The 100,259-nt window shown below is 71.9% G+C and carries 98 protein-coding genes, 3 tRNA genes, 2 pseudogenes and 1 riboswitch (1 of these 104 only partly in view); of the genes and pseudogenes, 41 read left to right on the top strand and 62 right to left on the bottom strand.

Going from position 1 to position 100,259, the window contains the following annotated elements; genetic code table 11:
• Positions 1 to 88: 88 nt before the first annotated feature.
• The 6 genes from DEJ23_RS15940 to DEJ23_RS08925 all read right to left on the bottom strand — a co-directional run bounded on the left by DEJ23_RS15940 (position 89) and on the right by DEJ23_RS08925 (position 2,361).
• Positions 89 to 220, bottom strand: a complete 132-nt coding sequence (locus tag DEJ23_RS15940) for a hypothetical protein (RefSeq protein WP_258375384.1) — start codon at positions 218 to 220, stop codon at positions 89 to 91.
• Positions 217 to 432: a helix-turn-helix domain-containing protein gene (locus DEJ23_RS08945; RefSeq protein ID WP_111239907.1), complete on the bottom strand. Its 216-nt coding sequence runs from the start codon at positions 430 to 432 to the stop codon at positions 217 to 219. The genes DEJ23_RS15940 and DEJ23_RS08945 overlap by 4 nt, the downstream gene beginning before the upstream one ends.
• A gap of 483 nt (positions 433 to 915) precedes the next feature.
• A complete protein-coding gene (locus DEJ23_RS08940; RefSeq protein WP_146240241.1) occupies positions 916 to 1,173 on the bottom strand; it encodes a hypothetical protein in 258 nt (85 codons plus the stop codon).
• Positions 1,174 to 1,443: 270 nt separating this feature from the next.
• Positions 1,444 to 1,896, bottom strand: a complete 453-nt coding sequence (locus tag DEJ23_RS08935) for a hypothetical protein (protein WP_111239905.1) — start codon at positions 1,894 to 1,896, stop codon at positions 1,444 to 1,446.
• A gap of 1 nt (position 1,897) precedes the next feature.
• The gene (locus tag DEJ23_RS08930) at positions 1,898 to 2,125 is read right to left on the bottom strand and encodes a hypothetical protein (RefSeq protein WP_111239904.1); all 228 of its coding nucleotides are present in this window, start codon (positions 2,123 to 2,125) and stop codon (positions 1,898 to 1,900) included.
• Complete coding sequence (locus DEJ23_RS08925; RefSeq protein WP_146240240.1) at positions 2,122 to 2,361, bottom strand: hypothetical protein; 240 nt, start codon at positions 2,359 to 2,361, stop codon at positions 2,122 to 2,124. The genes DEJ23_RS08930 and DEJ23_RS08925 overlap by 4 nt, the downstream gene beginning before the upstream one ends.
• Positions 2,362 to 2,474: 113 nt before the next feature.
• On the opposite strand from DEJ23_RS08925, the gene DEJ23_RS15680 reads away from it, so the two are divergent.
• Positions 2,475 to 2,639 (top strand): hypothetical protein, encoded by a 165-nt coding sequence (locus tag DEJ23_RS15680; protein WP_181429188.1) that lies wholly within the window; start codon positions 2,475 to 2,477, stop codon positions 2,637 to 2,639.
• Positions 2,640 to 2,680: 41 nt separating this feature from the next.
• Positions 2,681 to 3,709, top strand: coding sequence for a beta family protein (locus DEJ23_RS08920; protein ID WP_111239902.1), 1,029 nt, complete (start codon positions 2,681 to 2,683; stop codon positions 3,707 to 3,709).
• On the opposite strand, the gene DEJ23_RS16070 is transcribed toward DEJ23_RS08920, so the two are convergent.
• Positions 3,591 to 4,253 (bottom strand): sce7726 family protein, encoded by a 663-nt coding sequence (locus tag DEJ23_RS16070; protein WP_181429187.1) that lies wholly within the window; start codon positions 4,251 to 4,253, stop codon positions 3,591 to 3,593. The genes DEJ23_RS08920 and DEJ23_RS16070 overlap by 119 nt on opposite strands.
• Positions 4,254 to 4,712: 459 nt before the next feature.
• Between DEJ23_RS16070 and DEJ23_RS08915 the strand changes: the two genes are divergently transcribed.
• The 3 genes from DEJ23_RS08915 (at position 4,713) to DEJ23_RS15670 (ending at position 6,927) form a co-directional block, all read left to right on the top strand.
• Positions 4,713 to 6,206, top strand: a complete 1,494-nt coding sequence (locus DEJ23_RS08915) for an arylsulfotransferase family protein (RefSeq protein ID WP_111239901.1) — start codon at positions 4,713 to 4,715, stop codon at positions 6,204 to 6,206.
• Positions 6,207 to 6,352: 146 nt separating this feature from the next.
• Entirely contained in the window at positions 6,353 to 6,676 is a 324-nt protein-coding gene (locus DEJ23_RS08910) for a hypothetical protein (RefSeq protein WP_111239900.1), read from the top strand.
• 98 nt (positions 6,677 to 6,774) lie between these two features.
• Positions 6,775 to 6,927, top strand: coding sequence for a hypothetical protein (locus tag DEJ23_RS15670; protein WP_181429186.1), 153 nt, complete (start codon positions 6,775 to 6,777; stop codon positions 6,925 to 6,927).
• A 36-nt stretch (positions 6,928 to 6,963) separates the two neighbouring features.
• On the opposite strand, the gene DEJ23_RS08905 is transcribed toward DEJ23_RS15670, so the two are convergent.
• Genes DEJ23_RS08905 through DEJ23_RS08895 form a run of 3 tightly spaced genes read right to left on the bottom strand, consistent with a single transcriptional unit; the run spans position 6,964 to position 10,194 of the window.
• Positions 6,964 to 7,851 carry a DMT family transporter gene (locus DEJ23_RS08905; protein ID WP_111239899.1) on the bottom strand — a complete coding sequence of 296 codons (888 nt, stop codon included), beginning with the start codon at positions 7,849 to 7,851 and terminating at the stop codon, positions 6,964 to 6,966.
• Between the two features lie 26 nt (positions 7,852 to 7,877).
• Positions 7,878 to 8,540, bottom strand: coding sequence for a response regulator transcription factor (locus DEJ23_RS08900; RefSeq protein WP_111239898.1), 663 nt, complete (start codon positions 8,538 to 8,540; stop codon positions 7,878 to 7,880).
• 40 nt (positions 8,541 to 8,580) lie between these two features.
• A complete protein-coding gene (locus DEJ23_RS08895) occupies positions 8,581 to 10,194 on the bottom strand; it encodes a sensor histidine kinase (protein WP_111239897.1) in 1,614 nt (537 codons plus the stop codon).
• A gap of 348 nt (positions 10,195 to 10,542) precedes the next feature.
• Between DEJ23_RS08895 and DEJ23_RS08890 the strand changes: the two genes are divergently transcribed.
• Positions 10,543 to 10,791 (top strand): helix-turn-helix domain-containing protein, encoded by a 249-nt coding sequence (locus DEJ23_RS08890; RefSeq protein ID WP_181429185.1) that lies wholly within the window; start codon positions 10,543 to 10,545, stop codon positions 10,789 to 10,791.
• A gap of 114 nt (positions 10,792 to 10,905) precedes the next feature.
• Here DEJ23_RS08890 and DEJ23_RS08885 read toward each other — a convergent pair whose 3' ends face one another.
• Complete coding sequence (locus DEJ23_RS08885) at positions 10,906 to 12,312, bottom strand: serine hydrolase (RefSeq protein ID WP_111239895.1); 1,407 nt, start codon at positions 12,310 to 12,312, stop codon at positions 10,906 to 10,908.
• A 33-nt stretch (positions 12,313 to 12,345) separates the two neighbouring features.
• On the opposite strand from DEJ23_RS08885, the gene DEJ23_RS08880 reads away from it, so the two are divergent.
• Together DEJ23_RS08880 and DEJ23_RS08875 are read left to right on the top strand one after the other, a co-directional pair.
• Entirely contained in the window at positions 12,346 to 12,993 is a 648-nt protein-coding gene (locus DEJ23_RS08880; protein ID WP_111239894.1) for an FMN-binding negative transcriptional regulator, read from the top strand.
• Complete coding sequence (locus DEJ23_RS08875) at positions 12,990 to 14,465, top strand: amidohydrolase (RefSeq protein ID WP_111239893.1); 1,476 nt, start codon at positions 12,990 to 12,992, stop codon at positions 14,463 to 14,465. Before DEJ23_RS08880 ends, DEJ23_RS08875 begins: the two co-directional genes overlap by 4 nt.
• Positions 14,466 to 14,495: 30 nt before the next feature.
• Here DEJ23_RS08875 and DEJ23_RS08870 read toward each other — a convergent pair whose 3' ends face one another.
• From DEJ23_RS08870 to DEJ23_RS08860, 3 genes are read right to left on the bottom strand one after another with little or no spacing between them, the layout of a single operon-like run.
• A complete protein-coding gene (locus tag DEJ23_RS08870) occupies positions 14,496 to 15,425 on the bottom strand; it encodes an Fpg/Nei family DNA glycosylase (protein WP_111239892.1) in 930 nt (309 codons plus the stop codon).
• A gap of 18 nt (positions 15,426 to 15,443) precedes the next feature.
• Positions 15,444 to 15,932, bottom strand: a complete 489-nt coding sequence (locus DEJ23_RS08865; protein WP_111239891.1) for a ribose-5-phosphate isomerase — start codon at positions 15,930 to 15,932, stop codon at positions 15,444 to 15,446.
• 10 nt (positions 15,933 to 15,942) lie between these two features.
• A complete protein-coding gene (locus DEJ23_RS08860) occupies positions 15,943 to 16,596 on the bottom strand; it encodes a helix-turn-helix domain-containing protein (protein WP_111239890.1) in 654 nt (217 codons plus the stop codon).
• On the opposite strand from DEJ23_RS08860, the gene DEJ23_RS08855 reads away from it, so the two are divergent.
• Entirely contained in the window at positions 16,595 to 17,122 is a 528-nt protein-coding gene (locus DEJ23_RS08855; protein ID WP_111239889.1) for a GNAT family N-acetyltransferase, read from the top strand. The genes DEJ23_RS08860 and DEJ23_RS08855 overlap by 2 nt on opposite strands.
• Before the next feature lie 130 nt (positions 17,123 to 17,252).
• On the opposite strand, the gene DEJ23_RS08850 is transcribed toward DEJ23_RS08855, so the two are convergent.
• On the bottom strand, positions 17,253 to 17,900 hold the full coding sequence (locus DEJ23_RS08850) for a DsbA family protein (protein WP_375342266.1): 648 nt from the start codon (positions 17,898 to 17,900) through the stop codon (positions 17,253 to 17,255).
• Positions 17,901 to 18,021: 121 nt separating this feature from the next.
• Between DEJ23_RS08850 and pepN the strand changes: the two genes are divergently transcribed.
• The 3 genes from pepN to DEJ23_RS08835 all read left to right on the top strand — a co-directional run bounded on the left by pepN (position 18,022) and on the right by DEJ23_RS08835 (position 22,205).
• Positions 18,022 to 20,601: an aminopeptidase N gene (gene pepN, locus DEJ23_RS08845; RefSeq protein WP_111239887.1), complete on the top strand. Its 2,580-nt coding sequence runs from the start codon at positions 18,022 to 18,024 to the stop codon at positions 20,599 to 20,601.
• An 84-nt stretch (positions 20,602 to 20,685) separates the two neighbouring features.
• Entirely contained in the window at positions 20,686 to 21,750 is a 1,065-nt protein-coding gene (locus tag DEJ23_RS08840) for a mechanosensitive ion channel family protein (protein WP_258375380.1), read from the top strand.
• 50 nt (positions 21,751 to 21,800) lie between these two features.
• Positions 21,801 to 22,205: a globin gene (locus DEJ23_RS08835; protein WP_111239924.1), complete on the top strand. Its 405-nt coding sequence runs from the start codon at positions 21,801 to 21,803 to the stop codon at positions 22,203 to 22,205.
• A 113-nt stretch (positions 22,206 to 22,318) separates the two neighbouring features.
• Here DEJ23_RS08835 and DEJ23_RS08830 read toward each other — a convergent pair whose 3' ends face one another.
• Both DEJ23_RS08830 and DEJ23_RS08825 read right to left on the bottom strand, forming a co-directional pair.
• Positions 22,319 to 23,161: an NAD-dependent epimerase/dehydratase family protein gene (locus DEJ23_RS08830; RefSeq protein WP_111239885.1), complete on the bottom strand. Its 843-nt coding sequence runs from the start codon at positions 23,159 to 23,161 to the stop codon at positions 22,319 to 22,321.
• A gap of 107 nt (positions 23,162 to 23,268) precedes the next feature.
• Positions 23,269 to 23,970: a hypothetical protein gene (locus DEJ23_RS08825; RefSeq protein WP_111239884.1), complete on the bottom strand. Its 702-nt coding sequence runs from the start codon at positions 23,968 to 23,970 to the stop codon at positions 23,269 to 23,271.
• A gap of 43 nt (positions 23,971 to 24,013) precedes the next feature.
• Here DEJ23_RS08825 and DEJ23_RS08820 point away from each other — a divergent pair, with 43 nt between their 5' ends.
• Positions 24,014 to 24,871 (top strand): acyl-CoA thioesterase II, encoded by an 858-nt coding sequence (locus DEJ23_RS08820; RefSeq protein ID WP_111239883.1) that lies wholly within the window; start codon positions 24,014 to 24,016, stop codon positions 24,869 to 24,871.
• A 7-nt stretch (positions 24,872 to 24,878) separates the two neighbouring features.
• Here the strand turns inward: DEJ23_RS08820 and DEJ23_RS08815 are convergent, their stop codons facing one another.
• The 5 genes from DEJ23_RS08815 to msrA form a co-directional block, all read right to left on the bottom strand.
• Positions 24,879 to 25,361, bottom strand: a complete 483-nt coding sequence (locus DEJ23_RS08815) for a thioesterase family protein (RefSeq protein ID WP_111239882.1) — start codon at positions 25,359 to 25,361, stop codon at positions 24,879 to 24,881.
• Between the two features lie 3 nt (positions 25,362 to 25,364).
• On the bottom strand, positions 25,365 to 27,050 hold the full coding sequence (ettA, locus tag DEJ23_RS08810) for an energy-dependent translational throttle protein EttA (protein ID WP_111239881.1): 1,686 nt from the start codon (positions 27,048 to 27,050) through the stop codon (positions 25,365 to 25,367).
• Positions 27,051 to 27,145: 95 nt separating this feature from the next.
• Positions 27,146 to 27,841 carry a single-stranded DNA-binding protein gene (locus tag DEJ23_RS08805; protein ID WP_111239880.1) on the bottom strand — a complete coding sequence of 232 codons (696 nt, stop codon included), beginning with the start codon at positions 27,839 to 27,841 and terminating at the stop codon, positions 27,146 to 27,148.
• A gap of 119 nt (positions 27,842 to 27,960) precedes the next feature.
• Positions 27,961 to 28,164 (bottom strand): methyltransferase, encoded by a 204-nt coding sequence (locus DEJ23_RS08800; protein WP_111239879.1) that lies wholly within the window; start codon positions 28,162 to 28,164, stop codon positions 27,961 to 27,963.
• A 37-nt stretch (positions 28,165 to 28,201) separates the two neighbouring features.
• On the bottom strand, positions 28,202 to 28,729 hold the full coding sequence (msrA, locus tag DEJ23_RS08795; protein WP_111239878.1) for a peptide-methionine (S)-S-oxide reductase MsrA: 528 nt from the start codon (positions 28,727 to 28,729) through the stop codon (positions 28,202 to 28,204).
• Between the two features lie 173 nt (positions 28,730 to 28,902).
• Here msrA and DEJ23_RS08790 point away from each other — a divergent pair, with 173 nt between their 5' ends.
• Both DEJ23_RS08790 and DEJ23_RS08785 read left to right on the top strand, forming a co-directional pair.
• Positions 28,903 to 29,169, top strand: a complete 267-nt coding sequence (locus DEJ23_RS08790) for a hypothetical protein (protein WP_111239877.1) — start codon at positions 28,903 to 28,905, stop codon at positions 29,167 to 29,169.
• 78 nt (positions 29,170 to 29,247) lie between these two features.
• Complete coding sequence (locus DEJ23_RS08785) at positions 29,248 to 30,456, top strand: hypothetical protein (protein WP_111239876.1); 1,209 nt, start codon at positions 29,248 to 29,250, stop codon at positions 30,454 to 30,456.
• A gap of 122 nt (positions 30,457 to 30,578) precedes the next feature.
• Here the strand turns inward: DEJ23_RS08785 and DEJ23_RS08780 are convergent.
• A tRNA-Arg gene (locus DEJ23_RS08780) sits at positions 30,579 to 30,651 on the bottom strand.
• A gap of 205 nt (positions 30,652 to 30,856) precedes the next feature.
• On the opposite strand from DEJ23_RS08780, the gene DEJ23_RS08775 reads away from it, so the two are divergent.
• Genes DEJ23_RS08775 through DEJ23_RS08765 form a run of 3 tightly spaced genes read left to right on the top strand, consistent with a single transcriptional unit; the run spans position 30,857 to position 33,955 of the window.
• Positions 30,857 to 31,630: a cytidylyltransferase domain-containing protein gene (locus tag DEJ23_RS08775; RefSeq protein ID WP_111239875.1), complete on the top strand. Its 774-nt coding sequence runs from the start codon at positions 30,857 to 30,859 to the stop codon at positions 31,628 to 31,630.
• Complete coding sequence (locus DEJ23_RS08770) at positions 31,627 to 32,499, top strand: N-acetylneuraminate synthase family protein (protein ID WP_111239874.1); 873 nt, start codon at positions 31,627 to 31,629, stop codon at positions 32,497 to 32,499. Before DEJ23_RS08775 ends, DEJ23_RS08770 begins: the two co-directional genes overlap by 4 nt.
• A 13-nt stretch (positions 32,500 to 32,512) precedes the next feature.
• Positions 32,513 to 33,955 (top strand): DUF6716 putative glycosyltransferase, encoded by a 1,443-nt coding sequence (locus tag DEJ23_RS08765; RefSeq protein ID WP_111239873.1) that lies wholly within the window; start codon positions 32,513 to 32,515, stop codon positions 33,953 to 33,955.
• Positions 33,956 to 33,995: 40 nt separating this feature from the next.
• On the opposite strand, the gene DEJ23_RS08760 is transcribed toward DEJ23_RS08765, so the two are convergent.
• Together DEJ23_RS08760 and DEJ23_RS15400 are read right to left on the bottom strand one after the other, a co-directional pair.
• Entirely contained in the window at positions 33,996 to 34,199 is a 204-nt protein-coding gene (locus tag DEJ23_RS08760; protein WP_258375378.1) for a thioredoxin family protein, read from the bottom strand.
• Positions 34,200 to 34,285: 86 nt separating this feature from the next.
• Positions 34,286 to 34,576, bottom strand: a complete 291-nt coding sequence (locus DEJ23_RS15400; protein ID WP_146240238.1) for an oligoribonuclease — start codon at positions 34,574 to 34,576, stop codon at positions 34,286 to 34,288.
• A gap of 61 nt (positions 34,577 to 34,637) precedes the next feature.
• Here DEJ23_RS15400 and DEJ23_RS08755 point away from each other — a divergent pair, with 61 nt between their 5' ends.
• The 5 genes from DEJ23_RS08755 to DEJ23_RS08735 all read left to right on the top strand — a co-directional run bounded on the left by DEJ23_RS08755 (position 34,638) and on the right by DEJ23_RS08735 (position 38,188).
• On the top strand, positions 34,638 to 35,087 hold the full coding sequence (locus DEJ23_RS08755) for a MarR family winged helix-turn-helix transcriptional regulator (RefSeq protein WP_181429184.1): 450 nt from the start codon (positions 34,638 to 34,640) through the stop codon (positions 35,085 to 35,087).
• Positions 35,084 to 36,322 carry an MFS transporter gene (locus DEJ23_RS08750; protein WP_111239870.1) on the top strand — a complete coding sequence of 413 codons (1,239 nt, stop codon included), beginning with the start codon at positions 35,084 to 35,086 and terminating at the stop codon, positions 36,320 to 36,322. The genes DEJ23_RS08755 and DEJ23_RS08750 overlap by 4 nt, the downstream gene beginning before the upstream one ends.
• 643 nt (positions 36,323 to 36,965) lie before the next feature.
• A complete protein-coding gene (orn, locus tag DEJ23_RS08745; protein ID WP_111239869.1) occupies positions 36,966 to 37,604 on the top strand; it encodes an oligoribonuclease in 639 nt (212 codons plus the stop codon).
• Between the two features lie 75 nt (positions 37,605 to 37,679).
• Positions 37,680 to 37,755: transfer RNA gene (locus tag DEJ23_RS08740), tRNA-His, on the top strand.
• Between the two features lie 88 nt (positions 37,756 to 37,843).
• Positions 37,844 to 38,188 carry a metallopeptidase family protein gene (locus tag DEJ23_RS08735; protein ID WP_111239868.1) on the top strand — a complete coding sequence of 115 codons (345 nt, stop codon included), beginning with the start codon at positions 37,844 to 37,846 and terminating at the stop codon, positions 38,186 to 38,188.
• Position 38,189: 1 nt separating this feature from the next.
• Here the strand turns inward: DEJ23_RS08735 and DEJ23_RS08730 are convergent, their stop codons facing one another.
• Both DEJ23_RS08730 and DEJ23_RS08725 read right to left on the bottom strand, forming a co-directional pair.
• Positions 38,190 to 39,470 carry an acyl-CoA dehydrogenase family protein gene (locus DEJ23_RS08730; RefSeq protein WP_111239867.1) on the bottom strand — a complete coding sequence of 427 codons (1,281 nt, stop codon included), beginning with the start codon at positions 39,468 to 39,470 and terminating at the stop codon, positions 38,190 to 38,192.
• Positions 39,467 to 40,894 carry an LLM class flavin-dependent oxidoreductase gene (locus DEJ23_RS08725; protein WP_111239866.1) on the bottom strand — a complete coding sequence of 476 codons (1,428 nt, stop codon included), beginning with the start codon at positions 40,892 to 40,894 and terminating at the stop codon, positions 39,467 to 39,469. The genes DEJ23_RS08730 and DEJ23_RS08725 overlap by 4 nt, the downstream gene beginning before the upstream one ends.
• A 102-nt stretch (positions 40,895 to 40,996) precedes the next feature.
• Here DEJ23_RS08725 and DEJ23_RS08720 point away from each other — a divergent pair, with 102 nt between their 5' ends.
• Complete coding sequence (locus DEJ23_RS08720) at positions 40,997 to 42,397, top strand: MFS transporter (RefSeq protein WP_258375375.1); 1,401 nt, start codon at positions 40,997 to 40,999, stop codon at positions 42,395 to 42,397.
• Positions 42,398 to 42,547: 150 nt separating this feature from the next.
• Here DEJ23_RS08720 and DEJ23_RS08715 read toward each other — a convergent pair whose 3' ends face one another.
• The 5 genes from DEJ23_RS08715 to DEJ23_RS08695 form a co-directional block, all read right to left on the bottom strand.
• Positions 42,548 to 43,084 (bottom strand): ATP-binding protein, encoded by a 537-nt coding sequence (locus DEJ23_RS08715; RefSeq protein ID WP_258375374.1) that lies wholly within the window; start codon positions 43,082 to 43,084, stop codon positions 42,548 to 42,550.
• Positions 43,077 to 43,859, bottom strand: a complete 783-nt coding sequence (locus DEJ23_RS08710) for an energy-coupling factor transporter transmembrane protein EcfT (protein WP_111239865.1) — start codon at positions 43,857 to 43,859, stop codon at positions 43,077 to 43,079. Before DEJ23_RS08710 ends, DEJ23_RS08715 begins: the two co-directional genes overlap by 8 nt.
• A 20-nt stretch (positions 43,860 to 43,879) precedes the next feature.
• Positions 43,880 to 45,544: an ABC transporter ATP-binding protein gene (locus DEJ23_RS08705; protein ID WP_111239864.1), complete on the bottom strand. Its 1,665-nt coding sequence runs from the start codon at positions 45,542 to 45,544 to the stop codon at positions 43,880 to 43,882.
• Positions 45,541 to 46,185, bottom strand: a complete 645-nt coding sequence (locus DEJ23_RS08700) for an ECF transporter S component (RefSeq protein ID WP_258375373.1) — start codon at positions 46,183 to 46,185, stop codon at positions 45,541 to 45,543. Before DEJ23_RS08700 ends, DEJ23_RS08705 begins: the two co-directional genes overlap by 4 nt.
• A 7-nt stretch (positions 46,186 to 46,192) precedes the next feature.
• Positions 46,193 to 46,304: riboswitch (TPP riboswitch) on the bottom strand.
• A 94-nt stretch (positions 46,305 to 46,398) separates the two neighbouring features.
• The gene (locus tag DEJ23_RS08695; RefSeq protein WP_111239862.1) at positions 46,399 to 46,725 is read right to left on the bottom strand and encodes a hypothetical protein; all 327 of its coding nucleotides are present in this window, start codon (positions 46,723 to 46,725) and stop codon (positions 46,399 to 46,401) included.
• A gap of 130 nt (positions 46,726 to 46,855) precedes the next feature.
• Here DEJ23_RS08695 and glgX point away from each other — a divergent pair, with 130 nt between their 5' ends.
• From glgX to treZ, 3 genes are read left to right on the top strand one after another with little or no spacing between them, the layout of a single operon-like run.
• Positions 46,856 to 49,168, top strand: coding sequence for a glycogen debranching protein GlgX (gene glgX / locus DEJ23_RS08690; RefSeq protein WP_111239861.1), 2,313 nt, complete (start codon positions 46,856 to 46,858; stop codon positions 49,166 to 49,168).
• A complete protein-coding gene (gene treY / locus DEJ23_RS08685) occupies positions 49,165 to 51,627 on the top strand; it encodes a malto-oligosyltrehalose synthase (RefSeq protein ID WP_111239860.1) in 2,463 nt (820 codons plus the stop codon). Before glgX ends, treY begins: the two co-directional genes overlap by 4 nt.
• The gene (treZ, locus tag DEJ23_RS08680; protein ID WP_111239859.1) at positions 51,624 to 53,378 is read left to right on the top strand and encodes a malto-oligosyltrehalose trehalohydrolase; all 1,755 of its coding nucleotides are present in this window, start codon (positions 51,624 to 51,626) and stop codon (positions 53,376 to 53,378) included. The genes treY and treZ overlap by 4 nt, the downstream gene beginning before the upstream one ends.
• Positions 53,379 to 53,630: 252 nt before the next feature.
• Here the strand turns inward: treZ and DEJ23_RS08675 are convergent, their stop codons facing one another.
• Positions 53,631 to 54,425: a polyprenol monophosphomannose synthase gene (locus DEJ23_RS08675; RefSeq protein WP_111239858.1), complete on the bottom strand. Its 795-nt coding sequence runs from the start codon at positions 54,423 to 54,425 to the stop codon at positions 53,631 to 53,633.
• 191 nt (positions 54,426 to 54,616) lie between these two features.
• Positions 54,617 to 55,621 (bottom strand): aldo/keto reductase family protein, encoded by a 1,005-nt coding sequence (locus tag DEJ23_RS08670; RefSeq protein ID WP_111239857.1) that lies wholly within the window; start codon positions 55,619 to 55,621, stop codon positions 54,617 to 54,619.
• Between the two features lie 254 nt (positions 55,622 to 55,875).
• Between DEJ23_RS08670 and DEJ23_RS08665 the strand changes: the two genes are divergently transcribed.
• The 4 genes and pseudogenes from DEJ23_RS08665 to DEJ23_RS08650 form a co-directional block, all read left to right on the top strand.
• Positions 55,876 to 56,820, top strand: a complete 945-nt coding sequence (locus DEJ23_RS08665) for a hypothetical protein (RefSeq protein WP_111239856.1) — start codon at positions 55,876 to 55,878, stop codon at positions 56,818 to 56,820.
• Between the two features lie 121 nt (positions 56,821 to 56,941).
• Positions 56,942 to 57,502: a YceI family protein gene (locus DEJ23_RS08660; RefSeq protein ID WP_111239855.1), complete on the top strand. Its 561-nt coding sequence runs from the start codon at positions 56,942 to 56,944 to the stop codon at positions 57,500 to 57,502.
• Positions 57,503 to 57,864: 362 nt separating this feature from the next.
• Positions 57,865 to 58,431, top strand: a complete 567-nt coding sequence (locus DEJ23_RS08655) for a TIGR03086 family metal-binding protein (protein ID WP_111239854.1) — start codon at positions 57,865 to 57,867, stop codon at positions 58,429 to 58,431.
• A pseudogene (locus DEJ23_RS08650) lies at positions 58,428 to 59,495 on the top strand (aldo/keto reductase); the annotation flags it as partial. The gene DEJ23_RS08655 and the pseudogene DEJ23_RS08650, both read left to right, overlap by 4 nt.
• A gap of 86 nt (positions 59,496 to 59,581) precedes the next feature.
• On the opposite strand, the gene DEJ23_RS08645 reads toward DEJ23_RS08650, so the two are convergent.
• Entirely contained in the window at positions 59,582 to 60,514 is a 933-nt protein-coding gene (locus tag DEJ23_RS08645; protein ID WP_111239853.1) for an oxygenase MpaB family protein, read from the bottom strand.
• 59 nt (positions 60,515 to 60,573) lie between these two features.
• On the opposite strand from DEJ23_RS08645, the gene DEJ23_RS08640 reads away from it, so the two are divergent.
• Complete coding sequence (locus DEJ23_RS08640; protein ID WP_111239852.1) at positions 60,574 to 62,256, top strand: long-chain-fatty-acid--CoA ligase; 1,683 nt, start codon at positions 60,574 to 60,576, stop codon at positions 62,254 to 62,256.
• On the opposite strand, the gene DEJ23_RS08635 is transcribed toward DEJ23_RS08640, so the two are convergent.
• The 9 genes from DEJ23_RS08635 to DEJ23_RS08595 form a co-directional block, all read right to left on the bottom strand.
• Complete coding sequence (locus DEJ23_RS08635) at positions 62,243 to 63,247, bottom strand: EamA family transporter (protein WP_111239851.1); 1,005 nt, start codon at positions 63,245 to 63,247, stop codon at positions 62,243 to 62,245. The two genes, DEJ23_RS08640 and DEJ23_RS08635, sit on opposite strands and share 14 nt — an antisense overlap.
• Positions 63,244 to 65,229: an APC family permease gene (locus tag DEJ23_RS08630; protein WP_111239850.1), complete on the bottom strand. Its 1,986-nt coding sequence runs from the start codon at positions 65,227 to 65,229 to the stop codon at positions 63,244 to 63,246. Before DEJ23_RS08630 ends, DEJ23_RS08635 begins: the two co-directional genes overlap by 4 nt.
• A 66-nt stretch (positions 65,230 to 65,295) precedes the next feature.
• Positions 65,296 to 66,144 carry an ABC transporter permease gene (locus DEJ23_RS08625; protein ID WP_111239849.1) on the bottom strand — a complete coding sequence of 283 codons (849 nt, stop codon included), beginning with the start codon at positions 66,142 to 66,144 and terminating at the stop codon, positions 65,296 to 65,298.
• Positions 66,141 to 67,217 carry an ATP-binding cassette domain-containing protein gene (locus DEJ23_RS08620; protein WP_111239848.1) on the bottom strand — a complete coding sequence of 359 codons (1,077 nt, stop codon included), beginning with the start codon at positions 67,215 to 67,217 and terminating at the stop codon, positions 66,141 to 66,143. Before DEJ23_RS08620 ends, DEJ23_RS08625 begins: the two co-directional genes overlap by 4 nt.
• A gap of 57 nt (positions 67,218 to 67,274) precedes the next feature.
• Positions 67,275 to 68,084: a hypothetical protein gene (locus DEJ23_RS08615; protein WP_258375371.1), complete on the bottom strand. Its 810-nt coding sequence runs from the start codon at positions 68,082 to 68,084 to the stop codon at positions 67,275 to 67,277.
• 113 nt (positions 68,085 to 68,197) lie between these two features.
• A complete protein-coding gene (locus DEJ23_RS08610) occupies positions 68,198 to 69,772 on the bottom strand; it encodes an inositol monophosphatase family protein (RefSeq protein ID WP_111239847.1) in 1,575 nt (524 codons plus the stop codon).
• Positions 69,773 to 69,844: 72 nt separating this feature from the next.
• A complete protein-coding gene (locus DEJ23_RS15935; RefSeq protein WP_309147080.1) occupies positions 69,845 to 70,249 on the bottom strand; it encodes a DUF3054 domain-containing protein in 405 nt (134 codons plus the stop codon).
• Between the two features lie 50 nt (positions 70,250 to 70,299).
• Entirely contained in the window at positions 70,300 to 70,953 is a 654-nt protein-coding gene (locus DEJ23_RS15930; RefSeq protein ID WP_111239845.1) for a spermidine/putrescine ABC transporter substrate-binding protein, read from the bottom strand.
• Positions 70,954 to 71,323: 370 nt separating this feature from the next.
• Positions 71,324 to 72,256, bottom strand: a complete 933-nt coding sequence (locus DEJ23_RS08595; RefSeq protein ID WP_111239844.1) for a DUF3097 domain-containing protein — start codon at positions 72,254 to 72,256, stop codon at positions 71,324 to 71,326.
• 95 nt (positions 72,257 to 72,351) lie between these two features.
• Between DEJ23_RS08595 and DEJ23_RS08590 the strand changes: the two genes are divergently transcribed.
• Positions 72,352 to 73,404: a zinc-dependent alcohol dehydrogenase family protein gene (locus DEJ23_RS08590; RefSeq protein WP_111239843.1), complete on the top strand. Its 1,053-nt coding sequence runs from the start codon at positions 72,352 to 72,354 to the stop codon at positions 73,402 to 73,404.
• A gap of 45 nt (positions 73,405 to 73,449) precedes the next feature.
• Here the strand turns inward: DEJ23_RS08590 and DEJ23_RS08585 are convergent, their stop codons facing one another.
• The 8 genes from DEJ23_RS08585 to mnmA form a co-directional block, all read right to left on the bottom strand.
• Positions 73,450 to 74,121 carry a methyltransferase domain-containing protein gene (locus tag DEJ23_RS08585; RefSeq protein ID WP_258375370.1) on the bottom strand — a complete coding sequence of 224 codons (672 nt, stop codon included), beginning with the start codon at positions 74,119 to 74,121 and terminating at the stop codon, positions 73,450 to 73,452.
• Between the two features lie 38 nt (positions 74,122 to 74,159).
• Positions 74,160 to 75,245, bottom strand: coding sequence for a type III polyketide synthase (locus DEJ23_RS08580; protein ID WP_111239842.1), 1,086 nt, complete (start codon positions 75,243 to 75,245; stop codon positions 74,160 to 74,162).
• Positions 75,246 to 75,437: 192 nt separating this feature from the next.
• Complete coding sequence (gene gatB / locus DEJ23_RS08575) at positions 75,438 to 76,943, bottom strand: Asp-tRNA(Asn)/Glu-tRNA(Gln) amidotransferase subunit GatB (protein WP_111239841.1); 1,506 nt, start codon at positions 76,941 to 76,943, stop codon at positions 75,438 to 75,440.
• Complete coding sequence (gene gatA / locus DEJ23_RS08570; protein ID WP_111239840.1) at positions 76,943 to 78,490, bottom strand: Asp-tRNA(Asn)/Glu-tRNA(Gln) amidotransferase subunit GatA; 1,548 nt, start codon at positions 78,488 to 78,490, stop codon at positions 76,943 to 76,945. Before gatA ends, gatB begins: the two co-directional genes overlap by 1 nt.
• An 11-nt stretch (positions 78,491 to 78,501) precedes the next feature.
• Complete coding sequence (gene gatC / locus DEJ23_RS08565; RefSeq protein ID WP_058728900.1) at positions 78,502 to 78,801, bottom strand: Asp-tRNA(Asn)/Glu-tRNA(Gln) amidotransferase subunit GatC; 300 nt, start codon at positions 78,799 to 78,801, stop codon at positions 78,502 to 78,504.
• Positions 78,802 to 78,956: 155 nt separating this feature from the next.
• The gene (locus tag DEJ23_RS08560) at positions 78,957 to 80,357 is read right to left on the bottom strand and encodes an alpha/beta hydrolase (protein ID WP_111239839.1); all 1,401 of its coding nucleotides are present in this window, start codon (positions 80,355 to 80,357) and stop codon (positions 78,957 to 78,959) included.
• A 171-nt stretch (positions 80,358 to 80,528) separates the two neighbouring features.
• The gene (gene ligA / locus DEJ23_RS08555) at positions 80,529 to 82,874 is read right to left on the bottom strand and encodes an NAD-dependent DNA ligase LigA (protein ID WP_181429183.1); all 2,346 of its coding nucleotides are present in this window, start codon (positions 82,872 to 82,874) and stop codon (positions 80,529 to 80,531) included.
• Positions 82,875 to 83,010: 136 nt separating this feature from the next.
• Positions 83,011 to 84,117: a tRNA 2-thiouridine(34) synthase MnmA gene (mnmA, locus tag DEJ23_RS08550; protein ID WP_111239838.1), complete on the bottom strand. Its 1,107-nt coding sequence runs from the start codon at positions 84,115 to 84,117 to the stop codon at positions 83,011 to 83,013.
• 42 nt (positions 84,118 to 84,159) lie between these two features.
• Between mnmA and DEJ23_RS08545 the strand changes: the two genes are divergently transcribed.
• The 3 genes from DEJ23_RS08545 to DEJ23_RS08535 all read left to right on the top strand — a co-directional run bounded on the left by DEJ23_RS08545 (position 84,160) and on the right by DEJ23_RS08535 (position 86,467).
• Positions 84,160 to 85,488: an MFS transporter gene (locus DEJ23_RS08545; RefSeq protein ID WP_111239837.1), complete on the top strand. Its 1,329-nt coding sequence runs from the start codon at positions 84,160 to 84,162 to the stop codon at positions 85,486 to 85,488.
• A gap of 66 nt (positions 85,489 to 85,554) precedes the next feature.
• A tRNA-Leu gene (locus tag DEJ23_RS08540) sits at positions 85,555 to 85,635 on the top strand.
• A gap of 118 nt (positions 85,636 to 85,753) precedes the next feature.
• The gene (locus DEJ23_RS08535; RefSeq protein ID WP_111239836.1) at positions 85,754 to 86,467 is read left to right on the top strand and encodes a DedA family protein; all 714 of its coding nucleotides are present in this window, start codon (positions 85,754 to 85,756) and stop codon (positions 86,465 to 86,467) included.
• A 105-nt stretch (positions 86,468 to 86,572) separates the two neighbouring features.
• On the opposite strand, the gene rdgB is transcribed toward DEJ23_RS08535, so the two are convergent.
• Genes rdgB through murI form a run of 3 tightly spaced genes read right to left on the bottom strand, consistent with a single transcriptional unit; the run spans position 86,573 to position 88,754 of the window.
• The gene (rdgB, locus tag DEJ23_RS08530) at positions 86,573 to 87,166 is read right to left on the bottom strand and encodes an RdgB/HAM1 family non-canonical purine NTP pyrophosphatase (RefSeq protein WP_111239835.1); all 594 of its coding nucleotides are present in this window, start codon (positions 87,164 to 87,166) and stop codon (positions 86,573 to 86,575) included.
• On the bottom strand, positions 87,163 to 87,894 hold the full coding sequence (gene rph, locus DEJ23_RS08525) for a ribonuclease PH (protein ID WP_111239834.1): 732 nt from the start codon (positions 87,892 to 87,894) through the stop codon (positions 87,163 to 87,165). The genes rdgB and rph overlap by 4 nt, the downstream gene beginning before the upstream one ends.
• Complete coding sequence (gene murI / locus DEJ23_RS08520) at positions 87,891 to 88,754, bottom strand: glutamate racemase (RefSeq protein ID WP_111239833.1); 864 nt, start codon at positions 88,752 to 88,754, stop codon at positions 87,891 to 87,893. Before murI ends, rph begins: the two co-directional genes overlap by 4 nt.
• A 331-nt stretch (positions 88,755 to 89,085) precedes the next feature.
• Between murI and DEJ23_RS08515 the strand changes: the two are divergent.
• A pseudogene (locus tag DEJ23_RS08515) lies at positions 89,086 to 90,381 on the top strand (nicotinate phosphoribosyltransferase); the annotation flags it as partial.
• Between the two features lie 7 nt (positions 90,382 to 90,388).
• On the opposite strand, the gene DEJ23_RS08510 reads toward DEJ23_RS08515, so the two are convergent.
• From DEJ23_RS08510 to DEJ23_RS08500, 3 genes are all read right to left on the bottom strand, one after another.
• Positions 90,389 to 90,649 (bottom strand): DUF3039 domain-containing protein, encoded by a 261-nt coding sequence (locus tag DEJ23_RS08510; RefSeq protein ID WP_111228526.1) that lies wholly within the window; start codon positions 90,647 to 90,649, stop codon positions 90,389 to 90,391.
• Positions 90,650 to 90,793: 144 nt separating this feature from the next.
• Positions 90,794 to 92,365, bottom strand: a complete 1,572-nt coding sequence (locus DEJ23_RS08505; RefSeq protein WP_146240236.1) for an ABC transporter permease — start codon at positions 92,363 to 92,365, stop codon at positions 90,794 to 90,796.
• Positions 92,341 to 93,636, bottom strand: a complete 1,296-nt coding sequence (locus DEJ23_RS08500) for an ABC transporter ATP-binding protein (RefSeq protein WP_258375368.1) — start codon at positions 93,634 to 93,636, stop codon at positions 92,341 to 92,343. The genes DEJ23_RS08505 and DEJ23_RS08500 overlap by 25 nt, the downstream gene beginning before the upstream one ends.
• Before the next feature lie 300 nt (positions 93,637 to 93,936).
• Between DEJ23_RS08500 and DEJ23_RS08495 the strand changes: the two genes are divergently transcribed.
• From DEJ23_RS08495 to DEJ23_RS08480, 4 genes are all read left to right on the top strand, one after another.
• Positions 93,937 to 94,632, top strand: coding sequence for an NTP transferase domain-containing protein (locus tag DEJ23_RS08495; RefSeq protein ID WP_111239830.1), 696 nt, complete (start codon positions 93,937 to 93,939; stop codon positions 94,630 to 94,632).
• 44 nt (positions 94,633 to 94,676) lie between these two features.
• Positions 94,677 to 95,501 carry an ABC transporter permease gene (locus DEJ23_RS08490; RefSeq protein WP_111239829.1) on the top strand — a complete coding sequence of 275 codons (825 nt, stop codon included), beginning with the start codon at positions 94,677 to 94,679 and terminating at the stop codon, positions 95,499 to 95,501.
• The gene (locus DEJ23_RS08485) at positions 95,501 to 96,271 is read left to right on the top strand and encodes an ABC transporter ATP-binding protein (RefSeq protein ID WP_111239828.1); all 771 of its coding nucleotides are present in this window, start codon (positions 95,501 to 95,503) and stop codon (positions 96,269 to 96,271) included. Before DEJ23_RS08490 ends, DEJ23_RS08485 begins: the two co-directional genes overlap by 1 nt.
• 108 nt (positions 96,272 to 96,379) lie before the next feature.
• The gene (locus DEJ23_RS08480; RefSeq protein ID WP_111239918.1) at positions 96,380 to 96,691 is read left to right on the top strand and encodes a hypothetical protein; all 312 of its coding nucleotides are present in this window, start codon (positions 96,380 to 96,382) and stop codon (positions 96,689 to 96,691) included.
• Positions 96,692 to 96,705: 14 nt separating this feature from the next.
• On the opposite strand, the gene DEJ23_RS08475 is transcribed toward DEJ23_RS08480, so the two are convergent.
• The 4 genes from DEJ23_RS08475 to DEJ23_RS08460 all read right to left on the bottom strand — a co-directional run.
• Positions 96,706 to 97,938 (bottom strand): CDP-glycerol glycerophosphotransferase family protein, encoded by a 1,233-nt coding sequence (locus DEJ23_RS08475; protein WP_111239827.1) that lies wholly within the window; start codon positions 97,936 to 97,938, stop codon positions 96,706 to 96,708.
• 90 nt (positions 97,939 to 98,028) lie between these two features.
• The gene (locus DEJ23_RS08470; protein WP_258375367.1) at positions 98,029 to 98,937 is read right to left on the bottom strand and encodes a glycosyltransferase family 2 protein; all 909 of its coding nucleotides are present in this window, start codon (positions 98,935 to 98,937) and stop codon (positions 98,029 to 98,031) included.
• Positions 98,934 to 99,752 (bottom strand): CDP-alcohol phosphatidyltransferase family protein, encoded by an 819-nt coding sequence (locus DEJ23_RS08465; RefSeq protein ID WP_111239826.1) that lies wholly within the window; start codon positions 99,750 to 99,752, stop codon positions 98,934 to 98,936. Before DEJ23_RS08465 ends, DEJ23_RS08470 begins: the two co-directional genes overlap by 4 nt.
• A gap of 9 nt (positions 99,753 to 99,761) precedes the next feature.
• A protein-coding gene (locus DEJ23_RS08460; protein WP_111239825.1) for a glycosyltransferase family 2 protein crosses the window boundary here: on the bottom strand, positions 99,762 to 100,259 show its 3' end. Its footprint extends 546 nt past the window's final position; the window shows 498 of its 1,044 coding nt (coding positions 547-1,044); its start codon lies beyond the right edge, outside the window — the gene reads right to left on this strand; its stop codon occupies positions 99,762 to 99,764.

The following is a 100,259-nucleotide window of genomic DNA, read 5'->3' as shown; positions in this document are numbered from 1 at the left end:
AATCACATCACGGCGGAACTCTTCCGGATACGCCTTCACCATGGCGCACATCCTTCCAGCAGGAGCCAACGCTCCTACCTGTCAGGAGTCAACCGAACCTGCAGCAGTCCCGGATGGAACTGCGGTAGCGCCGGTGCTCGAACAGGTATTGCCCCTGCTCGTCCGTGTACTCGTAGGACGTGTCGAGCTCGTACCCGAGCGGTGCCCAGGCAGCGCTCACGACTGCTGCTCCGGCGTGAATGTGCGGGCCTCGATGTAGGCGTCAAGCTGGTCAGGGCTGAACAGCGTGTGCAGGCCGAGCTTCGTGTGCCCGATCTTCTTGTCGGCTACGAGCCGGCGAAGCTGTCGCTCGCTCGTACCGAGGTACGACGCCGCTTCGGCGTAGCGCAGCCAAGTGCGGGTGGGAGTTTGTGAGTTGTGCAGGGATGTCATGGTCCGCTCCGGTCGAAGAGAGACCAGGCGGAGCACGAAAGCTACATGTGCAGCGTCGCCCGGTCAGAGGTTGATCTGTCGGGCGACGGAGCGCGCGGAACTACCCCGCGGGCGTCGCCCAGCGGGCCGTGTTGGGGGCGTTGGGGCTGGCCGGGCGGGCAGCAGGCCGAGCATCGGGCAGGGGCCGGAACGCGCGCGCGGCGACAAGCGCGACCTGCGCTCGCAGAGCGTGACGCAGTCGGGCGTTAAGGCGGTTGATCGCGTCCTGAGTACGCCGCGAGACCCGAAGCATCTCGGCGGCAGCACGGTCAGTCAAGACGGCGTCTTGCAAACGAGAGAGCGCGTCGACGGCGAGCAGCACTTCACGCTCGGTCAAGCCTTGCGGCGACTTGGGCGCGTCTTGCCCCTGCCATGCGCTTGATCCGTACTGCATCTGTCTCACCTCGTCTCGTTGCTCGCGAGGACCCTACCCCGGATTTTCTTCTATTCGCCGAGCTCGACCCACCGGTTGCGGAGTCGCATCGGCCGGTGGTGCAGGCCATCAGTCGGTTCGGCGTCGAGCGTGATGCTCACACCGTGCAGGTCGCTGCTGCAGTCCACGGCGACGAGCAAGTCCAGCCCGCGGATGGGCACTCTCGCGTTCCAGGACCGCGGGTAGTACAGCGACTGCAGGGTCTTCGCGACCGACCAGCCGGACAGGTAGGGCAGCTGACCGCGGTCAGCCCACACAGCGATACGCATAGCAGCGTCGAAGACGACACCCCGGTACGGAAGCCGTTCGGAGGCAAGATCCGCGTTCAGGCGCATGGTGGCTAGCTCCACACGACTGAGGCGCTGCATGGGGCTGTCATCGGGTGCCGCCGTCTGCGAGTCGACCTTCGGCCAAGTGCGGTCCCAGCCCCAAAGGGCGTGCAGCGCTTCCAGCGACCCAGGTGTTAGAATGTTGGATGTCACGGTTAGGTCCCTCCGCCGCCCCGACTCCGCTTCCAGGAGTCGGGGCGGTTCTCTGTGTCAATACTTCTTGCTGAGTGCCGGATAGCGGACTACGAGAGCGCGGTACGCGGCGTATGGGTCGTTGGCCTTCTCTGCTAGCCACTCCGCTTCCCTCGCGAGGCGTTCGAGAGCATCGATCTGCTCCTGCGCCCGGCTGCGCAGGGCGGTGTATCGCTCGGCGACCGCCTTCAGATCGACGCGGGCGCTGTCGAGCGGGTACTTGACCTCCTCTCGCACGGCGCGTTCGATGTTCGTTGCATCCTTGGCGAGCGAGACGCCGCGTTGGATCAACGCCTGCGAGCTCTCGACCAAGGAGTTCTCGTAGATCCGGACTCGATCGAACACCGCGTCGTCCACACGCTTGATCTCGGCCTGTTCTGCAACCGAATTCGGGTAGGACTCCTCCCGAGCGTGAATGCGGTATACCTCGGGGTCCGCAGCGACGGCGGGGCTGTAATCGAAGACAGGCACGTCAGGCTCCAATCCGGCGCGTCGGACGCTTGGCCAGCTCACGGATGCGGTCGCGGGTGCTGCTGCTCTCGTCGACTCGCTCGAAGGCCGCGGTGAAGTACCGCTCCGTGGCGTCGAGTTCAGCCCGCAGCTCTTCGGCAGCGCCGCGATAGTCCTCGGCGCGAACGCGAAGCACGCCCGCAGCGTGCGGTCCGCCGTACGCGGGATAGGGAGTTGTCTCGATGGTCATCGGTCGTCCTTTTGGGTTGAGCGGTCACTGCTGAGTCGGCCGCGGGTCTTAGTCGGGCGGAGCGTCTGAGCGACTTCGGGGAACAGCACCCCAAGAGTCGTCAGGTGATCGACAAGCGCAATGCGCACGATTGTCGCCTTGGAAATGCCGCCGAGGCGCACCATCAAGTCGAGCGCGTCCACTACTTCCGTCGGCACCGTGGTTCGCAGTTCTGCTTCCGATTGCGGCATTGCCATGTGCTGTCCTTCCGTTGGCTGTAGCATTAACGGTACATACCTGCGGCAGCCCCGTGGGGCAATAGGTGCGTTTTTGTTTCTGCAACTATCGACAATCACGGAAAGCAATTCTCATGAGCAACAGCAACAACAGCGACCGCGACCGCGGCACCGAGTACACCGGCAACGACAAGGAGCGAGCGAAGCACCCGCTCACCGTGCAGGCGCAAGCCCGCGCCATGCGGCGCGAGGGACTGAGTAGCCGGAGGGACATGCCTGATCGACGCAAGCCCCAGTAGGGGGACCTGACGGGGCCGTCTCACAGCAGTGAGTATCAATCATGGTCTCGCCCAATGTCGCGCTTACAACTGACGCTTATGTCCCCATCCTCAAGAGCAAGCGAGCGGAGCTGGACGCCATCGGCGGCTGCACCAATGATCGCCTCGTCCCCCTCTTGGAGGTCATCGAGCCAGTCGGAGCAGCAGCAGCGATCTCAAGGGTCTGGCAGGGGCCGAATCAGATCTGGGTCCAAGCCCTCAACGCTGAGGGGCAGGACGATTCCGACTTCGCCCCGGTCGTCGATGACCTTTTCGCCGCGCTGCGTCATGAAGCCGTGACTAGCGTCCCCGTCATCACTGCAACCGAGGAACCTCTCACGCTCGGTGTGGTCGCGTCGGTTATACGCACGGACGGTCGTGGCGTCGTCATCCGCCTCGACGTGGAGGACTTGATCGACGAGGCAATCAACATGGCAACCGATGTTGAGTCCACAGTTGCGTCTCTTGGGCTTGCCCGCTCCGAAGTTGACATCGTGGTCGATGCGGGGCTGCTGTCGGGCAGTGTCGCCATCCAGGCCGCTGTCGCCGGCCAGGCGGTTCACGCCCTCCCGGCTCTCAACGACTGGCGTTCGGTTGTCGTGGCATTCTCCGCATTCCCTTCGGCAATTGGGGATGTCGCGCCGCGAGAGAGTGTAACGGCTATTGCAAGAGCTGACGCGTCCGCATTCATGACGGTTCGGCCCGGCATCGGTCGCCCCGTCGTCTTTGCGGACTATGCGATTGGCGTGCCCACCTATGGCGGGGCACCGTTCACTCCCATCCCAAACATGCGGTACACGAGCGGCACCGACTGGTTCATACATCGCGCGAAGGAGCGGAAAGCACCGTCGCCGCAATATCGAGCGCTTGCCTCAGGCATCGTGTCGGCCCCCTACTACTCGGGGGCCAGCTTCTCAATTGCTGACCAGCAGATCAGCGATATTGCGGACGGAAGCGCCGGGCCAGGAAACGCGACGACGCACCTGCGTATTGGAATGTCTCGTCATATTCACGTGGTGCTTGAACGTCTCGCCACCCTTGGCGAGCCGTGAGCGCTCGTACAACAATCGCTCTCAACTCGTCCTGACTCGCAACCTGTGCGAGGCGTTCCCAGAGGACATCCCGGGGCTTAGACCGGAGCCCTGCCGCGGCACCGAGCAAGTCCAGGGCGTGGAGCGCCTCGTCCCGCCAGAGCAGACCGGCGAGCGCGACCGCATCCGTGCGACGGAGCGGCCGTGCCTTTCGGATCTGCTTGTAGGTCAATTTCCCGGCCTCGCGTCGGACAACGGCGAGCCCCCAACGTGAATCGAGGGCGCGTCTCGCCGCGCCCAGGTGGCGGTCCGTGACGACCAAGGTGCAGAAATCGAACACCTTCGAGTATGAGGACATCTGCTGAGGGAGACGACGCAGCGTATCTAGGTCGCTCTTCAGCTCATAGCCGATCAACGCGTCTCCCACCAGGGCGAGGTCGATACGCCCCTCGGTGCCCACGACGAACTCGTCGACGACGAGCGGAGCAGTCTGCCCATCGCTTCCGTCGTCCGCCACAGCTACGCGGACGAAGTCCCGGAGCTCTTCTTCGGTGACTGGCGGCATAGCGACAGCATAGGTGGGGAGGCTTGTTCTCTCGGGGTGGCGCGCTCCCGCGGCGAGACGTCCGAACGGTGTCCTGCCCCTCCTGGAACCCCTCCAACCGCGCTCCACCACGCCCGACCTAGCCGAACCGACGTGAGCCACTGCGGCTCTCTTCGAAGCCCGAAAATACGGGCCAGGACAGCGCCGCAGAGGTCGGATCAGTTCGCGTCGGTTTGCAGCGGTAGCGCACGAGGGACGTTCTTCCAAACTGGCCACGCGGGTTCGATTCCCGTCATCCCCTCCGTGCTCGTCAGCGCTCCGCGCGGTCGTCGGTCCTCCCGTCCTGTTCCCGGCGGACGGCGGAGTGTCTCCCGCTGGCGCTCCGCGCGGTCGTCGATCCTCCCGTCCCGTTCTTGCGCTCTCGGCTCGCTCATCGGACCGTCTCGGGCAGGGCATGGGCCCGCGGTCGATGATGAGCACATGGGCGACACGACGCAGCGACACGCACTCGGACGACGGGACCTGCTCGTGGGCGCCGGTGGTCTCGCCGCCGGCGGGGCCGCCGGGTGGTTCGGCCGACCACTCGCGCACACCCGCGTGGCATCCCCGACCCCGTCCGCGGAGGCCGAGCCGGCCGCCGACGCCGCCGCGGTCCGGCGCTGGGCCACGATCCAGCCCACCCTCGCCGGCACGACCGTGACCCGCGGCACCGGCACACCGGCCCCCGGCCTGCTGTTCTCGGCCCTCGACACGGACGTGCACCGAGGGGTCATCACCGACGACGAGGGCGAACCCGTCTGGGTCGACACGAGCGGCGCGGACATGTACGACCTGCGCGTGCAGGAGTACCGGGGCGAGCCGGTGCTCACGTACGTCTCCGGGCTGCTGACCGACGGGTACGGCATCGCGACCGGGACGATCCTCGACCGGTCCTACCGGGTCCTCGAGACGGTCCACGCCGGCAACGGCCTGTCGGTGGACCTGCACGAGTTCCTCATCACGGCCCAGGACACCGCGCTCGTCACCGCGTACCCGGTCGTCCCGGGCGACCTGTCGTCCGTCGGCGGGCCGACGGACGGCTGGTTCATCGACTGCCACGTGCAGGAGATCGACATCGCGAGCGGTGCCCTGCTGCTCGACTGGCGTGCGAGCGACCACCTCGCGCTCGCCGAGAGCAAGCAGGCGATCGGCGACGACGGCCGCAGCGCCGCCTCCCCCTGGGACCCGTTCCACCTCAACTCGTGCACGGTCGACGGCGACGACGGCCTGCTCCTCTCCGCTCGGCACACGCACGCGGTCTACGCGATCGATCGGTCGTCGGGTGCCGTCCGGTGGCGCCTCGGCGGGGAGCGCAGTGACTTCGAGGTCGCCGACGACGCCGTGTTCGCGTGGCAGCACCACGCCGTTCGATCGTCACCGACGCGCATGACCCTGTTCGACAACGTGAGCAAGGACGGCAGTTCCCCGTCGCGCGGCCTCGTCCTGCGACTCGACGAGCAGGCCATGACGGCGACGCTCGACCACGAGTACCGGCACGCAGGCCGCAAGGGCATCGCGATGGGGTCGATGCAGCACCTCGACGGCGGTCACCTGTTGGTCGGCTGGGGCACGGGCAAGGGCCTGACCGAGTTCGCGGCGGACGGCACGGTGGTGCTCGACATCGCCTTCGACGGCGCCTCGTACCGGTCGTTCCGACACGAGTGGACCGGCACGCCTGCCCGACCCCCGGCGGTCGTGGCCCGGACCACGGCCGGCACCCCCCGCGCGTACGCGTCGTGGAACGGGTCCACCGAGACGGTGTCGTGGCGCTTCGACCACGGCACCGCCCAGGACGCCCTGACGTCCTCCGTGACGGCGGATCGGACGGGGTTCGAGACACACGTCGCGCTGCCGACGTCGGCGCGGTGGGTGCGGGCGGTCGCCATCGGTTCCGACGGCACCGAGCTGGCGCGCTCGGCCGTAGTGCGCGTGTGAGGCGGGTGACGTGACGAGACGTCGCACCGCGCGCGGCGTGTCGCCCTGTCGATGGGACCGCGTCCGACACGCCCGCACGCGCCGGATCCCGGTCCGTACGACGCGACCGACTTGACGTCGGTTCGAACACACGTTCGAATATCGCTGTGGGACGGCGTCGCGAGAACCGGTGGCAGCCCCCGGAACACCCGGAGGTCGAACGCCCGCGCGCCTACTCCCTGTCCGAGGAGGCCCGCGGGCCCGACGTCTGCCACGCCGTCACGCCCGTACCCGTGTGGGCGTGGATCCAGTTCCCGACCTTCCACATCCGGGTGAAGGGGTTCGCGAAGAGCTGGACGCGTGACGCCGTCCTCGTCGAGTGGGCGCAGTTCGGGCAGCAGGCCGACGCATGGGTGTGGCGGTCGGCCGTGAAGCACCGTGCGCTCAGGGCCGACCGCACGGACCGGCATCCGCAGGACGCACCGCATTGACTTCGGCCTGGATCACGAGGATCGTTCTGCCGACACCGGTTCATCGAGATACTCACTGATCGTGTAGTTCGCCCCGCGATCAGTCGGAAGGAGGCGCCATGAAGAAGAGCGAGGTGCCGTCCTGGGTCGCCCACGTGCTCACGCCGCCGGAGGTCATCGCGGCCTACGTCGAGCGGCGGATCAACGACCCGGCGCTGCTGTCGGGTGTGCAGGCGGAACCCACGTACGCGGACTTCCTCCGCGTCGAGTGAGCGCCCCCACGGGAGGCGCGGCGGACGTTCCCGGCGTCAGGGAAGCGGACCCGCGCCTCCCGTCGGTCCGACCGCGGCGCGAGCGCGACCGCGTCGCGCCGACAGCGTGACACCGATGCTCGCGATGCTCACGCACGCGAGGGCGACGACCTCCTGCACCGCCAGCCCCTCGCGCAGGACCACGAGCCCCGCCAGCGCAGCGATCGCCGGTCCGAGGCTCTGCAGCACGCCGAACACGCGGGTCGGCATCCGTCGGAGCGCGAGCATCTCGAGTGCGTAGGGCAGCACGCTCGACAGCACCGCGACCGCGGCGAACACGAGCAGCAACGACGGGTGCCCGGCCACACCCTCGATCGCCGGCCGGAGCCCGGTCGGCAGGGACACGAGCATCGCGACGACCATCGACACCGCGAGCCCGTCGACCCCCGGGATCGCCGCCCCCACCCGGCGGTTCATCACGATGTAGCCCGCCCAGCAGACCGCGGCGGCGATGGCCGCGACCAGGCCCCCGACCGCGGTCACCGCGGCGGGACCGACGCCGAGCAGCACGACCCCGGCGAGTGCCAGCAGGGCCCAGGTGACGTCACCCCACCGCCGCGTGTGCACGAGCGACAGGGCGAGCGGTCCGAGGAACTCGATCGTCACCGCGACGCCGATCGGGATGGTCGCGAACGCCACGTAGATGAACACGTTCATGCCGCCGAGCGCCAGGCCGAGCAGCACCGCGGCGGTCCACTGCGCCCGCGTCCAGTGCCGCACGCGGGGGCGCACCACGAGCACGAGGACCACGGCACCGATGACGAGCCGGAGCGTCGCGGCACCGACCGACCCGACCTCGTCGAAGCGCGTCTTCGCCACCGCGGCACCGATCTGCACGGACACCATCGCGGCGAGCGCCAGCAGCGGTGCGGGGACGCGGGTCACGGTGCGGTCGCCATGCGTGGTGACGATCAGCCGAGGTAGGCCAGCACCGCGAGCACCCGGCGGTGGTCCTCACCGGTGTCCTCGAGGGCGAGCTTGCCGAAGATGCTCGAGACGTGCTTCTCGACGGCACCGGTACCGATCACCAGCGCGCGGGCGATCGCGGCGTTCGTGCGGCCCTCGGCCATGAGTCCGAGCACCTCGCGCTCCCGCGGCGTCAGGGCGGCGAGCGGGTCTCGACGGCGGCCCATGAGCTGGGTGACGACCTCGGGGTCCAGCACCGTGCCCCCGCTGGCGATGCGCCGGACGGCGTCGTCGATCTCCTCGAGCCGGGTCACGCGGTCCTTGAGCAGGTAGCCGATGCCCGTCGCGCCGGCGGCGAGGACGTCCTCGGCGTAGGTGGCCTCGACGTACTGGGAGAGCAGCAGGACCCCGGTGCGCGGGGCGATGCGGCGGGTCTCGACGGCGGCACGGACGCCCTCGTCGGTGAAGGTCGGCGGCATCCGCACGTCCATCACGACGACGTCCGGCGCCGCGTGCGGCAGCGTGGCGAGGAACGCGTCGGCGTCGGCGTACTGGCCGACGACGTCGATGCCCGCCTCGTCGAGGACGCGGGCGAGCCCTTCGCGGAGGAGGACGGCGTCGTCGACGACGACGGCCCGGATGCGTGCTGCATCCGGGCCGTCGCTCATGCCGACCAGCCTAGTGGGAGCGTCCGTGCTCCCCGCGGCCTCAGGCGCGTCCGACGGGGACGCCGTTCAGGGCGCCGAGCGGGATCCGTGCCGTGACCTCGGTCGGGCCACCGTCTGGGCTGTTCACCACGAGCTCGCCGTCCAGCGCCCGCATCCGGCCGGTCAGGCCCTCGAGTCCGTGTCCCTCCTGCGGACGGGCACCGCCCCGGCCGTCGTCGGTGACGCTGACCGTCAGGTACCAGAGGCCCGAGGCGTCCACGATGAGTCCCAGGTAGACGCCCGCGGTCGACGCGCCCGCGTGCTTCGTCGTGTTCGTCAGCAGCTCGCTCACCGTGAAGTAGACGTTGCGCTGGATCTCCGTCGCGAGCTCGAGCCCCTCGGGCAGACGGACGTCCAGTCCGACGGGGATCGGCGTCCGCGCCACCAGGGCCTCGAGCGCGGCGACCAGGCCGCGGTCGAGCAGGATCGGCGGGGCGAAGCCCCGGGACAGGGCGCGCAGTTCGTCGAGGGCGTCCTGCGCGTGCTCGGTCGCCTCGCCGATGAGCTGCTTCGCCTTCTCCGGGTCGCGGTCGAACGCGCGCTCGGCGGCCGCCAGGTCCATGCGGAGTCGGACGAGTCGCTGCTGCGGGCCGTCGTGCAGGTCGCGCTCGATCTGCCGGAGCGCCTGGCCCTCGGCGGTCACCGCACCGGCCCGCGACGCCTGCAGACCGGCGACGCGCTGCTCGAGCTGCTCGGCTCGGAACCCGCCGAGCAGGCCGAAGTCGATCCAGTAGTGGGCGAGCACCGACCCGCGGGCCCAGAGCGGCAGGAGCAGGACGGACGCCGCCATCGACAGCAGGCCGAGGAGCGCGACGCCACCGATCAGACCGGTGTCCCAGCTCGGGAAGTACAGGCCGCCGATGCCGCCGAAGGCCCAGGCGGCGCCGACCGCCAGCGGCCAGAGGAACCCGGTGGCCAGGAGCACGCCGGCGCCGACGGTGACCAGGGCCGCGAGCGGGTAGACGACGGCCGCGTGCAGCAGGTAGAGCCAGTAGTGCGGGTTCGCCACCGCCGACCCGGTGCGCGTCCACCAGTTCTGCTGCCAGCGCGGGGTCCAGTCCACCGGGCGGATCGGCCTCGGGTCGGCCCAGCCGATGCGGAGCTTCTCGAACTGGCCGAGCCAGCGCGCCACGAACAGCGCGATGAAGAACATCAGCAGCACGAAGGGGTTGAACAGGTCGCGCAGCCCCTGGCCGAGGAGCGCCGCCGGGAACGCGGCGTAGAGCGTGCAGAGCAGCACCGCGGTCAGCGCCATGTACCCGAAGTCACGGGGCAGGCGCCGCCAGGCCTCGCGGTAGAACCGACCGGCGGTCATCCCGGAGCCGGCCCCGCCACCACCGACCGGGGCGCCGTCCGCTGCGAACGGCGGCTGCCCGCCCGCGAACGACGGCTGCCCGCCCGCGAACGACGGCGGCTGCCCCGCGGCGGACGGCGTCGCACCCCAGCCCGAGGGCGCGGACGAGGCACCGGCGTGGGGCGTCCGGGGCTGCTCGGGCATGGGCTTCGTGGCTCCCTGCGGCACGGCGTCGTCCAGCGGGACGGTGCGTGCACGGTCGGCGGCGTGGTCGTCCAGCGGGACGGTCTCGGCCTGGTCGAGGCGGTCGGTGTCGGTCATGGGTCCAGCCTCGCGGAGGCGGCCCACGCGTCCCATCCTGCCGCCTCCCGGATCGGTGGTGGGGTTATCCCCCGCCCGTCCTCCACAGGCCCTCCGGATCCGCCTCGCCACCGGCGCGCTCGTGACACGGTTGCGGGGTGGACGCTCTCGCCTGCCTGCTCGACACCGTCGGGCTCGACGTCCGTCATGACCGAGAGGTCGTCTCGTCCGCACCGGACTGGACGCTCGACCTCGAGGCGCACGACGGGTACGTGTGGGTCGCGTCACGGCGGACGACAGTGTGGGTGACGTCCGGGCCCGGACCGCCACGAGCCGCCGGCCGAGTGGGACCGGACGACGGGCGACATCGTGGCAGCGACCGTGCAGTGCTCGCGACGGACGGCCGAGCGACGGTTCCGGGAGAGCAGGGGCCGCACTCCGGACGAGTTCCGCCGCTGGTACCGCTCGCTGCGGGTCCGACGGGCGCTCCTGGAGGGGGAGGACGAACGCGAGGTCGCGCGCCGCTTCGGCTTCGCCACCGTCGGGTCGCTCCGCCGAGCACTCGACCGCGCACGGCCACCACGGGCGGCGGACCCGCACGATCCCCTCACGCCGTGACGATCCCGGTGCACGGGGACCGGGACCTGGGAACCGAGATCGTCACGGCGCGAACCGGGTCTCGCCGTCCGACACGGACCGGCGACCGTCTCGGCGACGCACGCGGTCGAGGGGTCAGACGAGGGCGGCGGCGACCTCCGGGGCTTCCTCGGGGACCGACCAGGGGCGGTGGGTCATGCCGCTGTCGCCGCGGAACGAGACGGCCCTGCCGGACTCGTCGCGCGCGTAGGTGATGTGCTCGTCCACGGAGCCGAACCGGTTGCCCGACGCCATCCGCAGCGTGTCGCCGTCGACGACCCCGAGCCGCACCGGCGACTCCGTCGGTACGGGCTGCGTCGGGTCGATCGCGAGCAGACGGTCCCCGACGCGGGCGACGTCGGTGATGCCCTCGAACGTGGTGAAGCGCCCCGTGTACCGGTCGGTGCCGACGTCGGCGGCCAGCACGGGGCCGGGCGCGTGCTCGTCCGCGGCGGCGTCGAGCAGGTGGACGATGCCGGTCGCGAGCATCGTCGCGGGGCCGGTCGCGCTGCTCGTCAGGACGGAGACCACGAGCGACGACGCCGGGTCGAACACCGACTGCGTGATCTGTCCGGGGAAGCCGCCGGAGTGGCCCCGCACCTCACGGCCGTTGATCCGGTCGACGATGAACCCGGCGCCGTAGCCGCGCGCCGCGGGGTCCGTGTCGATCGCGCTCCACGCCTTCCGCTGCGCCAGGCGCTTGGCGTGGTCGGACAGCAGTGTGCCCCGGCCGGGCACGTGCGCCGAGAAGTAGCGGACCAGGTCGGACGCGGTGCCGTGGAAGCCGGTCGCCGCTGCGAGCGCACCGGTCGTCACGTGCGGGACGCGCTGCCGGGTCCGCGCGGTGTGCAGCCCCGTGTAGCCGACGACGAACTCGTCCTCACGCGCGGGGTCGAACTCCGGGCCCGTGCCGGTCAACCCGAGCGGCTCGACGATCGCGGACCGGACGTGCTCGGCGTAGGACGTCCCGGTGACCGCCTCGATGACGAGCCCGAGCAGACCGTACCCGAGGTTCGAGTAGTTGAACGCCGAGCCGACGGGCACCTTCGCACCGCCCTGGACCACCAGGGCGACGAGCTGGTCGGCGTCCGGGAAGGGGTGGTCGAGCGCCCAGTGGTCACCGTCGGCCCCGTCGCGGACGACGCCGCCGCCCATCTCCATGAGCTCGCGGACGGTCGCGTCGGCGATCGGCGAACCGGCGTCGACGAGCGCGGGCACGAACGAGCCGACGGTGTCGTCGAGCCGGAGCGCGCCGGCGTCGGCGAGCTGCAGCAGGGCGGTCGCGGTGAACGTCTTCGAGTGCGACGCGATCCGGAACAGGTCCGCGGTCGTCAGGCGTCGACCCGCCTCGACGTCGGCGTACCCCCAGGCCTCCGAGAAGAGCACCTCGTCCTCGAACCCGATCGCGACCTGCACCCCCGGGAGCCGGAGCTGCCACACCTTGTAGCCGATCCACTCACGGACGTAGGGCAGGACGGACTCGTACGCGGCGCGCTTCTCCATGCCGACCAGCCTGGCATGTGCCACGCTCGTCGCATGCGGCACACACCCCACTTCCTCATGACCGACGTCGACGAGGTGCGGCGTCTCATCGACGCGCACCCGTGGGCCACGATCGTGTCGCACACCGCCGCGGGGCTCGTCGCCTCGCACTACCCGGTCCTGCTCGACCGCACCGCGAGCACCGACGACGAGATCGTCCTCGTCTCGCACGTCGGCCGCCCCGACGAGGTCGCCCACGAGCTCGGCCGCCACGAGGTCCTCGTCGTGTTCCAGGGCCCACACGGCTACGTCTCCCCCGCCTGGTACCCGCCGGAGCAGTTCGTGCCGACGTGGAACCACGTGACCGCGCACTGCTGGGGCACCCCGGAGATCCTGTCCGACGAGGAGAACTTCCGGGTCCTCGGCGAACTCGTCGACCACTTCGAGCGGGTGATGCCGGAGCCGGTGTCGCTCGAGGTCGACGAACAGACCGCCCGCCGCGCGGCGAAGGGCACGGTCGGCATCCGCATCCGGGTCGCCCGCTTCGACGCCCGCGCCAAGCTGTCGCAGAACAAGGCGCCCGACGTCGTCGAGCGGATCATCGCCGGCCTGCGCGGGGACGGCCCGTACGCGTCGCCGGCGCTCGCCGACGAGATGGAGCGCGCGCACGCAGTGCGCGCGGACGGTCAGGAGGCGCGATGACCGACCTCCTGCTCCGTACCGTCCGTCGGGTGGGCACCTCCGGCGCTCCGTGCGACGTCCGCATCGTCGGCGGTCGGGTCGAGGCGGTCGCTCCGGCCGGCACGCTCGATCCGGCGAGCGCGGACACCGACGTGGTCGAGACCGACGGCGCCTGGCTCGGTCCGGGGCTCGTCGACCACCACGTGCACTTCGACCAGTGGGCGCTCGTGCGCCGCCGGATCGACGTCTCCGGGTGCACGACGGCGGAGGCGACCGCCGACGTCCTCGCAGCGGTGGCGCGCACCGGCGTCCCGGACCTGGTGCTCGTCGGCCACGGCTACCGCGACGGGATCTGGCCCCGCCCCGCGCGACGCGAGCTGCTCGACCGGGCCGCACCGGGCCTCCCGGCCGTCGTCATCGCCGCCGACCTGCACGCCGTGTGGTGCAACGCGCTCGCGCTCGCGCACTGCTCGGCACTCGTCGGCCGGCCGCTCGTCGCCGGCGAGGACGGGGTCCTGCGCGAGCAGGACGCGTTCGACGTGACGGCCGCGCTGTCCCGCGTGCCGGACGACGTGCTCGACGGCTGGGTGGCGGACGCGGTCGACGCGGCCGCGGCGCGGGGAGCCACCCGGGTCGTCGACCTCGAGATGGTCTTCGGGCTCGACCGCTGGACCCGGCGGGTGCACGCGGGCACCGACGGCCTGCGGGTGGACTCCGGCGTGTACCCGGGCGAGCTCGAGGCGGCCATCGCCCGCGGACTCCGGACCGGCGACGTGGTCGACGGCACGCGCGGCCTCGTCCGGATGGGCCCGTTCAAGGTCATCACCGACGGCTCGCTCGGCACCCGGACCGCCGCGATGACCTCGGGCGATGGCGTCCTGGCGTACGCGTTCGACGACCTCGTGGCGATGGTCCGCCGGGCGGTCGACGCCGGGCTCGTGCCCGCGGTGCACGCGATCGGCGACCGGGCGAACACCCTGGCGCTCGACGTGTTCGAGGCCGTCGGTGCCCGCGGGAGCATCGAGCACGCGCAGCTCCTGGTCGACGCCGACGTCGACCGGTTCGGCCGGCTCGGTGTCGTCGCCTCGGTGCAGCCCGAGCACGCGATGGACGACCGGGACATCGCGGACCGGCACTGGGCCGGCATGACCGACCGGGCGTTCCCCCTCGCCTCGCTGCACCGGGCGGGCGCCGAGCTCCGCCTGGGCTCGGACGCGCCCGTCGCACCGCTCGACCCGTGGGTGTCGATGGCAGCAGCGGTCGGGCGGGATCGTGACGGTCGCGTGCCGTGGCACCCCTCGGAACGCCTGTCCGCGCTGACCGCGTGGCGCGGCTCGACCGAGGGCAGCCGGGTCGGGGTGTCCGTCGGTGACGAGGCCGACCTCGTGCTGCTCGCCGCGGACCCGCTCGCGGTCGCCGACTCCTCGGCACTGCGGCACGCAACGGTGCTGGCGACGGCGATCGCAGGGCGGTTCACGCACCGCGACCTGTGACCGGGCCCGGTGCCTCCCCTGGTCCCCTGACTACTGCTGGTCCTCCGGGCACCAGTAGAGCTTGCGTCCGGCCATGTCCGCCATCCGGATCTCGGTCCCGCAGACACGGCAGGGCTCGCCCTGGCGGTGGTACACCCAGTGCCGGTCCTTCCGGGACCGGACGGCCTTCGCGTGATCGGCCTCGGAGAGGTCGTCCATCGTCAGCATGAGGCCGTCGCGGACACCCGCGTGCAGCAGCTTCGACCAGTCCTGCCAGAGCGCCTTCGCCTGCTGCACGGTGATCTCCTTGCCGGGCTTGTACGGGTCGATGCGCTGCCGGAAGAGCAGCTCGGCGCGGTAGATGTTGCCGATGCCCGCGACCACGGACTGGTCCATGAGCAGTCGCCCGATCGCGACGTTCCGCTTCCGGACGTTCTCGACGAAGGTCTGCTCGGCCTCCGGGCCGTCGTCGTTGATCGGGTCGGGTCCGAGCTTGTCGAGCGCGCGCTGCACCCCGGCCGGGTCCTCGACCACGCAGGCCGTCGGGCCGCGGAGATCGGCGACGGTGTCCTCGGTCAGGATGCGGACGCGCACCTGACCGACCGGGTCCGGCGGGAACGACTCGATCGGGTCCTCGGCCTTCTCCTGCTCGGCCATCCGGTACCGGGCGAGCCGTGGAGCGCCGATCGACGACAGCGACTCCTCGCCGTCACCGTCCTCCGACAGCGCCTCGGCCGACGAGATCACGCCGGCGAAGTCCCACGCGCCGTACAGTCCGAGGTGCACGCGGAGGAACAGGTCGTCCTCGAACTCCAGGAACAGCTGCTTCGCGACGGCGCGCGCGGCGGTCATCCGCTTGCCGTCGAGCCGCTCGGCCCCGGCTGCGAACCGGCCCTGGGGGCTGGAGACCTCGCAGCGCTTCCCGACGAAGTGCCGGGCGAACTGGTTGGCGATCCGGTGGACGGAGTGACCCTCTGGCATCGGTCCTGTCTCCCCGGACTACGCGTCGATCTGCTTCCCGGCGATGCGCCCCGTCGTCTCGTACTCGGCGAGCTGCGCGATGCGGCGGGCGTGGCGCTCCTCGCCGGAGAACGGCTCCGCGATGAACAGGTCGACGAACCGGATCGCCTCGTCCTCGGTGTGCTGGCGCGCGCCGATCGAGATCACGTTCGCGTCGTTGTGCTGGCGGGCGAGCACCGCGGTGGACTCGTTCCAGACGAGCGCGGCGCGGATGCCCTCGACCTTGTTCGCGGCGATCTGCTCGCCGTTGCCGGAACCACCGAAGACGACACCGAGCGCCTCGACACCCGCACGCTGGTCCTGCACGACGGCGTGTGCAGCGTTGATGCAGAACGAGGGGTAGTCGTCGAGCGCGTCGTACTCGGTCGGACCGTGGTCCACGACCTCGTGCCCCGCCTCGGTGAGGTGCTGGGCGAGGGTCTTGTTGAACTCGAGGCCGGCGTGGTCCGTTCCGAGGTGGATGCGCATGGCTCCGATCCTATTCCCGGCCCCGCGCCGCCCGGACCACCACGACGACGTACCGCACGGGCTCCGCGCCTGGGTTCCGGTAGACGATGTCGGCCGGCTCCCCGAGCTCGAGCCGGTCGCCGGCGCCGAGCCGCGTCGGCTCGTCGCCGACGACGACCTCGAGCACGCCGTCGACCACCCAGATGCAGTGCCGGAGGAACGCGTAGGCGGACGCCGGGTAGGCCACCTGCTCACCGGCCGGGAGGCGCACCTCGGTGACGTCCGCGGGGAAGTCGGCGCTCGAGACCGGGCGACGGCGGTACCCGGTCTCGGGGTCGGTCCAGGAGTCGGCGGTCGCCCCGCGCTGGACGCCGCGTGCCTCGTCCGGGTCGGTCGCCCTGGGGACGTCGTGGTCGAGTGCCTCGTCGAGGAGCTGCGAGATCGTCAGCCCGAACGCACCCGACAGTCGCCCGAGGATCGTCGCCGTCGGGCTGGACACCCCGCGCTCGACACGGTTGATCATGGCCCGGGAGACGCCGGACTCCTCGGCGAGTTCGGTCAGGCTCCACTTCCGTTCGGTGCGCAGGCGCTGCAACCGCTCGCCCAGACGTCGTTGGGCGACGTCGTCGGGGTGCTCGCTCCCGGTTTCCGCTTCCGGCACGGCCTCGTCTACGATCTGAGACATGGCGACAGCATATGCGACGGGTTCCCCTGCGCCGGTCACGGTGCGGGACTGCGAGCCGCGGGACCTCGACGTCGTCCACGCGCTGCACGTCGATGCCGTGCTGCACTCGACCGCCATCTGGCAGGAGGAGCCGCACCCGCGCGCGTACTTCGACGGCTGGCTCGCCGAGCGCCGGGCTGCCGGGCTGCCCGTCCTGGTCGCCGAGGTCGACGGGGTCGTCGCCGGCTACGTCACCTACAGCGCGTTCCGGCCGCACCAGGGGTACCGGCACACCGTCGAGCACAGCGTCTACGTCGTGCCGGCGTTCCGCGGTCGGGGCGTCGCCACCGTGCTCATGGACGCCCTCGTCGCGCACGCCCGCGCGGCCGGGATGCACGTGGTGATGGCGGGCATCTGCTCGTCGAACACCGGCTCGATCGCCCTCCACGAGCGTCTCGGCTTCAGCGTGGTGGGCGTCCTGCCCGAGGTCGGCCGCAAGTTCGACCGGTGGCTGGACCTGACCCTGATGCGGTTGCCTCTCGACTGAGCGGGTCGAGACGGACGGGCGCGCCCCGCTCAGCGGCAACGCGAAGCGTTGCGCGGGGCGCGCCGAGCGAGCCTGCGAGCGAGGACGGTGCGGGCCCGCACCGCGCCTCCCGTCCGCTGACCGGTCGCCGCTACTGCGCGACGGTGTCGAAGATCGGGCCGACCGTCCGCGAGCGCTTGAGCTCGAAGAAGCCGGGGACCTTCGCGACGGCGACGACGCCGTCCCACAGGTCGAGCGCCTCCTGGCCCTTCGGCGCCGGGGAGATCACCGGGCCGAAGAAGGCGGTGCCCTCGACCGCGATCACGGGGGTCCCGACGTCCTGGCCGACGCGGTCGATGCCGTCCTGGTGGCTCGCACGCACGGCCTGGTCGACCTCGTCGGTCCAGGCGTACTCGAGCAGGTCCTCGTCGAGGTCGAGCTCGCGGAGCACGGCCGGCACGACCTGCTCCGGGTCGGGCTCCTGACGGTGGTGGACGTGCTCACCGAGCGCGTCGTACAGCGGCTTGACGATCTGCTGACCGTGCCGGAGCAGGGCTGCGGTGACGATCCGCGGGTACACCTGCCCCTTGTCGATGCGCTCCCGGTACTCGTCCGGGATGTCCTGGTCCTCGTTGAGGACGAACAGGCTCATCACGCGCCAGGTGACGTCGATCGGGCGCTGCCGCTCGACCTCGCCGACCCAGCGGCTCGTCATCCAGGCCCAGGGGCAGTTCGGGTCGAACCAGAACTCCACAGCGGTACGGGCGGTCTCGGTGTTGTCCACAGTCGTCTCGGTCACGCTGCGAGCGTACGCGCGCTCGCTAGGCTGATCCCATCGTCCCGACGGCGCACGACGCCTGCCGGGAGCCCCCTCACCACGGACATCGATCGTCCGTGCCGCAAGCGAAGTTGGAGCGTCCGTGCCCGGAGAGAACCTCACCAGAACCGAAGCCCAGGAACGCGCCGCGATCGTCGACGTGCAGACGTACGACGTCGAGCTGGACCTGACACGCGGTGCCGAGACCTTCGGCAGCACGACGCGCGTCCGGTTCACGGCGACCCCCGGTGCCTCGACCTTCATCGACGCGATCACGAAGACCGTGCACTCGATCACGCTGAACGGTGCCACGCTCGACGTCGCGGCCGTCAACGACGGCGTGCGCATCCAGCTCGACGACCTGCAGGAACAGAACGAGCTCGTCGTCGTCGCCGACGCGCTGTACACGAACACCGGCGAGGGCCTGCACCGCTTCGTCGACCCCGTCGACGACGAGGTCTACCTGTACTCGCAGTTCGAGGTCCCGGACTCGCGCCGCATGTTCGCCGTGTTCGAGCAGCCCGACCTCAAGGCCGAGTTCAGCTTCACCGTGACGGCACCGTCGCGGTGGCAGGTCGTGTCGAACTCCCCCACCCCGGAGCCCCACGTCGACGGCGAGGTCGCCACGTGGTCGTTCGCCCCCACGGCGAAGATCTCGAGCTACATCACCGCGCTCGTCGCCGGCCCGTACGAGGTCGTGCGCGACGAGCTCACGAGCCGTGACGGCCGCACGATCCCGCTCGGGGTCTTCGCCCGCAGGTCGCTCGCCGAGTACCTCGACCCCGAGTACGTCTTCGAGACCACGAAGAAGGGCTTCGCCTACTACGAGGAGAAGTTCGACGTCCCGTACCCGTTCGAGAAGTACGACCAGCTCTTCGTCCCGGAGTTCAACGCGGGCGCGATGGAGAACGCCGGCTGCGTGACCTTCACCGAGACCTACGTCTTCCGCTCGAAGGTCACCGACGCCATCAAGGAGCGGCGGGTCGTCACGATCCTGCACGAGCTCGCCCACATGTGGTTCGGCGACCTCGTCACGATGAAGTGGTGGAACGACCTGTGGCTCAACGAGTCGTTCGCCGAGTGGGCGTCGACCATCGCCACGGCCGAGGCCACCGAGTGGACCGGGGCGTGGACCACGTTCCAGGCGATGGAGAAGTCCTGGGCCTACCGCCAGGACCAGCTCCCCTCGACGCACCCGATCGTCGCGACCATCAACGACCTCGAGGACGTCCAGGTCAACTTCGACGGCATCACGTACGCCAAGGGTGGCTCCGTCCTCAAGCAGCTCGTGGCATGGGTCGGCATCGACGCCTTCTTCGCCGGCGTCTCGGCGTACTTCAAGAAGCACCACCACGGGAACACCGAGCTCCGTGACCTGCTCGTCGAGCTCGAGGCCACCAGCGGCCGCGACCTGTCGGAGTGGTCGAAGCTGTGGCTCGAGACCGCCGGCGTGAACACGCTGCGCCCCGAGGTCGAGGTCGACGAGTCCGGCGTCATCACGTCGTTCGCGGTCCTGCAGGAGGCACCGGCCGACCACCCGACGCTCCGTCCGCACCGCCTGGCGATCGGCGTCTACGCGTTCACCACGGACGAGTCAGCGCCCTTCGGCGCCGACACCGCCTCTGCCGGAGGCAAGCTCGAGCGGACCCACCGCATCGAGATCGACGTCGACGGCGCCCGCACCGAGGTCCCCGAGCTCGTCGGCGTGCACCGCGGCGACCTCGTGCTCCTCAACGACGACGACCTGGCCTACGCCAAGATCCGTCTCGACGAGCAGTCGCGCCGCACCGCGATCGAGCACCTCGCGTCGATCGCGAACCCCCTCGCGCGCTCGATCGTCTGGGGCGCGATGTGGGACGCCACGCGCGACGCCGAGTCCCCCGCGAGCGACTACGTCCGCCTCGTGCTGGGCAACATCGCCACCGAGACCGAGTCGACGACGATCCGCACCACGCTCTCGCAGCTGTTGCTGACGGCGCGGAACTACGTCGCGCCGGCGAAGGTCGACGCGACGGTCCGCACGGTGGGCGACACGCTCTGGCAGCTGGCGTCGTCCGCCGAGGCCGGCTCGGACGCCCAGTTCCAGTTCGTGAAGTTCTTCGCGCAGATCGCGTCGACCCCGGAGCACGTGGAGACCCTGCGCGGCCTCCGCGACGGTTCGGTCACGCTGAGCGGGCTCGAGATCGACACCGACCTGCGCTGGGAGCTCCTCGAGGGCCTCGTGCTCGCGGGTGCCGCCGGTGACGCCGAGGTCGACGCCGAGCTCGCGGCCGACAAGACCGCGTCCGGCGAGCAGGCCGCCGCGCGCGCCCGTGCGACGATCCCGACCGCCGAGGGCAAGCTCGCGGCGTTCTCGTCACTCGTCGACTCGTCGGAGCTGCCGAACGCGATCGTGCGTCAGACCACCGTGGGCTTCCAGCACACGAACAGCCCCGTCGTGCTCGAAGGGCTGGTGCCGCGGTACTTCGACGTGCTGACCCGCATCTGGGCCGAGCGCAGCTACCACATCGCCGACACGATCGTCAGCGGGCTCTACCCGGCGCCGCTCGCGTCGGTGGAGCTCCGCGACGCCGCGAACGCGTGGCTCGAGGCGCACCCGGAGACCCCGGCGCTGCGGCGCATCGTGTCCGAGAACCTCGCGGGCACGGAGCGCGCGCTGCGGGTCCAGGCGGCCGACGCCTGACCGCACAGGTTCTGGTGAACAGGTGCGGGGCCTCGGTGATCCTCAGGGGTCGCCGAGGCCCCGCCCTCTACGATCGTTCGGATCATGATCTTGGCTGCGAACACCGACGACGTCTCGAAGTGGGCGTCGAACACCTTCACCCAGTTCGTCGACACCTGGCAGGCGCCGATCACCATCGTGGTGACGATCCTCGCCGCGATCATCCTGCGTCTGATCCTCCGCCGCACGATCAAGGGCGTCGTCGACCGCGTGGTGAACGGTGCGAAGCGTCGGCAGAACGTCGAGGACACCCAGGCGCTCATCGCCTCTCCCGTGCAGACCGCGCGGGTGGTGCAACGGACGCGGACCCTGGGTAGCGTCCTCGAGAACCTCGCGACGGTGGTCGTCACGATCATCGCGCTCGTCATCATCGTCACGGCGGTGTGGAAGGGCGCTGCGGTCGGCATCGTCGGCGGCGCCTCGCTCATCGCCGCCGGCCTCGCGGTGGGCGCACAGAGCATCGTGAAGGACCTGCTGTCCGGCGTCTTCATGATCCTCGAGGACCAGGCCGGCGTCGGCGACGTCGTCGACACCGGCCAGGCCACGGGCGTCGTCGAGAACGTCGGCCTGCGCGTCATGCAGATCCGCGACGTGAACGGCATCCTGTGGTTCGTGCCGAACGGGCAGATCCTGCGCGTCGGCAACCTGTCCCAGGGGTGGTCACGCGTGCTCGTCGACATCACCGTCCCGTACGACACGGACATCGACGCGGTGCAGGACGCCCTGCTCCGCGCGGCCGTGACCATGTCGCAGGAGCCCCGCTGGCGACAGCGCATCGTCGAGAAGCCGGAGATCTGGGGCCTGCAGTCGATCTCGGACGCCGGCATGGTGTTCCGCCTGGTCGTGAAGACCCGGGCCTCCGAGCTCGACGTCGTCGGTCGAGAGATGCGGGTGCGCCTGAAGCGGGCAGTCGACGAACTCGGCGTCACCCTGCCCGCGATGGCGATGATCATGCCCGAGGGCTGGGAGAACGCCACCTCGATCAACGGGCTGCGCACCGTCCGGACCCAGCCGACGCCCGCGCCGACGAAGCCCCGCGGGAAGCGTGGGAACCTGTTCGGACGAGCCATCCGCACCGACGACCAGGACCCCGGGAAGGACCACCAGTGAGCGACCTCACCCCACCCGCACGCGGCGGCGTCCCCGTACAGCCGATCACGCTGCGGGTCGGTGAGCACGGTGTCAGCGCCACCGGCTCGCTGTACGACCGGATCGGTGGTGCGCCGACGTTCGACCGGCTCGTCCGACGCTTCTACGAGGGCGTGCAGCAGGACGAGGTCATCTGGCCGATGTACCCGGCGGAGGACCTCGAGGGGGCGGTCTGGCGCCTGTCGGCCTTCCTGCAGCAGTACTGGGGCGGCCCGGGCACGTACAGCGAGGAGCGGGGACACCCGCGGCTGCGGATGCGCCACAACCCGTTCCGCATCACGTCCGAGGCGCGCGAGCGCTGGCTCCACCACATGCACGAGGCGGTGGAGTCGCTCGAACTGGCGCCCCTGGACGAGGCGGAGCTGTGGGCCTACCTGGACCGTGCTGCGCACGCCATGACGAACACGTTTGACTGAACCGGCGTACCGCTCGCCCGTCCAACGTGCACCGACCGTCCCCGCGGCTCGCGGGTCGGACGGGAGGCGCGTGGCGGCGCCGCCACGGGCCTCCCGTCCGACATCGGTCGCGTCTACCCGACGTACGACCCGTTCGCCAGGTCCTCGACCAGGGACGGACGGGTGGGCACCCACCCGAACGCGGTGCGTGCGTGGGCACCCGAGGCCTCCTGGTGCAGGAGCAGTGCGTCGGCGAAGTCGGCGCCGAGACGCTGCCGGCTCTCGTCGACGCTCTCCGCGACCACGGGGGCGCCGTGCGCCCCCGCGACCGCGATCTCGCGCACCGTCGGGTTGTCGCCCGTCGCCGCGACGACGTAGCCGTCCTGCTCCGCACGCTGCAGGGCGAGCACGTACAGCTCGCCGAGATCGTCGACGTGCACCGTCGTCCAGCGCTGCGACCCGTCGCCGACGAGACGGACCTCGTGCTCGCCGTCACCCGCGAACATCGCGGGGATGCCCGCTCCACGGCCGTGGACGATGCCCGGCGCGACGATGGTGGTCCGGACCGCGCTCGCGCGGACGCGCGCCTCGATCGGGGCGCGCCACGCGGTGAGTGCCGGCGGCGACACCGGGGACTGCTCGGAGATGTCCGTCGAGCTGCCGAACGTGAAGATCCCGCCGGTGTGCACGAAGGGCTTCGGGGTGCCGTCGAGCGCCTCGGTCACGGTCGCGGTGAGGTCCGGGTCGACCGACTCGGCCGATGCCGTGTGGACGACGGCGTCCGCCTCGTGGGCGAGGCGACGGACGACGTCCGTGTCGGTGACGTCGCCCACGACCGCGCGGCCGCCCGCGTCACGGACGGCCTGGGCCTTCTGGTCGGACCGGACGATCGCGGTGACCTCGTGCCCGTGGGCGACGAGGGCACGGAGGACGGAGGACCCGATGTAGCCGGACGCACCGGTGAGGAGAACGTGCATGACGTCAGCCAACCACGGCGGTCGGCGCGCCCGGTGGACGTCGGCCCGTCTGTGGACGGACGTGCCCGTGCACAGGGAGTTGTGGGGACCCGCCCGTCGCGCCGTCGCTAGCGGTCGAGGCTCCAGGCGCGGCGCTTGACCAGGACGTGCCCGCGGGAGGTCGTCAGACGGCTCCACGGACCGGTCTCGAACAGGCGCACCGGATCGTGACCGAGGAAGCCGAGGCTCTCCCCCGCGAACCCCGCCGCCGCCGGCACGTGCTCGATGCCCGGCACCGGTCTGCCCCAGACCTCGGCGCGGATGCGGCGGACGATGGCCTCGCCCGCGTTCGACGGCACGGCGTCAGCGACCTCGGCGATGCCGTCACGGGCGGCCCGGCGGAGGAGCTCCGGCGAGACGTCCGGCAGCGGCACCCAGCCTCCACGCGGCGGGGAGATCGCCGCCCAGGTGACGGTGTGGACCTCGTGCGGCAACTCGACCTCGACCGGGGTCGCGCGGGTCGGGTCGGCGCCGTCGGCGCCGGCCGCGTCGTGCTCCTCGGCCAGGACGCGCAGCCGCTCCTGCAGGGAGGCGAGCGGCACGACTGCGTCGATCGTCTCCGGCTGCGTGAGCGAGAAGGTGCGGAGCCCGAGCACCGTGGGCAGCTCGTCGAGCAGACCGATCGGGTACAGGATCGCCGTGTACACGGCGAGGACGCCCGAGTCGGCGATGAGTCGGACGGAGCCGTCCTCGATCCGGGCAGCACGTCCGAGGTAGGTGCGGAGGTCGCCGAGCGAAGCGGCGTCGGGAAGCGTGAACGAGGTGCCCATGTCGCCACCGATCCTACCGGCGGCGGGTTCGTAGACTTCCGGTGTGAACGGTGAACCGGACTTCCTCAGCACCCTCCGTCTGCAGGACACCGGCGCGAGCACCGGCGAGACCATCCTCACCGGCGCCAGCCACTGGTCACCCGGCGGACGCGTCTTCGGTGGTCAGGTGCTCGCGCAGTGCATCGTGGCCGCCCAGCACACCATCGAGGACCGCGCGATCCACTCGATGCACGGGTACTTCCTGCGCCCCGGCGACACCGGCCTGCCGATCACCTTCGGGGTCGAACGCATCCACGACGGCCGGTCGTTCGCCACGCGACGCGTGCAGGCGTACCAGCGCGGCGTGCCGATCTTCTCGATGATCGCGTCGTTCCAGCGGCCCGACGACGGCGTCGAGCACCAGGACCCGTTCCCGGTGGACATCCCGGCGCCGGAGACCCTGCCGTCGGCCGCGTCGATCCTGGCTCCGATCGACGACCCGGTGGCGCAGGCGTGGGCCGAGCGGTCGATCGACCTCCGGCACGTCGACGGGCCCGTGTTCGTCGACGTGCAGGGCGAGCAGGTCGCGCACCAGGCGGTGTGGTTCCGGGTGCAGGGCGCGCTGCCCGAGGACCCCACCCTGCACCGAGCGGTGCTCGGGTACGCCAGCGACCTGTCGTTGCTCGAGCCGATCATGCGGCGACACGGGATGGCATGGGGCACCCCGGGGGTCAAGCTCGCGAGCCTCGACCACGCGATGTGGTGGCACCGGGACGCCCGTGCGGACGAGTGGGTGCTGTACGCGCAGGAGTCGCCGAGTGCACAGGGCGGGCGGGGGCTCGCGTTCGGACGGATGTTCTCGCGCGACGGGCGGCTGCTGGCCTCGGTCGCGCAGGAGGGCATGATGCGCGTCCCGCGCTGACCGCCGTCTACGGGCGGGAGAACGCCACCGGCGGCTCGATGTACGGCGCGCACGCAGCGCGCTCCGCCTCGGTCAGGCGGCGCGGCCGGTTCGTCGCGGCGTCGACCATCACGAGTGCGGTCGTCGCACGGGTGTACAACACCGCGGGCTCCACCCCGACCGGCGACCACACCTCGTACGACACGTCGATGCTCGCGCCGCCGATGCGACCGATCCAGAGCTGCACGTCGAGCGGACGACGCAGGTACGGGATCGACGCGAGGTACTCGAGCCGCTGTGCCGCGATGACGGTCATCGTGCCGGAACCCGGCCGCCCGTCGATGATCGGGTCCGGCAGGTCACCGTCGTCGTCGGCGTCCGACGGGTCGTGGCCCCAGAACCCCGCGATGCGCGCCTCCTCCAGGAGACGCAGCATCGCGGAGTTGTTGACGTGTCCGTACGCGTCGATGTCGCTCCACCGCAGGCGGATGGGAGCGTGGAGCCTCGCCACCGGTCAGTCGCGCGTGAGCTTGCGGTACGTCGAGCGTCCGGGCTTGTTCGCGTCCGGGCCGAGGCGCACGAGCTTGTTCTCCTCGTAGGCCTCGAAGTTCCCCTCGAACCAGTACCAGTTGGGGGTGCCGTCCTCGTTCAGACCCTCCCACGCGAGGATGTGGGTCGCGATCCGGTCGAGGAACCAGCGGTCGTGGGTGATCACCACGGCGCAACCCGGGAACTCGAGGAGTGCGTTCTCGAGGCTGCCGAGCGTCTCGACGTCCAGGTCGTTGGTCGGCTCGTCGAGGAGCAGGAGGTTGCCGCCCTGCTTGAGCGTGAGCGCGAGGTTCAGGCGGTTGCGCTCACCACCCGAGAGCACGCCGGCCTTCTTCTGCTGGTCCGGGCCCTTGAAGCCGAACTGCGACACGTAGGCGCGGGACGGGATCTCGGTCTTGCCCACCTGGATGTAGTCGAGCCCGTCGGACACGACCTCCCAGAGGTTCTTGTTCGGGTCGATGCCGCCACGGGTCTGGTCGACGTACGAGATGTCGACGGTGTCGCCGACCTTGAGGGTCCCGCCGTCGAGGGGCTCGAGCCCCACGATGGTCTTGAACAGCGTGGTCTTGCCGACGCCGTTCGGGCCGATGACGCCGACGATGCCGTTCCGCGGGAGCGTGAAGGACAGGTCGTCGATGATGACCCGCTCGCCGAACTGCTTGTGGAGCTTCTCGGCGTCGATCACCTGCGAGCCCAGACGGGGACCCACCGGGATGACGATCTCCTCGAAGTCCAACTTGCGCGTGCGCTCGGCCTCGGCCGCCATCTCCTCGTACCGGGCGAGACGCGCCTTCGACTTGGCCTGACGGCCCTTCGAGTTGCTGCGCACCCACTCGAGCTCGCTCGACAGGCGCTTGGCGAGCTTCGCGTCCTTCTTGCCCTGGACCTCGAGGCGCTCGCGCTTCTTCTCGAGGTAGGTCGAGTAGTTGCCCTCGTACGGGTACAGGCGACCGCGGTCGACCTCGGCGATCCACTGGGCGACGTGGTCCAGGAAGTACCGGTCGTGCGTCACCGCGAGGACGGCGCCGTGGTACTTCGACAGGTGCTGCTCGAGCCAGAGGACGGACTCGGCGTCGAGGTGGTTGGTGGGCTCGTCGAGGAGGAGCAGGTCCGGCTTCTCGAGGAGCAGCTTGCACAGCGCGACGCGGCGCTTCTCACCACCGGAGAGGTTCGCGATCTGCGCGTCCGCCGGCGGGCACTGCAGCGCGTCCATCGCCTGCTCGAGCTGCGAGTCGAGGTCCCAGGCGTCGGCCGCGTCGATCTCTTCCTGCAGCGTGCCCATCTCGGCCAGGAGCGCGTCGAAGTCGGCGTCCGGCTCGGCCATGAGCGCCGAGATCTCGTTGAAGCGGTCGATCTTGCCCTTGATCTCACCGACGCCCTGCTGGACGTTCTCGAGCACGGTCTTCGACTCGTCGAGTTCGGGCTCCTGCATGAGGATGCCGACGGAGAAGCCCGGGGTGAGCTTCGCCTCGCCGTTGGACGGCTGGTCGAGACCCGCCATGATCTTCAGGATCGTCGACTTGCCCGCGCCGTTCGGTCCGACGACACCGATCTTGGCGCCGGGGAGGAACGACATCGTGACGTCGTCGAGGATCAGCTTGTCGCCGACCGACTTGCGGGCGCGGACCATCTGGTAGATGTACTCAGCCATATCGCGGCAAGTCTACTGACCTCGTGCCGCTCAGCACCCCTCCTCCCCTGATTCCGCACCTCTTCTCGCCGCCGTACCTCGTGCTCGGCCTGCGGTCACGCGGCATCACGGCCGGTCGTCGCCGCGGCGTCGTCCGCCTCGGAGAACGGCGCGGACGGCGGCGCGAAGTCACCACCGAGCACCGTCGCGGTGTGGTGTGCAGCCTCGGCGGGGTCCGGCAGCTCCTCACCCGCGGCTCCGTCGGACTCGTCGCCACCGATCCTGATCGGGTGCTCCGTCCCGTCAGCGCGTTCGGCCCCGTCCGCCTGCTCCGTCCCGACTGGTCCGGAGTGCCGGCCCCCGCGGTGGTCGGTGCCGTCGGGACCACGGACCTCGCCGGTGCGGGGGTCGACCGTCGGCGCGTCACCCGGCACGGCGGTCGACTCGCTGCTGTGCCGCGGCACGCGGATCCAGTTGCTGATGCCCCAGGCCAGGTCGTGCCCGATGCCCTCGGCGTCGATCTCGACCGAGGTCCCGCCACGACCCTCGCGTTCCCACGTCCGGATGCGCACCCGACCGGTGACGACGATGCGGTCGCCCTTCTTCAGGGACTTGTGCACGTTGGCGGCGAGGGAGCGGAACGCCGTGACGGTGTACCAGTTCGTCGTCCCGTTGGTCCAGGACGAACTGGTGCGGTCCCAGCGACGGGACGGGGACGCCAGGCGCATGCTCGAGATGGCGATGCCGGTGTCGGTGACGAGGTACCGGGGCTCGGTCGCGACGATGCCGCAGACGGTGATCGTGTCGTTCATGACTCGATCGTCGACGAGCCCCGGGCCGCCGGAGCGGCTCGGGGCTCGATCTGTGACCGAGTGACTCGATCAGGCGGGCTGTGGAGGACGAGTCCCCCGTGCCTCCCGACCGGTGCCTGTCAGTGCGCGCGGAACTCGGGACGGTCGGCGAGCGGGCCGAGAGCCGCGTGGACGGCGCCCTTCGCCGACTCGAGCGACGGGTACGTGCCGCCCCGACCGCTCCGTCCGTAGAGTTCGACGTGGAACCCGTCCGCTGCGCGACGGATGCTCCCGACCGCGCCAGCCGGACCGACGGCCACCCAGGTCCCGGTGTTGTCCATCATCGTTCGACCACCTCCTCGTGGTCCCGACGTCTGCGTCTCAGGACGCCAGGATGTACTGACCGTACGCCTTGCGGACCTTGTTCACCTTGGGCAGCGCGACCGCCATGCAGTAGCCCTGTCCGGGGTTCTTCGCGAAGAAGTCCTGGTGGTGGTCCTCCGCACGGAAGAACGTGCCCAGCGGCTCGATCGTCGTCACGATCCCGCCGTCCCAGATGTCCGCGGCGCGCTCGATGGCCTGCTCGAACAGTCCACGCTGCTCCTCGTCCGCCGGGAACATCGCCGAGCGGTACTGGGTGCCGACGTCGGCACCCTGCCGGTTGAGCTGGCGCGGGTCGTGCAGCGTGAAGAACACGTCGAGGACCACGTCGGCGGGGATGACCGATTCGTCGAAGGTCACCGCGACGGCCTCGGCGTGACCGGTCGTGCCCGTGCAGACGGCCTCGTACGACGGGTTCTCGGTGGTGCCGCCGACGTAGCCGGACACCACGTCCTGCACGCCCTGGAGCGTGCGGTACACCGCGTCGAGACACCAGAAACAGCCACCTGCGAGCACGAACGTCGTCATGGGGTCAACCTACCTTCCTGGGCTCGGTCGGAGCCGCGATCGGGTGCGTCTCCTGCACAACACCGGCCCCCTCGCCGCTGTTCCCCAGGCCCGCCGGACGGCCACGCCGCTGTCGGTGGTCCGCCGTAGCGTCAGCACCACGACATCGACGACCGGCCACCAGGAGGCACCCCGTGCAGACCAGCACCGAACCCGCGTTCCGCATCCGCTCGGCACCGGTCGCCCGCAGCCGTGGCGACCTCCGCGTCCTCGACGTACGCGACGACCTCAGCCGGGTCACCCGAGCGAACGGGGAGATCGTCGGCTACGTAGACCGGGTGGACGTCGCGGGTGGCACGGCCTACCGCGCCCGCCGGTACGTCGCGACCGAGCGTCGCTTCGTCGAGCTCCCGAACGTCTGGTCCGCGGACGACGCGGTGGACTGCCTGCGCTGGGGCTGAGCGGCGCCGGAGGCCGGTCTCGGCGGAACGCCGTGCAGCCTCCGCCGATCCGGGCTCGAGGCTGCGTAGGGTTCGCGCATGGACTGGTGGAACGACCTGACCGACTGGACTGCGTCCGACGAGGGCTGGCGAGTGCTGTCCGGCGCGATCATCCCCTTCGTCGCGATCGTCGTCGCCGGAGTGATCGCCGCACTCATCGGCCGCGCTGCGGCCAAGCGCGTCGTGGCGCTGCACGACCGCGAGAGCCGGAACGCCGCGGTCGCGGGTGTCGTCTCCGCGGCACGCAAGGCGACGCGATGGGGTGCGCTCGGGCACGAGGAACGGGCGTACGCCGACCACGTCGCTGAGGACGCCGACATCCGCCTGCGCATGCTCCCCGTGAGCGGAGCGACGCTCGCCGCGGACTGGGCGCAGCACGAGATCGCGGACATCAAGCGGAACTCGTCCACCTTCACCTCGCAGGCAGACCAGTCGCTCGGTGAGTTCCGGGACCGCCTGCTCGAGTGGCAGGCTCGTCCGAACCGGGCTCGCAAGCTGTTCAAGGCGGACCTCGAGCGCTGGAAGTTCGACTCGCCGGACCCGGACGCCGAGCTCATCGCCCGCCAGCAGGACTGGAACGCCGGTCACCAGGAGCAGCGGACGACCGACGGCGGCGGCGCGGCCCAGGCGTCGCGCCCGACTCCCACGACCACGTCCTTGCGATCCGCCCCGCAGGCGAACCAGCAGGCGGGCGCCCCGCAGGCGAACCAGCACTTGGGTGCTCCGCAGGCGAGCAACCCGCAGGCGGGTGCTCCGCAGACGAACCGGGCCGCCTGGGCCGGCGACCGCGACGCCACGACCCCGATCAACGACGTCCGGCCCGCTGCCGACAACCGCACCCGCCCGTACGGGGAGGGCGAGACGGTGCCGATCGACGGCACGCCCGTGCGCCCGCAGCTCGGCACACCGCTCGCGTCCTCCCGCCAGGGCACCGCCACCGCGACCAGCACGCGCAACGACGTGGGTGGGCCCGACGCCGACGACGCCCGAGCCGTCGACGCCACCGACCAGGGCCGGAGCGACGAGCGCTCCGAGCCTCGGCCGGCCTCGGCCCCGCGCATCGCCAGTCCGACCTCGGCGGACGCGCACGTGAACCGATCGTCGGCGACCGCGTCCGGCCTCGATCGACAGGGCCCGACGACCGGCGCTCCTGGCGCCTCCGACGACATCCACGACGAGGACGCTTCCCCGTACACGCAGCCGATCAGCGCGAGCGAGCTCCGGCGACGATCCGCTGACGACGACTGAGCCGCGCCAGGAACGACCGAGCAGCGCCAGGAACGACCGAGCAGCGTCCCGGACGACCGGGCCGCGACGACCGCGACCACGAGAGGCCGCCATCCGATGGGATGGCGGCCTCTCGTCGTTCGTGCCCCCGGCAGGAATCGAACCCGCGACACGGAGGGTAGAAACCACCTGCTCTATCCACTGAGCTACGGAGGCGGGCGGCGACGATTCTACCGCCGTCGGCCGAGGTGGAGACGCCGAGCGGGCGGGAACGGCACGACGCCGCCCGACGAGCAGTAGGGAACGCCCGCTCGCGGTCCGGGTCGCCGCGACCCTCCCCCCGCCCGGCGTTCCGCAAGGTTCGGCGTGCGTCCCCCTGCAGTTCGTCTCGGGGTCACCGCTCCTCCGTACCGTCCCGAGCATGCACTCCCCCGGACCCGTCGTGGCGCTCGTCCCGTCCCGTGCCGGTTCCAAGGGCATCCCGGGCAAGAACCTCCGCACCGTGGGCGGTCGGACCCTCGTCCGCCGCGCGGTCGAAGCGGCGCGGGCTGCCGCGACGATCGACACCGTGGTGGTCTCGACCGACGGGGACGCCATCGCGGCGGAGGCCGAGGACGCCGGCGCGGCGGTCGTCCGGCGTCCGGCCGAGCTGTCCGGCGACGAGGCATCCTCCGAGACCGCCCTGCTCCACGCCCTGGACGCGCTCGACCCGCTGCACGACGGCACGGGGCCCGAGATCGTCGTCTTCCTGCAGGCGACCTCCCCGTTCATCGACCCCGCCGACCTCGACCGCGCCGTCCGTCGGGTCCAGGGCGGAGCCGCGGACGTCGTCTTCGCCGCCGCCCCGTCGCACGCATTCCTCTGGCGCACCGTCCCCGGCGGCAGAGCCGAGGCGGTCAACCACGACGCGGCGAGCCGTCCCCGCCGACAGGACCGCGAGCCGGAGTTCCGTGAGACCGGTGCGTTCTACGTCTTCCGCGCTGCCGGTCTCCGCGAGCACCGGCACCGCTTCCACGGTCGGGTCGAGCTCGCCGTCGTGGACCCCGCGCTGGCGATCGACGTCGACGACCTCGCCGACCTCGAGCGCGCGGACGCCCTCGCGACCCGGCACGACGCGGGACACCGTACAGCGCACGAGGGCGGTGCACCCGACCAGACCCCATCCACCGTCCCCGCACCGAACGGAGCACCATGACCGTCACCATCGGCACGTCGACCATCGGCGCCGGCAACCCCGCCTACCTGATCGGCGAGATCGGCCTCAACCACAACGGCGACGTGGACATCGCCAAGCGACTCATCGACGTCGCGGCCGACGCCGGCCTGCAGGCGGTCAAGTTCCAGAAGCGCACGCCGGAGATCTCCACGCCGGAGCACATGAAGTCGACGCCGCGCACCACCCCGTGGGGCGAGATGACCTACCTCGAGTACCGGCACCGCGTCGAGTTCGACCGCGACCAGTACATCGAGATCGGCGACCACGCGACGCTCCGCGGTCTCGACTGGTTCGCGTCGCCGTGGGACGAGCCGAGCGTCGCCTTCCTCGAGGACCTGCGCGTCGTCGCCTACAAGATCGCCTCGGCGTCGGTCACCGACCTCGGCCTGCTCAGCGCCGTCGCAGCGACCGGCAAGCCCGTGATCCTGTCGACCGGCATGTCCACGCTCGAGCAGATCGACCGCGCCGTCGAGACGCTCGGGACCGACCGGCTGGTCCTCATGCACGCCACGTCGACGTACCCGCTCCCCGCCGAGGAGGCGAACCTCCGCATGATCGACACCCTCGCCCTCCGGTACGCGGGCGTGCCGGTCGGCTACTCGGGGCACGAGCCCGGCCTGCAGATCTCGCTGGCCGCCGTCGCCCTGGGGGCCTCCGCGGTCGAGCGGCACATCACGCTGGACCGCACCATGTGGGGCTCGGACCACGCCGCCTCGCTGGAGCCGCACGGCCTGCAGACGCTCGCCCGTGACGTCCGGATCATCGAGACCGCGCTCGGCGACGGTGTCAAGCGCATCTTCCCGGGCGAGATCGCGCCGATGGCGAAGCTCCGTCGCGTCAGCGCGTGAGCCGGCAGCCCGCGTGAGCGACGGAGGTCGCGAGCCGACGGTCGGACGGGAGGCGCGCCTCCCGTCCGGCACCCCGCCCCGCGTCCGACGCGTGGTCGGCCTGGTCGACACGGACTCCTTCGCGAAGTGGGGTGCGCACCTGCTCGCATCGAGCCCGGCGCACTGGCGACCGGAGGTCGTCGTGGTCGCCACGCCGCGGTCCGCCAGCAGGGCGCAGCTCGGCGCAGCGTTCCGAGGGCTCGACGCGCGGCTGGCGCACCTCGCGGCCGCACCGCCCGAGCCGGTCGCGGTCGACGCGATCGTCCGCCGCTTGCGGGACGACCCGCCGGACGCCGTCCTCGTGGCGTGCATCGGCCCGGTCGCGGAACTCGTGATCGAGGAGGTGACGCGACGCGTCGGACGGCGGCCGGTCCTGCTGACCGGGCTGCCCGGCATCTCGTTCCCGGCCAAGTGGAAGGGCGTGTTCCTCCGCGCGCGGGCCGACCTGTTCGTGCTGCACAGCCATCGCGAGGTCCGCGCCTACCGGGCGCTCGCGTCAGCGGGCGGGATCGCACCCCACTTCGCCCTCGCGACGTTGCCCTTCGCCCGTTCGGTGCCTGTGCCTGGCCCGAGCCACGAGGACGAGGACGCCGGGGTCCGGGACGCCGTGGTGTTCGCGGCGCAGCCGAGCGTCCCCGCCGAGGAACACGACCGGCGCCGGGTCGTCGGCTGGCTCGTCGACACGGCACGACGACACCCGGAGTGGCGCGTCGTCGTGAAGGTCCGTGCCAGGGCCGGCGAGCACCAGACGCACCGCGAGCGGTTCCCCTACCCGGAGCTGCTCCCCGCGGACGTGCCGTCGAACCTCGTGGTCGCGAGCGGTCCGATGGCGCAGCACCTCACCCGGGCCGTCGCCCTGGTGACGGTGAGCTCGACCGCGGTGCTCGAGGCCGCGGCGCAGGGGGTCCCGGCGCTCACGCTGACCGACTTCGGCGTCTCCCGGGCGCTCATCAACGAGGTGTTCGTGGACAGCGGCCTCGAGGGCGACGCCACCGACCTGATCGAGGGGCGCTTCGGAACGGTCCGTCCCGAGTGGATGCACGACAACCACTTCCACCCGGCGTCCGACGACGACTGGGTCGAGCGGGCGGAATCGCTCATGCGACTCCGCGACGACGGCGCACTCGTCGACCGTCCGGCCGCGCGCCGGAGCCGGGGCGGGGCGCTCCGACGGGCGTGGGAGCGGAGGAACGCCCTCGGCTCGGCCGACCGGTCGGTGCTCGGCACGGTGGCGCTGGCGCTCGGCACACCGGTGCGGACGGCGAAGCGGGCCGCACGGCGGGTCCGCCGGCTCGTGCGGCCTGCGGCGCCACACCCGGTCGGTGCGCCGAGGTCACAGCGGGACACACGGTCGTCGGCGGCGGGACACGACGAGGTGACCGCGGCGGCGGAGCGACACGGGACACGGTCGGGGTGACGGACGGGGCGGAGGCGAGCCCGGCCTCCAGGCCCAGCCGTCAGAGGGCCTTCGCGACCGCCACCAGCAGCTGGTCCCGCGAGGGGACACCGGGAGAACGGAAGACCTCGGCCCCGTCGTCCCGCCGCACGATGATCGTGGGGGTCGAACGGATGCCGAGGTCCTCCGCGGTGTCCGGGTGCGCCGCCACGTCCCGCTCCGTGACCCGGAGCCCCGGGACGAGTCCCGCCACCTCGGCGGTCACGCGGCGAGCGGCCGCGCACGGGGCGCAGAAGGCGGAGGTCCAGAGGTCGAGCTGCACGCGAGGCGGCAACGCGGGCGGTGCCGGATCTACTCCCGGTCGAACTCGCCGCTGCGGTCGCCGCGGTCCTGCAGGTCGTCGACCGGGTCGGAGTCGGCGGCGTCGTACTCGTACTCGACCGAGGTCTGGTCGAGCACCTGGCGGGTCTTCGTGGCCTTGTAGGTGAAGGCCGTCTGCAGGCCCTCGACGTCCGCGTACACCGTGACCTCGTCGTCGACCGCGTCACTCGTCGCGGTCCGGGTGTCGGTCGTGCCGTCGAAGGGACCGCCGTGGAAGATCGCGGTGTACTCGTCGCCCTCGTTGATGGTGATGTCGCTCATGCGTCCCTTGTACCAGGGCCGTCCTGTTGACGGATGCATAGCACAACTATATAGTTCAGCTATGGAAACATCGCGGGCGCAGACACTCGAGACCCTCATCGTCTCCGTCAACCGTCTCGTCCGCGCAGCCGCGCAGGCCTCCGGCAGCCCCACCTCGGCCGCCGTCTGGCGGACGCTCGGCATCCTCGAGACCGAGCAGCCACTCCGGCTCGGCGAGCTCGCGGCAGCCTCACGCGTCGCACAGCCGACCATGACCCGGCTCGTCTCCGGCATGCTCGCGGACGGGCTCGTCTCGCGCAGCGTGGACCCGGACGACTCCCGCGGCCAGCTCATCGAGCTCACCGACGCCGGGCGCGAGCGCCTCGCCACCTGGCGCGCCACGATCGCCGACTCGGTCGGGCCGGTCTTCGCCGACCTCGGCGACGGCGACTGGGACGTCCTGCACGACGCCGCCGCCATCATCGCCTCGCGCACCACCACGACCACCACGAGAACGGAGATCCACGCGTGAACGCCCACGCACCCGCTGCCTCCGGCAGCATCCTCAAGCAGTCCTCCGCGGTCTGGGCGATCGCCTTCGCGTGCGTCGTTGCCTTCATGGGCATCGGACTCGTCGATCCGATCCTCCCCGCGATCGCGTCGTCGCTCGACGCCACCGCTGCGCAGACCGAGCTGCTGTTCACGAGCTACCTCGCCGTCACCGGCGTCGCGATGTTCTTCACCAGCTGGGTGTCGAGCCGGATCGGGGCGAAGAACACGCTGCTCATCGGACTCGCGCTCATCGTCGTGTTCTCGGTGCTCGCTGCCACCTCGGGCAGCGTCTGGAACATCATCGGCTTCCGCGCTGGCTGGGGCCTCGGCAACGCGCTCTTCATCTCCACCGCGCTCGCGACCATCGTCGGGGCGGCGTCCGGCGGGACCGCATCGGCGATCATCCTGTACGAGGCGGCCCTCGGCCTCGGCATCGCCGTCGGCCCGCTCGTCGGCGGCCTGCTCGGTTCGGTGAGCTGGCGCGGTCCCTTCTTCGGCGTCACCACGCTCATGGCGATCGCGTTCGTCGCCGTCGTCACGCTCCTGAAGTCCTCCGGACTCGAGAAGCCATCGCCCACCAAGCTCTCGGCACCGTTCCGCGCGCTCGGGCAGCCGGCGCTCGCCGCCCTCGCGGTGACCGCACTGTTCTACAACATCGGCTTCTTCGTGCTGCTCGCGTACACGCCGTTCCCGCTCGGCTTCGGTGCGCTGGGCATCGGCTTCACGTTCTTCGGCTGGGGCCTCGGGCTCGCGATCACCTCGGTGTGGGTGGCGCCGATGCTGACCGCCCGCATGCGGCGCACGACCGTCCTGAAGATCGCCCTGCCGCTGCTCGCCCTGGACCTGTTCGCCGCCGCGGTCGTCGTGACGTCGCAGGTCGGGCTCATCGTGTGCGTCGTCATCGGCGGACTCGTGCTCGGCGTGCTGAACACCGTGCTCACCGAGTGCGTGATGGAGGCGACGGACCTCCCCCGGTCGGTGGCGTCGAGTGCGTACTCCGCGGTGCGCTTCATCGGTGGTGCCATCGCCCCGCCGGTGGCGACGCTGTTGGCGGAGGCGTTCTCGCCTTCGGCGGCGTACGTCTTCGCCGGGCTGTCGGTGGCGGTCGCCTTCGTGGTCGTGGCCCTGACCACCCGGGTGCTCCGGCGGGTCGACGACGGCGCGGAGTCGGAGCGCGTGGAGGCCGAGGCGATCTCGGCGGGCGAGATGGTCTGAGGCCGGACGCGGCCGCGGGGCGCTCGCGGCCCTGCACGCACGAACGGGCGGGATCGGTCGTCGAACCAGGGGTTCGGCCGCCGGTCCCGCCCGTTCGTCGTGCGTGCTCGGCGACCAGCTCATCAGCGTCGCCCCGCCTTCGCGGACGCGAGCGGGCGGATCCGGTCGTCGAGCAGACTCGTCCGCTGCGGGTTCCGCCCACTCGACGAGGAGCGAGCCGCCGACCGGGCCGCCGAGCCGACGAGCCGGAGCGTGCCGCGCCTCCCGGACGCGAGCGTGCTCGCGAGCGGGCGGAACCAGCGTTCCAGCAGCCGCGTGCCAGCAGCTTCCGCCCGCTCGTCGTCCGGCGCACGGACGGGCGGAAGGGGCGCCGGGCCCGACAGCCCGCCGCCCCGCGACGAGCGGGCGGGATCAGACGTCGAACCGCTGGGCGTCAGCAGTTCCCGCCCGCTCGTCGTCAGCCGGCGGGTCGGACGGACGGACGGAAGGCGCGCACTCCGCCCGACAGGTCGCCCGCGACGAGCGGGCGGAACCTGACCCCGGCGCGCGCTCCGGCGCACAGGATGCGCCCGCTCGCTGCACGCGGTCCACACCACCACCGCCGCGAGCGGGAGCGTCACCCGCGCGGAATAGGATCGGGGGCATGGCAACTGCGAACGACCGCCTCGTCTGGATCGACTGCGAGATGACGGGCCTCGACCTCGAGGTCGACGAGCTCGTCGAGGTGGCCGTCGTCGTCACGGACTTCGACCTCGTCCCGGTGCACCCCGGGTTCGACATCGTCATCAAGCCCGACCAGTCGGCGCTCGACAACATGAACGAGTTCGTGACGAACATGCACACGACCTCGGGGCTGCTCGAGGAGATCCCGAACGGCGTCTCCCTGGCCGACGCCGAGTACCAGGTGCTCGAGTACATCCTCCAGCACGTGCCGGCCGAGGGCAGCGCTCCCCTGGCGGGCAACACCATCGGCACCGACCGGGCGTTCCTGTCGAAGTACATGCCGCGGGTCGACGGGCACCTGCACTACCGCAGCGTCGACGTGTCGAGCATCAAGGAGCTCTGCCGTCGCTGGTTCCCGCGCGTGTACTTCAACGCGCCGGAGAAGCACGGCGGGCACCGCGCCCTCGCGGACATCCTCGAGTCGATCCGTGAGCTCGAGTACTACCGCCGCGCGGGCTTCGTCGCTGAGCCCGGCCCGACGACCGAGGACGTGCGCGCCGTCGCCGCACAGGTCGTCGAGCAGTGGGAACCACGACTCGCCCAGCCTGCGGCGGAGTAGCGACACGCCTGGTCTGCGGGACCTCCGGCATGTACTACTATTGAGTGGTCGCGCTGGTCCGCCGGTGTGTACGTGGTGGGTATAGCTCAGTTGGTAGAGCGCCTGGTTGTGGTCTAGGAGGTCGCGGGTTCGAGACCCGTTACTCACCCCAGTGCTGACGAAGGTCAGCGGAAGGCCCCGTCCGAGAGGACGGGGCCTTCGTCGTTCCGCCAGGTTGGTCTGCGACGATCGACTCCGTGATGGAGATGTCCGCCGACGAGTTCGAGCAGCTCGTGACCGACGAACTCGACCGCCTGCCCGACGAGATGGTCGACGGGCTCGACAACGTCGTGTTCGTCGTCGAGGACGAGCCCGAGGACGGCTCCGACCTGTTCGGCGTGTACGACGGAGTCGCGGCGACCGAGCGCGGGCAGTACGGGTTCGGCGAGCTCCCGGACCGGATCGTGGTGTTCCGGAAGCAGCACCTCGAGGAGTGCGACACCGTCGACGAGCTCAGGGACGAGGTGCACACGACGCTCGTCCACGAGATCGGGCACTTCTACGGGATCGACGACGAGCGACTCCACGAGCTCGGCTGGGCGTAGTTCAGAACCGCGTCGGTCCCACCTCGTGGTACCGCTCCCACGCGTCCACCGGCCCCCGCCCGTGCAGCAGGTACTCCCCCACGAGCCGCTCCTTGTACACGGCCGGGTTGTGCGACGCGACGACCCGCGCGTTCCGCCAGTGCCGGTCGAGTGCCCGGGTCCGGTCCGCCGCCGAGGCCCCGCCGACCTCGAACAGGTCGGAGCACGCCCGCAGCACCCGCGGCCCGACCTCGACCTGCGCCTGGTAGACCGCGTTCTCGGCCGCGTCGAGCAGCGCGTGGTCCACGCCCACCCCCGGCTCGTTCGTCGCCACGACCCCGTCGAGCAGACCAGCCGCCGCGACGACGAGCGAGCGCGCGGTGAACGCCCCCGCCGACAGCCGACCGAGGACCGCGAGCACCTGTGGGTCCTCCCCCGGGGTCGGCGCGTTCGCGTGGATGTACGTGCGGGTGCGCGGCCGGACGAACGCCACGGCATCGTCGACGACGGCCTGCCCGATCCCGGCGAGGACCGCGAGCAGGTACAGCTGGTAGAAGGCCTGGATGTGCGACAGCGGGGCGTCCCGGTACGCCGAGATCACCGACTCGTCGACCGCGACGCCGGAGAAGACGGTCGTGCCGGAGGCGGTGAGCCGCTGTCCGAAGCCGTCCCAGTCGTCGATGCCGGTCACGCCCGGGGCATCGGTGGGCACCGCGAACGTCACGCGCTCGCCGTCCCGGTCCGCCGCCAGGTAGATCCAGTCGGCGTAGAGCGTGCCGGTCGAGTAGAACTTCCGTCCGTCGAGCCGCCAGGTGCCGTCGGCGTCCGGAGCGACGGTCGTCGAGATGTCGGCGAGCGTCGTGCCGGTCCGCTCCGAGGTCGCGTTCCCCACGATCGCCCCGGCGACGATCCGCTGCAGCCACTCGTCGCGAGCCGGCGACTCGGGTCGGAGCAGCACGAGCTCGGTGTACCCGAAGTGCCCCCGCCACAGGTGCGCGATGTTCGAGTCCGCCGCCGCCAGGTCCGCCACGAGGTGCGCCAGCTCCACCAGCGTCACACCGAAGCCGCCGCGGTCCGCCGGGACGCGCAGCCGGCCGAAGCCCGCCTCCGCCAGCGCGCGCACCTCGGCGTGCGGCAGCTCCCGCTCCCCCGGGGCGCCGGACGCCAGCTCGCGGGCGACGGCCCCCTGACGGATGCGCTCGACGACCGGCGCGAAGCGCTCCCGCAGCGCGGCCAGGCGGTCCCCCGTCGACCCGGCCTGGAGGCTCGGCCCGGCCCCGACCGTCGTCGTCGCGTCCGTCACGCGGTCACCTCCACGGCATCGCGGGCGTCGACCGCGCTGGTCGCGCTCGCGCCACCGGTGAAGGCCCCGCGCCAGCGCCTGGCCGGGTGCGAGTCCGGTAGCTGCGCGTGACCGAACAGCTTCTCGCGCAACGTGCCCTCCCGGTACTCGGACTGCATGAGCCCGCGCTCCTGCAGGGTGGGTGCGATGTGGTCGACGAACTCCTCGTACGAGCCTGGCAGCGTCCAGTTGATGACGTTGACGCCGTCGACGCCCACCCGCTGCCAGTCGGCGAGCTCGTCGGCGATCTGCTCGGGCGTCCCGACGACCCGGGCGCGCAGCTTGGCGGACAACCGGGCGAGGTCGGCGATGGTCCGCTCGCGGTCACCGGCGGCCTCGCGGAGCCACTGCAGGTGCGACTGCCCCGCCTGGGTCCGGACCTCGGACAGCGGCGTCGCGGGGTCGAGCGGTTCGCCGGAGTCCGGATCGAAGCCGAGGTTCGAGTGCACGAGGAACCCGTCGGCTGCCAGGTACTCGTCGATCTCCGCCTCCTTCGCCTTCGCCTCGGCCTCGGTGGAGCCCGTGACGAAGGTCAGCCCGAGGAAGAACGCGATGTCCTCACGGCGTCGGCCGGCGGCGGCAGCGAGGTCGCGGGTCTCGCGGATGAGCTGCTCCGTGGCGTCGCGGTTGGAGGTGAGGATGAACTGCGCCTCGGCGTTCCGCGCGGCGAACGCCCGACCGGCGGGCGAGGACCCGGCCTGGAACAGCACGGGCGTGCGCTGCGGCGACGGGGCGGACAGGTGGGGTCCCTGCACGTCGTACCGCTTCCCGTGGTGGTCGATGCGGTGCACCTTCGTCGGGTCGGCGTACCCGCGCACCGGGTCCTTGAGGACGGCGCCGTCCTCCCACGACCCCTCCCAGAGCTTGGCGCAGACCTCGAGGTACTCCTCGGCCCAGGCGTAGCGCTCGTCGTGCTCCTCGAGCCGGTCGGCGCCGAAGTTCCGGGCGGCACTGTCGAGGGCGCTCGTGACGACGTTCCAGCCGATGCGACCGCGGGTGATGTGGTCGAGCGTGGAGACCTTGCGGGCGAAGTCGAAGGGGTGCGCCTGGATGACGCTCGAGGTGAAGGCCAGGCCGAGGTGTTCGGTGGACACGGCGAGCGCCGACAGCAGGACGGACGGGTCGTTCGAGGGGATCTGCAGTCCCTCGCGGAGGTTCGTCGAGTAGTCGCCACGGGCGGGGCCGTACGTGCCGACGACGTCCGCGAAGAACATCGCGTCGAACTTCCCGCGCTCGAGCGTGCGGGCGAGGTCGGTCCAGAGCGTGACGTCGTCGAAGTCGGTCTGCCGGGCGTCGGGGTGCCGCCAGAGGCCGTGTTGGATGTGCGACGTCGTGTTCATGACGAAGGCCGCGAAGCGCAGCGGACGGTTCGGTACATCGCTCATGCGTCCCATGGTGTCCAGGGTCGGCGGGTCGACGGCAGTGACGTGACCTCGCGTTACGGGCGGTGTTCCGCCGGAGCCGGGACGCGACCATGCTCCTGAGGCATGCCGATCCCGACCACCGTCGCCGCGCCTCCCGACCGTCCCGTCGCCCCCTCGACCACCGCGACCCGACGTCGCGTCGCCCTTGCGTCGTTCGTCGGGACGACCGTCGAGTACTACGACTTCTACCTGTACGCGACGGCCTCCGCGCTGGTGTTCGCGCCGACCTTCTTCCCGTCGGTGACCCCCGCCGTCGGCGTTATCGCGTCGTTCGCGACCTACGGCGTCGGATTCGTGGCGCGGCCGCTCGGCGGCATCGTGGCCGGGCACCTCGGCGACCGGATCGGGCGGAAGAAGCTGCTCGTCGCGTCGCTCGTGCTCATGGGTGTCGCCTCGACGCTCATCGGCGTGATCCCGTCGGCGGCCACCGTCGGCGTCTGGGCGGTCGTCGCGCTCGTGGTCCTGCGGCTGCTCCAGGGCGTGGCTGCCGGGGCGGAGTGGGGCGGGTCGGCGCTGCTGTCGGTCGAGCACGCGCCCGAGCGGCACCGCGGGCTGTTCGGCGCGTTCACGCAGATGGGCTCGGCGGGTGGCATGCTCCTCGCCACCGGTGTCTTCACGCTGGTGCGGACGCTGCTCGGCAACGAGGCGTTCCTGGCGTGGGGCTGGCGGCTGCCGTTCCTGTTCTCCGCGGTGATCGTCGCGGTCGGCCTCGTGATCCGCCTCGGGGTGCAGGACGCGCCGGTGTTCCAGGAGCTGCGCGCGTCCGGCGGGGTCGAGCGCTTCCCGGTGTGGCAGGCGATCCGGCGGCACCCGCGCTCGATCCTCGTGACCGCCGGGCTGCGACTCGTGCAGCCGGCGCTCTACTCGATCCTCACGACGTACTCGCTGACGTACCTCGGCGCGAAGCGCGGCGAGGAGGGGTCCGCCGCCGGACTGCAGGCAGTGCTGGTGATCTCGGCGGTGTCGCTCGTGTCGACGCCGTTCTGGGGCTGGTTGTCCGACCGGGTCGGGCGGCGCGTGCTGACGATCTGGTCGGCGGTCGGGATCGGGGTGCTGGTCTGGCCGTTCTTCGCGTTCCTCGACGCCGGGCCGCTGGTGCTGCTGCCCCTCGTCGCACTCGTCGGGATGTGCGTGTTCCACGACAGCATCTACGGGCCGCAGGCGGCGTGGTTCGCGGAGCAGTTCCCGACCGGACGGCGGTACTCGGGGATGAGCCTCGGGTACCAGATCGGGTCGATCTTCTCCGTGGGGCTGACGCCGTTGCTCGCGGCGGTGTTCGTCGAGCTCGGCGGGGGCTCGCCGTGGATCCTGTGCGCCTACATCGGGGTGTACGCCGTGCTCTCGATCGTCGCGGCGGTGTTCGCGGTCGACCCGGCGGGAGCGACGCGGCGGGCACGGGCGGGTGGAGCCGGTGCCGGTACCGGTGCCGCTGCCGGTGGGGACGCGGCGGCACCCCGCGGGTGAGCTGCACGGGCTGCGGGCGCGCAGGCCAGCGCAGCGCTCGGGCCAGCGCAGCGCTCAGGCCAGCGCGGTGCGCGAGTCAGCGCGGCGCGCACCCGCACGGGGACGGGGACGGCACGCACACGCGCCGGCCCGCTCCCTGCCCGTCCTGCCCTAGGTCCGGACGACCACGTCCGCGAGCGCCGCCGGTCCCTCCGCCGCCATGAACGCCGCCTCCTGCGCCGCCCAGCGTTCCCACTCGCGCGCGAACACCTCGCCGTCCCGCCCGATCGCACGGTCCCACCGCACGTCGTCGTCCGCCTCGAGCCAGACCCGGAGCGTCGCCAGCGGCGCCGATGCCCGCGACAGCGCCCCGCACCCCTCGACCACGAGCGGCGCGTCCGGGTCGACCGGCGTCCACGCCGCCGGCTCCGAGACCGTCCAGTCCCACCGCCGGTACCCCGAGGACGGCCCGAGCACGTCGGACACCACCGCGTCCGCCGCGGCCCGGAGCCCGTCCCACCCCGGGTAGACGTCGTCGAGGTGCACCACCTGTGCGTCGAGCCGCGCCGCCAGGGCGTTGCCGAGCGTGGTCTTCCCCGTGCCCGACCGACCGTCGACGAGCACCACGGGACGCCGTCCGGTCGCCGCGGCTGCCCCGGCTGCAGCAGCCGCCAGGCCGTGCACGAGCTCCGCGTCGGGCTCAGGCACGCCAGGTCCCCGCGGCGACCGCCACCCCGATCGACACGACGCCGATCCCGACGAGCACCGCGACCATCGCCCATTCCGGCCCCGCGAACCGCGCCTGCCGTGCCCACGTCCGTCGTCCGGGTGCGCCGAACCCCCGGGACTCCATCGCGACCGCGAGCGTCGTGGCGCGTCGGAGCGCGAGCACGAGCAGCGCGAACGCCATCGAGGCGCCCCGGCGCATCCGGCCGTGGTCGGCCACGCCCCGCGCCCGTCTCGCCATCGCGAGCTGCCGCCAGTCCTCCCCGAGCAGCGTCGTCATCCGCACCGCCGCGAGCGCCCCGAGCACGAAGCGCGCCGGAAGCCGGAGCAGCTGCGCCAGCCCGTCCGCCAGGTCCGTCGGGTCGACCCGGACGAACAGCGCGACGGCCGGCACGCCCACCGCGAGCACGCGGAGCGCGGTCGCCGCTGCGAGCACGAGCGACCCGTCGGTCACGTGCGCGAACCCGAGGTCGAACCACTCCCGTCCGGAGGGCCGCCCGTACAGCGCGATGCTCAACGCCGTCAGCGGTACGGCGACGAGCACCGGCGACGTCCGCAGCAGCAGGGTCCGCGCCGGGATCCGGAGCAGCGGCAGGAGCAGCAGCTCCAGCACGAGCGCGACGGCCGCGGACACCACGTCGAGGCTGAGCACCAGGCACAGCCCGAGCGCGAGCACCCCGAGCATCGACGCGACCGGCTGCACGCCACGGACCCCGCGGACGGGCCGGACGGCAGGCGCGACCGGAGGCTCCGACATCCCTCGCGCCGTCGGGCCGGTCACCGCGCGACCTCCTCTGGTGGTCCCGGCAGGACGGCCCGCACCCCGTCGGCGGCGAGCACGACCTCGTCGGCGTCGAGGGCACGCACCAGGTCGCGGTCGTGTGTGACGGCGACGATCGCGGTCCCGGCGTCCGCCAGCGACCCGAGTCGGTCGACGACGGCCTGCCAGGTGGCACGGTCCTGCCCGGAGGTCGGTTCGTCGAGCACGACGACGGGCGGCCGTGTGGCCACGACCGTGCCGATCGCGAGCCGCCGCTGCTCGCCGCCGGACAGCGTGAAGGGGTTGGCGTCGGCGAGGTGCCGCAACCCGAAGGCGTCGAGGAGCTCGTCGACGCGGTCGTCGGCGTCCGGGACACCGAGTGCGCGGGGTCCGACGGCGAGTTCCTCGCGGACGGAACGAGCGACGAACTGGTGCTCGGGGTCCTGGAAGACGGTGCCGATCCGTGACGCGAGCTGTCGGCTCGTCCACCGGACCGGGGCGTCGCCCGCGTCCCCGGCGAGGTCCGGTGTCGCCCGGAGCGCACCGCCCGCCGGACGCAGCAGCCCGGCCAGGGTGAGCCCGAGCGTCGACTTGCCGACGCCGTTCGGCCCGGTGACGGCGAGGACCCGTCCGGCTCGGACCTCGAGGTCGATGCCGCTCCCCACCCGCTGCGCCGTGCCTCGGCCGAGGACGCCCCCTCGTGCGGTCGCGAGTCGACGTGCCTCGAGCAACACCGCACCCGCTCCGACCGCCGCGCCCCCGCCGGTGCGCGCCTCCGTCTCCGCGGCGAGCGGGCGGATCCCGCGCTCGGACCCGCCGTCCGCCGGTGCGGTTCCGCCCGCTCGACCGGGCGACGCGAGCGGCCGTCGTGCAGCGGCGCCCCGGGAGGACCCCCGTGCGGGCTCCGCTCCGGGCACCCAGACGCCCGCTGCCGTCAACGCGGCACCGTGCTCGGCGAGCACCACCGCCGGCGGGCCGTCCGCGACCACTCCGCCGCCGGGCTCCAGCAGCACGAGCCGGTCGACCAGGTCGAGCCACGTGCCGATGCGGTGTTCGACCACGAGCATGGTCGCCCCGGTGTCGTCGAGCAGGGCACGGACGGCGTCGCGCACCTGGTGGACCCCGTCGGGGTCGAGGTTCGCGCAGGGTTCGTCGAGCACCAGCACACCCGGCCGCATCGCGAGCACCCCCGCGAGCGCCAGGCGCTGCCGCTGCCCGCCGGAGAGCCGGCTCGTGGAGCGGTCGAGCGGCAGGTCGAGCCCCACGACGCCGAGCGCGTACCGGACGCGGTCCCAGATGCGTTCGCGCGGGACACCCGTGTTCTCGCAGCCGAACGCCACGTCGTCCCCGATCCGCGACATCACCGTGTGGGCCTCCGGGTCCTGCATGACGAGGCCGACGCGCCCGCGGACCGCGCGGGGGTCGGCACCGTCGACCAGGACCGAGCCCTGCACGGCCGCTGCGGTGTCGTCGTCGGGGTCGGGCTCGTCGGCCAGGACTGCCGCGACCGCCCGGAGCACCGTCGACTTGCCGGCTCCCGAGGGACCGACGACCGCGACCCGCTCCCCCGGCTCGACGACGAGGTCCAGCCCCCGGACCGCCCAGGCGTCCCGCCCGGCGTAGCGCCACCCCCAGTCACGGAAGGCGACGCCCGCCGCGCCCGGCGACGACACGGCGGTCACGCGTCGACGCGGGGTCCGCGCTCGGCCTGATCGCGCTTGGTGTGCTCGCGTCCGGCGGCGAACGAGGACAGCACGCCGGTCGCCGCGAGCGCCCGGACGAGCAGCCACGAGCCGAGCCCGGCGATCACGGCGCCGGACACGACGGCTGACACGACGTAGACGGCCTTGAACGCCGCGTCGAGTCCCGGGTACCAGAGCAGGGTGTCGTTGATGCCGAGCGCGAGGCCGGCCGCGGCCCCGGCGAGCACGACGACCGGCAGGCGCCAGGCCCGGTACAGGAAGACCGCGAAGACGAGCTCCGCGCCGAGGCCCTGCACGAAGCCCGCCTCGAGCGTCAGCCACCCCCACTGGGTGCCGAGCAGCGCCTCGACCGAGGCGGCGACCATCTCGGCGTACAGCGCGGCGCCGGGCTTGCGGACGACGATCGCGACGATCGGGCCGGCGAGCAGCCAGACCCCGCCGAAGAGCGCCTGGGTGCCGGGCAGGACCAGGCCCGCCACGGTGCTGATCGGCTCGTAGCCGAACTCCCAGAGCTTGAAGACGACACCGATCGCGACGGCGAGCACGCTCGCGACGACGATGTCGACGACCCGCCAGCGCAGCGAACGCTTCGGCGTGGTGGACGGTACTGCGGACTGCATGGTTGCAGGCATCGTTGCTGACTCCTCCCTGCGCCGGCATGACCCGGATCAGGTTCGACGGTCGGAGCGCCACTCGCTCCCTCTCAGCCCGGCGGTCCCGGACTCCCGTGTGTGTCCCGACAGTCTAGACGCGGTCACGACCGCGTGACGCGCGCCCGGGACGGACGGGAGGCCCGTGGCGGCGTCGCCACGGGCCTCCCGTCCGTCCTGCAGTCACTTCTTGAGCGCGCGGATCACCTTGCTCAGGGCCCTGCCGGTCACCCAGATGGTCGGGATGCTCACCGCGAGCAGCGCGATGAGGTTCGGCTCGAACTGCAGGTCCTGGCCGGGGCGCCGGACGTAGGCGCCGACCGGGACGGACGCGCCGCCACCGCCACCGCCGCTGGCGTTCTCGTCGTCCCCACCGCCTCCGCCGAAGCCGAACCAGCCGATGGACACCGGGATGAGGGTCTGGTCACCGACCTCGACCGGCTCCCCGTAGTTGGTCGAGACGCCCACCGGGCGTACCTTGTCTGCGATCTGGGTCACGATGTTGGCCATGCGCGCGAGGCTACTCGGCGCTCCCTCCACAGGCCGCGACGCGCGCGGCGGCCGTCCACTGCTGGGTCTTGTCTGCGGACGCGGGCAGCCTGCGCCGATATGTTGGCGCAACCCACACCTGGAGGACCGTTTGCACACCTGGCCCGGCAACCCGTACCCCCTCGGGGCGACCTACGACGGCAGCGGCACGAACTTCGCACTGTTCAGCGGCGTCGCCGACCGCGTGGAACTGTGCCTCTTCGACGAGGCGGGCAACGAGGAGTGCGTCGACCTCGTAGAGGTGGACGCCCACGTCTGGCACGCCTACCTGCCCAACGTCGGCCCCGGGCAGGAGTACGGCTTCCGCGTGCACGCCCCGTACGACCCCGAGAACGGCCTGCGCGGCAACCCCCACAAGCTCCTGCTCGACCCGTACGCCAAGGCGACCAGCGGTGACATCGACTGGGACCAGTCCCTGTTCTCGTACACCTTCGGCGACCCCGACTCCACGAACGACGAGGACTCGGCGTCGCACATGATGAAGGGCGTCGTGATCAACCCCTTCTTCGACTGGCAGGGCGACCGGGCACCCGGCATCCCCTACGGCGAGACCGTGATCTACGAGGCACACGTCAAGGGCCTGACCGAGACGCACCCGGACGTGCCCGACGAGCAGCGCGGCACCTACGCCGGCGTCGCCCACCCGGCGGTCATCGAGCACCTCAAGCGCCTGGGCGTCACCACGCTCGAGCTCATGCCCGTGCACCAGTTCGTCAACGACTCCACGCTGCAGGAGAAGGGGTTGTCGAACTACTGGGGCTACAACACGATCGGCTTCTTCGCGCCGCACTCCCACTACTCGTCCTCCGGCGACCGGGGCCAGCAGGTGCAGGAGTTCAAGGCGATGGTCCGCGAGCTGCACCGGGCCGGCATCGAGGTCGTCCTCGACGTCGTCTACAACCACACGGCCGAGGGCAACCACCTCGGGCCGACCCTGTCGTTCCGCGGGATCGACAACGCCGCCTACTACCGCCTCGTCGACGACGACAAGCGGTACTACATGGACTACACCGGCACCGGGAACTCGTTGAACGTCGGTCACCCGCACTCGCTGCAGCTCATCATGGACTCGCTGCGGTACTGGGTCACCGAGATGCACGTCGACGGGTTCCGCTTCGACCTCGCGGCGGCGCTCGCGCGCGAGTTCTACGAGGTCGACCGTCTCGCGGCGTTCTTCGAACTCGTGCAGCAGGACCCGGTCGTGTCGCAGGTGAAGCTCATCGCCGAGCCGTGGGACGTCGGTCCCGGTGGGTACCAGGTCGGCAACTTCCCACCGCAGTGGTCCGAGTGGAACGGCAAGTACCGCGACACCGTGCGCGACTTCTGGCGCGGTGAGCCGTCGACGCTCGGCGAGTTCGCGTCGCGGATCTCCGGCTCCGCCGACCTGTACGAGCACGACGGCCGCACGCCCAAGGCGAGCATCAACTTCATCACCGCGCACGACGGGTTCACGCTCTCCGACCTGGTGTCCTACAACGAGAAGCACAACCAGGCCAACGGTGAGGACAACAACGACGGCGAGAGCCACAACCGGTCGTGGAACTCCGGCGTCGAGGGGCCGACGGACGACGAGTCGGTGAACGCCCTGCGGCTCCAGCGCCGACGGAACTTCCTCGCGACCCTGCTGCTGAGCCAGGGCGTGCCGATGATCGCCCACGGCGACGAGCTCGGCCGCACCCAGCACGGCAACAACAACGTGTACGCACAGGACTCCGAGATCAGCTGGATCGACTGGGCGGACGCCGACGAGGAGCTCATCCAGTTCACCGCCGACGTCGTGAAGCTCCGTCACGACCACCCGACCTTCCGCCGCACCCGGTACTTCAACGGCCGCCCCGTGCGGCGGGGCGAGGGCGAGCCGCTGCCCGACGTCGTGTGGCTGACCCCCTCGGGCGAGGCGATGGACCCGGAGGACTGGGACTCCGGCTTCGGCAAGAGCGTCGGCATGTACCTGAACGGCGAGGGCATCCGCGGGCGTGACCGCTGGGGCGAGCGCGTGACCGACGTCGCGTTCCTGACGTACTACAACGCGCACGACGACGTCGTGACCTTCACGCTGCCGCCGGAGGAGTACGCACCGGGCTGGACCGTGCGGATCGACACCGCCGAGCCGGGTGCCCGCGACGAGGTCCTCGACGCCGGCACCCCGCTCGACGTGCCCGCGCGCTCGATGATCGTGCTCCGCGCCGAGCCGGACCACGAGGTGACGACCACTCCGGTCGACGCGGGGTCCGCCGTCCCGGTCGACGCGGGATCCGCCGTCCCCGAGGCGCCCGCGGCCGACGCCGACGAGTCCGCCGACGCCGACACCTCCCCCACCACGCAGGACGGGTCCACCCCGACGAACCCCGCCGCGGCGCCGGCTCCGTCCGGCACCGACGACAGCACAGGAGCCACCCGGTGAGCGCAGCCCGACGCGTCCCCACGTCCACCTACCGTCTGCAGGTCACCGCCGACTTCGACCTCGCCGCGGCGCAGGGCGTCGTCGACCACATCCGCGACCTCGGCGCCGACTGGGTCTACCTGTCCCCCGTGCTGCAGGCCGAGCCAGGCTCGCAGCACGGCTACGACGTCGTCGACCACAGCCACGTCGACACCGAGCGCGGCGGCGACGCGGCGCTCCGTGCCCTCGCCGAGGCCGCCCACGCCGCCGGGCTCGGGGTCCTCGTCGACATCGTGCCCAACCACGTCGGCGTCGCCACGCCCGAGGCGAACCCGTGGTGGTGGTCACTGCTCGAGGCCGGTCAGGGCGCCCCCGTCGCGTGGGCCTTCGACGTCGACTGGCAGGCGGGGGACGGTCGCATCCGTGTCCCCGTGCTCGACGACCGCCTGCTCGACGCGGTCGAGCTCCGCGACGGCAAGCTGTTCGTGGGCGAGACCGCCTACCCGACCGCACCGGGCACCGTGCAGGACGGCGACGACGTCGAGTCGGTGCACGCACGGCAGCACTACGAGTTCGTCCACTGGAAGCGTGCCGACCGCGACCTCAACTACCGCCGGTTCTTCGCGGTCAACACCCTCGCCGCGATCCGCGTCGAGGAGCCCGAGGTCTTCGCGGCCTCGCACGCCACGATCGGCGGGTGGTTCCGCGACGGGCTCGTCGACGGGCTGCGCATCGACCACCCGGACGGCCTGTACGACCCCGCCGGGTACCTGCAGGACCTGCACGAGCTGACCGGTGGCGCCTACACGCTGGTCGAGAAGATCCTCGAGCCGGGCGAGCAACTGCCGTCCTCGTGGCCGGTCGACGGCACCACCGGGTACGACGCCCTCGCGGTGCTCGACCGCGTGCTCGTCGACCCCGCGGGTGAGGCGCCGCTGACCGCGGCCTCCGGCAGCGAACCGACCGACTGGCAGCAGCTGACGCACGACACCCGCCGCGGCATCGCGGACGGCATCCTCGGCAGCGAGGTCCGTCGCCTCGCCCGCCTCCTCACCCCCGTGGCACCCGACGTCCCCGAGGACCGCATCGTCGACGCCGTCGCCGAGGTCGTCGCGTCGTTCGAGGTCTACCGCACGTACCTGCCCGAGGGCGTCCACCACCTCATCGACGCGCTCGAACGGGCCGCAGAGGCCCGCCCCGACCTCGACGACGTCATCGACCGGATCGCACCGGCACTGGTCGACCCGGGACACGCCGCCGCCGTCCGGCTGCAGCAGACCTCGGGCATGGTGATGGCGAAGGGCGTCGAGGACACCGCGTTCTACCGCACCTCGCGCTTGACGACCCTGAGCGAGGTCGGCGCGGACCCGAGCGTCTTCGCGGTGTCGGTCGAGGCCTTCCACCAGGCGCAGCGCGACCGCCAGGGCAGCTGGCCGCACACCATGACCACGCTGACCACGCACGACACGAAGCGCAGCGAGGACACCCGAGCGCGCATCAGCGTGCTCTCCGAGCTCGGAGCCGAGTGGACCACCGCGCTGCAGCGCCTGCAGTCGCTTGCTCCCCTCGACGACGCCGTGCTGGCCGACCTGCTCTGGCAGGCGATCGTCGGTGCCCGACCCGCGAGCCGCGAGCGCCTGCACGCCTACGCCGAGAAGGCCTCCCGCGAGGCCGGGGACAGCACCACGTGGACCGAGCCGGACGAGGCCTTCGAGCGCCAGATGCACGCGCTCGTCGACGCCGCGTTCGACGATCCCGAGGTCGTCGCCGTCCTCGACGGACTCGACCGGACGGTGGACGCAGCCGGCTGGTCGAACGGTCTCGCCCAGAAGCTCGTGCAGCTCACCATGCCCGGCGTGCCGGACGTGTACCAGGGCACCGAGTTCTGGGACCGCTCGCTCGTCGACCCGGACAACCGCCGTCCCGTCGACTACGCCGAGCGCCGCCACGTCCTCGCCACCCTCGACGGCCCGGACGACGACGGTCCGGAGCGCCTGCCCGCCGTCGGGACCGACGGCGCCGCGAAGCTCCTCGTCGTCAGCCGCGCCCTCCGCCTGCGCCGCGACCACCCCGAGCTCTTCACGCGCTACCTCGGGCTCGAGGCGACGGGGATCGCCGCCGACCACGTGCTCGCGTTCGACCGCGGCGGTGCCGTGACGGTCGCGACCCGCCTGCCCGTCGGGCTCGAACGCGTCGGCGGATGGGGCGACACCCTCGTCCACCCGGTACCGCTCGACCGCGTCGACCTGCTCACCGGTCGTCGCTTCCCGGCGTCCCGCGGCATCGCGCTCACCGAGCTGCTCGCGGACCTGCCGGTCGCGCTGCTCGTGCCCGCCGAGGTCGCCGACACGACCACGCCCGGTGACGCGGCTGTCGCCGTGCAGGGCGCGTCCACGTCCACACCCGCGGCCGCGGGGTCCGACGGCACCGCCGTCGCCGACCAGCAGGCCGAGATCGAGATCCTGGAGGGTCACGCATGACCGTTCCCGCCCGTTACGCCGTCTGGGCGCCGAACCCGGAGCGCGTGCGCCTGGTCGTCGACGACGTCGAGTACGCCCTCACCCGCGGTGACGACGACTGGTGGAGCACCGACGAGGTCACCCCGGTCGTCGGCGCGCGCTACGGCTTCCGCATCGACGACGACGACGACGTCCGCCCGGACCCGCGCAGCCGGTACCAGCCGGACGGCGTGCACGGCACGTCCGAGGTCGTCGACCCGGAGCGCTTCGCGTGGACCGACGAGTCCTGGACGGGCCGCCCGGCCCGCGGGGGCGTCATCTACGAGATGCACATCGGCACGTACACGCCCGAGGGCACGCTCGACGCCGCCGCCGCGAAGCTCGACCACCTGGTCGAGCTCGGCGTGGAGTTCGTCGAGCTCCTGCCCGTCAACGCCGTGAACGGCACCTGGAACTGGGGCTACGACGGTGTCGGCTGGTTCGCCGTGCACGCCCCGTACGGCGGCCCGGACGCCTACGACCGCTTCGTGGACACCGCGCACGCGCTCGGGCTCGGCGTCATCCAGGACGTCGTGTACAACCACCTCGGTCCGAGCGGTAACTACCTGCCGCTGTACGGCCCGTACCTGCTGCAGGGGCTGGGCAACACCTGGGGCGACTCGGTCAACGTCGAGCACCCCGAGGTCCGCCGGTACGTGCTCGACAACGTCCGCATGTGGTTCCGTGACCACCACGTCGACGGGCTCCGCCTCGACGCCGTGCACGCCATCCGCGACACGACGCGCCCGCACGTGCTCCAGGCGATGGCGTCCGAGACGGAGGCGTACGCCGAGTTCGTCGGCCGACCGCTGTCGCTCATCGCGGAGTCGGACCTCAACGACCCGATCATGTTCCGGCCGCAGGAGGCCGCGGGCTACGGCCTCACCGGGCAGTGGTCGGACGACTTCCACCACGCGGTGCACGTCGCGCTCACCGGCGAGACGAACGGCTACTACGCCGACTTCGCCCCGCTGTCGGCGCTGGCCAAGGTCCTCGAGCACGGGTTCTTCCACGACGGCACGTGGTCGTCGTTCCGGAAGAAGCGGCACGGTCGCCCGATCGACCGTGGGACCTCGCCGGCGACGGCACTCGTCGTGGCCAACCAGAACCACGACCAGATCGGCAACCGCGCGGCGGGCGACCGGCTCGCGGCGACCCTCGACGACGAGTCACTCGTCATCGCGGCCGCGCTGACGCTGCTCGGCCCGTTCACGCCGATGCTCTTCATGGGCGAGGAGTTCGCGGCCACGACCCCGTGGCAGTTCTTCACCTCGCACCCGGAGCCGGCGCTCGGCGAGGCCACCGCGAAGGGCCGCATCGCCGAGTTCGCCGAGCACGGCTGGGACGAGTCGGCCGTGCCGGACCCGCAGGACCCGACGACGTTCTCGAACTCGAAGCTCGACTGGGCCGACGTGACCGCGGAACGTGGTGCGACGATCCTCCGGGCCTACCGGGTGCTCGTCGCGCTGCGCCGCACCGAGCAGGCCTTCGTCGACCAGCGCTACGAGGCCAACGCCGTGCGCTTCGACGAGGACGACCGCTGGCTCGTGCTCACGCGTGGCCTGCTCGGTCCGGACGCTGCGCCGGTGCACGTGGTGGTCAACTTCGCCGACGACGCCGCCGAGGTCGCGGTGCCGGACGCCTCGGGCGAGGAGCTCTACCGCTTCGGCGAGGCGACGGTCGAGGCCGGCGTGGTGCGGTTCGCCTCGCGCGGCGTGGTCATCCTGCGCTGACGAGCACCGGCGGGCGGGGGCTGCACCGGAGGGTGCCGCCCCCGTCTCGTGCCGGCTGGGACGCGGCGGAGCGTCGACGAGCACGAGTGCCCCGTGCGTGCGACAGACCCCCGTGGGACTCCACGGGGGTCTGTCGCTTCCGCCGACCCGTCAGGCGCACCGACGGCGACCGGAGCCCGGCGGCGACCGGAGCCCCGCGAGTGCGCAGCGGCAGCGCCGCCGGAGGGCATCGCTGGCCGCGGGGAGGACCGCCTACGCCGACTGGTCGCCGACCGCGTGCGCGTTCTTGCGCACCGAGGGCAGGCGGCGGTGGTTCTTCACCAGGGACCGGAACTCGCGCAGGCGGCGGTCGATGCCCCACCTGGTCACGAGCGTCAGGCTCTCGCGGACGATGTTCCCGCTCATCTTCGAGACGCCGAACTCCCGCTCCGTGAACGTGATCGGCGTCTCCACGACCCGCAGCCCGGCCTCGAGGGCGCGCCAGCACAGATCGACCTGGAAGCAGTACCCCTTCGACGCGACGCCCGCCAGGTCGATGCGCTCGAACGCGTTCGAGGTGAAGACCCGGAAGCCGCCGGTGGCGTCGCGGACGGCGATGCCGAGGGCCATGCGCGTGTAGAGGTTGCCCCCGCGGGACAGCAGCTCGCGGTACCACGGCCAGTTCTCGACCTCGCCGCCCTTGATCCAACGGGACCCGAGCACGAGGTCGTTGGAGTCGGCGAGCTCGAGCATCCACGGCAGGTACTCCGGGTGGTGGGACCCGTCCGCGTCCATCTCCACGAGCTTGTCGTAGCCGTGCTCGAGGCCCCAGGCGAACCCGGCGAGGTAGGCGCCGCCGAGGCCGTCCTTCACCCTGCGGTGCACGACGTGGACGCGGTCGGTCTCGCGGGCGATCTCGTCGGCGATGTCACCGGTGCCGTCGGGCGAGTTGTCGTCCACGACGAGCACGTGCACGCTGTCATCGGTGGCCGCCAGGGTGCGGGCGACGATCGGGCGGACGTTCTCCGCCTCGTCGTAGGTCGGGATGATGACCAGGGACGTGCTCATGGTGCTCCTTGCTGTTCACCTCGACGGTATCGCGTCGCGCTGCGTCAGCTCGATGAGGGGCCTGCGAACACGATCAGGGCGTCTGCGGGTCACCCGGCGTCCAGCAGGACCCGTGCTGCTGTCGCACAGACGGACGGGAGGCACGGTGCCAGCTGGCACCGTGCCTCCCGTCCGTCTGTCGGTCGTGCGTCCTAGGCGGGACGCTGCTCCGGGCTGACCGTCTTGCTCGCGTCGCGCTCCGGGATGTCGCCCAGCGCCTCGTCGATGGCGGCGAGCGCGTCGGCGTCGAGCGTGACGCCCGCCGCCTTGACGTTGTCGGTGACCTGCTCGGGGCGCGAGGCGCCGACGATCGCGGACGCGACGTTCTCGTTCTGGAGCGTCCACGCGATCGCGAGCTGGGCGAGTGTCAGGCCGGCCTGGTCGGCGACGGGCTGCAGGCGCTGCACGGCCTCGAGGACCTCGTCGCGCATGAACCGCTTGATCATGTCGGCGCCGCCCTTCTCGTCCGTGGCGCGCGAACCCTCCGGGGCCGGCTGACCCGGCTTGTACTTGCCGGTGAGGACGCCCTGGGCGATCGGCGACCAGACGATCTGGCTGAGACCGAGCTCTTCCGAGGCGGGGACGACCTCGCCCTCGATGACGCGCCACAGCATCGAGTACTGCGGCTGGTTCGAGATGAGCTGGAAACCGAGCTCCTTCGCGAGGGCGGCACCCGCACGGATCTGCTCCGCGTTCCACTCGCTGACGCCGATGTAGAGCGCCTTGCCCTGCCGCACGACGTCGGCGAAGGCCTGCATCGTCTCCTCGAGCGGGGTCTCGTGGTCGTAGCGGTGTGCCTGGTAGAGGTCGACGTAGTCGGTCCGCAGGCGCTCGAGCGAGCCGTCGATCGACTCCATGATGTGCTTGCGGCTGAGACCGACGTCGTTGTGCCCCTTCGGGCCCGTCGGCCAGTAGACCTTCGTGAAGACCTCGAGGGACTGGCGCCGCTCGCCCTTGAGCGCCTCGCCGAGGACGGTCTCCGCCGCGGTGTTGGCGTACGTGTCCGCGGTGTCGAAGGTGGTGATGCCGGCGTCGAGCGCTGCTCGCACGCACTGGGTGGCGACGTCGTTCTCGACCTGCGAGCCGTGCGTCAGCCAGTTGCCGTAGGTGATCTCGGAGATCTTGAGTCCGGAGTTGCCCAGGTACCTGAATTCCATGGTCCCGACGCTAGTGGAGTGAGCGCTCTCGTGAGGGGGCGTGGGAGTACCTGGCGCGCCCGCGCCGCGGAGCGCGAGCGGGCGGAAAGGGTCGGACCGCGCCTCCCGTCCGGACCGGTTCCGCCCGCTGGGGCGGCAGCGAACCGCGGGACGCAGCGCACTTCATTCCTCCACACCACGCGTGCCCAGCGCACCCTCCACAGGAACGCCACGTCCACCGCGAGCCGGAGGAGCGCCGTGACACGCTCCAGCCCATGGACCTCGCAGCCCGCTTCCCCGCCGCTCTCCGTGGCCGTCCCTTCCGCGTCCGCGAGGCACTGCAACGTGGCGTCTCCGCGGCCCGCCTCCGCTCGAGACACCTCATCGCGCCCTTCCACGGGACACGCTGCTGGTCGCCGCCGAGCACCCACGCCGACCGCGCACGTGCCGTCGCTCCACGGTTGCGCAGCGACCAGGCGTTCAGCCACACCACGGCTGCTCACCTGCTCGGCATCCCCCTGCCTCGCCGACTCGAACGCGACCAGCGCGTCCACGTCACCACCGTCGGGAAGGACCAGTCCCTCCGGGTGCACGGCACCATCGGGCACCGGGTCAGGAGCGAACGGGCGCAGATCGTCCACTCTGGAACGACCCCGATCATCGACCCCGCGAACACCTTCGTCATGCTCGCCGGGTTCCTCACCACGGACGAGCTCATCGTCGCCGGTGATGCCCTCGTCGGGTGGCTCAACTGGTGCACCACGGACGATCTCACCGCAGCCGTTCTCCGGTACCGAGGAGCACGGGGCATCCGGAAGGCGCGGGCAGCACTCGCAGAGGTCCGCACCGGATCGCGCAGCCCCGGCGAGACCCGGCTGCGTCTGACCCTGGTTCGGCGGGGCCTGCCGCAGCCGGCACGCAACCACGACGTCGTCGTCGACGGTCGCTGGGTCGCGTGCGTCGACCTCGCGTACCCGTGGGCACGCGTCGCCATCGAGTACGAGAGCGACCTCCACCGCACGGACGCGCACACGTTCCGGAAGGACCTGACGCGCGGCGAGCACCTCAAGGACGTCGACTGGTGGCTCGTCCGCGCGACGGCAGACGACGTCGGACCGCTCGCGGACCAGTTCGCACAGCGCGTCCGTCGGTTGCTCGCGACAGGTGCGGCCGGGAGGCACGACACCCGTCCCCGGGACCGTCCTGCGACGTTCTCGTGAACTTTGGTTGACGCTTCAACCAAACAGGTGCACAATGGGTTACCATCGGATCGATGCAGGCGCATGTAGTTGCACACGCCTGGTCGGGACCAGCAGACCAACGCACTCGTAAGGAGTCACCATGACGCTCACCGCTTCCGCCATCCCCGGCTACCAGACCGGCACCTGGAAGATCGACCCGACGCACTCCGAGGTCACCTTCTCGGTCCGTCACCTCGCGATCAGCAAGGTCAAGGGCTCGTTCGAGCGCTTCGACGCGACGCTCGTCACGGCGGAGAACCCCCTCGACTCGACCCTCGAGGCCTCGATCGACGTCGCGAGCATCAACACGAACCAGCAGCAGCGTGACCAGCACCTCGCCACGGGCGACTTCTTCCTCACCGAGGAGCACCCGCAGATGGTCTTCAAGTCGACCGGCATCCGCGAGGACGGTGACGACATGCTCATCGACGGCACGCTCACCCTCCGTGGCGTGACCAAGGACGTCACCCTGAAGACCGAGTTCGGCGGCGTCACCACCGACGGCTACGGCCAGGTCAAGCTCGGCGCCGAGGCGACCACGAAGATCGACCGCACCGAGTTCGGCGTGAACTGGAACGCCGCGCTCGAGGCCGGTGGCTTCACCCTGGGCAACGACGTCACGATCAACCTCGACGTGCAGTTCGTCCTCCAGGCGGCCTGACCCTCCGAGTCTCTCGAACCGCGGTCGACGATCCCGCGCCACTGCGACATCGTCGATCACGGACACCGAACAAGCGCACCTGCAGTACCCGGCGAACGGCCCGGCTCCTCCCCCACGGAGTCGGGCCGTTCTGCGTGTCGTCGCAGTCGTCTGCTCTCCGGGTCGCGCTCGCCGGCGCACGAGCGGGCGGATGTCGCGACCGTCTCATCCGCTGCTCGCACCTTCCGCCCACTCGACGTCCTGACCGCCCTCGCTTCCGGACGGCGAGCGGGCGTAGCGTGTCGTCTGCCCGCAGCACGGGAATCGCCCGCTCGCAGGGCCCGTTGCACCCGGCACCCGCCCTGACGAAGAGGAGCACCACCATGGCCACCGACTGGATCGCGCTGCAGTCCCTCGCCGCAGCCGAGTTCGGCCGCCGCGTCGCCGCCGTGACCGACTGGGACGCCCCCACCCCCGACTCCGAGTGGACGACCCGGGACCTCGTCACCCACGTCATCGACGAGCAGCGGTGGATCCCGAAGCTCCTCACGGGGTGCGACTACGCCCAGGCCGAAGCCGACCTCGAGCCGATCGGGCAGGACCTCGCCGCCGAGTGGGCGAAGTTCGCCTCCGAGGCGTCCGAGGCCTGGCGGAATGCGCCCGCTGACACACCGGTGCACCTCAGCACCGATGTCGTCCGCGCGGAGGAGTACCTCACCGAGCAGACGAGCGACATCACGATCCACACGTGGGACCTCGCGCGAGCGACCGGCTCGGAGGAATCGCTGCCGGCCGAACTCGTCCGGGCGGTCTGGGAGTACTTCGAACCGCAGATCCAGGACCTCGCCGCGACCGGGCTCTACGCGGCTCCGGTCGAGGTCGACGACGACGCACCGCTGCAGGTCCGCCTGCTCGCCGTCACAGGGCGTGATGCCAGGGTGAACGCATGACCGCAGAACCAGCCCGCTCGACCCCGGCGGGCGAAACCCTCGGGGCAACCAGCACGGACGCAGCAGACAACGCCCGCTCGGCCCCGGCGGGCGCAGGCGGGAACACCCAGGGCGCCACGACCGTCGGCACCACCCGCCTCGGGTCGTCCGGTCTCGAGATCAGCCGGATCGTCCTCGGGATGATGTCGTACGGCAAGCCGGACCAGGGCGCACACGCCTGGAGCGTCGACATCGACGACGCCCGCCCCTTCGTCCGCCGCGCCTTCGAGGCGGGCATCACCTCGTTCGACACCGCGAACGTGTACTCCGCCGGCTCCAGCGAGGAGATCACCGGGCAGCTCCTCAAGGAGATCGCCCCGCGCGAGGACGTCCAGGTCTTCACGAAGGTCTTCAACCGCATGCGCCCCGGCCCCAACGGCGCCGGACTGTCCCGCGCGGCGATCATGTACGAGATCGACGCCTCGCTCACCCGGCTCGGCACGGACTACGTCGACCTCTACCAGATCCACCGCTTCGACCCGCACACGCCCATCGAGGAGACGATGGAGGCGCTCAACGACGTCGTCAAGGCGGGCAAGGCGCGGTACATCGGTGCGAGCAGCATGTGGACGTGGCAGTTCGCCCGGATGCAGCACGTCGCCGAGCTGCACGGCTGGACCAAGTTCGTCAGCATGCAGGACCAGTACAACCTGCTCGAACGCGAGGAGGAGCGCGAGATGCACCCGTTCGCGCAGGCGACGGGCGTGGGCGTGATCCCCTGGAGCCCGCTGGCTCGCGGTCGGGTCACGCGCCCGTGGGGCGACCAGGGCTCGGGCAGCCGCTCCGACACCGACGAGTTCGGCAAGACGCTCTACCGTCAGGACGAGGACGCCAACCGCGCGATCGTCGACGCGGTGCAGCAGGTCGCCGAGGCGCGGGGTGCGAGCATGGCCCAGGTCGCCCTCGCGTGGGTCGCCGGGAAGCCCGCGGTCAGTGCGCCCATCATCGGCGCGACGAAGGAGCACCACATCGACGACGCGGTCGCCGCCGCCGCGATCGAGCTCAGCGCGGACGAGGTGTCGCGGCTCGAGTCCGCCTACACGCCCCGGGTCCCGTCCGTCCGGCGCTCCGTCCGGCGGTCCCACCGCTGCGCGGACGGCCGTCGGCGCCGTCAGGCGATCGTCTCCTGGTGCTCGGCAGACCGCTCGAGCCGCGCGATCCGGACCAGTGCCGCGTGCTCGGTGCCCGGGGTGGTCCCGAGCACCGCGCCGACACCGCCCAGGACGACGCCCGCGACCTGTCGGACCGGCAGCTGCACCGGTCCGACCCCGGGCGTCCGCAACCGGAGCATCGAGCGGTGCCGGGGGTCGAGCGAGGACACCGCGCCGTCGAACACCGCACGGTAGCCCGGTCGCAGCAGCCGGGCGAGCGGCGGGTCCTTGATGAACCGGACCACCTCGTGGGTCCGTGCGTCGGCCCGGAGCTCCCCACGGTCCAGGTAGCCGTTCATCTGCGCGCGGAGCTCCGCGTCGGACTCCGGTGCGTCCTCGACGCCCATCAGCCGCCCGGCGGTCGCCCACTCGCGCACGTAGGCGTCGGCCCCGCCGGGGATCGGCTGCCCCCAGATCTGCGCACTCCGGAGGAACGCGTCAGTGAAGGCGAGGTGCACCCACCGTGCCAGGTCCGGGTCGTTCGCGGCGTACGGCCGCGTGACGCCGTGCCCGTCCACGTACTCGCCGACGACGCGCTCGTGGAGTCTGCGGACCCACTGGCTGGCGTGCGTTGCCTGCTGCGTGTCGCCGTGCGACACCGTGTAGATCCAGCGGATGGTGCCCGCGAGTCGGCCGAACGGGTCCTCGCGGTACCGGGAGTGGTCCGCGACACCGGCGAGGGCACCCGGGTGGAGGGCCTGCACGAGCAGCGCCCGGACCCCGGCGAGCACCGTGTGGTTGCCGCCGTGCACGGCCCAGGTCGCGGACCCGGGGCCGAAGAACCCGGCGTCGGACCCCTGCTCGAGCTCGTCGATCCAGGCCGGGCGCTCGGTCGCGCCGTTGGTGAAGGTGTCGTTGAGCCGGGAGCGGAACGCGTCGGACACGGAGGGCATGCGGCCATCGTCCGTCGTGCCCCTGACAGTCAGCCGCGACCGCCGGGTAGGTTGGCCGGGTGAGCATCGACACGCCTCGTCCCTGGCTTGCTTCGTACGCCCCGGGGGTCCCGCACGACATCGACGAGCCCACGGGCTCGCTGTACGACATCGTGGAGCAGTCCGCGGACAGGTTCCCGGGGAAGGTGGCGCTCGAGTTCTTCGGCAGGACGACGTCGTACGCCGACCTCGAGGAGCAGATCCTCCGCGCCGCGAACGGCCTGCGGAAGCTCGGCGTCACCGCGGGCGACCGGGTGGCGATCGTGCTGCCGAACTGCCCCCAGCACGTCGTCGCGTTCTACGCGGTGCTCCGCCTCGGCGCGATCGTCGTCGAGCACAACCCGCTCTACACCGCCCGTGAGCTCCGTCACCAGTTCGAGGACCACGGCGCGAGGGTCGCGATCGCGTGGGACAAGTCCGTCGCGACGCTGCAGGACTTCCCCGCCGACCTCCGGCTGGACGCCATCGTCTCCGTCGACCTCACGCGCGCGATGCCCCGGTCGACGCGCCTCGCCCTGTCCCTGCCGGTCGCGAAGGCCCGCGAGTCCCGCGCCAAGCTGACGACCAGCGTGCGCGGCACGACGAAGTGGGACGACCTCGTCTCCACCCGGAAGCTGTCGAAGCGACACCCCCGCCCGGCGACGGAGGACATCGCGCTCATCCAGTACACGTCCGGCACCACCGGGGTGCCGAAGGGTGCCGTGCTCAGCCACCGGAACCTGCTGGCCAACGCTGCCCAGGCCCGCGCGTGGGTGCCGCAGATCCGTCGCGGTGACAACACCGTGTACGCGGTGCTGCCGATGTTCCACGCCTACGGGCTGACGCTCTGCCTGACGTTCGCGATGAGCATGGCCTCCCGGCTCGTGCTCTTCCCCGCGTTCGACCCCGCGCTCGTCCTCAAGGCGATGCGGAAGCACCCGCCGACGTTCCTGCCGGCCGTCCCGCCGATCTACACCCGGTTGCAGCACGCGGCCGACTCGGCGAAGGTGTCGCTGCAGGGCATCGAGATCGGCATCTCCGGCGCCATGCCCCTGTCCCAGAGCGTCGTCGAACCGTGGGAGGCCCGGACCGGCGGCTACCTGGTCGAGGGCTACGGCCTGTCCGAGTGCTCCCCCGTCCTCATGGCGAACCCGGTCTCCCCGGAGCGTCGACTGGGCGCGATCGGTCTGCCGCTGTCGTCGACCGAGGCGCGCGTCGTGGACCCCGATGACCAGACGAAGGTGCTCGGCACCGGCGAGGCCGGCGAGCTCCAGGTCCGAGGACCCCAGGTGTTCCGCGGCTACTGGGGCAAGGCCGAGGCGACCGACGAGGTCTTCACGCCCGACGGCTGGTTCCGCACCGGAGACGTCGTGTCGATCGACGCCGACGGCTTCGTCAGCATCGTCGACCGCCTCAAGGAACTCATCATCACGGGCGGCTTCAACGTGTCGCCGTCCGAGGTCGAGGACGCCCTGTTGAAGCACCCCAGCGTCCGTGAGGTGGCGGTGGTCGGCATCACGCAGGGTGGCAACGAGCAGGTCGTGGCCGCGGTCGTGCCGAAGGACCCGGGCACCTTCGACCCGGAGGCGCTCCGGGCCTGGTCGCGCGACCAGCTGGCGGCCTACAAGGTGCCGCGGCGGATCGTCGTCGTCGAGGACCTGCCCCGCTCGATGATCGGCAAGGTGCTCCGCCGCAAGGTGCGGGACCAGATCACCGCGAAGTAGCGACGCGGCCGGGCATCGCCAGGAGCGCGAGCCCGGCGACCACGAGCGCGATCCCGGCCCAGCCCGCGGTGCCGAGGTGCTCGCCGACGACGACCACGGCGAGCACCGCGGCGACGACGGGCTCGAACAGCGACAGCAGCGTCGCCACCGACGCGGTGACGCTGCGGAGTCCTACCGCGTAGAGCGAGTGCCCGAGCACCGTGGGCACGAGCGCCAGGTAGACGAAGACGGGCCAGTTCGCACCGACGGTCAGGGCGTCCCTCCCGGCCACCACGGCGAGCACGACGAGGGGCACGGCGGCGAGCCCGAACACGGCCCCGACGACCCCGCGAGCACCGGCCCCGACGACCGCGCGAGCACCGGCCCCGACGACCGCGGGGTCGGACCGGCCCGGCAGCGCGGCGGGCCCCGCCACCGGCGGGGCGACCCTGGCGGCCCCCATCCCCCGCGCCACCGCCCACGAGTACGTCGCGTACGTCAGCCCGGCGAGGAGCGCACTGCCCAGCCCGAGCAGCAGCGGCCCGGTGCCCGACGCCTCGGACCGGGCGAGCGTCACGACGACCATGCCGGCGACGCTCACCAGGGTCGCGACGACCCAGCGACGGGTGACGCGCCTGGCGTCCGCCGCCCACTCGACCAGTCCCGCGAAGAGCGGTGACGACCCGATCGCGAGGGTCGTGCCGAGTGCGACCCCGGCCCCGGCGAGGGCCGCGTAGAACGCGACCGCGTACACCACGAGCGACACGGCGCCGAGGACCACCCACCCCCGCGCCCCGGGCCCGGTCACCGCGCGGACCGCGCCGCGCCCCGTCGTGGCAGCGAGGACGGCCCCGCCGAACCCGAACGTCACCGCACCGAAGACGAATGCCGGCACCCCGGGCGCGAAGTGCGTCGCGGTCCCCGTGGTGCCCCACACCGCGGCGGCGACGAGGACCGCCGCCAGCCCGCCGGTCGGACGGGAGGCGCGACCCGCCGCCGACCCGTCCGTCACGACACGTGGACGGTCGGCCGCCGGTGGACGTCGGGCTCCGCCTCGCGCAGGACCTCGCGCGTGACGGGTGCGACGTCGCCGACCCCGGTGAACACGAACCGGAGTGCGTTCTGGATCGGGCTGCCCTCGTTCCACTCGAAGTAGATGCTGGGCACGACGCCCGCGATGTCCCGCACGGCGAGCAGCGTCGACGCGATCGTGTTCGGGACGTTGCCGGACCGGACCCGCAGGACGCGGTGGCCGTGCACGACGTGTCCCTCGACGACCAGGTCCTCCTCGAAGTCGGACGAGTCGGCGGGCAGCACCTCGAGGAACATCGTCGGCACGCGCGCCGGGATGCCCGAGTCGCGGCGTTCCTCGCGCCCCTTCGACCGGTACGCCTCGGCGGTGCCGGCGCCGGGCTCGTTGGCGATGATGCAGATCGAGCTGAACTGGTCGGCATCGGCCTCGATGAACTGCCGCGCGGTGGCGTCCAGCTCGATGGAGGACGCCCGGAGCTCGAACGATCGTCGGATGCGGGACACGAGCGAGACGACGACGATCGCGATGATGAAGACCGCCGCGATGCGCACGCCGTCCGGTCGCTCGATGACGTTCGCGACCGTCGTGTAGACGAACACGACCGCGATCACCCCGAACCCGACCGTCCGTTTCCCCTGCTGCTTCCGACGAGCGGAGAGCGTGACGGCGACCGCCGCACTCGTGATGAGCACGAGCACACCCGTGGCGTACGCACCGCCCTGCGCGTCGACGTCGGCCTCGAAGATGATCGTGATGGCGAAGGCGATGAGGGTGAAGATGACGACCAGCGGCCGGGTCGCCCGGGCCCACTGCGGAGCCATGCCGTACCGCGGCAGGAACCGCGGCACCAGGTTGAGCAGTCCGGCCATCGCGCTCGCGCCGGCGAACCACAGGATCGCCACCGTCGAGACGTCGTAGACCGAGCCGAACACGTTGCCGAGGTACTCGTGCGCGAGGAACGCCAGCGCGCGCCCGTTCGCGCCGCCGCCCGGCTGGAACTCGTGCTGCGGGATGAGGAAGGTGGTGGCGACCGACGACGTGATGAGGAACGTGCTCATGATGATCGCAGCCGTGGTGAGGAGCCGCTTCGTGCCGCGGATACGTCCCTCCGGGCGGCCGTTCGGGTCGTCACCGGCGTCACCGCGCACCTGCGGCATCACCGCGACACCGGTCTCGAACCCCGACAGGCCGAGTGCCAGCTTCGGGAAGACCACGAGCGCGATGCCGATCATGACGAGCGGGTTGCTGTGCTGCGCGGTGAGGTTCGACCACCAGTCGCTCGCCACGACGGGGCGCTCGAAGACGTGCCACAGCGCCACCACGACCACGATCGCGTTGAGCGCGAGGAACACCGCGACGAGACCGACAGCGATGCCGATCGCCTCCTTGAACCCGCGGAGGAACACGATGCCGAGCAGGAGCAGCAGCACGAGCGTGATGGGCACGGGGATCTCGGTGAACCAGTGCGGCGTGAACGGGTTCTCGGCGATGTGCGCGGTCGCGTCGGCCGCCGACAGCGTCATCGTGATCATGAAGTCCGTCACGGCGAACCCGAGCAGCACGAGCACGAAGAGCTTCCCCGCCCACCAGGGCAGGAGCTTCTCGAGCATCATGATGGAGCCGGCGCCCTTGAAGCTGTCCGACGCCACCCGCCGGTAGACGGGCAGGGCGCCGAAGAGCGTGACGAGCACGAGCACGATCGTCGCGACGGGCGAGAGCAGTCCGGCGGCGAGCGCGGCGATCGCGGGCTGGTACCCGAGCGTCGAGAAGTAGTCGACGCCGGTCAGGCACATCACGCGCCACCACGGATGGGTCTTCTCGACCTCGACCTGGTGGGGCCCCTGGTGCGAGGCACCCTGGTCGGCACCGTGCAGCATCCAGCGCCGCAGCCGGGCGCTGCGGTCGGAGGGTCGCTCGGCGGCACCGCGCTCGGCGGCGCGCTCGGCTTCGGTCGCGGTCACGAGAGACGATCGTAAGCGGTCGCGGTGACCGCCGGGGAGCCCCCGCTCAGGGCTGTGGAGACCCGATCACCCCGCACTGATCCTGGTGTACTTGCGCACCGACCAGGGGACGAACACCACGAGCATCACGGCGATGCCGACCAGGACCGTCGCGACGGGGTGCTGCATCGTCCAGACGTCGGGCACCGGGGCGGTGCCGACGTTGCCGAAGAGCTCGCGCGCGGCCTGCACGAGCGAGGACACCGGGTTCCACTCGGCGAAGACCCGCAGCACGAGCGGCATCGTCTCGCTCGGCACGAACGCGTTCGAGATGAAGGTCAGCGGGAACAGGATCATGAACGACGCGTTGTTGATCACCTCCGGCGTCCGCACGCTCATCCCGAGCAGCGCCATCACCCAGCTGAACGCGTAGCTGAAGAGCAGCAGCAGCGCGACGCCGGCCAGGAACTCGTGCGGCGCGGACCCGACCCGCCACCCGACGGCCAGGCCGGTCAGCATCATGATCACCATCGAGATCGCGTTGAGCACGAGGTCGGAGTTCGTCCGTCCGACGAGCACGGCGGACGCGGACATCGGCAGGGTCCGGAAGCGGTCGATCAACCCCTCCTTGAGGTCCTGCGCCATCGCCGAGCCGGAGAACGTCGCGCCGAACACGACGGTCTGCGCGAAGATCCCAGCCATCAGGAACTGTGTGTAGTCGGTCCCCCGCACCTGGATGGCGCCGCCGTAGACCTGGCTGAAGAGCAGCACGAACATGATCGGCTGCAGCACGGCGAACACGAGCATGTCCGGCGAGCGCTTGATCTTCGTGAGGTTCCGCTTCGTGACGGTCCAGCCGTCCTCGAACCACACCGCGACGGGCGAGGTCACCACCACCGGCAGCTGCTGCCGCGGTCGTGCGCCGACGGCCGTCACCGCACACGCTCCGGGGCACCGCCGGTCGCCTCGACCGACGCCGGTGCGGTGTCGCGTCGACCCGGTCTGGAGGCGCGACCGGGCCCCGCCCCGCCGCCCCCGTCGGCCGCGTCCTCGGTGTCCGCCGTGGCCGCGTGACCGGTGAGGCGCAGGAACACGTCGTCCAGGGTCGGGCGGCGCATGCCCGCGTCGTGCAGGCCGATGCCCGCCTCACCGAGGTCGGCGAGCACCCGTTGCAGCGCTGCGGGACCGGCCTCGACGGCGATGCCCGACGTGCGACGGTCCGCAGAGGTCTCGACGTCGCCGACCCCGTGTCGGCGCAGCACCGTGGCGACGGCGTCGTGGTCGTCCTCGTCGACCAGCGTGACGACCACCCGGTGCCCGCCGACCTGCGCCTTGAGCTGGTCGGCGGTGCCCTCGGCGATCACCCGGCCGTCGTCGATCACGGCGATGTCGTCGGCGAGCTGGTCCGCCTCCTCCAGGTACTGCGTCGTGAGCAGCACGGTCGCGCCGTCGTCGACGAGCCCCTCGATGATCCCCCAGAGCGCGAGCCGGCTGCGCGGGTCGAGCCCGGTGGTCGGCTCGTCGAGGAACAGCACCCGCGGGTTGGTCACGAGCGCGCCGGCGAGGTCGATGCGTCGCCGCATGCCGCCGGAGAACCCCTTCACCGGACGGTCGCCCGCCTCGGCCAGGTCGAACACCTCGATGAGCTCACGGGCCCGCTGCCGGGACGCCCGGCGCCCCAGGTGGTAGAGCCGCCCGATCATCTCGAGGTTCTCGGCCCCGGTGAGGTTCTCGTCGACCGCGGCGTACTGCCCGGAGACCCCGATGGAACGCCGTGTGGCCTGCGGGTCGGCGACGACGTCGACGCCGTCGATCGTCGCCCGCCCGCTGTCCGGTGTGACGAGCGTGGTGAGCACCTTGACGGTGGTGGTCTTGCCAGCGCCGTTCGGTCCGAGCAGCGCCGTGACGGTGCCCTCGGGAACGGACAGGTCGAGCCCGGCCAGTGCGTGCACCGGGCCCGATCGCGATCGGTAGGTCTTGGTCAGCCCGGAGGCTTCGATGATGGCCATGTCGCTCCCTCGTCGGCCACGTCGGTGTGGTGGGGTCGGCGGGAGCGACGACGTCACTCAGACGTCGAAGTCACCACCGAAGTCGCCGAAGCCGCCGCCGAAGTCCCCTCCGCCGTCGCCCCAGCCCGCGCTCTCGAACCCGCCGCCGTCGACCGCGCCCGCATCGGACGCCCCGCCGTCACCGGAGTCGGCACCAGTGTCCTCCGAACCACCGTCGCCCGCAGCATCGGTACCGCCGTCGAACGATCCCGGGTCGGGCAGGAAGGCGCTCATGATGGCGGATCCGATGACGTAGCCGGCCACCGTCCCGAGGATCGAGGCGCCGATCATCCGGCCGAACGAGGGACCGCCGCGCTGGCCCATGGGACCACCGCCCATCCCGCCGAGCGAACGCTCCATGAAGCCGGGCTGACGGATCTCGGACCGGGTGGCGGCCTGCGCCAGGGAGCGGGGGTCGTCGCCGCGCGGGGCCTCGCCGTCGGGGGCGCTCCGCGTGAACTCCTCGTAGACCATGCGGCGTTGCTCGGGCGTCAGGGTGGCGAACGCCTCGGCGTGGACCTCCTCGATGCGCTCGGGCGGCGCCGTGCGGAGCAGGTACCGGTAGCGCTCGACGGCGCGCTCGTCCTCGGTGGACCCGGCGCCCTGCTGTCCGCCGGCCTGCGCGCCACCGCCCCACTGGGGTGTGCCGTACTGCTGTCCGCCGTACTGCTGTCCGCCGTACTGCTGCTGTCCCTGCGACACGGGCGGCACCTGGTAGGACTGCTGCCCGTACCGGTACCCCTGCTGCTGCGGCTGCTGCTGTCCCCACTGGTCCTGCTGACCACGGTCACGCTCGGGACGGCCGAGCAGTCGGTCGAGGAATCCCATGTCGTCGCTCCTTCGGTGCGGTCCGCCCGGACGGGTCGGCACGTCGTCTGCCACCCTATGGAGCACCGACGACCGCTGACTGTACGACTGCACAGAACTGTCCGAGAGCGGTGTCAGCGGCTCCCGAGTGCTGCGGACCAGACCGCGAACAACTCGTCCGCCGCCCCGGGGTGCGCGACGAGGAAGGGCTCGCCCTCGGCCGGGAAGCCGTCCACCGGGCCCGTCCGGGTCAGGACGACACCGCCGGACTCGTGCACGAGCAGCACGGCGGCGCCGTGGTCGACCGGGTCGAAGGACGGCACGCACCCGCCCACTCCGCGCCCGGCGGCGACCTGCGCGACGGTGAGCGTGCTCGACCCCATCACGCGCACGGCGCAGGACCGTTCGGCGAGAGCCTCCACGAGCCTCCCGAGTCCCGCCCAGGCGCCCTGTCCGCCGAACTCGGCACCGACGACCGCACCGGCGAGCGGGCGCGGGGTGTCGTCGAGCCGCAGCGGGGTGTCCCGCAGCACGGCACCGCGTCCGCGACGGGCCTCGAGCACCTCGCCGCGCCACGGGTCCGCGACGACGCCGACGAGCGGACGACCACCGCGCGTGAGGCAGAGCGACATCGAGGTCCAGGGCAGTCCGTTCACCAGGTTCGTGGTGCCGTCGACGGGGTCGAGGTACCAGCGGTACCGGTCGCCCGGCGCCTCGCCGTACTCCTCGCCGGTGAACCCGTGCGTCGGGAAGGCCGCGCGCACGCGGGCCCGGACGAGCCGCTCGACCGCACGGTCGACGTCCGTGACCAGGTCCCCCGGCGCCCGCTTCGATGCGACCTGTCCGACGGGGTGCTCGCGGGTGAAGGCGATCACCTCGTGCGCGATCCGGTGCGCCAGTGCCTGTGCCCTGGTCGCGACCTCCTCCTCCGTCGGCTCGCGGTCGTGCTGCGCCCAGCCGTTCCGCTCCCCGCCGGCGAGCACGGCGCGCGCGGACGCGACGTCGTCCGTGGCGATGAGGTCGGCCCCGAGTCGCGCAGCCCACCGGACCGGCTCCGGGTGGGCGACCGTGTGGACGGCCACCGCGAGCCCGAGGTCGCGGGCTGCGGCGATGGTGTCCGGCGTGAGGAAGACGTCGTCGAGGACGAGGGCCGACGGGCCGATGTCTGCGGTGGCGACGGCGGTCGGGGCGGCGAGGGACTCCCAGGGCAACCAGGTGTCGGCGTCCGGCAGGGCCGCGCGGACGGCGGCGAGCGCGTCGGGCGTCCCCGTCCAGGCGACCGTCGTGTCCCAGGTCGACGCGGCGACGGTCCGCGTGGCGACGAGGGCGTCCGCGGCGTCGTCCACGCGGACCAGCAGCGCCGCCCGGCAGCCGTCGAGCCGCTCGAGCACGGCGTCCAGGCGTGGGATCCGGTCGAGGCCGTTGCCCAGACGTGCGACGTCGCACCAGGACACGTCCGCGACGCGACGCGGGTCGCCCCAGAGCCGTCCGAGGGTGTCGTCGTGCAGGAGCACGGCGACACCGTCGGCGGTCCGGCGGACGTCGACCTCGATGACGTCCGCCCCCAGTGCCTCGGCGACGGCGATCGCGGGCAGGGTGTCCTCGCGCCGGACCCGCGGTGCGCCACGCCGCGCCACGAGCCGTGGGAACGCCCGAGCGGCGTGCTCGTCACGGTCGGGTCCGACGGTGGCGTGGTCGAGCGTCGTCATCCCGGCATGCTGTCGGCACCGGGTGGCGCGCGGGTGACCTCGGGGTGAACGGCTCCGGTCACCGGCAGCGGGTCAGGCCCGTCCGCCGGCCCGTCGTCCTGCCCGGGCGCCGATCGCCGTGACGACCAGGCGCCACCCGAGCAGGAAGACGGCGAGCACGATGGTCGCCACGACGACGAAGGACAGCGGCAGCGGATCGCCCGCGACGTCACCCTGCCCGGTCAGGACGCGGAGCAGCAGGCCGATCGCGACCGTGGCCACCCAGACGACGACGCCCGTCGGCCAGGTCCGCAGCGGACGCGTCCATCCCCGCACCACGAGGTACCCGACGGCCCAGCCCGCAAGGAACGGGTACGCGGTCGTCCAGAGTCCCGGCAGCGACGCCGCCTCGGCGTGCGAGGAACGCCCGATGAGCGCGAAGGCGACGATGAGGACGATGTCGACGACGGCTGCGAGCCAGCCCCAGGTGCGAGTCACCACACCATTCTCGCCCGGCCGGCCGGCGGTGGACGACAGCGGCCCGACGATCAGAAGAGCCCCTCGCGCCCGGTCTCCCCGGGGCCGTCGAACCCGCGGAACATGTCGGACACGAGCGCTGCGATCTGCGGTTCGACCAGGCGCTCGACGGCCTCCGCGATGCGCGCCCGGTGCTCGACGAGTGCCAGGCACACGGCCGTCCCCGTCGCCCGCGCGCACTCGTCCGAGAGCGCGATCTCGTGCCGGAGCGCGGCCTTCGCCTCGTCCGACAGGGGCTCCCGCGGTGCCTGTTCGCCCGCGCCCGTCCCCGTCAGCTCGTCGAGGGTGAACAGGAACGGCGCTCCCGGCGACGGCTCCGGGTCCACGTCGAGGCCCTGGAACTCCGGCGACAGTCCCTCGGTCGGCTGGTACCCGGCGTGTCGGTTTCGTGCCGCGGCCCGCTCGAGCTCGCGCTGCAGCAGCGGCAGGTTCTTCGCGGTGTACTCGTCGACGGCGTCCTCGACGATCGTCGAGATCCGGCCGATCAGCGCGTGCTGCACGGCGTGCGGGACGTCGGCTCCGAAGCCGGCCGCGGTCGCGATCGGCGAGCCGGTGCACCTGCGGCAGATCCGGGTGCGCGGACGGGCGGTGCCGATCTGCCAGCGCGGGAGCCAGCGCAGCCACACGTCGACCGCACCCCGCACGCGACCGTCGATGCCGTCCATCCCTCAACAGTAGGCGTCGACACGCCGATCCCCCCGGACCCGCGCGCGAGCGGGCGGAAACGGAGTGGCCAGGTCGAGCGCGCCCGCACATTCCGCCCGCTCGCCTCCGCCAGCACGACCCGGAGACACGGAACCACGCGCGAGCGGGCGGAAACGGAGCGCCCAGGTCGAGCGCGCCCACACACTCCGCCCGCTCGCCTCCGCCAGCACGACCCGGAGACACGAGACGCGCACGAGCGGGCGGAAACGGAGCGCCCAGGTCGAGCGCGCCCGCACGTTCCGCCCGCTCGCCTCCGCCAGCACGCGGGACGGCCGGGAGGCGCGGGTCGCCCCGGCCGCCCGGGGCGAGCACGTCAGGTGGCCGGGGTGGTCAGGCCCTCGGTTCCGTGACGAAGTCGATGAGCTCCTCGACGCGGCCGAGCAACTGCGGCTCGAGGTCCGCGAAGGTCCGCACCTGCCCGAGGATGCGCTGCCACGCGCGGGCGATGTCGGCCTGCTCCGCGTGCGGCCAGCCGAGGTGCTGGCAGATGCCCTTCTTCCACTCGATCGAGCGCGGGATCGTGGGCCACGCCTCGAGCCCGAGCCGCGCGGGCTTCACCGACTGCCACACGTCGACGAAGGGGTGCCCGACGACCAGCACGTGTGCACCCCACTTCCCCCGCATGACCGCCTCGGCGAAGCGGGACTCCTTGGACCCCGGGACGAGGTGGTCGACGAGCACCCCGACGCGCCGGTCGCGGGTGGGGCGGAAGTCGTCGAGGACGTCCGCCAGGTTGTCCACGCCGGAGAGCTCCTCGACCACGACGCCCTCGACGCGCAGGTCGGCGCCCCACACCTTCTCGACGAGCTCGGCGTCGTGCTTGCCCTCGACCATGATCCGGGAGGGCAGCGCCACCCGGGCACGCTGCTGCTCGACGGCGAACGAACCGGACGCGGTGCGGAGGCGACCACCGTCGGACGCGTGCCGCACGGCGGGCGCGACCCCGGGCCTCCCGTCCGACCCGACGGCGCGAGCCGGCGGCGCAGCCGCGGCAGACCGCCCCACCGGCGCCTGCGGGCGACCGAGCGTCACGAGCTCCCCCTCGAGCAGGAACTGCCCGGTGAAGGGGAACGCACGGGTGCGGCCCTTCCAGTCCTCCAGGGTGACGTTGCCCGCCTCGAGCCCCACCACGGCGCCCGCCCACCCGGAATCCGGGTCCTCGAGCACCATGTCGCGCTCGAGCGGCACCTGCCGCACCTTCTTGACACCCTTCGAGCGCCAGTCACCCGAGAGCACGTCGCTGCCGTACCGGTCGTCGTCCACCCGGGAAGCGTAGTGTCGACGGGTCCCGCAACGGCGCCGGATCCCTGGCGCGTCACGGCACGCGCCACGACCACCCCCGACCGGAAGGCCACACCGTGCGCGCAACCGTCATCCACGCCCCTCGCGACATCCGTGTCGAGGAGCGTGACACCCCCACCGTCATCGACCCCACCGACGCCGTCGTCCGCGTCACCGCCGCCTGCGTCTGCGGCTCCGACCTCTGGCCGTACCGCGGCGTCCGCGGCACGGACGAGCCCCGCGCCATCGGGCACGAGTTCGTCGGCGTCGTCGAGACGCTCGGCTCCGGCGTCACCGACCTCGCCGAGGGCGACTTCGTCATCGCACCGTTCACCACGAACGACGGCACCTGCCAGGCGTGCGCCCACGGCATGACGAGCGGGTGCGAGCACGGCTCGACGTTCGGCGTGACGCCCGATGCGTACGGCCACCCGATGGGCGGCGCGCAGGCCGAGTACGTCCGCGTGCCGGACGCCGCGGCGACGCTCGTGAAGGTGCCCGGCCCCGTCGACGACGACCTCGTGCCGTCGCTGCTCACCCTGTCCGACGTCTTCTCCACCGGGCACCACGCCGCGGTCTCGGCCGGGGTCGGCCCGGGCAGGACCGTCGTGGTCGTCGGGGACGGCGCGGTCGGTCTGTCGGCGGTGCTCGCGGCCTCGCGTCTCGGCGCCGAGCGGATCATCGCGATGAGCCGGCACGCCGACCGGCAGGCCCTGGCCCGCGAGTTCGGCGCGACCGACGTCGTCGCGACCCGCGGGGACGAGGGCGTGGCGGCCGTCCGCGAGCTGCTCGGCGGAGACCTCGCCGACTGCGCGCTCGAGGCCGTCGGGACCGCCGAGAGCATGGACCAGGCACTCCGCGTCGTCCGTCCCGGCGGGAACGTCGGGTACGTGGGCGTGCCCGCCGGCGACCCCGAGCTGCCGATGCCGTTCCTGTTCGCGAAGAACATCACGGTCGGCGGTGGCATGGCTCCGGCCCGCGCCTACATCGAGGAGCTGCTGCCCGACGTGCTCTCCCGCGCGATCGAGCCCGGCAAGGTGTTCGACCTCGAGCTGCCCCTCGACGACGCCGCCGAGGCGTACGCCGCGATGGACGAGCGTCGCGCGATCAAGGTGCTGCTGCGCCCGTAGCGCGCTGGGCAGGCCCGGCCCGCTCGCGTCCGCCGTCCGCGCGGCTCAGGCGTCCCGCACCGCGAGCACCCGGTGCGGGGCGGCCCGCTCGGCACGCCAGCCCGCGGGCAGCACCGCCTGCAACTCCGGCACGGTGAACGACCGGCGGATGGAGCGGAGCCCGTCCACCCGCACGAACGTACCGGCCGACACGAGCGGCGACGCCAGCGCGTACGCGCGGTAGGCCTGCCGCGACCGCCGGATGTCCGAGTGCAGGCTCCGCCCGGTCGCGAGCTGCTCCGAGTCCGCCAGGAACGCGGACCGGGCAGTGTCGTCGAGGTGGTGCAGCACGTGGTTCGACACGACGACGTCGAACCGCTCCCCCGCCGCCACGAGGTCCCCGCTCGACGCCTGTCGGAACGAGACCCCGCGGGTCGCGGTCCGCGTCGCCGCCGTGATCGCCCGGTCGTCCGGGTCGACGCCGACGACCTCGATCGAGAAGCCGTCGGAGCCCGCCCACCGGACCAGCGAGCGTGCCAGGTCGCCGCCGCCGCACCCGAGGTCGAGCACGCGAGCCCGACCGCTCGGCGGCAGCGCCGGGACGACGTGCGTCCGCCACGCCGCTCGCCACCCGCTGACGAGCGCGTTCACCACGGCGAACCGGCGGAACGTGCGGTCGAGCGTGCGCGGGTCACACGTCGGGTCGTCCATGAGCTCCTGCAGCTCGGCGTCCCGCACAGTCAGGTCGACGACGCGCGGAGCAGGCTCCCGCCCCGTCACGCCCCGACCGCCGTCAGCCTCGCGCTCTCCACCGTCAGACCGGGGCCGAACGCCACGGCGACGACCGGCGACCCCGCCGTCAGCCCCTGCTCGACCGCGTCGCGCAGCACGAACAGCACCGTTGCGCTCGACATGTTCCCGTGGTCCCGCAACACGGCACGGCTCGATGCGACCGCGCCGTCCGGCAGCGCCAGCGCGTCCTGCGCCCGGTCGAGGATCGCACGTCCTCCGGGGTGCACGGCCCAGACCGGCACGTCGGCGAACGTCTCCCCCTCGCCGAGCAACGGGGTGACCGCCGCGGGGACGTGCACGCCGACGAGCTTCGGCACGGCGGTCGAGAGCACCATCTCGAAGCCCTCGTCGCCGATGTTCCACGCCATCTCCGACGCCCCCTCGGGCACCGTCGCGGTCGCGAACCGTTCGATGCGGAGACCGGGGCCCCCGGCGGTCACGACGGCTGCCGCCGCCCCGTCACCGAACACGCTGTTCGCGACGATCTGGTCGGGGTCGTCGGAGGCCCGGACGTGCAGCGTGCAGAGCTCCGCGCAGACGACGAGCACGACAGCGTCCGGGTCGGCCTCGGCGAACGCGGCGGCGATGCGGAGCGCGGGGAACGCGGCGCAGCACCCCATGAAGCCGATGTGGTGGCGGAACACGCCCGCGGGCAGGCCGAGCTGGTCGACGACGTCGATGTCCGGGCCGGGTTGCGTTAACCCCGTGCACGACACCGTCACCAGGTGCGTGACCCGTGACGGCTCGACGCCGGCACGCTCGACGGCGTCCCGCGCCGCGGCCACGAACAACGCCGGCGCGAGGTCGCGGTAGCGGTCGTTCCGGGTCCCGGTGGAGGGCGACACGAGCGCGCCGGAGTCCTGGCGGAAGAGGCCGCCCGGGCGGGAGCTGTCGAGTTCCTCGACCACGGTGTGCCGGTGCTCGACGGCGGAGACGTCGAACGCCGCCGGGACGATGCGACGGCCGAGTCGACCGAGGTCCGGCTGGCCGGCGAACAGCTCCTGCACGGCCGCCTGGTCGAGGGTGGTGTCGGGTACGGCGGTCCCGATGGCGCGGATCGTTGCGGTCACTCCTCATCCTGTCACCGGGTCGCTGACGCGTCCCCAGGATCGCGGACCGGCACGACGACGGACCGACACGACGACGGACGGGAGGCACGTGGCGGGGTCCGCCACCCCTCCCTCGCGGGTTCGGTCGGCGCGCCCCGCGCAACGCTTCGCGTTGCCGCTGCGCGGGGCGCGCCCGTCCGTCTGTCGGTCGCGCTACGACTGCTGCGCGCGCTCCAGGACCAGCTCACGGACGCGGGCGGCGTCGGCCTGGCCCTTCATCGCCTTCATGACCGCGCCGATGATCGCGCCGGCGGCCTGGACCTTGCCGTCCTGGATCTTGGCGAGGACGTCGGGCTGGGCGGCCAGGGCCTGGTCGACCGCGGCGGTGAGCGCCGAGTCGTCCGAGACGACCTTGAGCCCGCGGGCCTCGACGACCTGCGCCGGCGAGCCCTCGCCGGCGATGACGCCCTCGAGCACCTGGCGCGCCAGACGGTCGGTCAGGTCGCCGGACTCGACGAGCGCGATCGTCTCGGCGACGTGCTGCGGCGAGACGAGGTCGCCCGCGGCGGCCTCCTGCGCGTTCGCGACGCGGCTGATCTCGCCCGTCCACCACTTGCGGGCGGCCTGCGGCGACGCACCGGCGGCGACCGTGGCCTCGACCTCGTCGAGCAGCCCGCCGTTGACGACGTCCTGGAACTCGAGGTCGCTGAAGGCCCACTCGCCCTTGAGCCGACGACGGCGCGCGACGGGCGCCTCGGGCAGGGACGCCCGGAGCTCCTCGACGACGGCGGGGTCCGGCACGACGGGGAGCAGGTCGGGCTCCGGGAAGTAGCGGTAGTCGTCGGCGTCCGACTTCGGGCGGCCGGCCGAGGTGCGCCCGGTGTCCTCGTGCCAGTGGCGCGTCTCCTGCGTGATCGTGCCGCCCGCGGCGAGGATCGCGGCCTGGCGCTGGATCTCGTAGCGGATGGCGCGCTCGACGGCGCGGAACGAGTTGACGTTCTTCGTCTCGGTCCGGGTGCCGAGCTCCGCCTGGCCCCACGGGCGCAGCGAGATGTTCGCGTCGCAGCGCAGGTTGCCGCGCTCCATGCGGGCCTCGGAGACGCCGAGCGCCCGGACGAGGTCACGGATGACCTGCACGTACGCGGCGCCGAGCTCGGGGGCGCGGTCCTTCGCGCCGAAGATCGGCTTCGTGACGATCTCGACGAGCGGGACGCCGGCGCGGTTGTAGTCGACGAGCGAGTACTCGGCGCCCTGGATGCGGCCCGTGGCGCCACCGACGTGGGTGAGCTTGCCGGCGTCCTCCTCCATGTGGGCGCGCTCGATCGGCACCTGGAAGATCGTGCCGTCGGCGAGCTCGACCTCGACCTCACCCTCGAACGCGATCGGCTCGTCGTACTGCGAGATCTGGTAGTTCTTCGGGTTGTCCGGGTAGTAGTAGTTCTTCCGGGCGAACCGCGAGGACTCGGCGATCGAGCAGCCGAGCGCGAGCCCCAGCTGGATCGAGTACCGCACGGCCTGCTCGTTGACGACCGGCAGCGACCCGGGCAGCCCGAGGTCGACCGGCGTGACGTTCGTGTTCGGCTCGCCACCGAAGAAGTTCGGCGCGTCCGAGAACATCTTCGTCTTCGTCGCGAGTTCGACGTGCACCTCGAAGCCGAGCACCGGCTCGAAACGCTCGAGCGCCTCGTCGAAGTCCATCAGCGCGTCCTTCTGCGCCATCAGATCACACCTTCCTGCGCAGCGGACTGCTGAGACTGGTCGAGGTCCGGGATGCTGTCGATGAGCGGGCGGCCCCACTGCTGTTCGAGCAGGCGCTCGAGCGCGGCGCCGTAGCGGTACAGGCGGGCGTCCTCGCGCTGCGGGGCCATGAGCTGCACACCGGTCGGCAGCGAGTCCTCGGGCGCGAGACCGTTCGGGATGCTCATGCCGGGGACGCCGGCGAGGTTCGCCGGGATCGTCGTGAGGTCGTTGAGGTACATCGACAGCGGGTCGTCGAGACGCTCGCCCAGGGGGAACGCGGTCGTCGGCGCCGACGGGCTGATGAGCAGGTCGACCTGGTCGAACGCGGCCGCGAAGTCGCGCTGCACCAGGGTGCGCACCTTCTGCGCGGAGCCGTAGTACGCGTCGTAGTACCCGGCGCTCAGCGCGTAGGTGCCGAGGATGATGCGGCGCTTGACCTCGGGACCGAATCCGACCTCGCGCGTCGCGGCCATGACGTCCTCGACCGTGGCGCCGCCCTCGGGCGTGACCCGGAGGCCGAAGCGCACCGAGTCGAACTTCGCGAGGTTCGACGAGGCCTCCGCCGGGAGGATCAGGTAGTAGGCGCTGATGGCGTAGGCGAATGACGGCGCGTCGATCTCCACGACCTCGGCTCCCGCCTGCTCGAGGATCGCCACCGTCTCACGGAAGCGCTGCGTGACGCCGGCCTGGAAGCCCTCGCCCCCGGCCAGCTCCTTCACGATGCCCACCTTGAGCCCACGCAGCGTGTCGGCCTGCAGGCCCTCGCGCGCGGCCGCGGCCATGGACGGCCAGACGTCCGGGATCGACGTGGAGTCCTTCGGGTCGTGCCCGCCGATGACGTCGTGCAGGAGCGCGGCGTCGAGGACGGTGCGCGACACCGGACCGATCTGGTCGAGGCTCGACGCGAGGGCGATCGCGCCGTAGCGGCTCACGCCGCCGTACGTCGGCTTGACGCCGACGGTGCCGGTGACGGCGCCCGGCTGGCGGATCGAGCCACCGGTGTCGGAGCCGAGGGCGAAGGGTGCCTCGTGCGCGGCGACCGCGGCGGCCGAACCGCCACCCGACCCGCCGGGGATGCGGTCGAGGTCCCACGGGTTGCGCGTCGGGCCGTACGCCGAGAACTCGGTGGTCGAGCCCATCGCGAACTCGTCCATGTTCGTCTTGCCGAGCGGCACGAGGCCGGCGGCGCGGAGCTTCGCGACCGGGGTGGCGTCGTACGGCGGGCGCCAGCCCTCGAGGATCTTCGAGCCGGAGGTCGTCGGCATGTCCTGGGTGCACAGGACGTCCTTCACGGCGATCGGCACGCCCGCGAGCGCACCGAGGTCGTCGCCCGCGGCACGGCGCGAGTCGATCGACTTCGCGACGGCGAGGGCGTTCTCGTTGACGTGCAGGAACGCGTGCACGTCACCGTCGACCGCTGCGATGCGGTCGAGGTGGGCCTGGGTGGCCTCGACGCTCGAGACGTCGCGCGCCACGAGGGCGTCCGCGAGCGCTGCGGCGCTGAGCTTGGTGATGTCGTCGGTCATCGTTTCGTCGCCTACTGTTCTTCGCCGAGGATCGCCGTCACACGGAACCGTTCGCCGTCGGAGTCCGGGGCGCCGGACAGCGCCTGCTCCTGGGTCAGCGTCTGCCCCACCACGTCGGGTCGGGTGACGTTGCCGAGCGGCACCGGGTGGCTCGTCGCCGGGACGTCGTCGGTCGCGACCTCGGCGACCTTGGCGACGCTCTCGACGATGTGCGACAGCTCCCCGGTCAGCTTCTCGATCTCGTCGGGCGTGAGTGCGATACGCGCGAGGTTCGCCAGGTGCGCGACCTGCTCGCTCGTGATGTCAGGCATGGTGCTCCGTCGATCGGTTCGTGGGATGCGCACCAGTCTATTGGCCGTGTCCGGCGGCGTCGCCACGCCTGGTGGGGCACGGACGCGCACGGTCGGCACCGGCACCGGCACCGGCACCGGCACCGGCGGAGCCTCGGGGTGCTCGCCCGCGCGGGTCAGTCGCGCGGCTGGAAGTCCTGCGGCCGCAGGAGGTACATGTCCGGTGCCGTCCGCGGGCCGCCGCCGCCGTCCTGGCCGCGTCGGGCATGGTGCCGCACGAGGTCGCCGCGTCCGACGGCGATGAGCGCGACGTCGTGCAACGACGCCGTCCCGGGCTTGAGGTAGTCGTTGTGCCCCTCCGGGCGTCGGAAGACCCCGTCGTCACGCGTCGTCGCGCCCGCGGACAGGTCGAGGAGCGTCGAGCCGAACCCCGGCGAGCCCGGATCGGTGCCGAAGTACCCGGAGCCGGCGATCGGGTCGCTGTGCGCGTCGCCGACGTAGACCTGTCCCGCGTGCACGGCGAGCTCCGATGCGGTGCGCACGTCGCTGCCGGGCGAGCCGAGCACGGTGAGCGAGTCCGCCTGCATGCGACCGGAGGAGAGCGCCATGAGCGCCGTCGTCGAGCCGTACGAGTGGGCGACGACGTTGAGCCGGGGCCGGTCGTCCCCGCGGACGGCGTCCAGCCCGTCGACCACCCGCTCGAGCCGCTCGGCGCCCGTCCGGGCGAGGCCGAGGGTCAGGATGTTCGACATGTCCGGCGTCCGGTACCCCATCCACGCCAGCACGGCGCCGCTCGTGGGGTCCGCGCCCGTGCCGCTCGCGGCGCGTGCTGACACGGTCACCTGTTCGTCGTACAGGTGACCGGCGGTGTCGGTGAAGTCGTGCATCTGCCCCGTGACGGTGAAGAACATCCCGGGGACGACCACCGTGACGTCGTGGGCGGTCCCGAGGTCGCCGACGGCGATCGCCGCCCGTCCGGACCCCCGCGTGTCGAGCACGACGAGGGACCGAGCCGCCTCGCCGGGTTCGCGGTGCAGAGCCGCCCGGACCTGCTCGAGCATCGCACTGCGTGCGGTGTCGGTCGTGGTACCGGCGTCGACGGAGGTGTCGGCGCCGCCGCCGGACGCGCCCGTCCCGAGGGACTCGTGGGCGAGGGTGAGTCGGTTCGCGCGGTCCCGGACGTCGTACGGCACACCGTCGAGGTTCCCGACCACGGACGGGGCGACTGCGGCGAGCCGGTCGCGGGTGGCGTCGGAGAGGCCCGCCCACCAGCTGGCGACCTCCGTCGCCGGCGGCGGACGGTCCTGCGCCGTCGCCAGGACGCGGTCGTCACGGTCGGCGCGTTCGAGGTCGCCGAGGTCGACGGTGACGAGGTCCGTCAGGAAGGCTCGGCCGTGCGCACGGGCGAGCACCTCGAGGCCCTCGTCCGCCGGGCCCTCGCCGCGGGCCGCGGGCCCCGACTCCGGTGACACCTCGGCGACGTGGGCACGCGAGGTGGCCGTGGGCGCGATGGGGGCCTCGATCACTCCCACCGAGTGCATCGAGGCGGTGAGCAGGGCCGCAGCGATGAGCAGCAATCAGGTCTCCCCCGGGAAGGCCGTCTCGTCCTCCCCCTCCAGGCGACGAGTGATGCCCTATCGAGTGTAAGGAGATCGCGCCCACGAGGGGGTCTGCGCTGCGACTTGCCCCTCGAACTGGGTACACCGGCAGGCGTGTCCCTCCGGTGGACCGCATCCCGGTGTGCCTGATCAGTCCGCGCTGTCCGCCTGGTCGTCGGGTGCCAGGGCGTCCGGCCCCTCGGTCACGAGCAGCCGGAACTGCTCGGCGTCGATGATGCGCAGACCGAGTTGCTCGGCCTTGGTCAGCTTCGACCCCGCGCCGGGACCGGCCGCGACGAAGTCGGTCTTCTTGCTGACGCTCGACGCGGCCTTGCCGCCCGCGGCGATGATGGCCTCCTGCGCACCCTCGCGGGTGTACCCCTCGAGTGAGCCCGTCGCGACGACGGTGACCCCGCTGAGGACACCGCCCTCGGCGGCAGCGCCGGGACCCGGGTGGTCGGGGGTGGTGAACTGCACGCCGGCCGCGGTCCACCGGTCGATGATCTCGCGGTGCCAGTCGACGGCGAACCAGTCGAGCAGGGCGTCGGCGATGATCCCGCCGACACCGTCGACCGCGGCGAGCTCCTCGCGCGAGGCGTTGCGGATCCGGTCGAGCGAGCCGAAGTGGTTCGCGAGGGCCCGCGCCGCCACGGGTCCGACGTGCCGGATGCTCAGCCCGACCATGATGCGCCAGAGCGGCTTCGTCTTCGCGGCCTCGATGTTCGCCAGCATCTCGAACGCGTTCTTCGACGGGTAGCGGCTCGGCTCGCCCGTGTAGTCCGCACCTCGCGCCGACGGGTCGAACGGCGGATCGGTCTTCTTGCGTGCACGACTGAACGGCGTGACGCGCTTCGGGGTCCCCTCGTCGTCGGACTTCTCCATCCCGGTCTCGGCATCGCGGACGATGACCTCGATCGGGACGATGTCCTCCATCGTCAGGTCGAACAGACCCGCCTCGGTCACGAGCGGCGGCTGCTCGGGGCGCAGCGGCTGGGTGAGCGCCGCCGCGGCGACCTCGCCCAGCCCCTCGATGTCGAGCGACCCGCGCGACGCGATGTGCTCCACGCGGCCGCGGACCTGCGCCGGGCAGCTGCGGGCGTTCGGGCAGCGGAGGTCCTTGTCGCCCTCCTTCGCCGGTGCGAGCGGCGTGCCGCACTCCGGGCACGCCGTCGGCATCACGAACTCGCGCTCGCTGCCGTCCCGGAGCTCCACCACCGGCCCGAGGACCTCGGGGATGACGTCACCGGCCTTGCGCAGGACCACGGTGTCACCGATGAGCACGCCCTTCGCCTTCACGACGTCCTGGTTGTGCAGTGTCGCCTGGCGGACCACGGAGCCCGCGACCTCGGCCGGGGCCATCACGGCGAACGGCGTGGCTCGACCGGTCCGGCCGACGCTGACGACGACGTCGAGCAGCTTCGTGTGGACCTCTTCGGGCGGGTACTTGTAGGCGATCGCCCACCGCGGGGCACGGGACGTCGACCCGAGCTCCTCGTGCAGGGCCAGGTCGTCGACCTTCACCACGACACCGTCGATCTGGTGCTCGACGGATGCCCGGCGCTCACCGGTGGACCGCACGAAGCCGATGACCTCGTCGACGGTGTCGAACACCCGGTAGTGCGAGCTCGTGGGCAGCCCCCAGGTCTGCAGCAGCTCGTAGACCTCGGACTGCGAGTGCACCTCGGTGTCCCGCTCGAGTTCGCGCACCGGCCAGGCGCCGATGCCGTGCACGAGCATCCGGAGTCGTCGCAGCCGGTCCACCATCAGGGCGCGCTTCGCCTCGGACTTGCCCTCCTCCTTCTGGCGGAGGGAGCCGGCGGCCGCGTTGCGCGGGTTCGCGAACACCCGCTCCCCCGCCTCGCGCTGCCGGGCGTTCAGCTCGTCGAACTGCTCGACCGGGAAGAAGATCTCGCCGCGGATCTCGACGATCGCCGGGTGCCCCTCGCCCGACAGGCGGTCCGGGATCGTGCCCATGGTGCGGACGTTGCCGGTGACGTCCTCGCCGACGACGCCGTCGCCGCGCGTCGCCGCCGACACCAGCCGACCGTGCTCGTACCGCAGGTTGATGGCGAGTCCGTCGATCTTCAGCTCGGTCAGGAACCGGACGCGCTCGGCCCCGGCGTCACGCTGGACCCTGACGGCCCAGTCGGTCAGTTCCTCGGGGCTGAAGACGTTGTCGAGGCTCAGCATGCGCTCGGCGTGTTCGACCGGCGCGAACTGCACGGTCTGGGCCTGCCCGCCGACGGTCTGGGTCGGGCTGTCCGGCGTCAGCAGGTCGGGGAAGCGCTGCTCGATCGCGTCGAGCCGGCGGACCATCTCGTCGTACTCGGCGTCGGAGACGGTCGAACCGTTCCCCTCGTAGTACTCGTGCCGCAGCTCGTTGACGCGGGTGCGGAGGCGGTCGACCTCCCGCTGGGCCTGGGCGGCGTCGAGGTCGGCCGGGGCCATCGTCTCGAACGTCGAGTCGGCGGAGTCGGCGGGCGTGGTCTCGCTCATGCCTCAGTTCTACCGTGCGCCGCCGACCCCGGCGCAGGACGGTCGGACCACGCGCACACCGTGGACGCCGCCCCGCCCCGCGCCGCCCGGACCACGCGCACACCGTCGACACACCGTCGACCTCCGGGCGTACCGGTCAGACGGCCGCCGGCACCGCCGACACGGTCCGGTCGATCGTGCACTGCCCGAGCACCCGCGTACCGACGTAGACGACGGCGGTCTGCCCCGGCGCGACGCCGGAGAGCGGCTCGTCGACGTCGATCACGAGCTCCCCGTCCGCCACCCGGGCGGTCGCGGGCACCGGGTCGGCGTGCGCGCGGATCTGCACGTCGCACGCGAAGGGCTCCGACGGGTCCGCCGGAGCGGTGCCGGCCCAGGTGAAGCGTGCTCCGGCCATCGACCGGACGTCGAGGGCCTCCTTCGGCCCGACGACGACGGTGTTCTCCTTCGGGCGGATCTCGAGCACGAAGCGCGGCTTGCCGTCCGGCGCCGGGCGGCCGAGGTGGAGGCCGCGGCGCTGCCCCACCGTGTAGCCGGTCGCTCCCTCGTGCTCGCCGACGACCGTGCCGTCGCGCTCCACGACCGCACCGGGCTCGGTACCCACCCGGTCGGCCAACCAACCGCGGGTGTCACCGTCCGGGATGAAGCAGATGTCGTACGAGTCGGGCTTCTGCGCGACGGTGAGCCCGCGCGCCGCGGCCTCGGCCCGGACCTCGTCCTTCGACGGGGTCGCACCGAGCGGGAACATCGCGTGCTCGAGCTGCTCGGCCGTCAGCACGCCGAGCACGTACGACTGGTCCTTCGCCCACGCGGCGGAGCGGTGCAGCTCGCGCGAGCCGTCCGGACCCGTGAGGATCGAGGCGTAGTGGCCGGTGCAGACGGCGTCGAACCCGAGCGCGAGGGCCTTCTCGAGCAGCGCCGCGAACTTGATCCGCTCGTTGCAGCGCATGCACGGGTTCGGGGTCCGGCCGGCCTGGTACTCGGCGACGAAGTCGTCGACGACGTCCTCCTTGAACCGCGCCGAGAAGTCCCACACGTAGTACGGGATTCCGAGCGCCGAGGCCGCACGCTGCGCGTCCATCGAGTCCTCGATGGTGCAGCAGCCGCGGCTGCCGGTCCGCAGGGTGCCCGGCATCCGGCTCAGGGCCAGGTGCACACCGACGACGTCGTGCCCCGCGTCGACGGCCCGCGCCGCGGCCACCGCCGAGTCGACCCCACCGCTCATCGCCGCCAGTACACGCATGCGTCCAGGGTAACTCCGCGACCGGCGTACCGTGGCTCGACGATGACGAGCACCACGAACGACGCCTTCGACCGCCGCGGCGTCCTGCTGTCCGGGTTCCTCCCCGCGGCGCTCTTCGCGATCGGCGAGGGGGCCATCATCCCGATCATCCCCATCGCGGCCGACTCCCTCGGCGCGAGCCTGGCCTTCGCGGGCTTCGTCGCCGCGCTCATCCTGGTCGGCGAGCTCATCGGCGACGTGCCCTCCGGCGTCGTCGTCGGCCGGATCGGCGAGCGGAACGCGATGATGGGCGCCGCGGTCGTCTCCGTCGTCGGTCTGCTCGTCTGCGTCGTCTCGCCGAGCCCCTGGGTGCTCGCGGTCGGGGTGTTCCTGGTCGGCGTCTCGACGGCGGTCTTCGCGCTCGCCCGGCACGCCTACATGACGACCGCGATCCCGCTGCGCATCCGCGCCCGCGCGCTCTCGAGCCTCGGTGGCGTGTTCCGCTTCGGCTACTTCGTGGGACCGTTCGTCTCGGCCGGCGTCGTCCACCTGACGGGGACGACGCAGAGCGCGTTCTGGATCCACGTCGTCTGCTGCCTGGCGGCGGCGGTCGTGCTCCTCGTGCTCCGCGACCCCGCGACGGGCGTCCGCGGTCTGCGGTTGCCGAGCCGCGCCTCCCGTCCGGACACGACGACGGCCGCTCCGGAGGCGACCTCCCGGACGGCACCCGTCCCCCATCCCGACGAGCCGCCGACCGACACCGGCGCGCAGTTCGTCGAACGCGAGGCCACCGGCCTCTTCCGCACCATCCGCGACAACCGCGCCGTCCTCGCGCGACTCGGCAGCGGCGCCGCGCTCATCGGGGCGCTCCGGGCGGGGCGACAGGTCATCCTCCCGCTCTGGGCGGTCAGCGTCGGGTTGGACGACTCCTCGGCGGCGCTCGTCATCGGCATCGCCGGGGCCGTCGACTTCGCGCTCTTCTACACCAGCGGCCAGATCATGGACCGGTGGGGACGGCTGGCGAGCGCGCTGCCGTGCATGCTCGGCCTGGCGATCAGCTACTTCCTGCTCGCCTGGAGCGGCCACCTGGACGCGAGGGTCGGCTGGTTCGTCGCCATCGCCATCGCCATGTCCCTCGCGAACGGCGTCGGCAGCGGCATCCTCATGACGCTCGGCGCGGACCTCGCTCCGCGGGGCAACCCGGCCCCGTTCCTCGGGGCGTGGCGCTTCACGGGCGACTTCGGCTCGGCGGCCGCGCCCCTGGTCATCTCCGGCGTCACGGCCGTCGCATCGCTCGCGCTCGCGAGCGGGGTGATGGGGGTCCTCGGCCTGGTCGGCGCGGGGATCCTGCTGCGGTACGTGCCGCGGTACCTGCCGCGCCAGCTCCGGTGACGGAGCGGACGGGAGGCGCGGCTCGCGTCCGCCCGGCGGGTGGCGCTCGGTAGACTGCCGCTGCTCGCGGGAGTGGTGGAATCGGTAGACACGCAGGATTTAGGTTCCTGTGCCCCAGGCGTGAGGGTTCGAGTCCCTCCTTCCGCACCGGTGGTCGGCGGGCCGGCGAAGTCAGCCTGACGGCGGATGGGCGTCGCGACCACGGACGGTACCCTCGTCCCGCGGGAGCCTTCCCCGTGCCGCCGCCTCCAGGACCGGAAGAACCATGCACGCCGTACCCCTCGCACTGATCCCGTGGCTCGACCCGAACCACATCCTGACGGACTTCGGAGCGTTCGCCGTCCTCGCGGTCTGCGTGATCGTCTTCGCGGAGACGGGCCTGCTGGTCGGCTTCATCTTCCCGGGCGACAGCCTGCTCGTGATCACCGGGCTCTTCGCCTTCCAGCAGGGCGGCAGCCTCGGCGGCATCCCGATCTGGGTGGTCGCGCTGCTCATCGGTCTCGCTGCGTTCCTCGGCGGGGAACTCGGGTACTACATCGGCAAGAAGGCCGGCCCGCCGATCTTCGAGCGCAAGGAGAGCGGGTTGTTCTCGAAGGAGAACGTCGACCGCACCAACGCGTTCTTCCACCGCTTCGGGCCGCTCGCGGTCATCCTCGCCCGGTTCGTCCCCGTCGTGCGCACCTTCGCGCCGATCGCCGCGGGTGTCGGGCGTATGAACTACAAGAAGTACTCGCTGTACAACGCCGTCGGCGCCGTCGTCTGGGGTGTCGGCGTGACGTTCCTCGGGTACTTCCTCGGCTACATCCCCCCGGTGGCCGACCTCGTCCGCAACTACATCGACGTCATCCTCATCCTCGCCGTCGTCGTGACGGTCGTCCCCGCGGGTCTGCACTACTGGCGCACCGCGCGCAGGGCGAAGCACGCCGCCGAGGCCGAGGCGGCCGCCGCCGGGGGCCCGGTCCGTCCGGCGGGGCAGTAGGGCGGCAGCCGCTCGTCACCCGGGCTCCGACGCGCCCGGCGGGGCAGTAGGGCGGCAGCCGCTCGTCACCCGGGCTCCGACCCGTCCGGCGCTCGCGTGCCTCCGTCAGACCCCGAAGTACTCCCGCACGATCGGCGCGATCCCGCGGAACGCCTTCGACCGGTGGCTCAGGGCGTTCTTCTCGTCGCGGCTGAGCTGCGCCGCCGACCGGTCCGCGTCGTCCGGCTGGAAGACGGGGTCGTACCCGTGGCCGCCGTCCCCGACCGGTGCGGTCAGGACCTCGCCGTTCCAGACCGCCTCGAACAGGTGCTCCGTGCCGTCCGGCGTGACGAACGCCGCTGCGCAGACGAAGGCGGCGGTCCGTTCGACCACGCCCTCCAGGTTCTGCAGCAGCAGCGCGATGTTGTCCGCGTCGACCCGGGTCCCCGCGTACCGGGCCGAGTGGATGCCGGGCGCACCGCCGAGCGCGTCGACCGCGATCCCGGAGTCGTCGGCGAGCGCCGGCAGCCCCGTGTGCGCGACCGCGGCGCGAGCCTTGATGAGGGCGTTCGCCGCGTAGGTGTCGCCGTCCTCGACCGGTTCCGGGCCGTCGTAGCCGACGAGTTCGACGCCCTCGCCGAGCGCCTCGCCGAGGATCCCGCGGAGCTCGACGACCTTGCCCTGGTTGTGGGTCGCGAGGACGACCGTGCGGGCGGTCACGCGAGCCCCAGCACGTCGCGCTGGATCGCCGCGAGGGACCGGTTGCCCGCCAGGCCGAGGTCGAGCAGCGTGTTCAGCTCGTCACGGTCGAACGGCGCGTGCTCGGCCGTGCCCTGCACCTCGATGAACTTCCCGGAGCCCGTCGTGACGATGTTCATGTCGGTGTCGGCCGCGGAGTCCTCGGTGTACGCCAGGTCGAGCATCGGCTCACCCCCGACGATGCCGACCGAGATCGCCTGGACGCTGTCGGTGAGCGGCGTGGCCTTCTTCGCGATGAAGCCCTTGTCGCGGCCCCACTCGATCGCGTCGGCCATCGCGACGTAGGCACCGGTGATCGACGCCGTGCGGGTGCCGCCGTCGGCCTGCAGCACGTCGCAGTCGATGACGAGGGTGTTCTCGCCGAGGCCCTTCATGTCGACGACGGCGCGCAGCGACCGCCCGATGAGCCGCGAGATCTCGTGCGTGCGTCCGCCGACCTTGCCCTTGATCGACTCACGCTGCATGCGCTCGTTGGTCGAACGCGGCAGCATCGAGTACTCCGCGGTCACCCACCCGGTGCCCTTGCCGGCCATCCACCGCGGGACGCCGTTCGTGAAGGAGGCCGTGCAGAGCACCTTCGTGTTGCCGAACGAGATGAGCGCACTGCCCTCGGCCTGCGTGCTCCACCCCCGTTCGATGCTGACCGGACGGTGGTCGGAGGCGCTGCGGCCGTCGATGCGGGTGCTCATGGGGTCCTTTCGGTCCGGGGCAGCGTGATGCTGTCCGGCAACGGGATGCTGGCGGTCTGGAGGTGTCCGACGCTCGCGACCTCGGGGCCGAGGAAGCGTCGCGCGAGCCGGATGAAGCCGTTCTCGTCGTCGCCCGTCGCCTGGAAGGCGTAGGTCGGTGGTTCCGGGGTGGTGCGTTCGAGCCCGTGCTCGACGAGTCGCCGGTACACGTCGTTCGCGGTCTCCTCCGCACTCGACACCAGGGTGACGTCCGGGCCCATCACGTACTGGATCGCGGCGGACATCAACGGGTAGTGCGTGCAGCCGAGCACGAGCGTGTCGACGTCGGCGTCGCGGATCGGTGCGAGGTACTGCGCGGCGACCTCGCGGAGCGCCGGCGACGAGGTGTCCCCGGCCTCGACGAACTCGACGAACCGCGGACACGCCGCGAGCGTCAGGGTGACGTCCGCTGCCACGGCGAACGCGTCCTCGTACGCCCGGGAGGCGATCGTCCCCACCGTCCCGATCACACCGATCCGGCCGGTCCGCGTCTGCTTCACGGCGGCGCGGGCGGCGGGCTGGATCACTTCGACGACGGGGATGCCGTACGCCTGCTCGTACCGTTCCCGTGCGTCACGCAGCACGGCGGAGGACGCGGTGTTGCACGCGATCACGAGCGCCTTGACGCCCTGGTCGACCAGGTCGTCCATCACCTCGAGCGCGTACCGCCGGACGTCCGCGATGGGCTTGGGTCCGTACGGCGAGTGCACGGTGTCCCCGACGTACCGGATGCTCTCGCGCGGGAGCTGGTCGATGATCGCCCGCGCCACCGTGAGCCCACCGACCCCGCTGTCGAAGACTCCGATCGGTGCATCCGTCACCCGACAAGCGTACCGAGCCGCACCCCGGTCCCCCACCGCGAGCGGGTGGAACCCGTCCGGACCACACCGCGCAGGTAGCCGGTTCCGCCCGCTCGCCGACCGGGAGGCGCGAGCGGGTGGAACCCGTCAGGACCACGCCGCGCAGGCAGCCGGTTCCGCCCGCTCGCAGACCGGGAGGCTCGACTCAGCCCCGCGCACCTCCCCGCGCGCACTCCCCACCCGCACGACCGGCGCCGCCCCGCCTCCGGGGTCCGCACCTTCCGGGAGGCGCGCCTTCCGGGGTCCGCGCCTCCCGGGATCCGCGCCTCCCCACCAGCGCGTCACTACAGTCGGTGAGGTGACCAGCGCGCTCCTCACGGACCAGTACGAACTCACCATGGTGGACGCCGCCCTCAAGGACGGCACCGCCGATCGACGCTGCGTGTTCGAGGTGTTCGCCCGCCGCCTGCCGGACGGCCGCCGGTACGGGGTGGCCGCCGGTCTCGGGCGCTTCCTCACGGCCCTGACCGAGTTCCGGTTCGGCGACGAGGAGATCGCGTTCCTCCGCGACCGCAACGTCATCGACGAGGGCACCGCCCGCTGGCTCGCCGACTACCGGTTCACCGGCGACGTCCGCGCCTACCGCGAGGGCGAGGTCTTCTTCCCGAACTCCCCCGTGCTGCAGGTCGAGGGCACCTTCGCCGAGTCGGTCGTGCTCGAGACCCTGGCGCTGAGCATCTTCAACGCCGACTCGGCCATCGCAGGCGCCGCCGCCCGCATGGTCTCCGCCGCCGACGGCCGCCCCCTCGCCGAGATGGGGTCCCGCCGCACGGGCGAGTGGAACGCCGTCGCCGCCGCCCGCGCCGCCTACATCGCCGGGTTCGGCGCCACGAGCAACCTCGAGGCCGGCCGCACGTGGGGCATCCCGACCATGGGCACCGCGGCGCACGCCTTCACGCTGCTGCACGACTCGGAGGAGGCGGCGTTCCGCTCCCAGCTCGAGGCCCTCGGCGACGGGACGACGCTGCTCGTCGACACGTACGACATCGAGGCCGCCGTCGAGACGGCCGTCAGGCTGACGAACGGCCGCCTCGGCGCCGTGCGCATCGACAGCGGCGACCTGCCGAGCGTCGTCGCTGCGGTGCGCGCCCAGCTCGACCGGCTCGGAGCCCCGGCGACGAAGATCACGGTCACGAACGACCTCGACGAGTACACGATCGCCGCCCTGCGCGCCGCCCCGGTGGACTCGTACGGCGTCGGCACGAGCGTCGTCTCGGGCTCCGGGCACCCGGCCGCGGGCATGGTCTTCAAGCTCGTCGCGCACCAGACGCCCGCCGGGGACGAGTGGGTGCCGGTCGCGAAGAAGTCGGCGGACAAGGCCTCGACGGGCGGACGGAAGGAGGCCGGTCGTCGCCTCCGCAACGGCATCGCCACCGCCGAGGTCGTCCTGACCTCGGGACGTGTCGGCCCCGACGAGCGTCCGCTCCTCGTGCCCGTGGTCGAGCACGGCGAGGTCGACCCGGCCTTCCTCGGCGTCACCGGGGTCGAAGCCGCGCGGGCACACCACAAGCGGGCCAAGGCCGAGCTGCCGGTCGACGCGTCACGCATCGGCCGTGGCGACCCGGCGATCCCGACCCTGGTCATCTAGACCGGGGCTACTCCGCCTTCATCTTCTCGTAGATGGCCTTGCAGTCCGGGCACACCGGGAACTTCTCGGGGTCGCGCCCGGGCACCCACTTCTTCCCGCACAGGGCCTTCACCGGCTTGCCCGACAGCGCGGACTGCAGGATCTTGTCCTTCTTCACGTAGTGCGAGAAGCGCTCGTGATCACCGGGCTCGATCGCCTCTTCCTCGAGGAGCTTCTCGAGCTCGCGGTCCATCACGTCGAGGCCGCCACCGGGTTCCGTCATGCTCATGACACCAGGGTACGACGGTGCGGCTGACGCCGCGCGACGGCCTGGAGGGACGGTGCACGCCCGCCCCGCGCCTCCCGTCCGACGGACGGTCGCGGACCGGGGCGGTCCCGGTGACCCGCGCCGCGCCTCCCGGCCGCGCCGCGCTCAGTTCCGCTGCGCGGCGGCGAGCAGGTCGGGGCCGTGGCGGTCGAACAGCCGACCCCCGACGACGATGCCGACGACGAGCACGACCAGGCCGACGGCGACACCCACGACCAGCGTCGCCGTCGCCCACGGTTCGGGCCCATCGAGCGCGGTGAGCACCGCGAGCCAGACCGCGGGCACGAGTGACACGAGGATGCCGACGACCATGGTGGTCTGCGCCACCGCGGCCGTGCTGCCCGCGGCCTGCGGCTGCTGAAACGGGTGGTCGCCCGGGCGCACCGTCGGGTACGGCAGGAGGACCGACACGACGCTCGACAGGCCGAGGCCGGCGAGGAGCGCCCCCACCGCGACACCGGTCAGCACCGGGAACGCCGTCCAGTCACCGAACAGGGACGCGGACACCGCCGCGCCGGCGACGACGAGCGGCAGCCCGACGACGAGCACCGGCACGAGCCGGCCGAGACGGTCGCTCCAGCCCGGCGCACCGGACGCCACGTGCAGCCAGACGGCGGTGTTGTCGTAGGAGACGTCGTTGTGCGGCAGGAACCCGGCGATGAGCGCCATGAGCGGCAGCGGCACGAGCGCCGTCCACTGCCACGGAACGCCGGCGACGCCGAGCGGCAGCACGACGATCGGCACGAAGACGATGACCAGGTAGGACATCCGGTACCGCGGGTCGCGCGCCCAGTAGGTCAGGGCGCGCGCCGCCACGGCGCCGACGGGGTTCGACCCGAGTCGGTCGAACCAGCCGAGACCGCGGTAGCGGCGGGTCGTCGCGCGGCCGTCGACGGCTTCGAGGGCGCGGCCGACGAGCGCCCACCACGCCCACGCGAGCAGGGCGACGACGACGACCGCGACGAGGAGCTTGAGCAGCCCCTCGGTGACGCGGCCGCTGGCGACGTCCGCCGGCACGGCCCACGCCGCGCCCCACGGCGTCCAACCGGCCACGTCGGCCACCCGCTGCAGCTCGGCGCTCGCGGGGTCGAGCCAGTCGGAGCGGAGCAGGAGCGACGCGACGGGCAGTCCGAGCACGACGATCACCAGGCCGGCGAGCCAGCCGGCGTCCCGCGATCGGTGCGACCCGACGAAGGTGGCTCCGACCGCCGAGCCGACGCGCACGAACAGGGCGCAGGTCGCCACACCGAGCAGTGCGGCGACGAGGGCGAGGACGGCGGTGCCACCGCTCCGTGACCACGTGCCGACCTGGCCGACGGCGACGACCGCGACCGCGAGCACCGGGACGCCGACGAGTCCGGCGACCCCCAGTCCGACCGCCAGCCGACGACGGTCGATGCCGAACACCGCGAAGCGGCGCGGGTCGAACTGGTCGTTCCGACCGACGACGAGCGGCACCAGGGTGAACGCCAGGGTGACGAAGGTGCCGACCGGCACCGCGATCGAGCGGGCGACCTCGGTCGGGGTCGCCCGCAGGGCGAGCAGCTCCCCTGCGACGAACACCGCGGCGACCAGCCCGAGCAGGCTCCCGAGCACGACGAGCACCGACCGCCGGGCTCCCCCGCGGACCTCGCCCGCGAGCAGGTCGACCCTCAGTCGGAGAAGCTGTGCAACCATTCCATGCTCTCTGCCACGACGCGGCCGCCCGCGAGTTCGACGAACTTGTCCTCGAGGCTCTTGCGCCCGCGGACCTGGGCCATGGTCCCGGAGGCGAGGACCCTGCCGCCGACGATGATCGCGACCGAGTCGCAGGTGCGCTGCACGAGCTCCATGGAGTGGCTGGAGAGCACCACCGTGCCACCACCGCGCGTGTACCGCCGGAGGATCTCGGTGATCGTCGCAGCGCTCACCGGGTCGACCGACTCGAAGGGCTCGTCGAGCACGAGCACGCGGGGCGAGTGGATGAGCGTCGCGGCGAGCGCGATCTTCTTGGCCATGCCCACCGAGTAGTCGGCGACCTGGCGCCCGAGGGCCTCGCCGAGTCCGAACGCCTCGGCCAGGTCGGCGCTGCGCTTCCGTGCGGTCGCGCCGTCGAGTCCGCGGAGGGTGGCCGAGTAGTGCAGGAGCTGGCCGCCGGTGAGCCGGTCGAACAACCGCAGCCGGTCGGGCAGGACGCCGAGCGCGCGCTTGGCGGCGGCCGGGTTGGACCAGACGTCGTGGTCGAGCACCGTGACGGTGCCCGCGTCGGGACGGAGCAGGCCGGTGACCATCGACAGGGTCGTCGTCTTGCCGGCTCCGTTCGGCCCGACGACGCCGAAGATGGAGCCCTGGCGGATCTCGAGGTCGACCTCGTCCGCAGCGAGGGTCTGGCCGTAGCGCTTCACGAGCCCGCTGGCCCGGAGCACGACCGGTTGCTGCGGCTGAGCGGGCTGCGCGGCCGCGGCCGTCGCGGTGGGCTGCCGCTTCGGGCTGCGCTTCTTCTTCGGGGTGGTCGACGCGTCCTCACGACCCCCCGCCACCTGGGTGTCGCTGTCGGACGTCGACGACGGGGCGGGTCCGTCGGGCGACGCTGCCGGTCCGCTCGACGAGGACGCGGCGGCACCGTTGGCCGCTGCGACGCCGGGTCCGGTCGGGCGCGAGGCACGGCCCCTGCCCTTGCCCTTGCCCTTGCGCGGCATCCGACCGGTGCTCGTCGCCGCGGTGCCCCCCGGTGCCGCTCCCGGTCGATCGCCGCCCGTACGCTGCTCGGCACCGGCCGGGCGCTCCTCGGCGGGCTGGTCGACCACCGTCGCCGTCGCGTCGTCGCTCATGTCGTCGTCATCGGAGGCGTCCCGCGCATCCCCGTCCCCCTGGTCGTCGTCGGCCTCGTCCCCGGACGGGTCCTCCGCCTCGGTCAGCCAGGCGGCGTCGGACGTCGCGTACACGTCGTCGTCATCAGCTGCAGCCACCGCCCCACCGTACCAACGTGGTCGAGGGGTCCGGGACGGGCCGTCGGCAGTGTCACGAATTGAGTACGAAGCGCGCAGACCCGTACCCCGGTGCGCGCTCGTTCCGTATCATTCACCAGGGCACGACGGAGTGTTCACCACTTGGAAACCTGCTCGGACGGGCGTCCCGTGGCCGCTCGTCCCCCACTCGACAGTGCAGGATGCGCGGGCTCTCGGCGAACTCGGACCCTCCGCGAGCAGACTCGACCAGGCCCGCCCGTGCCCCACGCGGCGCGCGGGCGGACACCAGAAGGGACCAGCATGACCACGCAGATCGTCATCCTCGCAGCGGGGATGGGCAGCCGGCTCGGCCGCAGCCTGCCGAAGCCGCTGACCGAACTCAGCGACGGCCGCACCATCATGCAGCAGCAGTTCGACAACATCCGCGCCGCCTTCGGTTCGAGCGCCCGGGTGACGATCGTCGTCGGCTACAAGTCGGAGTACATCGTCGAGGCGTTCCCCGAGGCGAACTTCGTCTACAACGAGTCCTACGACTCCACGAACACCTCGAAGAGCCTGCTGCGCGCCCTCAAGGCCACCGGCAAGAGCGGCGTGCTCTGGATGAACGGTGACGTGGTCTTCGACCCGCGCGCCCTCGTGCGTGCCGCGGACATGATGGACCAGGACCGTTCGTTCGTCAGCGTCAACACCGAGAAGGTCTCCGACGAGGAGGTCAAGTACACGGTCGACGCCGCGGGCTGCATCAAGGAGCTGTCGAAGCGGGTCGTTGGCGGCCTCGGCGAAGCGGTCGGCATCAACTACGTCTCGTCGTCCGACAAGCAGGCCCTCATCCGCCAGCTCGGTCGTGTGGACGACCAGGAGTACTTCGAGGGCGGCATCGAGGCTGCCATCGCCGAGGACGGGCTACGCTGGTCGCCGATCGACATCTCCGACCTGTACGCGGTCGAGATCGACTTCGCCGAGGACCTCGAGCGCGCGAACGACCTGTTCGCCTGAACCCCCGTCAGGACCCCCTCGGCGGTTCCGCCCGGAGGGAAACCGTGACCACAGCGAGTGCGCCGACCGCGCGCGCGACGACCGCACCGGCGCCGTCGAGGAGCGCCGGTCGGCGCTACCGCCAGGCGCTGTGGTTGCTGACCGTGCGCGACCTCCGGGTCCGCTACTCCACGTCCGCGCTGGGGTACCTGTGGTCGATCCTCGACCCGCTGGTGATGTCGGCCATCTACTGGTTCGTCTTCACCCAGGTCTTCCACCGCGGGTCAGTGGGTGAGGAACCGTACATCGTGTTCCTGCTCTCGGCGTTGCTGCCGTGGATGTGGTTCACGGGAGCGGTGTCGGACTCCACCCGGGCCTTCATCAAGGAGACCAAGCTCATCCGGTCGACGACGATCCCGCGCAGTATCTGGGTCGCACGGGTGAACGCGTCGAAGGGCATCGAGTTCCTGCTGAGCCTGCCGGTGCTCGCGGTGTTCGCGATCGCCACCGGCGCCCGCCTGCACTGGGAGCTGGCGCTGTACCCGCTGGCCATCCTGCTGCAGTGTGCGCTGGTGTACGGCCTCGGCTTGATCGTCGCCCCGCTGGTCGTCTTCTTCCGTGACCTCGAGCGCGCCGTGAAGCTCGTGCTGCGCTTCCTGTTCTACGCATCGCCCATCATCTACGGCACGCAGGCACTCCCCGACGGCCTCCGCGACGTCGCCGCGTTCAACCCGCTCAGCGGCATCTTCGGGATCTACCGCTCGGCGTTCTTCCCGGGCCAGCTCGACTGGTTCGAGGTCGGCGTGTCGGTCGTCGTGACCGCAGTCGTGCTGGTGGTCGGCCTCGTCGTGTTCCGTCGCAGCGAGCACCGCGTCCTGAAGGAGCTGTGATGACCGCCACCGACCGGCCCGCTCGTCCGACCGAGCTCGAACCCGTCATCTCCGTCCGCGACGCCGGCATCCGGTTCAAGCGGAACCGTCGCGCCAGCCGGAGCTTCAAGGACCTGTTCGCGGGCAGCAACCGTCGGAAGCGCGCCGACGAGTTCTGGGCACTGCGGAACGTGTCGTTCGACGTCCGGCCGGGTGAGGCGATCGGCGTCGTCGGCCGGAACGGACAGGGCAAGTCGACCCTCCTGAAGCTCGTCGCGCAGGTCATGCTGCCGGACGAGGGCCGCGTGCAGGTCGACGCCGGCGTCGCACCGCTCATCGAGATCACCGGTGGGTTCGTCGGCGACCTGTCGGTCCGCGACAACGTCTACCTGACCGCCGGCCTGCACGGGATGTCCCGCGCGGAGATCCGTGACGCGTTCGACGAGATCATCGAGTTCGCGGAGATCGGCGACTTCGTCGACACCCCGTACAAGCACCTGTCGAGCGGGATGAAGGTGCGCATCGCGTTCGCGGTGATCTCCCGCCTCGACGAACCGATCATCCTGGTGGACGAGGTCCTGGCGGTCGGCGACAAGAGCTTCCGCGAGAAGTGCTACAAGCGCATCGAGGAGCTGCTCGCCGGTGGTCGGACGCTGTTCTTCGTGTCGCACAGCGACAAGGACCTGCGTCGCTTCTGCGATCGCGGGCTCTACCTCGACAAGGGGCGGCTGCAGCTCGACGGCACCATCGAGGCGGCGCTCGAGCGGTACGCGGCGGACCACGGGAACTGACCGTCCCTCCTCCACACCCTGGGCCCGCTCGGCCCTCCTCCACAGGACGGGTGCGCCGAGGCACCCCCGGGGCTCCCGACGTCGGCCCCTCCCCCTACCGTGACCGGCATGCACCACCCACCCACGGCCTACGCAGTCCCGTTCACCGTCGACCGATCCCGGGCACCACGTCGCTACGACCTGGTGAACACCGGCTCCGAGCCGCTCCACGCGATCTCGCTCACGCACCTCGGCAGCGGGTACTGCCCGCCGCTCGCGGTGAACCAGCTCGACCCGGGGCGGTCGCTGTCCATCGCGGTCTTCGGCGCCGACCCCGAGCAGACCGGCATCGTCGTCGTCCGGTGGCGACGTCCCGACCGGTCCGAGTACCTCTGGCGCATGTCGCTCGTCGGGGACCGCCTCGTGGGCCTGGCCTCGTGAGGACGCCGCAGCGGTCAGCCCTCGCCGCGCTCCGCAGCCACCTCGTGCCAGCGGGCGACGAGCCGGTCGATCGCGGCGTGCAGCCGGGCGGTGGCGGCACCGGGAGTGGTGTCACCGAAGTACCGCTGCACCCAGTGCCGCAGCTTGGCGAGCTCGTCGGCGTCGTTCGCGGCGGCGTCGACCCGCGCGACCACGTCGGCCGCGTCCCCGGCGAGCAGCCAGTTCGCGTCGCCCAGGTAGCCGCGCTCGTCGACCTCGGCGTCCGGCGAGACCGGCCGGGTCACCATGAGCGGCTTCCCGACGGCCAACCGGTCGTAGATCATGGCACTGATGTCCGTGATGGCGACGTCCGCGTCCGCGAGCTGCCAGCCGAGCTCCGGCCCGTCGTCGTGCACGTGGTGAGCGGACGGGTCAGCGGCGTTGGCGGAGTGGATCGCCCCGACGATGCGCTCGTGCGCCGCACGGTACTCGGTGTCGAGCACCCCGCTGCGCGGATGCGGGCGGTAGACCAGTCGGTGCCGCGGCGAGGCGAGCAGCCGTTCCGCGAGCGTCACTCCGTGCGACGCGATCGAGCCGTACGCCGCCGCCGGCCGGTCGCCCTCCCAGGTGGGGGCGTAGAGCACGACCGTGCGGTCGTCCTGCGGGTACGGCACGGCACCGGCGAAGTGGTCGGCCTGGGGCCGGCCGATCGCGGTGGTCCGGCGGTCGACGTCGTAGTCCCACAGCGCCGCCGCGAGCCGGTCACGGGCGGCGTCGCCCGCGATCAGGGCGTGGTCGTACGCCTTGAACTGGTTCGTGGTCATGTACATCTTGTCGCTCTCGCCGTGGTTGACGAAGACGTGCCACATGCGCCCGTACCGCATCATCTGGAAGTTCCGGGCGTTCTGGTTGACGTACAGCACGATCTTCGGCGCCTGCTCCTCGACGAAGCGCTCGAGGTCGATCACCTGGCGGGCGTACACGACGGGCACGGGCGACTCGTCGAGCAGGGTCGTCATGGTGCCGGGGCTGCGCGAGACGATCGCGACCGGGTGCTCGCCGGCGAGCTCGGCCAGGGGCGCGTACCACTGGCGCACCTGGTACATGTTCACGGGGCCGTCGGCGAAGTAGACCGCGACCTCCACCGAGCGCGGGGCCAACGGCGGGACCCCGGGCAGCCGACGTGCGAGCGCACGACGGCTCCGGCGCGTCTGCAGCAGGCGACGGGCGAGACGGATCGCGGTCCGGACGTCCTTGGTGATCGGCATGGTGGTCCTCAGGCTACGGGCTCTGTACTGGGCGGTCCGGGCGGTGGCACCGCCGGACGACTCGGGGGTCGGGGCGCGGGCGAGCAGGGGTCAGACGAGCGGCGCTCGTCCGGCCAGGGTCATGCGCCCGACCGTCAACCACCCCATGGGCCTGGTCGGACCGCAGTCGGCCGTCCAGCCCTCGCGGACGCCGGCGAACCAGGTTCGCAGGCGGAGCGGGTGCCGCCACCAGCGCGCGACCTGGATCGCGGCCCACGAGCCGACGTACACCGGTCGGAGGACCGCAGGCAGGTTCCGGCGTGCCAGGAACACGCGGTTCCGGGCGTTCAACCGGATGTACTCGCTGTGGCGGGCCGGATCGATCGCGGGGTGGTGCGCGACCAGGTCCCCGGCGTACCAGGCACGTCGTCCGGCGTCCCAGACGCGCCACGCGAGCTCGATGCCCTCGTGCGCGTAGAAGTACGGCGCTCCCCAGCCGCCGACGGCGCGGTACACGTCCATCGGCAGGACGACCGCACCCTCCCAGACCGAGAAGACGGGCGACGAGTCCGACGGCGACCCCTTGCGGATGCGCGGCACCCAGCGGCGGGGGTTCGCCGCACCGGTCGGGTCGACCACACGGGGCTGCACCAGCCCGAGCGAGGGGTCCCGTTCGAGGAGCGCCACCGCGTCCCGCAGGAAGGTCGGCGACGGGATCGACGCGTCGTCGTCGAGGAAGAACACGTACTGGCCCTCGACGACCTCCGCGCCCGCGTTCCGACCGGCGGGGATGCCGACGTTCTGCGGCAGGGCGAGCGCGCGCACGCCCTCGGGCAACCCGGTGGGCTCCCACCCGTTGCCGACGCAGACGACGTCGAGCTCGACGTCCTGCTGCGCGAGCACGCTCTCGAGGCCGCGCCGCAGGTCCTCGGGCCGGGTGCCCTGGGACAGGCTGACGACGCCGATCCGGGGCCGGTCGTGGTGCGGCACGGCGTTCCGTCGGACCTTGCCGGTCGTCACGCGCGGACCCGCTTCGACGAGATGATGGCGACGAAGTGGCCGGCGGTCGCCAGGACCGCGAGCGGCAGCAGCGCGCCGACGAGGACCCGGTCGGCCGCGGGGTGCCCGACCACGAGCGCGACGAGCGCGAACACGAAGGTCAGGATCGTCAGCTCCACCGAGTGGTACAGGCGGTGGAACGGCAGGAACCGAGCAGCCCGACGCAACGAGGCGAGTCGACGGCCGGAGGGAGCGGTGCCGGCGTCACGGCGGTCGACGAGCCTGCCCAGCCCGGCGTCCGCGCGGGCGACGTGCACCATGTCGTTGAGCGCCTTGTTGAGCACGATGACCAGACCGAGCGCGCAGCCGATCGTGGTCCACATCCAGTCGGCGCCGTGGATCGGCCAGGTGGCAGCCCGGACGCCGAGCGCGACGGGGATCAGTCCCTCGGTCGTGTAGTGGCCGACCTTGTCGAGGAACACCCCGGCCGGCGACCGGGTACCGCGCCACCGGGCCACCTCGCCGTCGCAGCAGTCGACGAGCATCTGCAGCTGCCCGAGCACGAGGGCGAGCAGCGCTCCCCAGATCCCCGGGATGAGCAGTGCCGCGGCGACGCTCCAGCCCACCAGGATCATCAGGCCGGTCACCTGGTTGGCCGAGACGCGGGTCTTCAGGAGCACCCAGGTCAGGTACGGGGAGACGTCACGCAGGTACAGCGAGGCGGTCCAGTGCTCCGCGTTCGCGCGCGAACGGACCGCGTCGGGTTGCGCGACCGCGCGGAGCTCCGCGATCGAGGTGGGGCGGGCGCTTCCGCGGCCGGTGGTGTCGTGCGTCAAGGGGTCAGGTCACCGTCCCGTGTGCGTGGTCAGGTCGGAGGTCCGGGTGAGGAACCCGATGATGAAGCCGATGCCCCAGCCGACGTGGATGCAGGGCAGCACGACGATCAACCAGAGCAGGGTGGCCAGGCCGGAGCGCCGCGCCACGAGGACGGCGCCGAGCACGACGAAGACGAGGTAGACGGCCGGCACGGCGAAGCCCACCAGCGACCACGCGACGGGCGACCCGAGCACGGCACCGACGATGCCGACGAGTCCCGCGACGATGCCGAGGGCCATCGCAGCGACCATCGCGGGCGGCACGAAGTACCGCAGTCCGTTGTTCGCGGGGAACCGGCGGGCGAGCTCACCCCGCCAGAGGCCCGTGGCGACGAACTGCCGGACGAGACGCCGGAGGCTCGGCCGCGGACGGTACGTCACGACGAGCTCGGGCGTGAACCACACCGTGCCGCCGGTCTGCCGGAGCCGCCGGTTCAGCTCCCAGTCCTGCCCGCGCTTGATGCCCTC

Origin of the sequence: Curtobacterium sp. MCSS17_008 (assembly GCF_003234185.1) — a bacterium.
GTDB lineage: Bacteria > Actinomycetota > Actinomycetes > Actinomycetales > Microbacteriaceae > Curtobacterium.
This window is presented reverse-complemented; position numbering and strand designations above follow the sequence as displayed.

Bases quoted from the DNA above. Each gene is read 5' to 3' on its own strand.
- DEJ23_RS08945 (WP_111239907.1), bottom strand. From the start codon at position 432: ATGACATCCCTGCACAACTCACAAACTCCCACCCGCACTTGGCTGCGC.
- DEJ23_RS08940 (WP_146240241.1), bottom strand. From the start codon at position 1,173: ATGCGTATCGCTGTGTGGGCTGACCGCGGTCAGCTGCCCTACCTGTCC.
- DEJ23_RS08930 (WP_111239904.1), bottom strand. From the start codon at position 2,125: ATGACCATCGAGACAACTCCCTATCCCGCGTACGGCGGACCGCACGCT.
- DEJ23_RS08925 (WP_146240240.1), bottom strand. From the start codon at position 2,361: ATGGCAATGCCGCAATCGGAAGCAGAACTGCGAACCACGGTGCCGACG.
- DEJ23_RS15680 (WP_181429188.1), top strand. From the start codon at position 2,475: ATGAGCAACAGCAACAACAGCGACCGCGACCGCGGCACCGAGTACACC.
- DEJ23_RS08920 (WP_111239902.1), top strand. From the start codon at position 2,681: ATGGTCTCGCCCAATGTCGCGCTTACAACTGACGCTTATGTCCCCATC.
- DEJ23_RS16070 (WP_181429187.1), bottom strand. From the start codon at position 4,253: ATGCCGCCAGTCACCGAAGAAGAGCTCCGGGACTTCGTCCGCGTAGCT.
- DEJ23_RS08915 (WP_111239901.1), top strand. From the start codon at position 4,713: ATGGGCGACACGACGCAGCGACACGCACTCGGACGACGGGACCTGCTC.
- DEJ23_RS15670 (WP_181429186.1), top strand. From the start codon at position 6,775: ATGAAGAAGAGCGAGGTGCCGTCCTGGGTCGCCCACGTGCTCACGCCG.
- DEJ23_RS08900 (WP_111239898.1), bottom strand. From the start codon at position 8,540: ATGAGCGACGGCCCGGATGCAGCACGCATCCGGGCCGTCGTCGTCGAC.
- DEJ23_RS08895 (WP_111239897.1), bottom strand. From the start codon at position 10,194: ATGACCGACACCGACCGCCTCGACCAGGCCGAGACCGTCCCGCTGGAC.
- DEJ23_RS08885 (WP_111239895.1), bottom strand. From the start codon at position 12,312: ATGGAGAAGCGCGCCGCGTACGAGTCCGTCCTGCCCTACGTCCGTGAG.
- DEJ23_RS08880 (WP_111239894.1), top strand. From the start codon at position 12,346: ATGCGGCACACACCCCACTTCCTCATGACCGACGTCGACGAGGTGCGG.
- DEJ23_RS08875 (WP_111239893.1), top strand. From the start codon at position 12,990: ATGACCGACCTCCTGCTCCGTACCGTCCGTCGGGTGGGCACCTCCGGC.
- DEJ23_RS08870 (WP_111239892.1), bottom strand. From the start codon at position 15,425: ATGCCAGAGGGTCACTCCGTCCACCGGATCGCCAACCAGTTCGCCCGG.
- DEJ23_RS08865 (WP_111239891.1), bottom strand. From the start codon at position 15,932: ATGCGCATCCACCTCGGAACGGACCACGCCGGCCTCGAGTTCAACAAG.
- DEJ23_RS08855 (WP_111239889.1), top strand. From the start codon at position 16,595: ATGGCGACAGCATATGCGACGGGTTCCCCTGCGCCGGTCACGGTGCGG.
- DEJ23_RS08860 (WP_111239890.1), bottom strand. From the start codon at position 16,596: ATGTCTCAGATCGTAGACGAGGCCGTGCCGGAAGCGGAAACCGGGAGC.
- DEJ23_RS08840 (WP_258375380.1), top strand. From the start codon at position 20,686: ATGATCTTGGCTGCGAACACCGACGACGTCTCGAAGTGGGCGTCGAAC.
- DEJ23_RS08830 (WP_111239885.1), bottom strand. From the start codon at position 23,161: ATGCACGTTCTCCTCACCGGTGCGTCCGGCTACATCGGGTCCTCCGTC.
- DEJ23_RS08825 (WP_111239884.1), bottom strand. From the start codon at position 23,970: ATGGGCACCTCGTTCACGCTTCCCGACGCCGCTTCGCTCGGCGACCTC.
- ettA (WP_111239881.1), bottom strand. From the start codon at position 27,050: ATGGCTGAGTACATCTACCAGATGGTCCGCGCCCGCAAGTCGGTCGGC.
- DEJ23_RS08805 (WP_111239880.1), bottom strand. From the start codon at position 27,841: ATGAACGACACGATCACCGTCTGCGGCATCGTCGCGACCGAGCCCCGG.
- DEJ23_RS08800 (WP_111239879.1), bottom strand. From the start codon at position 28,164: ATGATGGACAACACCGGGACCTGGGTGGCCGTCGGTCCGGCTGGCGCG.
- msrA (WP_111239878.1), bottom strand. From the start codon at position 28,729: ATGACGACGTTCGTGCTCGCAGGTGGCTGTTTCTGGTGTCTCGACGCG.
- DEJ23_RS08785 (WP_111239876.1), top strand. From the start codon at position 29,248: ATGGACTGGTGGAACGACCTGACCGACTGGACTGCGTCCGACGAGGGC.
- DEJ23_RS08775 (WP_111239875.1), top strand. From the start codon at position 30,857: ATGCACTCCCCCGGACCCGTCGTGGCGCTCGTCCCGTCCCGTGCCGGT.
- DEJ23_RS08770 (WP_111239874.1), top strand. From the start codon at position 31,627: ATGACCGTCACCATCGGCACGTCGACCATCGGCGCCGGCAACCCCGCC.
- DEJ23_RS15400 (WP_146240238.1), bottom strand. From the start codon at position 34,576: ATGAGCGACATCACCATCAACGAGGGCGACGAGTACACCGCGATCTTC.
- DEJ23_RS08755 (WP_181429184.1), top strand. From the start codon at position 34,638: ATGGAAACATCGCGGGCGCAGACACTCGAGACCCTCATCGTCTCCGTC.
- orn (WP_111239869.1), top strand. From the start codon at position 36,966: ATGGCAACTGCGAACGACCGCCTCGTCTGGATCGACTGCGAGATGACG.
- DEJ23_RS08735 (WP_111239868.1), top strand. From the start codon at position 37,844: ATGGAGATGTCCGCCGACGAGTTCGAGCAGCTCGTGACCGACGAACTC.
- DEJ23_RS08725 (WP_111239866.1), bottom strand. From the start codon at position 40,894: ATGAGCGATGTACCGAACCGTCCGCTGCGCTTCGCGGCCTTCGTCATG.
- DEJ23_RS08720 (WP_258375375.1), top strand. From the start codon at position 40,997: ATGCCGATCCCGACCACCGTCGCCGCGCCTCCCGACCGTCCCGTCGCC.
- DEJ23_RS08710 (WP_111239865.1), bottom strand. From the start codon at position 43,859: ATGTCGGAGCCTCCGGTCGCGCCTGCCGTCCGGCCCGTCCGCGGGGTC.
- DEJ23_RS08700 (WP_258375373.1), bottom strand. From the start codon at position 46,185: ATGCAGTCCGCAGTACCGTCCACCACGCCGAAGCGTTCGCTGCGCTGG.
- DEJ23_RS08695 (WP_111239862.1), bottom strand. From the start codon at position 46,725: ATGGCCAACATCGTGACCCAGATCGCAGACAAGGTACGCCCGGTGGGC.
- treZ (WP_111239859.1), top strand. From the start codon at position 51,624: ATGACCGTTCCCGCCCGTTACGCCGTCTGGGCGCCGAACCCGGAGCGC.
- DEJ23_RS08675 (WP_111239858.1), bottom strand. From the start codon at position 54,425: ATGAGCACGTCCCTGGTCATCATCCCGACCTACGACGAGGCGGAGAAC.
- DEJ23_RS08670 (WP_111239857.1), bottom strand. From the start codon at position 55,621: ATGGAATTCAGGTACCTGGGCAACTCCGGACTCAAGATCTCCGAGATC.
- DEJ23_RS08665 (WP_111239856.1), top strand. From the start codon at position 55,876: ATGGACCTCGCAGCCCGCTTCCCCGCCGCTCTCCGTGGCCGTCCCTTC.
- DEJ23_RS08660 (WP_111239855.1), top strand. From the start codon at position 56,942: ATGACGCTCACCGCTTCCGCCATCCCCGGCTACCAGACCGGCACCTGG.
- DEJ23_RS08655 (WP_111239854.1), top strand. From the start codon at position 57,865: ATGGCCACCGACTGGATCGCGCTGCAGTCCCTCGCCGCAGCCGAGTTC.
- DEJ23_RS08645 (WP_111239853.1), bottom strand. From the start codon at position 60,514: ATGCCCTCCGTGTCCGACGCGTTCCGCTCCCGGCTCAACGACACCTTC.
- DEJ23_RS08620 (WP_111239848.1), bottom strand. From the start codon at position 67,217: ATGGCCATCATCGAAGCCTCCGGGCTGACCAAGACCTACCGATCGCGA.
- DEJ23_RS08615 (WP_258375371.1), bottom strand. From the start codon at position 68,084: ATGGGATTCCTCGACCGACTGCTCGGCCGTCCCGAGCGTGACCGTGGT.
- DEJ23_RS08610 (WP_111239847.1), bottom strand. From the start codon at position 69,772: ATGACGACGCTCGACCACGCCACCGTCGGACCCGACCGTGACGAGCAC.
- DEJ23_RS15930 (WP_111239845.1), bottom strand. From the start codon at position 70,953: ATGGACGGCATCGACGGTCGCGTGCGGGGTGCGGTCGACGTGTGGCTG.
- gatB (WP_111239841.1), bottom strand. From the start codon at position 76,943: ATGGCGCAGAAGGACGCGCTGATGGACTTCGACGAGGCGCTCGAGCGT.
- gatA (WP_111239840.1), bottom strand. From the start codon at position 78,490: ATGACCGACGACATCACCAAGCTCAGCGCCGCAGCGCTCGCGGACGCC.
- gatC (WP_058728900.1), bottom strand. From the start codon at position 78,801: ATGCCTGACATCACGAGCGAGCAGGTCGCGCACCTGGCGAACCTCGCG.
- ligA (WP_181429183.1), bottom strand. From the start codon at position 82,874: ATGAGCGAGACCACGCCCGCCGACTCCGCCGACTCGACGTTCGAGACG.
- mnmA (WP_111239838.1), bottom strand. From the start codon at position 84,117: ATGCGTGTACTGGCGGCGATGAGCGGTGGGGTCGACTCGGCGGTGGCC.
- DEJ23_RS08545 (WP_111239837.1), top strand. From the start codon at position 84,160: ATGACGAGCACCACGAACGACGCCTTCGACCGCCGCGGCGTCCTGCTG.
- DEJ23_RS08535 (WP_111239836.1), top strand. From the start codon at position 85,754: ATGCACGCCGTACCCCTCGCACTGATCCCGTGGCTCGACCCGAACCAC.
- rph (WP_111239834.1), bottom strand. From the start codon at position 87,894: ATGAGCACCCGCATCGACGGCCGCAGCGCCTCCGACCACCGTCCGGTC.
- DEJ23_RS08510 (WP_111228526.1), bottom strand. From the start codon at position 90,649: ATGAGCATGACGGAACCCGGTGGCGGCCTCGACGTGATGGACCGCGAG.
- DEJ23_RS08505 (WP_146240236.1), bottom strand. From the start codon at position 92,365: ATGGTTGCACAGCTTCTCCGACTGAGGGTCGACCTGCTCGCGGGCGAG.
- DEJ23_RS08495 (WP_111239830.1), top strand. From the start codon at position 93,937: ATGACCACGCAGATCGTCATCCTCGCAGCGGGGATGGGCAGCCGGCTC.
- DEJ23_RS08485 (WP_111239828.1), top strand. From the start codon at position 95,501: ATGACCGCCACCGACCGGCCCGCTCGTCCGACCGAGCTCGAACCCGTC.
- DEJ23_RS08480 (WP_111239918.1), top strand. From the start codon at position 96,380: ATGCACCACCCACCCACGGCCTACGCAGTCCCGTTCACCGTCGACCGA.
- DEJ23_RS08475 (WP_111239827.1), bottom strand. From the start codon at position 97,938: ATGCCGATCACCAAGGACGTCCGGACCGCGATCCGTCTCGCCCGTCGC.